Annotated in this window: 109 protein-coding genes and 1 pseudogene (1 of these 110 only partly in view); 48 read left to right on the top strand and 62 right to left on the bottom strand. The window is 59.5% G+C overall.

Annotated elements, in window-relative coordinates:
- From PH547_RS26290 to PH547_RS26250, 9 genes are all read left to right on the top strand, one after another.
- Positions 1-517 carry the 3' portion of an ABC transporter substrate-binding protein gene (locus tag PH547_RS26290; RefSeq protein WP_260304276.1) on the top strand. Its footprint begins 428 nt before the window's first position, so only the last 517 of its 945 coding nucleotides appear in the window; its start codon lies off the left edge, out of view; it ends in the stop codon at positions 515-517.
- Between the two features lie 79 nt (positions 518-596).
- The gene (locus tag PH547_RS26285; RefSeq protein ID WP_260304275.1) at positions 597-1,538 is read left to right on the top strand and encodes an ABC transporter substrate-binding protein; all 942 of its coding nucleotides are present in this window, start codon (positions 597-599) and stop codon (positions 1,536-1,538) included.
- 29 nt (positions 1,539-1,567) lie between these two features.
- The gene (locus PH547_RS26280) at positions 1,568-2,623 is read left to right on the top strand and encodes an LLM class flavin-dependent oxidoreductase (RefSeq protein ID WP_285169830.1); all 1,056 of its coding nucleotides are present in this window, start codon (positions 1,568-1,570) and stop codon (positions 2,621-2,623) included.
- Between the two features lie 313 nt (positions 2,624-2,936).
- Positions 2,937-3,677, top strand: coding sequence for a FadR/GntR family transcriptional regulator (locus tag PH547_RS26275; RefSeq protein ID WP_104827312.1), 741 nt, complete (start codon positions 2,937-2,939; stop codon positions 3,675-3,677).
- 71 nt (positions 3,678-3,748) lie between these two features.
- Positions 3,749-4,654: a 5-dehydro-4-deoxyglucarate dehydratase gene (gene kdgD, locus PH547_RS26270; RefSeq protein WP_285169829.1), complete on the top strand. Its 906-nt coding sequence runs from the start codon at positions 3,749-3,751 to the stop codon at positions 4,652-4,654.
- 110 nt (positions 4,655-4,764) lie between these two features.
- Positions 4,765-5,646, top strand: coding sequence for an amidohydrolase family protein (locus PH547_RS26265; RefSeq protein WP_260304271.1), 882 nt, complete (start codon positions 4,765-4,767; stop codon positions 5,644-5,646).
- A 225-nt stretch (positions 5,647-5,871) separates the two neighbouring features.
- A complete protein-coding gene (locus PH547_RS26260; protein WP_260304270.1) occupies positions 5,872-6,849 on the top strand; it encodes a TRAP transporter substrate-binding protein in 978 nt (325 codons plus the stop codon).
- 123 nt (positions 6,850-6,972) lie between these two features.
- The gene (locus tag PH547_RS26255) at positions 6,973-7,551 is read left to right on the top strand and encodes a TRAP transporter small permease (protein WP_260304269.1); all 579 of its coding nucleotides are present in this window, start codon (positions 6,973-6,975) and stop codon (positions 7,549-7,551) included.
- Positions 7,542-8,822, top strand: a complete 1,281-nt coding sequence (locus PH547_RS26250; RefSeq protein ID WP_260304268.1) for a TRAP transporter large permease — start codon at positions 7,542-7,544, stop codon at positions 8,820-8,822. The genes PH547_RS26255 and PH547_RS26250 overlap by 10 nt, the downstream gene beginning before the upstream one ends.
- A gap of 83 nt (positions 8,823-8,905) precedes the next feature.
- On the opposite strand, the gene PH547_RS26245 is transcribed toward PH547_RS26250, so the two are convergent.
- Entirely contained in the window at positions 8,906-11,650 is a 2,745-nt protein-coding gene (locus PH547_RS26245; RefSeq protein WP_285169828.1) for a glycosyltransferase family 39 protein, read from the bottom strand.
- A gap of 463 nt (positions 11,651-12,113) precedes the next feature.
- On the opposite strand from PH547_RS26245, the gene PH547_RS26240 reads away from it, so the two are divergent.
- The 4 genes from PH547_RS26240 (at position 12,114) to PH547_RS26225 (ending at position 15,876) form a co-directional block, all read left to right on the top strand.
- On the top strand, positions 12,114-13,178 hold the full coding sequence (locus PH547_RS26240; RefSeq protein ID WP_285169827.1) for a glycosyltransferase family 2 protein: 1,065 nt from the start codon (positions 12,114-12,116) through the stop codon (positions 13,176-13,178).
- A 72-nt stretch (positions 13,179-13,250) separates the two neighbouring features.
- Entirely contained in the window at positions 13,251-14,534 is a 1,284-nt protein-coding gene (locus PH547_RS26235; protein WP_285169826.1) for a DUF763 domain-containing protein, read from the top strand.
- Positions 14,535-14,613: 79 nt separating this feature from the next.
- The gene (locus tag PH547_RS26230) at positions 14,614-14,826 is read left to right on the top strand and encodes a hypothetical protein (RefSeq protein WP_260304264.1); all 213 of its coding nucleotides are present in this window, start codon (positions 14,614-14,616) and stop codon (positions 14,824-14,826) included.
- A gap of 111 nt (positions 14,827-14,937) precedes the next feature.
- The gene (locus PH547_RS26225) at positions 14,938-15,876 is read left to right on the top strand and encodes an NADP-dependent oxidoreductase (protein ID WP_285169825.1); all 939 of its coding nucleotides are present in this window, start codon (positions 14,938-14,940) and stop codon (positions 15,874-15,876) included.
- Positions 15,877-15,974: 98 nt separating this feature from the next.
- Here PH547_RS26225 and PH547_RS26220 read toward each other — a convergent pair whose 3' ends face one another.
- Positions 15,975-16,367 (bottom strand): GFA family protein, encoded by a 393-nt coding sequence (locus PH547_RS26220; protein ID WP_285169824.1) that lies wholly within the window; start codon positions 16,365-16,367, stop codon positions 15,975-15,977.
- A 251-nt stretch (positions 16,368-16,618) separates the two neighbouring features.
- Between PH547_RS26220 and PH547_RS26215 the strand changes: the two genes are divergently transcribed.
- The gene (locus tag PH547_RS26215; RefSeq protein ID WP_245464099.1) at positions 16,619-16,810 is read left to right on the top strand and encodes a hypothetical protein; all 192 of its coding nucleotides are present in this window, start codon (positions 16,619-16,621) and stop codon (positions 16,808-16,810) included.
- Between the two features lie 96 nt (positions 16,811-16,906).
- On the opposite strand, the gene PH547_RS26210 is transcribed toward PH547_RS26215, so the two are convergent.
- Positions 16,907-17,635 (bottom strand): esterase family protein, encoded by a 729-nt coding sequence (locus PH547_RS26210; protein ID WP_285169822.1) that lies wholly within the window; start codon positions 17,633-17,635, stop codon positions 16,907-16,909.
- Entirely contained in the window at positions 17,632-18,591 is a 960-nt protein-coding gene (locus PH547_RS26205; RefSeq protein ID WP_285169821.1) for an acetylxylan esterase, read from the bottom strand. The genes PH547_RS26210 and PH547_RS26205 overlap by 4 nt, the downstream gene beginning before the upstream one ends.
- Before the next feature lie 247 nt (positions 18,592-18,838).
- Between PH547_RS26205 and groES the strand changes: the two genes are divergently transcribed.
- Both groES and groL read left to right on the top strand, forming a co-directional pair.
- Positions 18,839-19,153 carry a co-chaperone GroES gene (groES, locus tag PH547_RS26200; protein WP_104827297.1) on the top strand — a complete coding sequence of 105 codons (315 nt, stop codon included), beginning with the start codon at positions 18,839-18,841 and terminating at the stop codon, positions 19,151-19,153.
- A gap of 55 nt (positions 19,154-19,208) precedes the next feature.
- Positions 19,209-20,837, top strand: coding sequence for a chaperonin GroEL (groL, locus tag PH547_RS26195; protein WP_285169820.1), 1,629 nt, complete (start codon positions 19,209-19,211; stop codon positions 20,835-20,837).
- A 157-nt stretch (positions 20,838-20,994) separates the two neighbouring features.
- Here the strand turns inward: groL and PH547_RS26190 are convergent, their stop codons facing one another.
- The 9 genes from PH547_RS26190 to PH547_RS26150 all read right to left on the bottom strand — a co-directional run bounded on the left by PH547_RS26190 (position 20,995) and on the right by PH547_RS26150 (position 27,812).
- Positions 20,995-21,168 carry a hypothetical protein gene (locus PH547_RS26190; RefSeq protein ID WP_181316012.1) on the bottom strand — a complete coding sequence of 58 codons (174 nt, stop codon included), beginning with the start codon at positions 21,166-21,168 and terminating at the stop codon, positions 20,995-20,997.
- 170 nt (positions 21,169-21,338) lie between these two features.
- Positions 21,339-21,671, bottom strand: a complete 333-nt coding sequence (locus tag PH547_RS26185; protein WP_104827295.1) for a cytochrome C oxidase subunit IV family protein — start codon at positions 21,669-21,671, stop codon at positions 21,339-21,341.
- A 10-nt stretch (positions 21,672-21,681) separates the two neighbouring features.
- Complete coding sequence (locus PH547_RS26180; protein WP_260304258.1) at positions 21,682-22,404, bottom strand: heme-copper oxidase subunit III family protein; 723 nt, start codon at positions 22,402-22,404, stop codon at positions 21,682-21,684.
- A gap of 12 nt (positions 22,405-22,416) precedes the next feature.
- Positions 22,417-23,124 (bottom strand): cytochrome c oxidase subunit 3, encoded by a 708-nt coding sequence (locus PH547_RS26175; RefSeq protein ID WP_285169819.1) that lies wholly within the window; start codon positions 23,122-23,124, stop codon positions 22,417-22,419.
- Positions 23,121-24,899, bottom strand: a complete 1,779-nt coding sequence (locus tag PH547_RS26170; protein WP_260304256.1) for a cytochrome c oxidase subunit I — start codon at positions 24,897-24,899, stop codon at positions 23,121-23,123. Before PH547_RS26170 ends, PH547_RS26175 begins: the two co-directional genes overlap by 4 nt.
- Positions 24,900-24,954: 55 nt before the next feature.
- Entirely contained in the window at positions 24,955-25,770 is an 816-nt protein-coding gene (locus tag PH547_RS26165; protein WP_260304255.1) for a cytochrome c oxidase subunit II, read from the bottom strand.
- Positions 25,771-26,002: 232 nt separating this feature from the next.
- On the bottom strand, positions 26,003-26,389 hold the full coding sequence (locus PH547_RS26160) for a c-type cytochrome (RefSeq protein ID WP_260304254.1): 387 nt from the start codon (positions 26,387-26,389) through the stop codon (positions 26,003-26,005).
- A 103-nt stretch (positions 26,390-26,492) separates the two neighbouring features.
- The gene (locus PH547_RS26155) at positions 26,493-27,308 is read right to left on the bottom strand and encodes a DUF2189 domain-containing protein (RefSeq protein ID WP_283051840.1); all 816 of its coding nucleotides are present in this window, start codon (positions 27,306-27,308) and stop codon (positions 26,493-26,495) included.
- A gap of 195 nt (positions 27,309-27,503) precedes the next feature.
- A complete protein-coding gene (locus PH547_RS26150) occupies positions 27,504-27,812 on the bottom strand; it encodes a hypothetical protein (RefSeq protein ID WP_104827288.1) in 309 nt (102 codons plus the stop codon).
- A gap of 254 nt (positions 27,813-28,066) precedes the next feature.
- Between PH547_RS26150 and PH547_RS26145 the strand changes: the two genes are divergently transcribed.
- The 5 genes from PH547_RS26145 to PH547_RS26125 all read left to right on the top strand — a co-directional run bounded on the left by PH547_RS26145 (position 28,067) and on the right by PH547_RS26125 (position 31,895).
- Entirely contained in the window at positions 28,067-28,516 is a 450-nt protein-coding gene (locus tag PH547_RS26145) for an ester cyclase (protein ID WP_285169818.1), read from the top strand.
- A 132-nt stretch (positions 28,517-28,648) separates the two neighbouring features.
- Positions 28,649-29,740: a bifunctional DNA-binding transcriptional regulator/O6-methylguanine-DNA methyltransferase Ada gene (gene ada / locus PH547_RS26140; protein WP_285169817.1), complete on the top strand. Its 1,092-nt coding sequence runs from the start codon at positions 28,649-28,651 to the stop codon at positions 29,738-29,740.
- Between the two features lie 84 nt (positions 29,741-29,824).
- Positions 29,825-30,475 (top strand): hypothetical protein, encoded by a 651-nt coding sequence (locus tag PH547_RS26135; protein WP_285169816.1) that lies wholly within the window; start codon positions 29,825-29,827, stop codon positions 30,473-30,475.
- 107 nt (positions 30,476-30,582) lie between these two features.
- Complete coding sequence (locus PH547_RS26130; RefSeq protein WP_285169815.1) at positions 30,583-31,149, top strand: methylated-DNA--[protein]-cysteine S-methyltransferase; 567 nt, start codon at positions 30,583-30,585, stop codon at positions 31,147-31,149.
- Positions 31,146-31,895 carry a 2OG-Fe(II) oxygenase gene (locus PH547_RS26125; protein WP_285169814.1) on the top strand — a complete coding sequence of 250 codons (750 nt, stop codon included), beginning with the start codon at positions 31,146-31,148 and terminating at the stop codon, positions 31,893-31,895. Before PH547_RS26130 ends, PH547_RS26125 begins: the two co-directional genes overlap by 4 nt.
- Positions 31,896-31,909: 14 nt before the next feature.
- Here the strand turns inward: PH547_RS26125 and PH547_RS26120 are convergent, their stop codons facing one another.
- The 6 genes from PH547_RS26120 to PH547_RS26095 all read right to left on the bottom strand — a co-directional run bounded on the left by PH547_RS26120 (position 31,910) and on the right by PH547_RS26095 (position 37,972).
- Positions 31,910-32,983, bottom strand: a complete 1,074-nt coding sequence (locus tag PH547_RS26120) for an ABC transporter ATP-binding protein (protein WP_285169813.1) — start codon at positions 32,981-32,983, stop codon at positions 31,910-31,912.
- Positions 32,980-33,909, bottom strand: coding sequence for a PfkB family carbohydrate kinase (locus PH547_RS26115; RefSeq protein WP_285169812.1), 930 nt, complete (start codon positions 33,907-33,909; stop codon positions 32,980-32,982). The genes PH547_RS26120 and PH547_RS26115 overlap by 4 nt, the downstream gene beginning before the upstream one ends.
- Positions 33,910-34,932, bottom strand: a complete 1,023-nt coding sequence (locus tag PH547_RS26110; RefSeq protein ID WP_285169811.1) for an SIS domain-containing protein — start codon at positions 34,930-34,932, stop codon at positions 33,910-33,912.
- On the bottom strand, positions 34,929-35,774 hold the full coding sequence (locus PH547_RS26105; protein WP_285169810.1) for a carbohydrate ABC transporter permease: 846 nt from the start codon (positions 35,772-35,774) through the stop codon (positions 34,929-34,931). The genes PH547_RS26110 and PH547_RS26105 overlap by 4 nt, the downstream gene beginning before the upstream one ends.
- Positions 35,774-36,658 carry a carbohydrate ABC transporter permease gene (locus PH547_RS26100; RefSeq protein WP_260304243.1) on the bottom strand — a complete coding sequence of 295 codons (885 nt, stop codon included), beginning with the start codon at positions 36,656-36,658 and terminating at the stop codon, positions 35,774-35,776. The genes PH547_RS26105 and PH547_RS26100 overlap by 1 nt, the downstream gene beginning before the upstream one ends.
- Before the next feature lie 75 nt (positions 36,659-36,733).
- Positions 36,734-37,972: an extracellular solute-binding protein gene (locus PH547_RS26095; protein WP_285169809.1), complete on the bottom strand. Its 1,239-nt coding sequence runs from the start codon at positions 37,970-37,972 to the stop codon at positions 36,734-36,736.
- A gap of 221 nt (positions 37,973-38,193) precedes the next feature.
- On the opposite strand from PH547_RS26095, the gene PH547_RS26090 reads away from it, so the two are divergent.
- Complete coding sequence (locus PH547_RS26090; protein WP_285169808.1) at positions 38,194-39,393, top strand: ROK family transcriptional regulator; 1,200 nt, start codon at positions 38,194-38,196, stop codon at positions 39,391-39,393.
- Between the two features lie 116 nt (positions 39,394-39,509).
- Complete coding sequence (locus PH547_RS26085) at positions 39,510-39,677, top strand: hypothetical protein (RefSeq protein WP_260304240.1); 168 nt, start codon at positions 39,510-39,512, stop codon at positions 39,675-39,677.
- Positions 39,678-39,784: 107 nt separating this feature from the next.
- Here PH547_RS26085 and PH547_RS26080 read toward each other — a convergent pair whose 3' ends face one another.
- Positions 39,785-40,696 carry a hypothetical protein gene (locus tag PH547_RS26080; RefSeq protein WP_260305252.1) on the bottom strand — a complete coding sequence of 304 codons (912 nt, stop codon included), beginning with the start codon at positions 40,694-40,696 and terminating at the stop codon, positions 39,785-39,787.
- Positions 40,697-41,012: 316 nt separating this feature from the next.
- Between PH547_RS26080 and queC the strand changes: the two genes are divergently transcribed.
- From queC to PH547_RS26060, 4 genes are all read left to right on the top strand, one after another.
- The gene (queC, locus tag PH547_RS26075) at positions 41,013-41,723 is read left to right on the top strand and encodes a 7-cyano-7-deazaguanine synthase QueC (RefSeq protein WP_285169807.1); all 711 of its coding nucleotides are present in this window, start codon (positions 41,013-41,015) and stop codon (positions 41,721-41,723) included.
- On the top strand, positions 41,723-42,079 hold the full coding sequence (gene queD / locus PH547_RS26070; RefSeq protein WP_260304238.1) for a 6-carboxytetrahydropterin synthase QueD: 357 nt from the start codon (positions 41,723-41,725) through the stop codon (positions 42,077-42,079). The genes queC and queD overlap by 1 nt, the downstream gene beginning before the upstream one ends.
- Positions 42,076-42,813, top strand: a complete 738-nt coding sequence (queE, locus tag PH547_RS26065) for a 7-carboxy-7-deazaguanine synthase QueE (RefSeq protein ID WP_285169806.1) — start codon at positions 42,076-42,078, stop codon at positions 42,811-42,813. Before queD ends, queE begins: the two co-directional genes overlap by 4 nt.
- A 302-nt stretch (positions 42,814-43,115) precedes the next feature.
- Positions 43,116-44,156 (top strand): FecR family protein, encoded by a 1,041-nt coding sequence (locus tag PH547_RS26060; RefSeq protein ID WP_285169805.1) that lies wholly within the window; start codon positions 43,116-43,118, stop codon positions 44,154-44,156.
- A gap of 30 nt (positions 44,157-44,186) precedes the next feature.
- Here the strand turns inward: PH547_RS26060 and PH547_RS26055 are convergent, their stop codons facing one another.
- The 6 genes from PH547_RS26055 to PH547_RS26030 form a co-directional block, all read right to left on the bottom strand.
- Complete coding sequence (locus tag PH547_RS26055) at positions 44,187-46,358, bottom strand: CHASE2 domain-containing protein (RefSeq protein ID WP_285169804.1); 2,172 nt, start codon at positions 46,356-46,358, stop codon at positions 44,187-44,189.
- 207 nt (positions 46,359-46,565) lie between these two features.
- Positions 46,566-48,773 (bottom strand): 1,4-alpha-glucan branching protein GlgB, encoded by a 2,208-nt coding sequence (glgB, locus tag PH547_RS26050; RefSeq protein ID WP_285169803.1) that lies wholly within the window; start codon positions 48,771-48,773, stop codon positions 46,566-46,568.
- Positions 48,773-52,051, bottom strand: a complete 3,279-nt coding sequence (treS, locus tag PH547_RS26045; RefSeq protein WP_285169802.1) for a maltose alpha-D-glucosyltransferase — start codon at positions 52,049-52,051, stop codon at positions 48,773-48,775. The genes glgB and treS overlap by 1 nt, the downstream gene beginning before the upstream one ends.
- A complete protein-coding gene (locus PH547_RS26040) occupies positions 52,052-55,282 on the bottom strand; it encodes a maltotransferase domain-containing protein (RefSeq protein ID WP_285169801.1) in 3,231 nt (1,076 codons plus the stop codon).
- Positions 55,283-55,542: 260 nt separating this feature from the next.
- Positions 55,543-56,370 carry a nickel-binding protein gene (locus PH547_RS26035; protein WP_104827262.1) on the bottom strand — a complete coding sequence of 276 codons (828 nt, stop codon included), beginning with the start codon at positions 56,368-56,370 and terminating at the stop codon, positions 55,543-55,545.
- 70 nt (positions 56,371-56,440) lie between these two features.
- The gene (locus PH547_RS26030; RefSeq protein WP_285169800.1) at positions 56,441-57,376 is read right to left on the bottom strand and encodes an NAD(P)-dependent alcohol dehydrogenase; all 936 of its coding nucleotides are present in this window, start codon (positions 57,374-57,376) and stop codon (positions 56,441-56,443) included.
- A gap of 87 nt (positions 57,377-57,463) precedes the next feature.
- Here PH547_RS26030 and PH547_RS26025 point away from each other — a divergent pair, with 87 nt between their 5' ends.
- Complete coding sequence (locus tag PH547_RS26025) at positions 57,464-58,066, top strand: TetR/AcrR family transcriptional regulator (protein WP_285169799.1); 603 nt, start codon at positions 57,464-57,466, stop codon at positions 58,064-58,066.
- Positions 58,067-58,141: 75 nt separating this feature from the next.
- Here the strand turns inward: PH547_RS26025 and PH547_RS26020 are convergent, their stop codons facing one another.
- Positions 58,142-58,963 (bottom strand): SDR family oxidoreductase, encoded by an 822-nt coding sequence (locus PH547_RS26020; protein WP_285169798.1) that lies wholly within the window; start codon positions 58,961-58,963, stop codon positions 58,142-58,144.
- A 92-nt stretch (positions 58,964-59,055) separates the two neighbouring features.
- A complete protein-coding gene (locus tag PH547_RS26015; protein WP_285169797.1) occupies positions 59,056-60,249 on the bottom strand; it encodes a phytanoyl-CoA dioxygenase family protein in 1,194 nt (397 codons plus the stop codon).
- A 94-nt stretch (positions 60,250-60,343) separates the two neighbouring features.
- Here PH547_RS26015 and PH547_RS26010 point away from each other — a divergent pair, with 94 nt between their 5' ends.
- Entirely contained in the window at positions 60,344-61,366 is a 1,023-nt protein-coding gene (locus PH547_RS26010; protein WP_285169796.1) for a LacI family DNA-binding transcriptional regulator, read from the top strand.
- Positions 61,367-61,385: 19 nt separating this feature from the next.
- Here PH547_RS26010 and PH547_RS26005 read toward each other — a convergent pair whose 3' ends face one another.
- From PH547_RS26005 to PH547_RS25995, 3 genes are all read right to left on the bottom strand, one after another.
- The gene (locus PH547_RS26005; protein WP_285169795.1) at positions 61,386-62,060 is read right to left on the bottom strand and encodes an HAD family hydrolase; all 675 of its coding nucleotides are present in this window, start codon (positions 62,058-62,060) and stop codon (positions 61,386-61,388) included.
- An 83-nt stretch (positions 62,061-62,143) separates the two neighbouring features.
- Complete coding sequence (locus tag PH547_RS26000; RefSeq protein ID WP_285169794.1) at positions 62,144-63,124, bottom strand: mannonate dehydratase; 981 nt, start codon at positions 63,122-63,124, stop codon at positions 62,144-62,146.
- Between the two features lie 138 nt (positions 63,125-63,262).
- On the bottom strand, positions 63,263-63,655 hold the full coding sequence (locus tag PH547_RS25995) for a hypothetical protein (protein ID WP_285169793.1): 393 nt from the start codon (positions 63,653-63,655) through the stop codon (positions 63,263-63,265).
- A gap of 225 nt (positions 63,656-63,880) precedes the next feature.
- On the opposite strand from PH547_RS25995, the gene PH547_RS25990 reads away from it, so the two are divergent.
- Positions 63,881-64,243, top strand: a complete 363-nt coding sequence (locus tag PH547_RS25990; protein WP_285169792.1) for a hypothetical protein — start codon at positions 63,881-63,883, stop codon at positions 64,241-64,243.
- Positions 64,244-64,267: 24 nt separating this feature from the next.
- On the opposite strand, the gene PH547_RS25985 is transcribed toward PH547_RS25990, so the two are convergent.
- From PH547_RS25985 to oiaX, 16 genes are all read right to left on the bottom strand, one after another.
- Positions 64,268-65,332, bottom strand: coding sequence for an ABC transporter ATP-binding protein (locus PH547_RS25985; protein WP_285169791.1), 1,065 nt, complete (start codon positions 65,330-65,332; stop codon positions 64,268-64,270).
- Between the two features lie 22 nt (positions 65,333-65,354).
- The gene (locus tag PH547_RS25980) at positions 65,355-66,869 is read right to left on the bottom strand and encodes a DUF5060 domain-containing protein (RefSeq protein ID WP_285169790.1); all 1,515 of its coding nucleotides are present in this window, start codon (positions 66,867-66,869) and stop codon (positions 65,355-65,357) included.
- A 38-nt stretch (positions 66,870-66,907) separates the two neighbouring features.
- Positions 66,908-67,795, bottom strand: coding sequence for a carbohydrate ABC transporter permease (locus tag PH547_RS25975; RefSeq protein ID WP_260304222.1), 888 nt, complete (start codon positions 67,793-67,795; stop codon positions 66,908-66,910).
- A complete protein-coding gene (locus PH547_RS25970; protein ID WP_120708270.1) occupies positions 67,792-68,691 on the bottom strand; it encodes a carbohydrate ABC transporter permease in 900 nt (299 codons plus the stop codon). The genes PH547_RS25975 and PH547_RS25970 overlap by 4 nt, the downstream gene beginning before the upstream one ends.
- A gap of 95 nt (positions 68,692-68,786) precedes the next feature.
- On the bottom strand, positions 68,787-70,040 hold the full coding sequence (locus PH547_RS25965; RefSeq protein WP_285169789.1) for an ABC transporter substrate-binding protein: 1,254 nt from the start codon (positions 70,038-70,040) through the stop codon (positions 68,787-68,789).
- Between the two features lie 84 nt (positions 70,041-70,124).
- Positions 70,125-70,769, bottom strand: coding sequence for a dihydroxyacetone kinase subunit DhaL (dhaL, locus tag PH547_RS25960; protein ID WP_285169788.1), 645 nt, complete (start codon positions 70,767-70,769; stop codon positions 70,125-70,127).
- Entirely contained in the window at positions 70,766-71,785 is a 1,020-nt protein-coding gene (locus PH547_RS25955) for a dihydroxyacetone kinase subunit DhaK (protein WP_285169787.1), read from the bottom strand. Before PH547_RS25955 ends, dhaL begins: the two co-directional genes overlap by 4 nt.
- 58 nt (positions 71,786-71,843) lie before the next feature.
- A complete protein-coding gene (gene apnL, locus PH547_RS25950) occupies positions 71,844-73,727 on the bottom strand; it encodes a D-apionate lactonase (RefSeq protein WP_285169786.1) in 1,884 nt (627 codons plus the stop codon).
- Positions 73,724-74,758 (bottom strand): Gfo/Idh/MocA family protein, encoded by a 1,035-nt coding sequence (locus tag PH547_RS25945; RefSeq protein WP_283051778.1) that lies wholly within the window; start codon positions 74,756-74,758, stop codon positions 73,724-73,726. The genes apnL and PH547_RS25945 overlap by 4 nt, the downstream gene beginning before the upstream one ends.
- Positions 74,759-74,760: 2 nt before the next feature.
- Entirely contained in the window at positions 74,761-75,825 is a 1,065-nt protein-coding gene (locus tag PH547_RS25940) for an ABC transporter permease (protein ID WP_285169785.1), read from the bottom strand.
- Complete coding sequence (locus PH547_RS25935; RefSeq protein ID WP_260304214.1) at positions 75,822-77,372, bottom strand: sugar ABC transporter ATP-binding protein; 1,551 nt, start codon at positions 77,370-77,372, stop codon at positions 75,822-75,824. The genes PH547_RS25940 and PH547_RS25935 overlap by 4 nt, the downstream gene beginning before the upstream one ends.
- The gene (locus PH547_RS25930; protein ID WP_285169780.1) at positions 77,369-78,013 is read right to left on the bottom strand and encodes a DUF2291 family protein; all 645 of its coding nucleotides are present in this window, start codon (positions 78,011-78,013) and stop codon (positions 77,369-77,371) included. The genes PH547_RS25935 and PH547_RS25930 overlap by 4 nt, the downstream gene beginning before the upstream one ends.
- A 77-nt stretch (positions 78,014-78,090) precedes the next feature.
- Entirely contained in the window at positions 78,091-79,032 is a 942-nt protein-coding gene (locus tag PH547_RS25925; protein ID WP_283051774.1) for a D-ribose ABC transporter substrate-binding protein, read from the bottom strand.
- A 78-nt stretch (positions 79,033-79,110) separates the two neighbouring features.
- Positions 79,111-79,938: a phosphogluconate dehydrogenase C-terminal domain-containing protein gene (locus PH547_RS25920; RefSeq protein WP_104827938.1), complete on the bottom strand. Its 828-nt coding sequence runs from the start codon at positions 79,936-79,938 to the stop codon at positions 79,111-79,113.
- A gap of 94 nt (positions 79,939-80,032) precedes the next feature.
- Positions 80,033-81,367: a four-carbon acid sugar kinase family protein gene (locus tag PH547_RS25915; RefSeq protein ID WP_285169777.1), complete on the bottom strand. Its 1,335-nt coding sequence runs from the start codon at positions 81,365-81,367 to the stop codon at positions 80,033-80,035.
- 5 nt (positions 81,368-81,372) lie between these two features.
- Complete coding sequence (gene oiaX / locus PH547_RS25910; RefSeq protein WP_285169776.1) at positions 81,373-82,632, bottom strand: 3-oxo-isoapionate-4-phosphate decarboxylase OiaX; 1,260 nt, start codon at positions 82,630-82,632, stop codon at positions 81,373-81,375.
- A 183-nt stretch (positions 82,633-82,815) separates the two neighbouring features.
- Here oiaX and PH547_RS25905 point away from each other — a divergent pair, with 183 nt between their 5' ends.
- Positions 82,816-83,520: a transcriptional regulator NanR gene (locus tag PH547_RS25905; RefSeq protein ID WP_260304208.1), complete on the top strand. Its 705-nt coding sequence runs from the start codon at positions 82,816-82,818 to the stop codon at positions 83,518-83,520.
- Here the strand turns inward: PH547_RS25905 and PH547_RS25900 are convergent.
- On the bottom strand, positions 83,508-83,909 hold the full coding sequence (locus PH547_RS25900) for a response regulator (RefSeq protein WP_260304207.1): 402 nt from the start codon (positions 83,907-83,909) through the stop codon (positions 83,508-83,510). The two genes, PH547_RS25905 and PH547_RS25900, sit on opposite strands and share 13 nt — an antisense overlap.
- Positions 83,910-84,140: 231 nt before the next feature.
- Here PH547_RS25900 and PH547_RS25895 point away from each other — a divergent pair, with 231 nt between their 5' ends.
- A complete protein-coding gene (locus PH547_RS25895; protein WP_311319446.1) occupies positions 84,141-84,419 on the top strand; it encodes a DUF982 domain-containing protein in 279 nt (92 codons plus the stop codon).
- 112 nt (positions 84,420-84,531) lie between these two features.
- A complete protein-coding gene (locus PH547_RS25890) occupies positions 84,532-85,182 on the top strand; it encodes a UdgX family uracil-DNA binding protein (protein ID WP_285169775.1) in 651 nt (216 codons plus the stop codon).
- Between the two features lie 22 nt (positions 85,183-85,204).
- Here PH547_RS25890 and PH547_RS25885 read toward each other — a convergent pair whose 3' ends face one another.
- On the bottom strand, positions 85,205-85,699 hold the full coding sequence (locus tag PH547_RS25885) for a BON domain-containing protein (RefSeq protein ID WP_260304205.1): 495 nt from the start codon (positions 85,697-85,699) through the stop codon (positions 85,205-85,207).
- Positions 85,700-85,937: 238 nt separating this feature from the next.
- On the opposite strand from PH547_RS25885, the gene PH547_RS25880 reads away from it, so the two are divergent.
- A complete protein-coding gene (locus PH547_RS25880) occupies positions 85,938-86,162 on the top strand; it encodes a DUF982 domain-containing protein (RefSeq protein ID WP_158704596.1) in 225 nt (74 codons plus the stop codon).
- 446 nt (positions 86,163-86,608) lie between these two features.
- Here the strand turns inward: PH547_RS25880 and PH547_RS25875 are convergent, their stop codons facing one another.
- Both PH547_RS25875 and PH547_RS25870 read right to left on the bottom strand, forming a co-directional pair.
- Positions 86,609-87,046 carry a hypothetical protein gene (locus PH547_RS25875; protein WP_104827235.1) on the bottom strand — a complete coding sequence of 146 codons (438 nt, stop codon included), beginning with the start codon at positions 87,044-87,046 and terminating at the stop codon, positions 86,609-86,611.
- A gap of 260 nt (positions 87,047-87,306) precedes the next feature.
- Positions 87,307-88,257 (bottom strand): GlxA family transcriptional regulator, encoded by a 951-nt coding sequence (locus PH547_RS25870; RefSeq protein ID WP_285169774.1) that lies wholly within the window; start codon positions 88,255-88,257, stop codon positions 87,307-87,309.
- Between the two features lie 86 nt (positions 88,258-88,343).
- Between PH547_RS25870 and PH547_RS25865 the strand changes: the two genes are divergently transcribed.
- Complete coding sequence (locus PH547_RS25865; protein ID WP_285169773.1) at positions 88,344-89,033, top strand: DJ-1/PfpI family protein; 690 nt, start codon at positions 88,344-88,346, stop codon at positions 89,031-89,033.
- A 198-nt stretch (positions 89,034-89,231) separates the two neighbouring features.
- On the opposite strand, the gene PH547_RS25860 is transcribed toward PH547_RS25865, so the two are convergent.
- Entirely contained in the window at positions 89,232-89,438 is a 207-nt protein-coding gene (locus tag PH547_RS25860; RefSeq protein WP_285169772.1) for a hypothetical protein, read from the bottom strand.
- A gap of 371 nt (positions 89,439-89,809) precedes the next feature.
- Between PH547_RS25860 and PH547_RS25855 the strand changes: the two genes are divergently transcribed.
- Positions 89,810-90,784, top strand: a complete 975-nt coding sequence (locus PH547_RS25855) for an alpha/beta hydrolase (RefSeq protein ID WP_285169845.1) — start codon at positions 89,810-89,812, stop codon at positions 90,782-90,784.
- Between the two features lie 169 nt (positions 90,785-90,953).
- Here PH547_RS25855 and PH547_RS25850 read toward each other — a convergent pair whose 3' ends face one another.
- The gene (locus tag PH547_RS25850) at positions 90,954-91,238 is read right to left on the bottom strand and encodes an Sf3a2-prov protein (RefSeq protein WP_260304200.1); all 285 of its coding nucleotides are present in this window, start codon (positions 91,236-91,238) and stop codon (positions 90,954-90,956) included.
- A gap of 153 nt (positions 91,239-91,391) precedes the next feature.
- Positions 91,392-91,565 (bottom strand): hypothetical protein, encoded by a 174-nt coding sequence (locus PH547_RS25845; protein ID WP_199773627.1) that lies wholly within the window; start codon positions 91,563-91,565, stop codon positions 91,392-91,394.
- A 203-nt stretch (positions 91,566-91,768) separates the two neighbouring features.
- On the opposite strand from PH547_RS25845, the gene ku (PH547_RS25840) reads away from it, so the two are divergent.
- Both ku (PH547_RS25840) and ligD read left to right on the top strand, forming a co-directional pair.
- Entirely contained in the window at positions 91,769-92,608 is an 840-nt protein-coding gene (gene ku, locus PH547_RS25840; protein ID WP_283051754.1) for a non-homologous end joining protein Ku, read from the top strand.
- Between the two features lie 3 nt (positions 92,609-92,611).
- Positions 92,612-95,152: a DNA ligase D gene (gene ligD / locus PH547_RS25835; protein ID WP_285169770.1), complete on the top strand. Its 2,541-nt coding sequence runs from the start codon at positions 92,612-92,614 to the stop codon at positions 95,150-95,152.
- On the opposite strand, the gene PH547_RS25830 is transcribed toward ligD, so the two are convergent.
- Positions 95,149-96,195 (bottom strand): LysR family transcriptional regulator, encoded by a 1,047-nt coding sequence (locus PH547_RS25830; protein ID WP_285169769.1) that lies wholly within the window; start codon positions 96,193-96,195, stop codon positions 95,149-95,151. The genes ligD and PH547_RS25830 overlap by 4 nt on opposite strands.
- Here PH547_RS25830 and PH547_RS25825 point away from each other — a divergent pair.
- The 3 genes from PH547_RS25825 to PH547_RS25815 are packed head-to-tail and all read left to right on the top strand — an operon-like array spanning position 96,194 to position 97,640.
- Positions 96,194-96,520, top strand: coding sequence for a DoxX family protein (locus PH547_RS25825; protein ID WP_285169844.1), 327 nt, complete (start codon positions 96,194-96,196; stop codon positions 96,518-96,520). The two genes, PH547_RS25830 and PH547_RS25825, sit on opposite strands and share 2 nt — an antisense overlap.
- 21 nt (positions 96,521-96,541) lie before the next feature.
- Positions 96,542-97,039: a DsrE family protein gene (locus PH547_RS25820; RefSeq protein ID WP_285169768.1), complete on the top strand. Its 498-nt coding sequence runs from the start codon at positions 96,542-96,544 to the stop codon at positions 97,037-97,039.
- A gap of 46 nt (positions 97,040-97,085) precedes the next feature.
- Positions 97,086-97,640, top strand: coding sequence for a TlpA disulfide reductase family protein (locus PH547_RS25815; RefSeq protein ID WP_285169767.1), 555 nt, complete (start codon positions 97,086-97,088; stop codon positions 97,638-97,640).
- A gap of 106 nt (positions 97,641-97,746) precedes the next feature.
- On the opposite strand, the gene ku (PH547_RS25810) is transcribed toward PH547_RS25815, so the two are convergent.
- The 6 genes from ku (PH547_RS25810) to PH547_RS25785 form a co-directional block, all read right to left on the bottom strand.
- Positions 97,747-98,550 carry a non-homologous end joining protein Ku gene (gene ku / locus PH547_RS25810; protein WP_260304192.1) on the bottom strand — a complete coding sequence of 268 codons (804 nt, stop codon included), beginning with the start codon at positions 98,548-98,550 and terminating at the stop codon, positions 97,747-97,749.
- A gap of 70 nt (positions 98,551-98,620) precedes the next feature.
- Positions 98,621-101,278, bottom strand: a complete 2,658-nt coding sequence (locus PH547_RS25805; RefSeq protein ID WP_285169766.1) for a nitrate reductase — start codon at positions 101,276-101,278, stop codon at positions 98,621-98,623.
- A gap of 46 nt (positions 101,279-101,324) precedes the next feature.
- Positions 101,325-101,660: a nitrite reductase small subunit NirD gene (nirD, locus tag PH547_RS25800; protein ID WP_260304190.1), complete on the bottom strand. Its 336-nt coding sequence runs from the start codon at positions 101,658-101,660 to the stop codon at positions 101,325-101,327.
- 4 nt (positions 101,661-101,664) lie between these two features.
- Positions 101,665-104,115 (bottom strand): nitrite reductase large subunit NirB, encoded by a 2,451-nt coding sequence (nirB, locus tag PH547_RS25795; protein ID WP_283051741.1) that lies wholly within the window; start codon positions 104,113-104,115, stop codon positions 101,665-101,667.
- Between the two features lie 19 nt (positions 104,116-104,134).
- Positions 104,135-105,406 (bottom strand): MFS transporter, encoded by a 1,272-nt coding sequence (locus tag PH547_RS25790; RefSeq protein ID WP_285169765.1) that lies wholly within the window; start codon positions 105,404-105,406, stop codon positions 104,135-104,137.
- Between the two features lie 430 nt (positions 105,407-105,836).
- Entirely contained in the window at positions 105,837-106,628 is a 792-nt protein-coding gene (locus PH547_RS25785; RefSeq protein WP_260304188.1) for a phenylalanine 4-monooxygenase, read from the bottom strand.
- Between the two features lie 121 nt (positions 106,629-106,749).
- Here PH547_RS25785 and PH547_RS25780 point away from each other — a divergent pair, with 121 nt between their 5' ends.
- Positions 106,750-107,211, top strand: coding sequence for an Lrp/AsnC family transcriptional regulator (locus PH547_RS25780; protein WP_260305249.1), 462 nt, complete (start codon positions 106,750-106,752; stop codon positions 107,209-107,211).
- A 34-nt stretch (positions 107,212-107,245) separates the two neighbouring features.
- Here the strand turns inward: PH547_RS25780 and PH547_RS25775 are convergent, their stop codons facing one another.
- The gene (locus PH547_RS25775) at positions 107,246-107,746 is read right to left on the bottom strand and encodes an Lrp/AsnC family transcriptional regulator (RefSeq protein WP_260304187.1); all 501 of its coding nucleotides are present in this window, start codon (positions 107,744-107,746) and stop codon (positions 107,246-107,248) included.
- A gap of 131 nt (positions 107,747-107,877) precedes the next feature.
- Between PH547_RS25775 and hppD the strand changes: the two genes are divergently transcribed.
- The 6 genes and pseudogenes from hppD to PH547_RS25745 form a co-directional block, all read left to right on the top strand.
- On the top strand, positions 107,878-108,987 hold the full coding sequence (hppD, locus tag PH547_RS25770; protein WP_260304186.1) for a 4-hydroxyphenylpyruvate dioxygenase: 1,110 nt from the start codon (positions 107,878-107,880) through the stop codon (positions 108,985-108,987).
- Between the two features lie 57 nt (positions 108,988-109,044).
- Positions 109,045-110,406 (top strand): homogentisate 1,2-dioxygenase, encoded by a 1,362-nt coding sequence (hmgA, locus tag PH547_RS25765; protein WP_260304185.1) that lies wholly within the window; start codon positions 109,045-109,047, stop codon positions 110,404-110,406.
- Positions 110,407-110,443: 37 nt separating this feature from the next.
- Positions 110,444-111,469, top strand: coding sequence for a fumarylacetoacetate hydrolase family protein (locus PH547_RS25760; protein ID WP_285169764.1), 1,026 nt, complete (start codon positions 110,444-110,446; stop codon positions 111,467-111,469).
- Entirely contained in the window at positions 111,466-112,098 is a 633-nt protein-coding gene (gene maiA, locus PH547_RS25755) for a maleylacetoacetate isomerase (protein ID WP_285169763.1), read from the top strand. Before PH547_RS25760 ends, maiA begins: the two co-directional genes overlap by 4 nt.
- A gap of 314 nt (positions 112,099-112,412) precedes the next feature.
- Positions 112,413-113,660 (top strand): annotated as a pseudogene (locus tag PH547_RS25750) (hypothetical protein); the annotation flags it as partial.
- A 201-nt stretch (positions 113,661-113,861) separates the two neighbouring features.
- A partial coding sequence (locus tag PH547_RS25745) for a helix-turn-helix domain-containing protein (RefSeq protein ID WP_285169843.1) occupies positions 113,862-113,991 on the top strand: 130 nt, incomplete at its 3' end.

Here is a 113,991-nt window from a genome sequence, read left to right as displayed (position 1 = left end):
CTCCACCTATCGCAGAGATGTGCTCGGCTTCTACGTCAAATCCGATAGCAAGATCACCGCGATCAAGGACCCGAAGGACGTTGCCGGCCTCAAGGTCATCACCGGCGCCGGCACCAACCAGGAAAAGATCATCCTGGAATGGGATCGGGAGAACGTCGCCGCCGGGCTGAAGCCGATCGAGGTGCAATACTACGATGACCGTGCCGCAGCCGATCTGGCGATCCAGTCTGGCCGCGCCGATGTCGAGTTCAACCCGAACGCCACGCTCGCCTATAGCGCATCCATCAAGGGCGCGACCAAACTGGTCGGGACCGTTAGTGGGGGCTGGCCGGTGTCGGCGGAGATCGCGGTGACGACGCGTAAGGGTGCCGGTCTTGCGGACGCGGTCACCATCGCGCTCAACGACCTGATCAAGGACGGCAAATATGGCGAGGTGCTGAAGCGCTGGAGCCTTAGCTCCGAGGCGGTCGAGAAGTCGCAGACCAATCCGCCCGGCCTGCCGAAAAGCGGCTCGTAATCGTCTCTCGAACGCAAGACGGCCGGCTCGCTCGCGCGAAGCCGGCCATTCATGAAGATAGGATATGGAGAAGGCTCCCATGACAGGTATACCGGCCATCCGGGCATGTTCATTCGCTTTGATGATGACGGCGCTGGCGTCCTTCGGCGCGGCCCGTGCCAATGATCTAACCTTCGACTTGAGCCCCGGGCAGCCGGGCCGCATTCACGTCGGACGGGACGAGACCGCGATCGCCGCTATCCCTAAGGATTTCAAGTTCGTCACGCCGGGCACGTTCACGGTTGCCGTCGCACCCGGCGGGCCGCCGCTTGCCACCTATGCGACGGATGCCAAGACCGTGGTCGGCGCCGATCCGGATATCGCCTATGCTATTGCCGATAGCCTCGGACTGAAGCTGGAACTGGTGCCGGTCGCATGGATCGATTGGCCGCTGGGTCTTACCTCGGGCAAATACGATGCCGTCATCTCCAATGTCGGCGTTACCGAGCAGCGCAAGGAGAAGTTCGATTTCTCCACCTATCGCCAGGGCCTGCACGGCATCTATGTCAAGTCGGACAGCAAGATCGGCTCGATCAAGGAGCCGAAGGATGCGGCCGGGCTCAGGTTCATCGTAGGCGCCGGCACCAATCAGGAGCGCATCCTGCTCGAATGGAGCAAGGAGAACGTGGCGGCCGGGCTGAAGCCGCTGGAGCTGCAATATTACGACGACGATGCCGCAAGCCTGCTGGCCCTGGCGTCTGGCCGCGCCGATGTGATCGTGCAACCGCATGCGCAGCTCGTCTACATCGCCGCCCGCGACAAGAACATCAAAAGCGTCGGTACGCTGAGCGCCGGCTGGCCGGATCGCTCGGACGTGGCGGTGACGACGCGCAAGGGCAGCGGCTTGGCCAATGCACTGACCGTTGCCGCCAACGACCTGATCGCTAGTGGCACCTACGGAAAGATTCTCGATCATTGGCATCTGGCGGAAGAAGCCCTGCCGAAGTCGGAAACCAATCCGCCCGGCCTGCCGAAATATTGATCGCCCGACGGCATCGACAGGAGCAAAACATGAGCGGCCGCAAGGTATCCATCAGCCATATCGGTTTCCTCACCCCCGGCAACTATCCGGACGAGGATCCACTGTCGGGGTTGGAGCAGACCCTCCAGCAACTGCGATATGGGGAAGAGCTGGGCTTCGACAGCGCCTGGGTCCGCCAGCGACATCTGGAGCCCGGTATTTCGTCGGGCACCGCCTTCCTGGCGGCGGCAACCCAGCGCACCAGCCGGATTCAATTGGGAACGGCGGTCATTCCGATCGGCTATGAAAGTCCCTATCGGTTGGCGGAGGATCTTGCCACCGTCGATGTCCTGTCGCGCGGGCGGCTGAATATCGGCGTCAGCGCCGGACGTCCACTGCATGCCGATCTGATCGCGCCGCTGGTCTTCGACGGCGACTGGACGAACAACGATTTTTCCCACGATCGCGTTCTGCGCTTTGCCGACAATCTGCGCGGTACCCATCTCGGCGATGAGCAGACCTTCATCAAGACGCCTTTCGGGCCGATCCGGCCGCGTCTACAGCCTTATGCCGAGGGGCTGATCGACCGGATCTGGTATGGCGGCGGATCTCAGCGCTCGGCCGAATGGGCCGGCCGCAACGGCTTCAACCTTTTGACCGGCAATGTGATTACGGGCGAGGGAACCGATGATTTCTTCGTCGCCCAATCGCGCTTGATCGAAACCTATCGTGCCGCTGCCGGGCCAAAGCGCCGTGTCGCGCTTGGGCGCGTCATCGTACCCTTCGACAACGCCGATGCCGCCACGCGCCGCCGGTATAAGGACTATGCCGCCGGCCGCGACGGGCGGACGCTATCACCGCAAGGCGAGAAGCGCACCTTGTTTGCCGGCGATATCGTCGGCACTTCGGACGAAATATTGGAACGGCTCTTTGCCGATCCGCTGCTGCCTGAGGTCAGCGAGTTGCGGCTGGAACTGCCTTACGAATTCGAGCACGAACAGTACCGCCAGATCCTCCACGATTTCGTTACCCGGATCGCGCCGGAACTTGGCTGGCCGGGTGCACCCTCGACCGCGCACGGCGGAGAGGAAAGACGCTCCGCCTAACTTGCAGGCAGGTAATTCGGCGCTTGCATTGGTGCGGAGGTCCGCGCTGACGGCAGCGCTGCGCGCCCAATCAGACACCGATTTCCCCCAACCAGCGCTTGAAGTGCTTGGAACTTGTCGATGTCCCGTCCCGTGTCCTCCAAGGCACGGTCCAGGGATAGCCGACGCGCGCGCCTTGCCAAATCAAACTCATCATACATGTTGGCAATATCCGTTTACAAGTTTGGCAGGTTGCAAGTATGGGCACCAACTTGACATACGACTTCGCGCAGTGCTTTTCTCACCGCCTACGCCCAGCAAGAGAGGTATCGACGTGGCCGTTCAGCCAAAGTCCCAGACTGAAGCCAGGTCGCAGACGCTGGTTACGCGTCTCAGCAATACGCTGCGTCGGGCCATCGCCAGCGGGCAGTTTCCGCCCGGAAGCAAGCTGCCGAGCGAATCACAGCTCACGGAGACCCACGGCGTCAGCCGTACGGTCGTGCGTGAGGCGATCGCGGCGCTGAGGGCAGACCGTTTGGTCGAGGCGCAGCAGGGGGCGGGGGTCTTTGTGCTCGAATCGCCGGCGTTGCCGGTTCTCTCCTTCGGAAATCTCGATCAGGCCCGGGTTTCGTCCGTCATCGAGCTTTTGGAGCTCAGAACCGCCGTGGAAGTCGAAGCCGCCGGGCTTGCCGCATTGCGGCGGTCACCGGCGCAGGAAGAGACGATCTTCGAGCGGCATCAAGCGCTGCGCGACTGTCTCAATGCAGGCGTTCCGACGAGCGAAGCCGATTTCGCTCTCCATCTCGCCATCGCCGAGGCGACGAACAATTCGCGTTTCCGGGAATTTCTTTCGATGATCGGGCCGCGGATCATTCCGCGCGCGGCCATGCGCGAAGGGGAGCTCGAATCCGATCAGGACGCCTACATCCTGTTGATTGACGAGGAGCATCGTCAGATCGTCGTAGCGATATCGAACGGGGACGAAGAGGGCGCCCGCGAGGCGATGCGCAGGCATCTGCGGGGCAGCCAGGAGCGCTATCGTGCGCTTCTGCGCGAGCAGCGCAAACCTGTATGATGAGTTGTTGACAGGAAAACGTCATAGATATATGACAACTCCTGCCTGAGGAGGCAGAAGAGGAATTCCTGATGACGCCGCAAGAAATCAAGGCCGCGCTGGGCGCAGGCCTGTTGTCCTTTCCTATTACGCATTTTGATGCTGAGGAGAAATTCCGCTCCGACAGCTATCAGCGTCATATTGAGTGGTTGTCGGGCTATGATGCGCCGGTATTGTTTGCAGCCGGGGGCACGGGCGAGTTCTTCTCACTGTCGCCGAACGAGATCCCGACCATTGTCAGGGCAGCCAAGGAGGCGGCCGGCAGGACGGCGATCGTGTCCGGCTGCGGCTTCGGCGCACATGTCGGTGTCGAGCTGGCGCAGGCGGTCGAGAAGGCCGGCGCCGACGGCATCCTGCTTTTGCCGCATTATCTGATCGATGCGCCGCAGGAAGGGCTTTACGCCCACGTCAAGCGCATCTGCCAATCGGTCGATATCGGCGTCATGGTCTATAACCGCGACAACTCGGTGCTTTCGGTCGATACGCTGAAGCGCCTGTGCGACGAATGCCCGAACCTGGTGGGTTTCAAGGACGGCACCGGCGACATTGGCGGAGTACGTCAGATCACCGCGACTATGGGCGACCGGCTGACCTATCTTGGTGGCATGCCGACAGCCGAACTTTTCGCCGAGGCCTATCTCGGGGCTGGCTTCACCACCTATTCCTCCGCAGTCTTCAATTTCGTGCCAGCACTTGCCGTCGAGTTCTATAAGGCGCTTCGCGCCGGCGAACGTGCGCGCTGCGAGATGATCCTGAAGGACTTCTTCTACCCGTTCATGGCCATCCGCAACCGCCGCAAGGGCTATGCTGTCGCTGCCATCAAGGCCGGCGTCAGGCTTCAGGGTTTCGAAGCCGGCAGGGTACGGCCGCCTCTCGATGATTTGACCGCCGAGGAAGAGGCCATGCTCGACAAGCTCATCGCGCCCTGGAGGCGGTGAGATGATGACCGTCGCCCGTTCTTATCGCCTCGAACATCGCTGGCCTCTGTACTCGGCAGAGATTGCCTTCGATGCGGCGGCGGTTGAATTTCGTACGGAGGACAAGTGACATGCTGGTGCGCACGCTCTCAAGCACTCCGCCTCACATCACCCTTCCCAAGGGAACGGTAGACACGCAGATGCACATGTATCTGCCCGGTTTCCCGGCGCAGCCCGGCGGCCCCGATCTGCCGGCGGGCAGTCTGCCGACATCAGACCAATATCGCCAGGTGATGGGCTGGCTCGGCATAGACCGCGTGGTCATCACGCAGGGCAATGCCCATCAGCGCGACAATGGCAATCTTTTGGCCTGCCTTGCCGAAATGGGCGATATCGCCCGCGGCGTTGCCGTCATCGACGCTGAAACACCGGAGGCCGAACTCGACAGGCTCGCTGAGGCCCGTGTCGTCGGCGCGCGCATCATGGATCTGCCGGGCGGCGCGATCGGCCTTGATGCGCTCGAAACCATCGATGACAGGGCGAGCGCGCGTGGCTGGATGCTGGCCGTGCAATTCGACGGCAGCCATATTCTCGAACACGAGCCCCGGCTGGCGCGGCTGAAATCCCGTTGGGTGCTCGATCATCACGGCAAGTTCTTTTGCGGGGTGACGCCGGAGAGCCCGCAGGTCAGGGCTGTGCAGCGGCTGATCGACAAGGGCAATTGCTGGTTTAAATTCGCTGGCTGCTACGAATCCGCGAAGAGTGGCGGCCCCGCTTATGAAGATATTGCCGCTGTCGCGCGCGATGTGGCCGCCCACGCGCCGGAGCGGATCGTCTGGGGCACGAACTGGCCTCACAATCTGGCGCGGCAAAACGCTGACTATCCTGACGACGCAATGCTCACGGACACCGTGCTCGGCTGGCTGCCGAATGTGGACGCCCTCAGGCTTGCCCTTGTCGACAATCCCGAGGCGCTTTTTGGCTTCGCGCCCTTCCGGGGCGCAATGCAGTGAGATTTCGGCCGGGACGAGGAGGTTCCGGTCTCGTTGAGGAGGGGGAGATGATGAATATTGCCCGTATCTTTGAAGTCCGAGGCGGCTGCGCCGTTGTTGGACCGGCCGCTGGATCGAACTCGGCATTCCAAAAATAACAACCGTTTTCAGCCCGCCGGTGACTTGAATTTCCAGGCACGAAAGCGGGCGGCCATTCTTGTTTAGTGATTAGGAGAGAGGGAAACAATGAAGCGCAGCACCAGAATCATCACGACAGCATTTGCCGGCCTCCTCGCGCTCGGCACGTTCACGACGGGGCAAGCCCGTCAGTTCCGCTCGGCCGATGTGCAGCCGCCGGATTACCCGACCGTCAAGGCCGTGCAGTACATGAGCGATGAACTCAGCAAGGCAACCGATGGGAAATATACGATCAAGGTCTTCCCGAACTCGCAGCTCGGCAGCGAGAAGGACACCATCGAGCAGGTCAAGCTCGGGGCACTCGACTTCATCCGCGTCAACTCCGGAACGCTGAACACCATCTGCCCGGCCATGATGGTGCCGGTCCTGCCGTTCCTCTTCCACGACAAGGCCCAGATGCGCACGGTTCTCGACGGGCCGATCGGCGATCAGATCCTGGCGGACTGCGACGCCCATGGCCTCGTCGGCCTCGCCTTCTACGATTCAGGCTCGCGGTCCTTCTACACCACCAAGCCGGTGCGGAAGATGGAGGATCTCAAGGGTCTGAAAATCCGCGTACAGCAGTCCGATATTTGGGTGGCGATGATGAAGGCGCTCGGCGCCAACGCCACGCCGATGCCGACGGGCGAAGTCTTCACCGGCCTCAAGACCGGGCTGATCGACGGTGCGGAGAATAATTGGCCGAGCTATTATAATTTCCATCACTACGAGCTCGCCAAATACTATTCGCTGAGCGAACACTCGATGGCTCCTGATGTCCTGCTGATGTCGAAGCGCGTCTATGACAGCTTCACTCCGGAAGAGCAGGTGCTGGTGCGCAAGCTCGCCAAGCAGTCGGTCGTCTATATGCGTCAGCTCTGGGACGCGATGGAAACGACGTCTGAGGAGAAGGTGAAGCAGGCAGGCGTCGAGGTGATCCCGCTGGACAAGGCGCCGTTCGAAGCCGCCATGCAGCCGATCTATGACCAGTTTGTCACCGATCCGGCGCTCAAGGACATGATCACCCGCATCAAGGCAACGAAGTAGCGAGGTCTGCCGGGGGCGCCGGTTGCGCCCCGCATCGCCTGCGATCACCTTCCCCGACGTCCAGAGGATGGCGAAGCGGAGGGGATCGATCAGCATCACATTGTCAATCCGAGGAGACACGCAATGGGCGCGCATATGCATGCATTGCCGGCAGATCCCGCCGTGCGTTCGCAAATGGTCCGCACCACCACCAATACCACAGGCTTGCTCGGCGCCTATTTCGCCTTCCACGCGTGGCTCTCGCGCATCTGCCTGATGATTGCAGTCATCGGGACAATTCTCATCGTTGCAGCCGTCCTCTATCAGATATTCGGGCGCTACGTGCTCAACGACTCCCCGGCCTGGACCGAGATATTCGCGCTTGTGGTCATCCTTTACGTCACCTGCCTGGCGGCAGCGGTCGGTGTCCGCGACGGACGCCATATCGGCATGGACTCGCTCCTGAATTTCGCGCCCGAAGGGGTTCGTCTGGGGGCCGAGGTTATCGTCTATCTCGGCATGGTCGTCTTCGGCCTGTCGATGGCCTGGAGCGGTGGCGAACTCAGCATCGAGATGGCGCCTTACATCAATCCCGGCCTGCCGATTTCACAGGCCTGGAGCTATGTGCCGCTCGCGGCCGGCGGCGTGCTCATCGCCCTGTTTGCCGTCGAGCGCATCGTCGCCGCCGTCCTGAAAATCAAGGTTATACCCTCATGGCATTGATCATTCTCTGCGCAACCTTCGTGGGCGGGCTGGTGCTCGGCATGCCGGTCATCTTCGCCATCGGCCTGTCGTCGATCGCCACGGTGCTCTATGAAGGGCTGCCGCTGGCCGTCGTCTTCCAGCGCATGGCGTCGGGCATGGGCACGTTCTCCTTCCTCACCATTCCGTTCTTCATCTTCACCGGCGAGCTGATGATGTACGGCGGCATTGCCGACCGGATCATCCGCAGCTCCAAGGCGATGGTCGGCCATGTGCGCGGCGGGCTCGGTATGACCAACGTCGTCGCCTGCACCATGTTCGGCGGTGTCTCCGGTTCGCCGGTCGCAGACGTTTCGGCCATGGGCTCGGCGCTGATCCCCCTGATGAAAAAGGAAGGGATCGATGCGGATTACGCGGTCAACGTCACCACCTATTCCTCGCTCGTCGGCGCGCTGATGCCGACCAGCCACAATATGATCATCTATTCGCTCGCCGCCGGCGGTCTCGTGTCGATGAACGCCTTGATCATGGCAGGCGCTATTCCCGCGCTGATCCTGACGGTTGCCAATGTGTTGACCGCCTATTTCGTCGCGCGATCGCGCGGCTATAGCCGCGGCGAGTTTCCGGGCTGGGCGGAAGTCTGGCGCAGTCTCGCAGCCGCAGTTCCCGGCCTTTTCATCATAGTCATCATCGTCGGCGGCATCCTGTCCGGCGTCTTTACCGCGGCGGAGGCCGGTGCAGTCGCTGTCCTCTACGCGCTGCTTCTGACGATTTTCGTCTATCGCAGCCTATCCTTCGAAAACTTTCTGAAGGCGGTGGCGAAGGCGACCAAGACGACGGGCGTCGTGCTGCTTTTGATCGGCATCTCGACGATGTTCGGTTATCTGATGAGCATCTACGGCGTTGCCGACATGGTCGGTGAGGCGCTCAGCCATGTCAGCACGCAGCCATGGGTGATTTTCATCCTGGTCAACATAGCGCTGTTCATCTTCGGCATATTCCTCGACATGGCCGCGCATATTCTGGTGTGCACGCCGATCTTCCTGCCGATCGTCACGCAATACGGCATGGATCCGGTGCAGTTCGGTATCATCGTGTTGTTGAATTCGACCATCGGGCTCAACACCCCGCCGGTCGGTGCTGCCTTCTATCTCGGCTGTGCCATCGGCGAGGTGCCCGTCAGCAAGGTGATCCGCTCGATCTGGCCGTTCATGGTCGCGCTCTGGACCACGCTCATGATCGTCACCCTCATCCCGGAAACCTCCATGTTCATCCAGGATCTCTTCCGGTAGGCTAATCGGCTGCTGTCAGGCTGCGCTTATCAGGCCAGGGTTAGCCGCCCTGGCCTGCACCTTTTGCGTAGCTTCCCGCCGGCTCACGACCCATGGCACGCTATCCCCGAGGTTTGGGCGACAAGCGGAAGACAACTGCGAAGATCATATCCGACCCTGTAGAAGAAGCTGCCCACAGGTTCGCCATGCTTCGTAACCTGCTGTTCTTTGATGTCGCTTATCCGGGAAAACAGCGGATCAAGAGAAGCCCGCTCCAGGTCGCCCCTTTTCAGTCCGAAAAGAATGACGGTGCGGCCCTGCAGGTCGGCGGGTTTGAACCAGTAGCTATACATCAAGCTATCCTGGCCGAGTGCGCCCCGCCCCACGGAGGTCTGAACGGTATCGTCGTCGGTGCGATTGTAGAAAGCGATCTCGCTTGCCACGAAATACTTGTCCATTCCGGCGAGCAGGACCTGCTTACCCGTTTCCTGCTCCACGCTATGCTCGATCAATCCTGTTTCACGACCGAATTCCTGCCATGCGACAGGTAGCGTCCGGATATTGCCGAAGTGACCGACCATCGGAAATCCGAGGACGAGATAATGCAAACCAAGCCCGTAGAGCACGAGCATGGTCATCACTGTCGGAACCCATAGCCGCCGCAGTAGACCGTCGAATTTCGATACGCTGCTACCGGCCGCGACGATGGTCGCCGAGATTGCCGGCAAAAGGGCAAGCCAGAGTGGCCCCGTCCAATTCAGCTTGACCTCGTGAAACAGGCTGAATGCGACAAAGACCAGCAGCGGAACGATCGTATAGATCTTGATGAAGAGAGATCGGCGGGCAGCTTCCGCGTCCGTCTTCATTGCAAATGTCACGCTGTTTCTTGTCACCAGCGCGGCCAGCGCTGCTACCAATCCTATTGGCGTCAGCAGGATCGCGACACTGCTGACCAGCGAGGGAAGCGAGAAGGTCTTTGTGCTTTGCAGACGGTCCGCACTCTGGAAAGCGAACGAAGCCCAGCCATGCGTCGCATTCCAGTAGATCACCGGTGAGAAAAGCACCGCAGCGAGCACGACGGCAAGGTAGGGTTCCGGCCGCAGCAGCCAACGTCGCGCTCTTGTATCGAGAAGGAGGAAGATCAGCGTCGCGGGGCCGAGGAGCGCGATCGTATATTTGGAGAGCATTCCGAGGCCGACACACAGGCCGACTCCCCACCAGGCCCGGCGCTTTCCTGCTATCAGCGCACGCTCCAGAAAATAAAGCGTTCCGGCCCATGCGGCCGTCAGAGGCACGTCCGGCATCATCATGAAGCCCGTGGAAAAGAAAAACGGCAAGATGGCGATAAGCAGCACGCTGACGAAGGCTGCCGACTTGCTGAACAGATTGCGCGAGAAGCCGAAAGCGAAGAAGCCGGCCACGATCCAGGCGAGATAGGCGCCGATGCGGACGCCAAATCCCGTGTTGCCAAACAGGCTTGTTCCGGCCCATATCAGCCATGCAACCATCGGTGGATGGTCGAGATACCCGATGTCAAGATGCTGCGCGTAATTCCAGTAATAAGTTTCCTCCGGCACGAGATCGACGAGCCCGAGATAAACCAGTCGCAAAGCGAGGACATAACCCAGCACGCCGATTGCGGCCACACGCCACCGGACGTCGGATGGCATGCGCGGGTTCTCAGACGGGAACACGAAGAAGGCATTGCCGAGATAATTGACGACAGCGGCGGCCCCGACGCCGAGAATAATGGCGGCCTGAGCGGGCCATCCGAGAAGGTCGACGGCGCCGGCAAGCACACCGCCCCGCAAGGCAAAAGCAAGCAGGCAGATGGTCATGAAGCGGATGTAACGTCGCCAATCCCGCTCATGAAGCCGTGGTCCATCGCTTGCAAATGCCCATCTGGAGTTCAGAATGTAGTTGGAGATCGTGGCGACGGCAAAGCTGACGAGATGGGCCGTCACCAGACCGAATCCCGCCCCGAAGAGAATCTGGAAGATCAGCAGGTCGAGAGCCAGGCCGATGAGGCCGACGCCCGCAAAACGGGTCGCGTTCCCAAAGGAAACCGCGCCTCCTGCAAGGACCAGCAGACGGCGGGCATAGTCTATCATGTGCCCCCATCCGATTTTCGTTTGCCCGTGCACTCGATCGCGAAAGACGATCGGGATCTCGGTCAGCCGAAGTGCGTCACCACCTTCCGCGATGATCTCCAGGCCGATCTTGAAGCCGATTGCCTTTGGATCGATTGCCAACAGCCGCTCCTTGCGCACGGCGAAGAAGCCGGACATCGGATCCCGCATATCGGTCAATGGCCATGCCAAGGCGCCGCCGAGGCGGGAGAGGAGCCGGCGGGAGCGCGGCCAATCCGGCGTGGCGCCGCCTGGCACATAGCGGCTTCCAACCACCATGTCGCTGGTCCCGTCGATAATGGGACGAACGAGGTTGCCGATCTCCTCCGGCGGATGGCTGAGATCGGCATCCATGACCACGACGATGTCGCTACGAGCATATTTCGCAGCCCAGAGCACGTCTCCTGCCAGACCGCCCTTTCCGCCTGAGGAAATGAGCCTGACGGGCGCCTTGCCCTCCCATGCCCGGACGCGGTCGATCGTGCCATCGGTCGATCCGCCATCGGCGATCAGGACCTCCAGCGCGATATCGCCACCGGACTGCGACAACAGGGAGGACAGGAGAAGATCGATATTGTCGGTCTCATTGAGGGTCGGAACGATAACCGAGACGGATTGCGAATATTTTATCGCCTTGTCAGGAGAGCCGTCGGGCTCGGAAACAAGAGCTTTGCCGGTCGCCGTCAGTGACCGATCCGAAATATTGCGGGAATAGTTCACAGGCTTACAGACGATGACAAAGCGCTGGAGCGAGGAGACGTCAGTACAGCCCTAAACCAATACGGTGGGATCTGAACGCGCGAATAATAACTTGGGGTCTGCACTTGCTTCATGGGAGATGGCTTTCTGTTCCGATGCGGCGCGACTATCGGCAATGACGCTGACAGCCACCTGAAGACCGTTTTTAAGTCTTTGCTGAAGCGGTAGGACCCAAACCGCGCCGAGCCGCCGGCCGGCGTCGAGCCAGGATTCCGTAACGTGATGGTCATTCAAAAGCCATAAAGCTGGGGAGGCTCGGGGCGGTATAGACAGATCAAACGTCTCTTCGCCACCCATCGGCAGCATGTCTGTGACAGCAGCTTTTCAGCTTTGGAGAGTTGCGCTCGCCGGACCGGGTTTCAATCCACAGGACCTGAATGAGTAGGTTCGCCGCGACCAAAGCAGATTTGCGAGGTTCAATGCGATGCACCCCATCACAGACCGTGTTCCAGTTTCCATTATCATTTCGAACTACAATTACGCGCGCTTCCTGCCGCGCTGCATCGACAGCGCGCTGGAGCAGAGTTACGACAATACGGAAGTCATCGTCGTCGACGATGCCTCGACCGACGATACGGTCGGTGTCCTAGCTTCCTACGGGTCCCGAATCAGGACCTGCTTGAAAAAGACGAACGGCGGGCATGGAGCGGCGTTCAACACCGGTTTTGCAGCGAGCCGGGGTGAGGTCGTCCTCTTTCTCGACGCCGATGATTATCTCTACCCGAACGCCATATCGGAGATCATAGACGCCTGGGAAGACGATGCCGTCCAGGTGCAGTTCAGATTGCACATGGTCGATGAGGACATGCAGGTAAAGGACGTATTCCCACCTCCGGAGCTCCCGTTCGACTCCGGCGACGTCACCCCAAAGCTGCTGCAGAGGGGACGGTATCAGACGACCGTTACCAGCGGCTTGGCCTTCAAGCGCTCGGCTCTGGAGGTGGTCATGCCAGTTCCGGAGACGGATTTCCGCCAGGGCGCCGATGGCTATCTCGTCACCGTAACGCCTCTTCATGGAAAGGTGACGTCGATTGAAAACTGCCTTGGAGCTTATCGCATCCACGGTGCCAATCACTCCGTCTTTGCGGAGAAACTCGGCCAGCGCGCACGCTGGCGAATGGAGCATGACTTCCATCGGCTTGATGCCTTGTCGGATCAGGCGGCCGAGATCGGCCTGACGGTGCCGGAGGACGTCAATCTCCACGACCCCGTTCATTTGGAAGAGCGGCTGGCGTCGCTTTGCATGGACAAATCCAAGCATCCCATGGTCAGCGATTCCAGATTTGCGCTCGGTACCGCCGGTGCCGTCGCCAGCCTGGAAATGAATGCCTCACTCCGGCGGCGCGCGATGCTGGCGGCGTGGTTTCTTTCGGTCGGCGTTCTTCCCGGCCGCATGGCGAAGGCGATCTTGTCGTGGAAGCTGGTCGCCTCATCGAGACCCGCCTTCCTGTCGCGCCTTTCGAAAACCATCCGCCACGCCATCGGGTAGGTTTTTGCAGAGCATGGCGCAATCCGGTCGTCGGTATTACATTGCGTCGATCTGAGACGGAGTGCGATGAACTTGGCGCAAAGAGCTGGCAACGCTGATCTTCCCCTGCATGGTGGGCGGGTACCAAAATGGCTCGGCGACCGGATGACGCGCTTGGGCGCCGTGATTACCGAGGCGGTGGTCCAACATTATGGGCGCGACGAACTGCTGCGGCGGCTCGCCAGCCCTTTCTGGTTCCAGTCCTTCGGCGCCGTCATGGGCATGGACTGGCATTCCTCCGGCATTACCACCAGCGTTCTCGGCGCGCTGAAACGCGGTCTGACACCGCTCTCCGGCGAACTTGGAATTCACGTCTGCGGCGGCCGCGGCGCTCAGTCGCGCAAGACGCCGGACGAACTTACGGCCATCGGCAATCGTGTCGGCATCGACGGTGCAGCACTCGCGTCGACAAGCCGACTTATCGCCAAGGTGGATAGCGCTGCACTTCAGGATGGGTTCGATCTCTATCTGCACGGTTTCATCGTGACGGACGACGGCAAATGGGTCGTCGTCCAGCAGGGCATGAACGGCGATCGACGGCAGGCGCGGCGGTATCATTGGCTGTCCGAAGGGCTGACGAGCTTTCTCGATTCCCCGCATGCGGCCATCGAGGGTAGAGATCAGGGGCGGATCGTCAATCTTGCCGATCGGCGCGCCGATCGGTCGCGAGCAGGTCAGCTCGATCTGCTGTCATCGTTAGGCCCGGACAGGATCGTGCGCGAAGTCGCCGCGCTGGAAGGGGAGCCGAAGGCAGTTGCCAAAAATCCCACGCAACCCATGTTGCCACATCTGATTATGCCGGCCCATCACGATGTTCGCGAAACCGATGTGAACATGCGGCGACTGCACGGGAACCTGGCGGCGGCCGCCGACCGCGGGCCGGTGGATTTCGAGAGCTTGCTGCTGACGCCCGGCGTTGGCGCCAGAACGGTCAAGGCATTGGCAATGGTCGCCGAGGTCGTGCATGGCGCTCCCTATCGTTTCTCCGATCCCGCCCGCTTTTCGCTGGCGCATGGCGGCAAGGATCGCCACCCGTTCCCAGTTCCGTTGAAAGTCTACGACGAGACCATCAAGGTGATGAAATCGGCGGTGCGGAAAGGGCGGCTCGGCCGTGACGAGGAGCTACAGGCGCTGAAGCGCCTGGACGATCAGTCCCGCATGCTGGAGCGATATGTCACTGGCCCCGACCTCAAGGAGATCGTTGCCGGCGAATTCGACAGGTCCGCTTTTTACGGCGGACGCAGCGTCTTCGGCTGGGAGCCTCCCGCCCATCCCGAAGACGAGACGGAAAGGCGCCGGCAGCCTTCAAAAGGCTGACAAGGGGCTTCCGCGCCAAAGGGAACATAATCCCTGCTCGATTGTTGACGTTCATATGATCGGCGCAAGGAGCAGGACGATGATGACGAATGCTGCAAAAGAACTGGCGACGGAATATTTGCGGTTGGGCGGCCATCGTTTGCTGGTGATGGACGACAACATCCTATCGACGAATTGCTGGGAGCCGGACACGCCTGAGGCGGAGAGCTTCTGGAGCGAGCGTATCGAGACGCTGAGCCTCAGACGCCGCAATGAGGTGATGTCGTTCCTGCCGTCAATCAACGCCGTCTGATCCAGGCCGGCCATCGCAATCTCTGAAACGCGCAGTGTCCGCACAGCGCCAGCGAAAGACGATTGCGACCGACCGGCGGGATCTCATTCTCAAACCGTGAGGAGAGAAACGATGAGCGTCATGAAAGCTGTGCGCATCCACGCATTCGGCGGTCCGGAAGTCCTTCGCCTCGAGGAAATCGAACGTCCTGAGCCTAAGATCGACGAAATCCTGATCCGGGTCGAAGCTGCCAGCGTCAATCCCGTCGACTGGAAGATGCGCGAAGGAAACTATCCGGCTGTCCAGGAAGAGGATTTGCCCTACGTGCTCGGCCGAGACGTCTGCGGAACGGTCGAGAAGATGGGGGACGGGGTCGCTGCATTTCGGCCAGGCGACGCGGTCTACGCCTTTCTCAATCCGAGGCACGGCGGCTATGAACAATTCGTCATCGCCAGGCCGGAAGAAATAGCGCCGAAACCGCGATTGATGAACCCGGTGCAGGCTGCCGCAATTCCGCTGGCGGGCATCACTGCATGGCAGGGCCTGTTCGATCATGGCGAGCTCCAGGCCGGCCAGCGTGTCCTCATCCATGGCGGTGCGGGCGGCGTCGGCCATTTGGCGATTCAATTTGCAAAGGCAAAAGGCGCCTGGGTCGCGACGACGGTTTCCAGCGCCAACATGGATTTCGCGCGCTCCCTCGGGGCCGATCAGGTCATCGATTATAAGAGCGAGCGGTTCGAGGACGCGATAGAGCCCGTGGACATGGTGTTTGATCTGATCGCTGGCGAAACCCAGGATCGGTCGTTCGGTGTGGTAAAGCCGGGTGGAATCCTCGTTTCGACGCTGACCCAGCCCGACAAGAACCGTGCCAGCGAGCTCGGGATACGCGCCGTTCGCTATACGGCGCAGCCGAACGGCGCGCAGCTTGCCGAAATCAGCCGCCTGATCGAAGAGGGAAAGGTGCGCGTGGAGGTTCGCCGCGTCTATGCGCTCGAACAGGCCCGCGCGGCGCAAGAGGCAATTCAAAACGAACATAATCGCGGCAAAATCGTCTTGCGGGTCGAGCATTGAGGCACGTCACATCGGTGAGACGCGCCTAACCCGCGTGTTTACCCAATGCCCCAATTTTATGGAGATCCGCGCATTTTCGATATGCGCGGCAGTTCGTCTTAAAGTCTGGTCTGATCGGCTAGCCGGTCTTGGTCATATTGCTCCGCCCCCGGCAGAGGCTTCAGCCAGCTTTCGCGCCGCTTTACCCAAAGTTCGTAGGTCGGAACCATGTCGGTCGGCGCGATATCGAGGCTTCCGAGCTTGATCTCGGCTTCGACGTCGTCAATCGCAAAAACATGCGATCCACATTGAGGGCAGAACCTCCGCCCTTCGTAGACGGCTGTCTCGCCCGTCGTCGAGAAAGCTTCAGCCTTCCATATTCCGAAAAACGTAAAGGCCGAGCCGCTTTCCTGTCGGCAGTCGGTGCAATGGCAGATGCCGACGCGGTTCGGCTCGCCGCTGACGGAATAGCGCACCCTTCCGCAGCGGCATGCTCCATGTCGCAAAGTCATTTCAAAAGCCTCCGTTCCTTTTTTTGCCAGGGCAACATGAGCGCAACCTGACGTCTCATGTGAACGGGAAACACGCGACATTGGCGAAATGTTCCCGGTATCGACAACCGACGCCGACGACGTAGCCCCACGGCAAAAATTGACCGATCACCTAAATTGATTAACGAACGTAGTTAATTTTTTAATAATTTTGTGTTTACTCATGGAACTAAGCGCGGGGCTAGCCGTTTCCGCGCCGCACCGGAGGAAACATGATGAATTTCAAAATCGTCACCGCTCAGTCCGAAGTGGAAACCGAAGACACCGGAACCTATCCGGATGGCATGATGGAACACGATCGTATCGACTTTTCCTCAAGTCGCGAGAAGCGTAACCGCAGATCTCACGAGCGCGATTACGGTGCCAGCAAAAAGCTTGCGCCTATTCCGGTCGGCTTGGTGTAAGCCGGCCGTTCGGTGATACCTGGATCGCTTCGGGACCACATCTCGCGGCGATAAAGCCTCCGCGGGTCTAGCTTCGGCCGCTGCTCTGGCCGGTCGTCAAATGTACAGCGCCGCCATTTTACGCCAGGCACCGGCCCGATGGGCACGCCCGCCCCAGACATACAGTTGATGTCCGACCTGTTTGTCGACGAGAAGCCGGCTCAGGTGGCGGTTGTTGTCGAGGAAGGGATCGGCGTCCCCGATGGTGAGGACGATGTCGATCTGGCGCAGCCTTTCAAGCTGCCACTCGCAGGCAAGCCCTGGAAGGAAGTGCATCGGCGTGTGAAAATAGATATCGTCGTCGTAGTAACCCTCGAAGAGATCGCCAAAGGATTCGACCTTCATCGTCAGATCGTAACGGCCTGAAAAGGCAACCAGCTTGCGAAAGAGGTGAGGGTGGCGAAAGACGAGGCTGGCGGCCTGGAAAGCGCCGAGGCTGCAGCCGTGTACGATGGTGCAGTCATGAGGGTTTTTCTGCGCCATCAGCGGCAGAACTTCGTTCAGAATATATTCCTCGAACGCGGCATGCCGGCGAATGCGCTCGGCCGGATGGTGCCGGGATCCGTAAAAGGTCTCAGTGGCCAGACCCTCTATACAGTAGAGCTGCAGATAACCGGCCTGTAATTTGTCGGCAAGGCTGGCAACGACGCCAAGCTGCTCATACTCCCAGAAACGCCCGTCCCTCGTCGGAAACATCAATACCTTGGCGCCGGCGTGGCCGAACACCAATAGCTCCATCTCTCGATGCAGGCGCTGGCTGTACCAGCGCAGGTATTCCCGATTCATGGCACCTTGAAAAATCGTCGGACTTTTTCATGAAGGAGCGCATTCTGCTCGCTGCTGCCAACATAATCGAAATGGCCAGCGTCGAGGATGAAGATTTCGTTAAATTTTGCCAACGAATTCGCGACAGCGAATTGGCAAGGCGGTGCCACCGCCGGATCGAAGAGTGCCGGAGCGACGAGCATCGGAACCTTGATGCGGGCAGCCGCGCTCGCCGCATCGAACAGGCGCAAGGTCTCAAGCACGCTTCCGTGCTTCTTCTGGTACGCCTGGACGGATTGCGCGCTGCCGATTGTCGGTAAGGTCATCCACAGCGATCGGTGCCCGAAGGTCGGCACCACGAGATGCCCGCGATCGATCCGGGTATCGAAAGGGATCGCCAGCGCCCCGATACCGCCGCCGAAGCTGATGCCGCTATAGCCGATATGCCCGGCAAGCCAGGGATAAAGGGCAACAAGCGTCGAGACGGCAAGCCACAGATCGTCGACGCAGCCGCCGATAATGTAGGAATCCGGCTTTTCGATACCGTAGAGAACATGCCCGCCAGGATCGTTCGGAATCGGCGGATGAGCGCTGAGGGACAGCCCGCGAAAGCAAGGGAATAATACGGCCGTATCTTTCACCGGCAAATCGAAGTCAGGCAGATCTCGCCCGCCATAGCCGTGCCCGACGACGAGGCCGCGCCGCACCGGCCCATCACGGGGAAGAAGCAGCCAGCCGCCGATCTGAAACGCGCCGGTCGATGTGTAGGTCATGTCGAGAACATGCCAGTCGGGATGTTCGATTTTGCTGCGAAGGAGTTTCGGCTGAGGATCGACCGCAGTCGCGCGCCGATACCGCTCGGTCCAAAAATCGTCGAAACCCGGCGCCGCCTCCGGCGGTTCGATCGCGAGGAGCTGTTTAAGCTTCATGCCATAGGTTGGATCGAAGGCGAAAGGATGTGTCGTTGGAACGCTCATGTGATGCTTGTCCCGTGAAAGAATGGGCGAAGCAAGGCCGGAACGTTCGTAATACTGACAAAACCTCTTTCGATCGCATTAGCAGTCGAAGATATAGAGTGCTAAAATCTTGCTCGTCTCCTTGAAAACGCGGTTTCCGGAGCCAGATCAAATTTCACCGGAAGCTGGAGGGCTTCAGCACCTATCCGGACGGTTGTCCGGCCCGGTCAAGGGGCATTGATCATCATCGTTTGCCATGGAGGAGAACATGACGTTCCGACCGCTTCACGATCGCATCCTCGTTCGCCGTGTCGAGTCTGAAGAAAAGACCAAGGGCGGCATCATCATCCCCGACACCGCCAAGGAGAAGCCGCAGGAAGGCGAAGTCATTGCCGTCGGTCCCGGGGCTCGCAATGAGGCCGGTCAGATCCAGCCGCTCGATGTCAAGGCGGGAGACCGCATCCTGTTCGGAAAATGGTCCGGCACCGAGATCAAGATCGACAATGAAGACCTGCTGATCATGAAGGAAAGCGACGTTTTAGGTATCATCGACGTCCAAGCGGCAGACCAGAGGGCCGCCTGAGCCGTTTTCTTTCAAGCATTAGTCAAAACTGTGCCGCCTATGGAGGAGTAAAAAAATGGCTGCCAAAGAAGTCAAATTTCACACCGATGCTCGTGAACGCATGATGAAGGGGGTGGATATTCTCGCCAATGCGGTCAAGGTGACGCTCGGTCCGAAGGGTCGTAACGTCGTCATCGACAAGTCCTTCGGCGCCCCGCGCATCACCAAGGATGGTGTCACCGTCGCCAAGGAAGTCGAACTGGAAGACAAGTTCGAAAACATGGGCGCCCAGATGCTGCGAGAAGTCGCCTCCAGAACAAGCGATATCGCCGGTGATGGCACGACGACCGCAACCGTTCTCGCCCAGGCCATCGTTCGCGAAGGCGCCAAGGCGGTCGCCTCTGGCATGAACCCGATGGACCTGAAGCGCGGTATCGACCTTGCCGTCGACGCCGTCGTCAGGGAACTGAAGACCAATGCCCGCAAGATATCCAACAATTCCGAGATCGTTCAGGTCGGCACCATCTCCGCCAATGGCGACCCGGAAATCGGACGCTATCTCGCCCAAGCGATGGAAAAGGTCGGTAATGAAGGTGTCATTACTGTTGAAGAAGCCAAGACTGCGGAAACCGAACTCGAGGTCGTTGAAGGCATGCAGTTCGACCGCGGCTACCTCAGCCCCTACTTCGTGACCAACCCGGAAAAGATGCGGGTGGAGTTGGAAGATCCTTATATCCTGATCCACGAGAAGAAGCTCTCCAATCTTCAAGCCATGCTGCCGATCCTGGAGGCTGTGGTGCAATCCAGCAACCCGCTTCTGATCATTGCCGAGGATGTCGAAGGCGAAGCGCTTGCGACGCTCGTCGTCAACAAGCTGCGCGGCGGCCTGAAGATCGCCGCCGTCAAGGCTCCTGGCTTCGGCGATCGCCGCAAGGCCATGCTGGAAGACATTGCCATCCTGACGGGCGGCACCGTCATTTCCGAAGACCTCGGCATCAAGCTGGAAAGCGTCACGCTGAATATGCTCGGCCGTTCCAAGAAGGTGATGATCGAAAAGGAGAACACCACCATCATCGATGGAGCCGGAGCGAAGAGCGAGATCGATGGGCGTGTCACGCAGATCCGTGCCCAGATCGAAGAAACTACCTCCGACTACGACCGCGAAAAGCTGCAGGAACGCCTTGCCAAGCTCGCCGGCGGCGTCGCCGTCATCCGCGTTGGCGGCTCGACCGAAATCGAGGTGAGGGAAAAGAAGGATCGCGTCGACGACGCTTTGCATGCGACACGCGCCGCCGTTGAGGAAGGTATCCTGCCAGGTGGTGGCGTGGCGCTGCTGCGCGCCGTCAAATCGCTCGACGGGCTGAAGGCAGAAAATGACGACCAGCGCGTCGGTGTCGAGATCGTCCGCCGCGCAATCGAAGCGCCTGTCCGCCAGATTGCCGAGAACTCGGGCGCCGAGGGCTCAATCATCGTCGGCAAGCTGCGCGAAAATGCCGATTTCTCGTTCGGCTGGAACGCTCAAACCAACGAATATGGCGATCTCTACGCCATGGGCGTGATCGACCCAGCCAAGGTGGTGCGCACGGCGCTGCAGGATGCAGCCTCCATTGCGGGGCTATTGGTGACGACAGAAGCGATGATCGCAGAGAAGCCGAAGAAGGACTCCGCACCGGCCTTGCCCCCCGGCGCCGGAATGGACTTCTGAGAATTCCGAGGGTGGCTCGCCCGCTCGGGCGGGCCATCGTCGCGGAGATTGACGAAGACGCTCGGACAAACGTTTGGCTCTGTCCGGGACTTTGTATGCCTATGCTCTTGGCGCCTCGGGGAGGTTGGGCGCTATGCTGGTCTGACTTATAATGGAACTAGTTGCTTCCATCGTTCTTGCGCGCTTTGGCGCTGTCATTGCTGGATGACGAGATTGTCTTGCCGTCAGGCTGCTGACCAAAATAGGTTCCGCCTAGATGGCCACCGGCGCTGGTGTTTTTTACTTGTCGTTCGGCTCGCTTCTGGAGCTTGTGAACGTCGCTTTTGCTCATTTTTTGTCTCCATTGTTCAAGTCGTACGTTGGAACAACTGAGACAGGCGGGATGGGTTCCCCAGATTTTCGAGATCGAAATCTTCAAAAGGTTGTGCGAGGAAGGGCGAGAACCGGCAAGTCCGCTCCTCGCTACCGGCTCCACTATCGGCAATATGGCCGCTTCATCCCCTATTGGCCGGCGCCGAAAAAGGCGAGCCGGTTAAGCGCCGTATAGTGCGATTCCGATACCATCAGAGCGACGAAGACAAGCACCAGGACCGGCGGAACCAGGATGGCGTAGATCAACGCCAGCCGTTCCCAGGCCATGTGCATGAAGACGGCGACGATCAGCCCCGCCTTCAGGATCATGAACAGCAGGATCAGAAACCATCGGAAATAGCCCTGAATGCCGAGATAGTCGACGAGATAGGAGAAGGTGCTGAGGACGAAAAGCAGCCCCCAGACCACCATGTAAAGCCGTATCGGATGCTGCTGCCCGGAATGTGCCTGCGTCTGTGCCATGATGCCATCCTCACCACAGATAGAAGAATGCAAAAATGAAGACCCAGACCAGATCGACGAAGTGCCAATAAAGCCCCATGATCTCGACGATTTCATAATGACCCTTGCGGCTGGTGAAAAACCCGCGTCTTCCTTGATCGAAATCTCCCCGCCATACCTTGCGAGCCATGATCAGGAGAAAAAGGACGCCGATCGAGACGTGGGTGCCGTGAAAGCCGGTGATCATGAAAAAGGACGAACCGAACTGCGCCGCACCCCATGGGTTTCCCCATGGGCGGACGCCCTCCGTAATCAGTTTGGTCCATTCGAATGCCTGCATTCCGACGAATGTCGCGCCAAGGGCTGCCGTCACCAGCATCAGCACAGCCGTCTTGCGGCGATCATGGCGGTATCCGAAGTTGACGGCCATGGCCATCGTGCCGCTGCTGCTGATGAGGACGAAGGTCATGATGGCGATCAGGATCAGCGGGATTTCCTGGCCGCCGATCTTGAGCGCGAAAACCTCGCTGGGATTGGGCCAGGGGACGTTGGTCGACATGCGCGCCGTCATGTAGGCCAGCAAAAAACACCCAAAAATGAAGGTGTCGCTCAGGAGGAAGATCCACATCATCGCCTTGCCCCAGGAGACGTTCTTGAACGCCCGCTGGTCCGATGACAGATCGGCCGCGACGCCGCGCAATCCCGCTGGCCGCAGAAGTGGATCGTGTACCGGTCTTTCTATGGATTCGGTCATCGTCGAAGCTCCTCAGGTGACCAATTGACGGCAGAGATCGGCGAAACTGTTTGCCCAGCCGGCGAAGAGCGCAAAAAGAACCAGCCAGACAACGAGCATGAAATGCCAGTAGATGGCGCAGAGATCCACGCTCAGGCGGATTCTCGCCGGCGCGCGGTTGGCGGCTTGGGCGCGGATTGTCGTCCGTCCGAGCACGAAAAGGCCGCCTAGAATGTGCAGGCCGTGCAGCCCGGTGATCATGTAGAAGAAACTGTTCGATGGGTTGTCCGCAAGGAAGTAGCCGGCCGCAACCAATTGCCGCCATGCCAGAAGCTGCCCGGCAAGGAAGAGCACAGCCAGCACGAACGCCACGGCTAGCGCCGTGTTCAGCATCTCGCTGCGCCCAAGACGGGCTTCGGTTTTTGCCCATTGCAGTGCGACGCTGCTGGCGGCAAGCGCGGCGGTATTCACCCAAAGCAGCCGAGGGATCGGGATGCTCCACCAATCGGAGCCGCTGAGGCGTGTAAGATAGGCACTGATGAGGAGCGTGAACAAGGCGCCGACGACGGCGAGAAAGATGCCGAGGCCGACTTTCGCCGCTGTCGCCGGCGATCCCCGCATCTCCGGCGCATCGCCTGCCAAACCCGTCTCCAGCCAGGGCTTCGAGGTCAGCCGCTGCCGCGCCATCCACCACGCGATGATGCCGAAAAGCCCAGCCATGAAGATGAGAATGGCGCTCATGACGGCGCCCTTTCGGGCAATCTGCTCGGCGCCGGCTGGTTCTGCGGCAGGAAGTCCTGATCCGCGCCGGGGACGCTGTAGTCATACGGCCAGCGGTAGACGATCGGCAGCTCCTTGCCCCAATTTCCGTGCGCAGGCGGCGTCTGCGGCGTCTGCCATTCCAATGTCGTTGCCCGCCACGGATTGCCGCCCGCCTGCCGACCCCAGCGAAGGCTCCAGGCGAGATTGAATAGGAACAGAAGCTGAGCAGCGCCGACGATCAGTGCGGCGACGGTGATGAACATGTTCAGCGTATGCGCCGACGGTGGAATGAAGGCCGTTTCGCCCAGTTCGTAATAGCGGCGCGGCACGCCCATCAGGCCGAGATAGTGCATCGGGAAGAAGATCGCATAGGCGCCGAGGAAGGTGATCCAGAAGTGGATATGGCCCATCGTTACGTTCAGCATGCGCCCGGTGATTTTCGGATACCAATGATGGATTGCGCCGAAGATCACCAGGATCGGCGCGACCCCCATCACCATATGGAAATGGGCAACGACGAACATTGTGTCGGACAGCGGCACGTCGACGACGACATTGCCGAGAAAGAGGCCGGTCAGCCCGCCATTGATGAATGTGACGATAAAGGCCAGGGCAAACAGCATCGGCAATGTCAGATGGATATCGCCGCGCCAGAGCGTCAGCACCCAGTTATAGACCTTGATCGCCGTCGGAATGGCGATGATCAAGGTGGTCGTTGCGAAAAAGAACCCGAAGTTCGGATTCATGCCGCTGACATACATATGATGCGCCCATACGATGAAGCTCAGCGCGGCAATGATGACGATCGCCCAGACCATCATCCTGTAGCCGAAGATGTTCTTGCGGGCATGGGTGCTGATCAGATCCGAGACGATGCCGAAGGCGGGAAGCGCGACGATATAGACCTCCGGATGACCGAAGAACCAAAAGAGATGCTGGAACAGGATGGGGCTGCCGCCCGCTTGCTGCAACTGCTGGCCCATCTCGACGATGGCGGGCATGAAGAAGCTCGTACCGAGCAAGCGGTCGAACAGCATCATGACGGCGGCGACGAAAAGTGCCGGGAAGGCGAGAAGCGCCATCACGGTTGCGGTGAATATGCCCCATACCGTCAGGGGCATCCGCATCAGTGTCATGCCGCGGGTGCGTCCCTGCAGCACGGTGACGACATAGTTCAGCCCGCCCATGGTAAAGCCGATAATGAAGAGGATCAGCGACGAGAGCATCAGGACGATGCCCCAGTCACGCCCTCCAGGCGTACCCGATAGAAGAGCCTGTGGCGGATACAACGTCCAGCCGGCGCCGGTCGGCCCGCCGGGCGCGAAGAAACCGACGACCAGCACGATGACCGCAAGCAGATAGAGCCAGTAGCTCAGCATGTTCGCGTAAGGAAACACCATATCGCGGGCGCCGAGCATCAATGGGATCAGATAGTTGCCGAATCCGCCGAGGAACAGCGCCGTCAGCAGGTAGATCACCATGATCATGCCGTGCATGGTGATGAACTGATAATAATGCTCCGCGTCGATGAAGGAGAAATAGCCGGGAAAGCCGAGCTGCAGGCGCATCAGCCAGGACAGCACCAGCGCCACCATGCCGATCGAAATGGCGGTCAGGGAATACTGAATGGCGATGATCTTGGCATCCTGACTGAAGACATATCTCGTCCACCAGCTTTTCGGATGATAAAGCTCCACATCCTCGACTTCAGCGGGCTGGATGACCTGCTCGGTGCCGGACCCAATATCGACCATATTCCATCCTCCCTATTCCTCCGACGCGGCCTTCCTCCTCAAGTGCCGATGGCACTTACTTGGCCGTCGACTTTTCCACGGACGCCAGCGATTTCGCGAAAGTCGGCTGCTGCTGCAGCCAGGCTTGATAGGCGGTATCGGTATCGACGACGACCGTGCCGCGCATCTGCGGATGACCGACGCCGCATAATTCCGCGCAAAGAACTTCGAAGGTTCCCGTCCGTGTTGGTGTGAACCAGTAATAGGTCACCGTACCGGGAATCATGTCCATCTTGGCCCGGAATTCCGGTACGTAGAAATCGTGCAGAACGTCGATCGAACGCAGAAGCATCTTGACCGGCTTGCCGGCGGGGATGTGCAGCTCGCCACCTTCGACGATGACGTCGTCCAGTCCCGCGGGATCGCTCTTGTTCAAGCCGAGCGGGTTGTCCGGGGTCACATCGCGCGTGTTCGCCCGCCCGAGCTTTCCGTCCGCGCCCGGCAGCCGGAAGCTCCATTGCCATTGCTGACTGACGACTTCGACCTCGCTGGCATCGGGCGGCACCGTGACGAACTGTTTCCACACGAACAAGCCCGGCGCGAGCATTGCTGCCACGCCGATTGCCGTTCCGGCGGCGAGCCACCATTCCAACCGCTTGTTTTCGGGCTGGTATGCCGCCCGGTTTCCGGCGCGGTGCCTGAAGCGGAGCACGCAATAGGCGATGAACAACACGACGACCGTGAAAACCACACCGGTGATCCAGAACGTGATGACGATCGTGTTGTCGATATAGCTCCAATTGGACGCGATCGGCGTCCACCACCAAGGGCTCAGCAGATGGAACCCGATCGATCCCACCACCAGCAGAACGAGAATCAATACGACAGCCATCGTCTCCTCCCTGACCCGGCCGCGAACGTTTCCACAATCTCATCGCGAAACGTTTTAGTATTATCTCATGAACAAATCACCCGGGCAATTGCGGCAAAGGTAGTGGTGATCCAGCCGAACCGCACGCAGCATACCCACGCCGCGGACCGGAAGGGGACATGCCGTATTGAACCGAACTCCCGCCGATCCGACCGGCGACGCAGAAAACAGCTCGTCCATATCAGGCATCTCGCTATTTGGAGTATTGCTTCAGATAGGCGATCAGATTGGTAATCTCGGTATCGTCCTTCAGGCCGACGAAGGTCATTTTCGTGCCCTTCACCTTCGCCTGGGGGGCGTGCAAATAGTCGCGGAGCGTCGTCTCGCTCCACACCAGGCCGCCCTTGCCCGCCTCTTGCATGGCCGGCGAATAGGCGAAATTCGGGTGTGTTCCGGCCGTCCTGCCGAACAGGCCGTTCAGCGACGGGCCGACCTTGTTCTGGTCCGTTTCGGCTACATGGCAGATGGCGCATTTCTTGAAGACGGTGGCGCCTGCCGTGGCATCACCCTCCTGCGCGAGGGCATCAAATGAAAAAGGAATGGCGAAAAGCAGACAGATCGGAAGAAAGCGGTAAGACATGGCAATCCTCATTCTCTTCATCGCTATCCCAACCAAGGCGACTGTCATCTGGCAAGTCGCAACGGCTTGGAGGATGATGCCGGAGTAAATTTCCTTTGCGAATTCAAGGCGTGCGGTTCGGGTAGGCGGGGGCAATCAATTTTCGATACAGGTGCCAGGTCGAATGCCCGAGGATAGGCATGACGACTGCAAGGCCGGCAAAGATCGGGATGGTGCCGACGACGAGCAATGCCGCGACGATCAATCCCCAAAGGGCGACCGGTCCTGGATTGGCAAGGGTTGCGCGTATGCTTGCGTCGATGGCTGCAACAGCGCCGATATCCCGGTCCAGCAGCAACGGGAAGGTCACCACCGTCGTCGCCAAAACAATGATTGCGAAGATAAAACCGGCTAGGTTTCCCCACAGCATCAGCGAGAAACCGCGCGGGGTCGTCAGCACGTCCGATAAAAAAGTGGAGATCGAGGTCAGACCGGCCTCATCGAAGGTCATGGCGTAGATGAGCTGTGCGACGATCAGCCAGGCGACGAAAAGCACGAGCAACATGAGGCCGACCGCAATGATCGACGGCAGCGCCGGCGAGTGGCGAACCTCCAAGGCATGATGCCAGGAACTATCCAGTCCCTGCTCACGGCGTCGACTGATCTCATAGAGACCGATGGCCGCGATCGGACCAATTAGAGCAAAGCCCGACATCAAGGGATAAAGCAGCGGCAGCAGGTCGGCACCGGAGCTCCACATGACCAGAAAGATGCCTGCTATCGGGTACATAAGACAGAGAAAAACATAATGGGATGGTTTCTCTCTGAAGTCATCAAGTCCCGACCTCAGTGCGTCCATAAGGTCCGCGATACCAATCTTGCGGACCTCGGGGCGCGTAAATTCGCCCTTCGCACCGGCCATGACATGGAACGCCGCCATAGCACTCTCCTCCTCCACCACGATCCGGTTGGCGGTGCGAAGGCGCCCGGCAAATTTTTACCGACACGTCAAACCGCAACCGGTAGTCTAGTTTTATCAAATCTAAATGCCTTTGTCGCCTATTCCTTAAATTAGATGTTCGTCATTTCTTGCAGCACTGGCGCGGCGACGATGCGTGCCGCTGCATGCGCCTAGTCACGGGCGCAGATCGGTGCTGGAGCGGCAAACCCAAATGGCGCAATTCCGCTGGTCCCTCGATGGCACAGAACTTCGTTCGCCGAAGCCGTTGCCAAGGCAAACATCGGAATTGGCAACGGCGCGATCATAAAGCAGGGCACCGGAACCCCGCGCCGACGGATATTGCAGGATGACCGAGCGGTTTGCCTGAACGAAGGATTGAATTTCGGAACACGACCTTGAGGCCGTTTGCAGCCGCTGGATAGCGGATGCCGGAGAGGCTGCGAAGATCGCGAATGCGACAAGCGTGGTGATTTGAGCTTTCATCTGCGTTCTCCCTCTGTAACAGGCGAACTTTCCCACCGATCCGGTCGGCCGGCACCCCGTTCCTTGCTTTCAAACTCAAGCATCTCTCTTTACGTGTCGTCTGTCATCATGCGCGGCCGTAAAGCACGCGTTGGACGGATTCGATTGCGGAGCAAGAACCGGAGTTTTGACGCTGGCGGATCGGCCTATCCCTTTGCTCAGGTCGTCGATCGAGATCGATGATCCCCAATGGATACATCAAAAAGGAACTTCACATGAGCAAAGAAGAGGACAACAAGGCCATCGTCGTGCGCTGGTTCACTGAATTCTGGGGTGAGACCTGCAACCTGTCCGTCGTCGCCGACCTCGCCGCACCGGACATGCTGTTGAAATATTCGCTGCATGAGCCGCGTCGCGGTCATGACGACATCAGGGACTTCATGATCGGTTTCCGCGCGGCATTCCCGGATCTCAATTTCTGGGGCACCGCCGACCTCATTGCCGAAGGCGACTATGTCGTCGGCCAGTGGGAAGGTGGCGGCACGCATACCGGTCCGGCGTTTTCCGACTTTCTGGTCGGATCGCTGCCGACTGCGACCGGACGCAAGATGCACTTCACCGGCACCACGATCCTGCGCATCGAGAATGGCAAGATCGCCGAGGAAATCGGCCTCGACGACGGTGTGACCGCGCTCACGCAGCTCGGCCTCATCAAGGTCGCCTGATGGCAGGTCGCCGCCCATTTTTCGGGCGGCGACCTTCGGATAATCTCCGCTCACGCAGGAATCGGGTGGCTGCGCGGTTCTTCCGCTGCCAAGAATGATGTTCTGACTCTGGATCGCACAGGGACGAACGACATGACCGTGATGCCCATAAACCGGACAGCTTTTACACAAACGGCAGTGGCCGATGATCCGCGCTGGGCACGTATCGTCGCCCGCGACCGAACCGCCGATGGCCATCTCTGGTATTCGGTGGCAACGACCGGTGTCTATTGCCGGCCCTCCTGTCCATCGCGAACCGCAAACCCCAAGAACGTGCAACTGCATGATTCACTCCAGGCCGCCAAAGCGACTGGCTTTCGCCCCTGCAAGCGATGCAAGCCGGATGGTCTTTCCTCAGACGGTGAGAATACCGCCATCATTGCGCGCGTTTGCCGATTGATCGAAGAGAGTGAGGAAGAACCGTCCTTGCACCAGCTCGCAGAGGCGGCCGGACGTAGTGCCAGTCATTTCCATCGGCTGTTCAAATCGGCGACCGGCTTGACGCCCAAGGATTACGCCTCGGCGCACCGCGCGGCGAAAGTCCGTGAAGGCCTTGCGAACGGCAACAGCGTGACCGAGGCGATCTACGATGCCGGGTTCAATTCGAGCGGCCGCTTTTACGAGAAATCCACCGATATGCTCGGAATGACGCCGACCCAGTATCGATCGGGAGGTACCAACGAAGATATCCGTTTCGCCGTCGGTCAGTCGTCGCTGGGCGCGATCCTGGTTGCGTCGAGCCGGAAAGGCGTGGCGTCCATTCTCCTCGGCAGCGACCCGGACGCGCTGGTGCGCGATCTTCAGGATCGTTTCCCCAACGCCAACCTGATTGGCGCCGACGGTGACTACGAAGCCCTTGTGGCGCGTGTCGTCGGCCTCGTGGAGGCGCCACGTCTTGGGATCGACTTGCCGCTCGACGTTCGCGGTACGGCATTTCAACAGCGGGTTTGGCAGGCGCTTCGGGAAATCCCGGTTGGCCGAACCGTCTCCTACATGGAAATCGCCCGCCGGATCGGTTTGCCCAAGGCGGTGCGCGCCGTCGCCGGAGCGTGCGCGGCCAACAAACTGGCAGTCGCAATCCCATGCCATAGGGTGGTGCGGAACGATGGTTCGCTTTCCGGCTATGCCTGGGGAGTCGAGCGAAAACGCGTTCTGCTTGACCGTGAAGCGACTGAAGGCCGTTGAGAACCCGATGAGCATTTTTCCGCATCGCGGTGTCATACGGCGATATCTCTGGCGCACGCCACGCGAGCGAGGCACTATTCCGACATGAGTGCTCCCCTTCAGAATCGCGTCACCCCCTTCGGCGATATCGTGGCGATTTCGCAACGGGGACTGTTCACCGGAAACCGCGGCATCATCCACGATCCGGCGACCAAAACGCTGCTGAACAAACGCTGGTCGAGCAAGGCATGGCTGGTTTGCACTTGCGAATACAAAGACCGCCGCCGCGATGTCATGGCCAACAGGAGCTGGACCGAACTGTTCTTTCTGGACGAAGCGGTGGCGCTGGCCGCCGGTCATCGCCCGTGTTTCTTCTGCCGGCGTGATGCGGCCAAGGCATTTCGCGCGGCATGGGCCGGCGCGAGAGGGCAGGCTGAACCCTCGGTTGCCGTTATGGACGCTGTCCTGCACGGCGAACGCATGGACCGCAGGCGAAAACGGATCCATCCGCTTCCGGAGTCACTCCCCGACCTGCCGGACGGTACGGTTGTCGTCGCATCCGGTTCGGCCTGCATGATCGCCGGTGGCCACGCTTATCGCTGGACCGAGCATGGCTATGAGCCGCCGCAGGCGCTCAGGCACGCCGAAGGCATGTTGACGCCGCCCTCCACCTTCATGGCCCTGCAGGCCGGCTATCGGCCGATCCTTCATCCGATGATCGGGACATTGCGATCGGATCGGCACCACCGAAAATGAATTGTTTTTCCCACGGCCGAGAAACTTGCTGATTTGAAAGCAAGGACCGGAGTGAGGAGGAATGGCCGCGGCTCTATGGTCATCAGAAAGATCATGGAGTTAAGCCAATGAACGTCATCAACATGGAAACCGCCTCGCGGCCCAAGCTCTCGACGAAGAGCGTAGAAGCTTCAAACGATATCGCCTATTCGATCGGCGATAGTGAATTGGGCAAAATTCTCGTTGCTCGCAGCGCCCTCGGCGTCTGTGCTATCCTGATCGCGTCGGATGGTGAGGAACTGACCGAGGATCTCGCCGCCTGCTTTCCGACGAGCAAACTGATCTCAAACGAAGCGCGCCTCCGCGACGATATCGACAAGGTTGTTCGGTTTATCGAGAGACCGGATGCCGGGCTTGATCTGCCGCTCGACATGCGGCGCGGCACACCGTTCCAACGCCGGGTGTGGGATGCCCTTCGGGCAATCCCCTGCGGGGCCATGGTCACCTACGCTGCGCTTGCCCGACGCATCGGTAAGCCGGAGGCCGTTCGCGCCGTCGCCAGTGCTTGCGCGGCAAACGCGGTCGCCTTGGGCATACCTTGCCATCGGGTCGTTCGCAGCAATGGTACGTTGTCCGGCTATCGCTGGGGCATCGAACGAAAGCGCGCTCTCATCGAGAAGGAAGCCAAGTCGTGAACGCTCATTCGAAGCTCAATCCATCGGCCTCCGCGGCACGTTCCGCAGAGGCGCGTGTCGCCGCGTATAACTGGCAGAAGCTATCAGAGGAGCTGAGCGGGTTTGGCTGCGCTATCATGGAAAAGCTTTTGTCGCCCGAGGAGTGCCGGGAGATTGCCGGCCTTTATCCGCAGGAAGAGCGTTTTCGCAGCCATATTCACATGGCGCGGCATGGCTTCGGCAAAGGAGAATACCGCTATTTCAAATATCCGCTGCCCAATCTGCTTGGCGATTTGCGCACCGCGCTTTATCCGCGGCTGGCCGAGGTTGCCAACGACTGGAACGGCCGCATGGACATCGATCAGCGTTACCCCGCAGATCATGCGGACTTCCTCAAGCAATGTCATGATGCGGGCCAGACGCGGCCGACGCCGCTGCTGCTGCAATATGTCCCAGGCGATTTCAATTGCCTGCATCAGGATCTCTACGGCGACCTCGCATTCCCGCTACAGGTGGCGATCCTGCTTTCCGAACCGGGGAGGGATTTCACAGGCGGCGAGTTCGTTCTGACGGAACAGCGTCCGCGGATGCAAAGTCGCGCCGAGGTGGTGCCGCTGCGCCAGGGTGATGCGGTGGCCTTCGCGGTCCACAATCGTCCGGTCCAGGGCTCCAAGGGGAATTACCGCGTCAACCTCCGGCATGGCGTCAGCCGTCTTCGTTCAGGCATGCGCCATACCGTCGGCATCATTTTTCACGACGCAAAATAGCGGGTCCATCTGGCCTATCGAAGGCAGCTAAGCCCGGTTTCCGCGTCGAAAAGATGTATCGCTTCATCGCCGAAGAATAGCGTGAGCTTGCCATTGTGGTCGATTGGCGTGCGGGGAGGGAGGCAAGCCGTCAGTCGCTGATCTCCGGCGATGGCGGTGACGACGAGTTCGGGCCCGGTCAGCTCCGCAATTTCAGGCATGGCTTCGATCCATAAAGCGGCTTGTTCCAGGCGCAATGCCTCCGGCCGTATGCCGAGAACAAGTTGTTGGCCTTCTTTGACTTTGCCTTTGAAGCGTTCGGGGAGCGGCAGGCAAGTGCCTGCGCCTTGCAACTGCAATCCTTCGGGGCGAACCGTGGTCTTCAAGAGGTTCATCGGCGGCACGCCGACGAAGGTCGCCACATAGAGCGTTGCGGGACTGTTGTAGATTTCCTCCGGCGTACCCAATTGTTCGATCCGTCCGTCCCGCATGACGGCGATCCGGGTGGCGAGCGTCATCGCCTCGATCTGATCGTGGGTGACGTAGACCACCGTGGTCTTCAGCATCTGATGAAGACGCTTGAGTTCCGTGCGCATTTCCATGCGCAGCTTGGCGTCAAGGTTCGAAAGCGGCTCATCGAAAAGGAAGACTTCCGGCTTGCGCACGAGCGCGCGGCCGATCGCAACACGCTGCCGCTGGCCGCCGGAAAGCTGGCTTGGCTTTCGCTCCAGCAGATTTTCGATCTGAAGCAGTTTGGCGGCCTCGCGCACCGCCTTGTCGCGCTCTGCCGCCGGCACTTTGCGCATCTCAAGACCGAAGCCGATGTTGCGGTGGACCGTCAAGTTTGGATAGAGCGCATAGGATTGGAACACCATGGCGATATCGCGGTCCTTGGGATGCACGCCAAGTACCGAGCGCGTGCCAATCCGCACATCGCCGCTGGTCGCCTCGGCAAGACCGGCGATGATGTTCAGCAGCGTGGACTTGCCGCAGCCGGAAGAGCCGAGCAGCACCAGGAATTCGCCGCTTTCCAGCGCGATATCAATGCCCTTCAGCGTTTCGACCTGGCCGTATGTCTTGCGGATATTCTGGATCTCGAGCGCGCTCATCGTGCGGCCTCCTTGGTAGCCTTGAGCTCGCCATAGCTGCGGGGAAGGGTGGAAATGGCGCGCGATGCGACCTCCGTTCCCGCAGCCAAACAGGTGGAAAGCGCTTCGCCGCGGGCAAGCGCGGCTAGAAATGCAGCATTGAAGACGTCGCCGGCGCCGATCGTATCCACGACTTTCACCTGAGGTGCAGGGACCACAACGAGTGCGCCGTCTCTGCCGATGGCAATCGCGCCATCGGGGCCGCGTTTGACGACGACGATCGCTCCGTCCGGCATATGCGAGCGAAGATGGCGCGCGGCGTCTGCAGGGTCGTCCAGACCCGCGAGCGTGGTCGATTCCACCTCATTCAACAGGGCAATACCGCAGCGCGACAGCCAGCCGCGCGTGGCGGCGCAATTTTCATCCGTCCAGCCATCGAGCGGCCATCCGGTGTCGAGTGCGACCGTGATCCGGTGCTTGTCGGCCCAGGCGAACAATGCATCGTAATCCCCCGTCAGGTCGTCGGTCAGGAAGGGGCCGCAGAGAAGGACGTAACCGCCGGAAAGCGTTGATCCGTCAAGAACGGCAAAGACATCAGCAAGACTGAGACGTGGCAGGTGGCCGCGCGTCGTGAAGAACGTCCGCTCGCCGTCCGGATGGGTGATCCCAACCGAAAGCGTCGTGCCCTCTGGTCGCACCGGCCATTTCGCAGCCCGTTCGCCGAAGGCTTCGCTCAGCCAGCGGCCGAACTGATCATTGCCGACATTGGCCGCGATCTCGAAGTTGACGCCCATTCCTTCCCAGGCAAGCGCGCTATTCCCCGCCGCGCCGCCGACACGAAGCTCGTCATGGTCGACAATGATCTCTGTGCCCGCCTTCGGCCAAGGTGCGGCCGGCCCAAGGATCAAGTCGACATTGACATTGCCGATGACTGCAAGCGGCTTCATTCATTCACTCCGCGTAATTTTCGTCGAGCGGACGGGCGTTCCGGCATTGTCGACGCGGGCTTCGGCAAAGGCGATCATCAGCCGTTGCGCGACGGGCAGCATCGCGAAGATTGCTGCAAGGCCGGTCGCCGGCTCGAAGCGAAGCGTCACTGCTCCCGCCACCGGCTCCTCGCCGGATGCATCAAAGACGACGGTCGACGCACCGGTTTCGACAGCGGAAACGATCATCGCGGTGACGAGGCCTGCCGTATTGTCGCGCCCGCGGAACAGAACGACGCCAATGTTTGGCCCGAGCATTTCCATCGGTCCGTGCCGAAGCTGTCCGCCTTCGAGCGAAAAGCACGGGCGACGGGATAGCTCAGTCAAACCGAGCGCAAGCGCTTCGGCGACGCCCTGCAATCTGCGACCGGACGTCACGATCGTTTCGACATTCGCGAGTGCGGCGAGTGCGGCCGCGATATTGACGTCCTGAGGCGCTTTCAGCACGGCAAGTGCGGCCGCCGGGTCTTCGCCAAGCGCGGCAAGGACGGCGAGATGCAGGGCGAAGGTGACGGTCAGGCTGCGGGTGGCGGCAAAGGCCAGTTCCGTGCCGCCCGCGCCGACCAAGGACGGCGCAGCCTTTGCCAGGAAAGAGTTGCCTTCGAGCGTTAGCCCGAATGTCTCGTCCGAGCCGCCGGTCTCGTTGAACCAACGAACCACTTCGGCGCTTTCGCCGGATTGCGAGGTTACGAAGATCGTCCGCCCCTCCAACGACAAGGGCTGGCCGAGTTGTTCGGAGAGCGGCGCTGCGATCGCATCGATGCCCAAAGCGCGATAAAGCGGTTCCACCGCGCGGTTCACCGCATGCGATCCTCCCATGCCGAGAAGCATGAGCTTACCCGTTTTCTTCAGCGAGGCGGACGCTTTGGCGGCCATTTCGCTACCGCCTTCGTAGGACGCGATGGCGTCTGCATGCTGGCGTGCCATTTCGCGATCGATCGCAACAAGCCCTGTCGGTCGTGTCTTTTGTCCGGTCATGGTCATCCCTTGACGCCGCCGCTTGTCAGCCCCGAGATCAGGGCACGTTGCATGACGAGACCGACCAGCACCGGCGGCAGGGCGGCAAGCACACCGGCGGTCGCAATCAGTCCGTAATCGGATACACGTCCGCCCGCCAAATCGGCGATGGCGACGGTCAGAGTCTTCGCACGCTGATCCGAAGTGAAAAGCAGCGCATAGAAGAATTCATCCCAGGCCAGCAGGAACGCGAAGAGCGCCGATGTCGCGATGACCGGCATGGCAAGCGGCAGCGTGATGATCTTCAGCGTCTGGAAGAGGCCGGCACCGTCGATCATGGCGGCGGATTCGATTTCTTTCGGAATGGAGTCGAAACCGGATTTCATGAGCCAGGTCGTGAACGGAGCGAGGATCGTGAGATAGATGAGCGCAAGCCCGAAGACATTGTTGAGCATGCCGAGATAGGCAAGGCCCATATAGAGCGGCACGGCGAGCGCGACCGGCGGGAGCATGTAGGTGGCGATCACCAGGGAGAGCGACCAGCCGACGGACGGAGTGCGCGATACCGCCCAGCCCGCCGGAATGGCAAGCGCGATAGCCGCGATCGTTGCCATGGCGGCGATTTCGATGCTGTTGCGCAGCGAGGAGGTGAAGGCGGCGCCGGTGCTATTCTCGATCGTCGAGAACAGCAACCGGTAGCGGGAAAAATCGGCCGTCTGCGGCCACCAGCGCAGCGGTTTCGCTGCGAGATCAGCGGCCGGCGAGATGCTCATGACGAACAGCCAGAGGATCGGGGCGAGGATGACAGCGGCCAGCAGCACGGCCGCGACGTAGATGAAGATGGTGAAGATCGGGTTCCTGCGCTCCATCAGGCAGCACTCCCCACTGTCTTGCGCACCAATGCGGCATAGCCGGCGGCGAGCACGGTCACCAGCAGCGTTACCATCAGCGCCAGCGACGCGCCGGACCCGGCCCGCTGAAAGGAGAAAGCCTCCTGATAGACCAGGATCGACAATGTGCGCGTGCTATTTGCCGGACCGCCGCGCGTCATGACCCAGATGATATCGAAGACCTTGAAGGCTTCGATGGTTCGCAGCACCAGCGCCACCATCAGCGGTCCCGCGAGATAGGGCAGGATCACAAAGCGAAAGCGGGCGATCGGTCCGGCGCCGTCGACCAGCGAGGCGGCGGTGATATCGCGCGGAACCGCCTGCAGCGCCGCCAGTGCAATCAGCGCGACGAGAGGAAAGTTCTTCCAGCAATCTGCGACGATCAATGCCGAAAGTGCGGTGCCGGGTTCTCCCAGCCAGGAGCGATAGGCGTCGATCAGGCCGAGCTGCGTCAGCGCCGCGTTCAAGGCGCCATATTCCGGATTGTAGATCAGCCGCCAGAGTGTCGCGTTCACGACGGTCGGCAGAGCCCAAGGCAGGATCATCAATGCGCGAAGCGCAGTGCGGCCGCGGAATTCCTGATTGAGCAGCAATGCGGCTAGCACGCCGATCACCATCTCGGCGGCAACGGAAATGATCGCAAACAAGGCGGTCGTGACGAGGGTCCGCTGGAAATTCGAACCGGAGATCATCTTCGTGTAGTTCTCGATCCCGACGAAACTGCCTTCGGTGCCGACGAGCTTGGCATCGGTGAAGGAGAGACGGACGGTATCCACCAGGGGCCATCCGATGACGGCGATCATCACCACGAGGAGCGGCAGCATCAAAAGCCACGCGCGGGTTGTCATCCAGGTGCCGGACATTTTTAGGCCACCCTTTTTATTTGTCGGACCGGATTGGAAACGGGCGGCGCTTTGCGTCGCCCGTTGGCGGCGATCTTAGAGACCGCTGTTGTCGGCAGCCGACTTCAACGCATCTTCCGGCGAGGACTGGCCGAGCAGCGATTCCTGGATCGCCTGCTGAAGTGCTGTCGAAAGCTCCTGATATTTCGGCGTCGTCGGGCGCGGGTACATGGCTGCAAGGCCGACCTTTGCTGCCGCGATCAGTTCTTCCTGTCCCTTGGTGACAGCCGGATCCACATAGGAGGATGCCCAGATCGGCAGGCTGAGCTTGGCGTACTGGTTCTGTGTCGCCTGCGAGGTCATGAAGCTGATGTATTTCCAGGCTTCGTCCGGATGCTTGCTCGCGGAGGTGATGCCGAGGCCCATCGAACCGTTCACGGCAGAGGCATCGCTCTTACCTGCAACGCCCGGCGCCGGCACGACACCGACCTTGCCGGCCACTTTGCTGTCCTTCGGATCGTTCGCCATGTTGTACATGTAGGTCCAGTTCAGCGCGAAAGCGGCATCGCCGTTTTCAAAGACCTTGCGGACATCTTCCTCCAGGAATTCCTTGGAGTTCGGATTGGTAAGGCCGGACTTGTAGCTCGAAACCATGTATTTCAGGGCGTCAAGGCCTCCACCGGTCTGGAAGGCTGGCTTGCCGTCCTTCAGGAAATCACCCTTGTACGCGCTGACGAGTGTCGTGTAGTCGCAGATCGCGGCTTCGGCCTGCGACCAGCTCCAGGCGATCGGCGTTGCGAGCAGGCCCTTGTCCTTGATGGCCTTTGCCTGTTCGGTCAGCTCGTCCCAGGTCTTCGGCGGGGTCTTGATGCCGGCCTTTTCCAGGATCTCCTTGTTGTAGAACAGATATTTCGTATCGAGAATCCACGGCATGCCGAAATATTTGCCGTCGTACTGAACGGTGGTCCAGGCGCCGGGCAGCACGCCCTTCTTCATGTCGTCGGTGATGCGAGAGGACACGTCGACGAGCACTTTGTTCGTGGCATATTCGGCGGGCCAGATCACGTCGAAGAGGACGACGTCATAACCGCCGCCGGAGCCCTGTGCCAGCACGGTCTTGTCGTGCAGGCCCTCATAGGGAACGAATTCGAGATTGACCTTGATATCGGGATTAGCCTTGGTGAAGGCATCGGTCATGGCGCGCACGTCGGCTTCGCTATAGGCGGCCTGGGCCATGAAAAGTGCGTTGATCGTCGTTTCGGCAAATGCATGCGATGCGAAGGATGCGCCGATCAGCGCGGCTCCGAACAACGTCTTGCTTATGGATTTCAACATTCCACCCTCCAGTTTTTGACTGTCACGTCGTTTCCGATGGCGGCTTGCGTCGCGATCGGTTGTTGAGAAGGCAGCCGGTGTCGGATGCCTGATCTCTTCGGATCATCGTCGGGCCTTTGTCGGCCCTTTGTTCCCACGAAACTCTCCGGTTTCTTATTAAGTCAATTGTCTTGACTTAATTACTTCTTCAATATTCTACTGGTGTCAAGAGGGAATTGCACATGAACGATACGCGCCCGATCCGCGCTAAGAGCGGCACCAATCATGAAGGCACCAGCGCCCATAACCGGCGAGTTATGATCGATGCATTGCGCATCAATGGAGCGCTTTCACGGGCGGATCTGGCGCGCGCGACGCGGCTAACGAAGCAGACGGTTTCCAACATCATCGACGAACTGGAACGCGACGGCCTAGTGACATCGCAGCAGACGGTCCGCAGGGGGCGTGGGCAGCCTTCGACGCCCTATGTTCTGGTCCCGGAAGGTGCATTTGCGATCGGCCTGCAAATCGACCGGCACATGACGAGAGCAATTGCCGTCGATCTCATTGGAAATGTGCTGATCCGGCTGGAGGCGAAGCTTCCCTCGGGTGGACCGGCGACGGGCGCAAAGGTCGTACTCGATCTTGTTGCTGATGTCCGGCAGCGATTGGCGGAGGTCGCGACGCAATCCGAGCAGCGGCTAGTCGGCCTCGGTGCGGCGATGCCAGGCCCCTTCGGCCTAGCCGGCAACGGCGACGATCCCTGGATGATGGAGGCATGGCAGAAGTTTCCGTTGCTTGAAACCCTCGCCGTCGGCACCGGCCTCGACGTCAGTATCCAAAACGACGCCGCCGCGGCGACGATTGCCGAACGAATGGTCGGCGCGGCGCACGGGCTGGATCACGCGGTTTGCCTCTATGTCGGCTACGGCATCGGTGCCGGCCTCATTCTTGGCGGCGAGCTCTATACCGGCGCGAACGGCAATGCCGGCGAAATCGGGATGGCCTTGCTTACGGTCGGAGGCAAGTCGACCCCGCTCGAGCATCGCGCGTCGCTCGCTTCACTCTATCAATATCTGTCTCTCGATCCGGCCGATCCGGAGCTTTATGCCAAGATCCATGATCTGGTATCGGCCGATGATCGCAGGATCGTTGAATGGATCGAAGCAGCCGCCTACGACCTCAGATGGAGCGTGCATTTGATCGAAACCATCTTCGATCCGCAGACCGTCATCTTATGCGGCAGCGCACCGCGCATTTTGGTGGACCGGCTCATTGCGGCCATGGGGCCGTTGCTGCCATCGATCGCCGAGCGTCGGGATCGTACGGTTGCGCGCCTGCAGATCGGGATGGCCGACCCTTGGTCCGTCGCACTCGGAGCAGCCGCCGGACCGATCAGCCGGGAATTCGATCCCCGCTATGCTGCAATTTTGAAAGACTAAGCATCCACAGCTTTAATCGATTAAAATAAATTCAATCGTTTAAACTTTTTAATGCTGTGATTTACAAAGCATTTCTCCCGTGGCATTCAAAGATCATCAACGTCAGGGAGAACTCGATGCAAGAGCGTGAAACGGTGCGGAAGGAAATACCCGTGCATGTGGTCGATCGTCTGGAAAACGAGTGGCGGGTGATGCAGGCCGAGCGCTCGCCGAAGCTCGAGCCGGAGATTGAGGGAGCCGATAAGATCGCCTCCGCACCGGCCAACGGCCTCAGCACACGCTAAGCACCACCGCGCATAGCTGCGTCGATCCTCAGGGTGGGCAGACTCCATCTTAAATGCTTTGCGCTTGGGATCCGAACCGGTCGGGTCCCGTTTGGCCTCCCATTCCTTTATGCGGACTTTGCGAGCGCATAAGAAAGAGGCTCTTCGTCAGACAGAGCTGAATGATCCGGCTGGTCGAGGACCGCTTGGCTGACGGTGTCGACGATCGCGTATTTCTCCGCCTGATAGTTCCAGTATTCCGAGACGAAGTTTCGGGAGAGCCAGAAGCTGCTTTTGCCCGGAGCGCCGGCCCAGCCGACGCTTCCGAGTTCTGTCGCCTGCTTCAAGAGCCGCTTCAGGTGAGTACTCGAAATCATGAACTGGCTCTGGATGACCTTCGGCGAGATGGGGTCGATCAGGACCCTGTCTGAGCCTGGATCAATCTTGCTGATTCGGGAGATGAGATAGTCCATCACGACGCCGCCGGAGGTCGCCCAGTTGAACAGAGCGAAAGTTACTCCGGGATTCTGCAGGCTTTCGCTATCCAGGATCATCTTGGCGATCTTCGGCTGCATTCGCAGCACCGAAGCGGGATCGGCGGTCGTCCTCGCCATCCTGTCGCCGCCGTCCAGGGCATCCAGAACCAGCAGATGCGTGTAGATCCAGCGGGCCATATATTCGCGGGTCGTTTCGGTGGGCTCAAGCAAGATGATGCGGCGGTCGGAACCGCCGGCGATCGGCCGAACGAAGCGGTAAGCAATCATTTCCTTCAGGAATGCCGCCGCCGTATTGCGGCTTGCAATCTTATGCTTGACCGCGAAATCGACAAACCTGCCGGTGTAGAGCGCCGGGGTGGGATCATCCGGATAGCCGAGAAAGAGAGCATAGCCAGCATGCGCCAGAAGCCATCTTTGCTGCGCGGCAAAGATCGAGGCTATGCGCGGATTCTCGTCGTAGATCGCCATCAGTTCATGCGCGCTATGCAATATAGCGGACAGAAAATGTTCATTTTGACTGAGTTCTTTTGCCGTGAAGGCCATAAGTGCCAACATTCTTTCAATAATTCAGGATCGGCCGGATCATCGGCTCGATATTTAATTAATGGTATTCTTTAAATACCAAAGTTTTGTTTGGCTTGTCGACCGCGAAGCAGGCGTCGAAAACCAGGGGGCGGTCAACTCTGCGCGAGCATTATGTCGGCATCCGCCAATGCAAGGGCCGTCATATTGCGATCTTATCGGAATGATCGAGCTGCCTTGCTTCTTGCGGGATGTGCTGCTAGTGACCCCCGCATAGCTTTGAAAGGCTCAGATATCCGGTCGCAGCCCACCCGGTCAAAACAAGGGACCTCAAATTATGAAGACTATCGTCATCTGCTCCGGCGGATTGGACTCCGTTTCGCTCGCTCACAAGATCGCAGCGGAACATCAACTCATCGGCCTCGTCTCGTTCGACTATGGCCAGCGGCATCGTAAGGAGCTGGATTTCGCTGCCGCCTGTGCCCAGCGGCTTGGCGTACCGCATCACATCATCGATATCACCGCCATCGGCAGGCACCTGACCGGATCGGCCCTGACGGATAACGTCGAGGTGCCGGACGGACACTATGCCGAGGAAACGATGAAGGCGACGGTGGTTCCGAACCGCAACGCCATTATGCTCGCCATCGCCTGCGGCCTTGCCGCCGCGCAGAAAGCGGATGCCGTCGCCGTTGCCGTTCATGGCGGCGATCATTTCATCTATCCGGATTGCCGGCCGGGCTTCATCGACGCGTTTCAGCAGATGCAAAACCATGCCTTGGATGGCTACGCCAGCGTTTCGCTCTATGCGCCCTATGTCACCGTCTCCAAGGCCGACATCGTGACTGACGGCGCGAAGAACGGCACGCCGTTTGCCGAGACTTGGTCTTGCTACAAGGGCGGCATTCGTCACTGCGGCCGCTGCGGCACCTGCGTCGAACGGCGCGAAGCCTTCCATCTCGCCGGTGTCGAAGATCCGACAGAATATGACGATCCAGACTTCTGGGTGGCGGCGACGGCAGGCTACTCGGCCGAGGAGGTGAAGTAATGTTCCGCATCACCAAGCAATTTCACTTCTCCGCCTCGCACCAGCTCGCCCACCTTCCCGCCGATCATCAATGTGCCCGGCTACATGGGCACAATTATATCGTCGAGGTGGAGCTTTCTGCCGCCGAACTCGATTCTGACGGGTTCGTCCGCGACTATCATGAGCTTGCGCCACTGAAGCGCTACATCGACGAGCATTTCGACCATCGCCATCTGAACGAGGTTCTCGGCCATGACCGCGTGACGTCGGAATATCTGGCCAAGCATTTCTACGACTGGTGCAAGCAGCGCCTGCCCGAAATTTCGGCGGTGCGCATCAGCGAGACGCCGAAGACCTGGGCGGAATACCGGCCATGAGCGAGGCGCGCGAAACCACGATCCGCGTCAGCGAGATATTCGGGCCTACAATCCAGGGCGAGGGGATATTGATCGGGCTTCCGACTGTGTTCGTCCGGACCGGGGGGTGCGATTACCGCTGTTCGTGGTGTGATACGCTGCATGCGGTAGACAGCGAATATCGCGATCAATGGCAGCCGATGTCGGTTGACGAGATCTGGCAGGAGGTGACCCGGCTTTCCGGAGGCAAGCCGCTAACGGTTTCGCTTTCGGGCGGCAATCCCGCGATTCAGCCTCTCGGGCCGCTGATCGCTCGCGGCCATGCTCAAGGCTACAGGTTTGCGCTGGAAACGCAGGCGAGCATCGCGAAGGACTGGTTCGCCGATCTCGACGTGCTGGTGCTAAGCCCCAAGCCGCCTTCGAGCGGCATGGTGACGGATTGGGACGCACTTGCCGACTGTCTCCGTCACGCGGGGGCGAGGCCGCAGATTGCCTTGAAAATCGTCGTTTTCGATGACCGCGATTATGCTTATGCGCGCGATGCTGCCGCCCGTTTTCCGCACCTGCCGGTCTATCTGCAGCCCGGCAACCATACGCCGCCTCCGCCTGAAGCAGACGACGCATCGATCGATATCGACGGCATCATGGATCGAATGCGCTGGCTGGTGGACAAGGTGACATCAGACAGATGGTTCGAAGCTCGGGTTCTGCCGCAGTTGCATGTCCTGCTTTGGGGGAACAAGCGCGGCGTTTAGTGCCGGCTCTGTTGGGCGCGCAGAGGCGGTATTGCCTAGAATCGGTCGAGCCCGGCAATCGGGGTACAGTACCGGTCTCCCCAGGTGAGCGCTGCTGAAGAATTCGGCTAGCCGCATCATCGGATAGGTTGTGTATAATCTTTTCCACGAAGATTAGGCGAGAATATCAGCGGTAGATTTCGCCCGATTTTTGGCCAAAAATAACCCGTCAATAATTCAGGCTATGCCGATTATACTCAGAAAGGATGATGGGACGTTCGAGATTATCCTATGGTAAAACATGGATAATCTTGGAGGGTCGGATGTTGTATCCGCGTGACACCGTGATCGCTGTACTGGGCGTCATGCTGCTCGCGCCCTTGCCTTTGACAGCCGCCGAGAAGGTCGGCCAGGCGGTGCTGATCAAAACCGAGGTCACGGGCCAAGGCGGCCCGATGGAGGTCGATGATCCCGTCCACCGGGACGAGCAAATTCGCACCTCCCTTTCCGGCCTTGGACAGTTCACATTTCGGGATGGCACGAAACTGGCTGTCGGAGCCGGCTCCTCTGTCGTCATCGACAAATTCGTCTTCGATGACTCGGGCTCTGTCAAAAAGCTGACCGTAAATGCGGCGAAGGGTACTTTTCGCTGGATGAGCGGAAATTCGAACCACTCGGCCTATCAGATCGTGACTCCCGCCGGTACGATCGGTGTGCGCGGGACGGTATTTGATTTCTATGTCGGTTCCAACGGCACGACGGCGGTCGTTCTGTTGAGTGGCGCGGCGCAGTTCTGCGGTGCGGGCGGCTGCAAGCAGTTGAAGCAGCAATGCGACTGCGTCGTTGCCAAACGCAACGGTGAGATCAGCGATCCGCGCCGGGTCAACCGCGACGTTCTCAAGACGCTAGGCAATCAGCGAGCCTTGCCGTTCCTCTCCGGCGATCAACAGCTTTCAGGACGAATGGGCTTTGTCGGCGGCGGCGGATGCGGCCTGTCGACGGCGATGAAAGATCGGCCCAACGGCATATCGCCGCGCAGCGTTCCCGCGAATAATCCCGCTCCGGCACAGCCCAATACGCCCAGCGCACCGAGCCCGCGGGCCGAGGCGCCGGCTGCGCCAAGTACGCCCGAAACACCCAGCACGCCGAACACTCCAGACCCGCCAAGCACACCTGACAAGCCAGGTAAACCTCACGAGCATGACAGGGACGACGGCAAGCATCACGGTCACCACGATCATCACGGCAAAGGCGACCACGGATGGGGTGATCACAGCCGAGGCGACCAGGACGACGATGGCGATGATGATGGCGGCGACCACGGCGATCATGGCGATCACGGCGGCGGGCATCACCATCGGTAGCGCTGTTGCGGGCGATGGCCGCATATTCGGCTAGAGGTCGGCCGCCTTGTCTGCAGATTCGTCGATGAAATGTCCGGCTCGCCGCGAAATCTGGCTGTAAAATTCCTGCAATAGCCCTGTCGCCACGACCTGCGCCTTGAGCTTTGTGGCGCTGACGAGTTTGCGGCTGCTTGTCGAGCGTGTCCGCAGGGCAGCGACAAGCCGCCTGTGCATGGCCCAAAGTTCCACAAAATCGGCCGATCTTGCCAGGCGCGCATCGCCGACCACTGCAAAGAGTTTGGTCCGCATGCTCTTACCCTTCAGGGTCAGCGCTCCCGCCTCGAGCAGAGCGCAATCGGACAGCAAGCTTGCTGTCGGCTCGGATACCAGAATGTCGAAATTGATGTCCTTGCAGGCGGATTCAATGCGCGCGGCAATGTTCACGGCATCGCCGACTGCAGAGTAATTGAAGCGCGTCTCGGCACCCATGTTGCCGACGCAGGCAAGCCCGGTATGGATGCCGATCCCTATCCTGACCCGCCGCTCGTCCCCGAAACCGAATGCGTCGCTGTTATTGAGGCGAGCGAGTGTTTCCCGCATGCCCAGCGCTGCCTGCACGGCCTTGCCGGCATGGTCGGAGACATCGACGGGAGCGTTCCAGAAAGCCATGATCGAATCCCCGATGAACTTGTCGAGCGTGCCGTCATTGGCGATGACATGGTGGCTCAGCGCATCGAGCAGCGTGTTCAGGAATGCGACGAGGGCGGTCGGGGTCATCTCCTCGCTGATCTGGGTGAAGTTTCGCACGTCAACGAACATGACGGTCAGCTCGCGCTCATCTCCTCCAAGGCGCAGGGCATTGCGTGTATGTTCGATGCGATAGAGCAGCGACGGCGAGAGATAGTGGCCGAAAGCCCGCCGCACGTCACGTCGTTCCCGGTCGGTCACGAGAAAGCGAAATGCCGTCGCGGCGAAATGCGTGATCGATCCGGCGACGATCGGTGCCAGCGGGTCGAAGAGAAGTCCGCCGTAGAGGAAGGCAAGCCAGGAGGCGACAAGGGCAAAAAAGGTAATCAGCAGGCCGCAGCCAAGTGCGACCGCCGGATTGACGAAGGTGGTGAGGATCACCAGAAGGCTGCCCAAGACGGCAATCGACAGGATTTCCATCCCATCCGCCCAATCCGGCCGGGAAAGGAAGCGACCTGAAAGGATCTGCTCGACGATTTGCGCATGAATGGAGACACCCGGCACGTTTTCACCAAGGGCCGTCGTGCGGACATCCTGGAGGCCGGAAGCGGAGGTTCCGATGAAAACGATACTGCCTTCTACCGTGCTTCTGATATCGGGGGAGGGGTCTCCGGGCGCGAGTACCTTAGCTGCCGAAATATATCGTTCCGCGGTATCGGGGCTGACATAGAGCCAAAGTTCTCCCGCCGCCGTGACCGGCACCACGAAATTGCCGATCTTGACCCGAGTCAGGGTATTCGGCGTGTTCGGCGCTGCGTCGAGGACGTAGGTGGAGGCTCCCTGTGCGACACGGAGCGCTTCAAGCGCAAGATTGGGATAAAGCTGTTTGCCGTCGCTGAGGAAAAGCGGAACTGCTCGCACCACCGCCGATGATGCGCCGGGATTGAGGCTAATATGACCGAGGCCCGCGGCATTGGCTTCCAATTGCGGCTGCAGTGGCGTCGCCGCCTTGATTGCTGGCGGCGCACCGAAGGGGCTTTCGCCGGTATAGGCAAAGCCTGCCTTGACGGGCGGCAGATAGTTCCCCTCGTTGGAGAGACCAAAGCCCAGCACCACGGGCTTTCCGGATAGCGATTGGGAAAAAATCTCATCATTATCCGGCAGTTTGCCCAGCAGCGAGGGGTCGATACCGGAGACGTCGCGAACGACATTGCGAGGAGACAGGCGGTCGGGCTCGGCGAAAAGGACATCGAAAGCGATGGCGGACGCGCCCATATCGGAAAGCTTGTCCACAAGGGTGGCAATCCGGTTTCTCGGCCAAGGCCATTGACCGAATTCGCGTAGGGACGCTTCGTCTATGTCGATGACCCGGACAGGCTGGTTCTCGAAGGTCCGGGGCACCAGGCGCTGATACTGGTCGAATGTCAAATCGCGGGCGAGCCGTAGCAATTGAGGATCGCTTGCCCGCAGGATCGTCAGCGCTGTGACGATCGCCAGGCCGATAACGACGCCGATTTGCTGCGCGCGCGTCACCATTACGGTGTCAGTCCCTTTGCCCCCGCTTCCCGGCAATAAGTAGCAATTCGGAGAGATACAAAAATCTATTGATCTGCTGCTGCGCCGAGGAAGAATATGCTGCCTTGTTCCTGGGAGCGATGCAATGATCAAAGTATCTGAGGAATACCGAACAGGATTTTTGCGCAGTCAGCTAGCATGAGGCTGGCTCGGTGGCCGCTCTCGCAATCATCTAGGGCTTTTAATGAAGATGGTCGAGAGTGGCGGCAGCCGAAGGGATAGCGAGGCGGGGCGCCCGTTCAGCGAAGACAAGGCCGCCGGCAGCGCCCCGTTCACCAAGCCGGTGCCACCATATTCATGTGCATCGCTATTGAACTCCTCGATCCATATCCCTTCGGTCGGAACGCCGATGCGATAGTTGTCGCGCGGAACGGGCGTAAAATTCGACACGACAAGGATCGAATAGGAGCGGTCTTTCGGAAACCGTAGCATCGCGAAAACGGAATTGGCCGCGTCGTCGACCACCGCCCATTCGAATCCTTGTGGATCAAGATCGCCGAATTGCAGGGCTTCCTCCCTGCCATAAAGGCCATTCAGATCTCTTACCAGACGCTGCAAGCAGGCGTGTCGCGGCTGGTCGAGGACATCCCAGGTCACGGATTGATCGTGTTGCCACTCGCGCGGCTGGGCGATTTCCCCGCCCATGAAAAGAAGCTTCTTGCCCGGATAGCCCCACATGAAAGCGAGATAGGCCCGAAGATTGGCGAATTTCTGCCAGGTATCGCCCGGCATTTTCGTCAGAAGCGAGCCCTTTCCGTGGACCACTTCATCGTGGGAGAGCGGCAGCATGAAGCGTTCGGAATAGGCATAGATCATGCCGAAGGTCATCATGTCATGATGATGGCGGCGGTAAACGGGATCCTTGGACATGTAGGTGAGGCTGTCATGCATCCAGCCCATGTTCCATTTGATGTCAAAGCCCAGGCCGCCTTGCTCCGGTGGTTTCGTCACACCCGGCCATGCGGTGGATTCCTCGGCGATCGTGAGTGCGTGCGGGCATCGTTGATGAATGATGCTGTTGAGGTGTTTGAGGAATTCGACCGCTTCCAGGTTCTCCCGTCCGCCATATTGATTGGGTATCCATTCGCCTTCATTGCGGCTGTAGTCGCGGTAGAGCATCGAAGCCACCGCATCCACCCTCAGGCCATCGACGTGATAGCGCTCCAACCACTCCAAGGCGCTGGCGATCAGGAAGCCTTTCACCTCGTTGCGGCCGAGATTGTAAATCAACGTGTTCCAATCCCCGTGGAAACCCTCCCGGGGATCCTCGTGTTCGTATAGGGCGCTGCCGTCGAAGCGGGCGAGGCCCCAGACATCGGTCGGAAAGTGCGCGGGCACCCAATCCAGGATCACACCCAGGCCTGCTCCATGGCACCGATCGACAAAATAAGCGAAGTCTTCCGGTGTGCCGTAGCGTCCTGTCGGGGCGAAAAGGCCCAGAGGCTGGTAGCCCCAGGAGCCGCCGAACGGATACTCCATGATGGGAAGCAACTCTATGTGGGTAAACCCCATGTCATGCGCATAGGGGACGAGCCGCTGGCTGAGTTCGATCCAATCGAAAGACCTGTTGCCGTCCTGAAGATTTCGAAGCCAGGAACCCACATGCACTTCGTAGACCGAGACGGCCCCTTCCAGGCCATTTCTCGATTGTCGGGAATGGATCCATTTGTCATCGCTCCAGCGGAACGGCCTTGAGGAGGCGACGATGGAGGCGGTGGAAGGAGCAGCTTCGCTCGCCCGCGCCACCGGATCGGCTTTTTGTGGAAGGCGGGTGCCGCTTGCATCGATAATCTCGAACTTATAGCGCTCGCCGGGCGTCAGCCGGGGAATGAAGATTTCCCAAACGCCCGCAGGCGCCCGCAGGCGCATGGGGTTGCGTCGGCCGTCCCAGGAATTGAAATCTCCAACCACCGAAACCCGTCGCGCGTTCGGCGCCCATACCGCAAAGCGAACGCCGGCAATGCCGTCGATCTCCATTGCGATGGCGCCGAGAGTCCGGCTCAGATTGTAATGGGTTCCCTCGGAAATCAGATGGAGATCGAGTTCGCCGAGCAGAGGCCCGAAGCTGTAGGGATCCTCAGTCGTTTGAACCGCGTCCGGCCACTTGATCCGAAGGCAATAGTCCATTTTTGAAGCAATGGCGGCGGCAAACAGTCCAGCGGGGTGAACAAGCTGGCAGGCCGTCAGGACATGGCCGCTCGCCGTGTCGATGATATCAACCGCATCGGCGCCGGGCATGAAGACACGCACGATCGTGAATATGCCGTGCTTATGGATCCCAAGGATGGCAAACGGATCGCCATCGCGTCCTTGCATCAGTGCCGCAATCGCGTCGTGTCCGATGTCGGCGAGAAGATCGGAGCGTTCGATATCCACTAGCGAGCCTCCATAAGATTGGACAGGATGCCCGAAAGCCCTGCCAATGGAATGGGCAGCCATTTTGGCCGGTTCCGCGCCTCGTAGGCGACTTCATAAGCAGCCTTTTCCAGAAGAAAGGCGTCGAGAATCCTGCGCCGCTGTTGGGGCGGCATGGACAGTGCAGCCGACGCAGAAATTGCCTCGAAATAGGCGGTTAAAAAAGCCCGTTCGGCATTCCCGGCGAAACGCGCGATGGCCTTCCGCCGACGCTCGTTCTCGTGCTCGATGACCGCATCATTGTCGAGGTCGGCGGTCGCGGCGAGATAACTCAGCGACCGCAACAGTCCGGCCACATCCCGCAAGGGACTTGTCTTGGCCCGGCGCTCGGCAAGGTTCCTCGCGGGCTCGCCTTCGAAATCAATGATCACCGCATCGCCTTCGCTGACGAGGATCTGGCCGAGATGAAAGTCGCCATGCACGCGTGTCATGAGCGTGCCGCGGACGCTTTCGGCCAGCATATCGGCGAGGTCGATAATCGATGCCTGGCGCTTCAGAAGCGGCCTCGCCAGCGCATCGATATCCGGATCGGCGGTCTCATCCAGTTCCGCAAGCTTCGATAGGGCATAGGAGACTTCGCCGGTGATTGCTTTCTTCAGCAATGCGACCTCGGCATCGGCCGCAGTGACCGGTTTGAAAGCCTCCTCCTCGGTACTTTGGGCGAGAACCACATGCAACTCGCCGAGCCGCTGACCGACCATGCCGACGAAGTTCGTCAGCGACTGGAAAAAATCGTCGCGCGGCTGAGCGGCCGGATCGCTCAAGGCGAATTCGTCGGCGGCGCGACGAAGATTGCTCAGCATCCAGTTCCAGGCGTCGCCCTGGTTTCGGATCGCGCCCTGGACGATGAGGAGAGTGGATCGGCGTCCGCCGGAATCCGTATGCGCAACCTCGCCCAGGAAGGGGGCAGTGTGGTCATAGCCGGCCCGGGTCAGAAAGCGCGTCATCTCGACTTCCGGATGCATGCCGGGAAAGATATGCCGGATCAGTTTGATGATGACCAGGTCGCCGATGATCAGCGAACTATTCGACTGCTCTGCCGAGAGCCAATGGATCGGCATGTCAGCGGTCATTTCAAGATGATCGAGCTGATCGGTACCGATGAACTCTATGGTTCCCGTGCGGCCGGTGGTGTGGGACCGTTCGCAAAGGCCGCGCACGATCCCGCGCGCCATCGCATCCACGGCAAACCCGTCCGTCAGGAAGCCGACGCGCCGGCCCTGGCGGAGCCTGCCTAGCGCGAGCTGCTGGGCGAGTATGGGGGGCTGTGTGTCATCCCACGCCACGGCGAGCGGAAGCTGGTACGATTCCATGTGATCCGGAAGCGTCGCCTCCAATTCACCGAGCACGACGCCTTCGGCAAACGGGATAGGTGTCGCAGAAATCAGCCGGGCCGCCTGCAGCGTCTGGTCTTTCGCGCCAAACCAGCGGCGCTTGGCAAGATAGGCCGGCAGGATCTCGGAATTCAGGATGTTCGCATGCCTGGGCTCATCCACCAATTCCAGCAGGTTCCGGCGGATGACCATCGTCAACAGGTCGGGGAGCTGCTCGGGAGGGGCTGTCCGCCAGGCGGGCCCATCCGCATCGGCGACCAACTGGAACCAGAAGAAGCCGTAGGGCGGTAGCGTCAACAGGTAGGTCAATTGGCCAATGGGCGGAAATGGCGACATGCCCGTCAATTCTATCGGCACGCGCGCCTCGAACTGTGACAGGTCGAGTTCCACGGCCTGCGGCAGCCGGGAAAGATTGGCAACGCAGAGAATGGTTTCGTCTTCGAATTCGCGAAGATAGGCAAGAATCTTACGGTTGTCCGGCGAGAGGAAACGCAGCGAGCCGCGTCCGAATGCCGGATGTTTGCCACGCAGCGCCAGCATCCTGCGCATCCAGTTGAGAAGCGAATGGGCATCCGTGCTTTGCGCCTCGACATTGACGGCTTCAAATCCATAGAGCGGATCGGCAATCGGCGGCAAAACGAGGCGCGCGGGGTCCGCGCGCGAGAAGCCGGCGTTGCGGTCGAAAGACCACTGCATCGGGGTCCTGACACCGTCCCTGTCGCCCAAATAGATATTGTCGCCCATGCCGATTTCGTCGCCATAATAAATCACCGGCGTTCCCGGCATGGATAGGAGAAGCGCGTTCATGAGTTCGATGCGGCGGCGGTCGCGCTCCATCAGCGGCGCAAGGCGCCGGCGGATGCCGAGATTGATGCGCGCGCGCTTATCGGAGGCATAAGTTTCCCAGAGATAATCGCGCTCGGCGTCGGTGACCATTTCGAGCGTCAGCTCATCGTGATTGCGCAGGAATATCGCCCATTGGCAGATGTCCGGAATTTCTGGCGTCTGGCGCAGGATATCGGTGATCGGAAAACGGTCTTCTTTGGCGATCGCCATGTACATGCGCGGCATCAGCGGGAAGTGAAACGCCATATGGCATTCGTCGCCGTCGCCGAAATATTCGCGCGTATCTTCCGGCCATTGGTTCGCCTCAGCCAGCAGCATCACGCCGGGATGGGTCGAATCCAACGCCGCGCGTATCCGCTTCAGGATCGCGTGGGTTTCGGGCAGGTTCTCGTTGATCGTGCCTTCCCGCTCGACGAGGTAGGGGATCGCATCCAGGCGAAAACCGTCGATGCCCGTTTCCAGCCAAAAGCGCATCACTTTCAGCAATTCTTCCATCACCAGGGGATTGTCGAAGTTCAGATCCGGCTGGTGCGAGTAGAACCGATGCCAATAATAGGCGCCGGCGACCGGATCCCAGGTCCAGTTGGATTTTTCGGTATCGACGAAAATGATGCGGGTTTCTGAAAACCTCTGATCGGTATCCGACCAGAGGTAAAAATCCCGTTCGGGCGACCCTGCCGGCGCTTGGCGGGCACGCTGGAACCAGGGGTGCTGATCCGAGGTGTGATTGATCACGAGTTCGATGATGACGTGGATATTGCGCTGATGGGCGGCGTCCACGAAGGCGCGAAAGTCCTCCATCGTCCCGTAATCCGGACTGACGTTGCCGTAATCGGCAATGTCATAACCGTCGTCGCGGCGCGGCGAGGGGAAGAAGGGCAGCAGCCAAATGGCGTTGATTCCAAGCGCCGCGATATGGTCGAGCTTTTGATGCAGCCCCGCAAAATCGCCGACGCCATCATTATTGCCATCGTAGAACGATTTGATATGGAGCTGATAGATCATCGCATCCTTGTACCAGAGCGGATCGCGTTCCCTGTCGCGCTGCATCGTATCCATTCATGCCTCCCTTGACCGGACGCGCCAGATCGCGAAGGGCAGGCTTTGTGGATCAAGCCTGATCCTCTGCCGTTTGCCGGTCCAACTGAAGCGACCGCCGCCGATGAGATCCTCGGCGTCCAACGTGCCGCCATCCCCGAGTGACCAGTGCCAGAGCGGTATCTCAATCTCGCTCTCCTGCGGATGATCGGGATCAAGGCTGATGGCGACGAGCAGGACGTTGTCGCGGGCAGGGTTCGCTTTTTCGAAAAAGAGAATATTTTCGTTGGGTGCGTTGAGAAGCGTTAGCCCCAGATGCGAATGCAATGCGCTGTTTTCGCTTCTGATCCGGTTGAGCATCCGGATTTCGGCGATGATGTTTCCGGGCCGATCATGATCCCAGGCGCGGATCTCATATTTTTCGCTGTCGGCATATTCTTTCCGCTTGGCGTCGGGACGTCCCTCGCAAAGTTCGAAGCCGTTATAGACACCCCAAAGACCTGAAAGAGTTGCCGCGAGCGCGGCGCGGATCAGGAAGGCCGGGCGAGGGGCATCCTGCAGAAAATCCGGATTGATATCATGCGTGTTGACGAAGAAATGCGGGCGGAAAAAATCCTTCGCGGCTGTCTGGGTGAGCTCCCGCATATATTGCTCGAGTTCCCACTTGGAATTGCGCCAGGTGAAGTATGTGTAGGATTGGGAAAAGCCGAGCTTTGCAAGCCGGTACATGACTTTCGGCTTGGTGAACGCTTCCGACAGGAAAACCACATCCGGATGACGCGCCCTGATATCGTCGATCAGCCATTCCCAGAAAGGAAACGGTTTGGTGTGGGGATTGTCGACTCGAAACAATTTTACGCCCTGATCCACCCATAACTGGACGACCCGCAGCAGCTCGAGCCATAGCCCGGGCACCGAATCCTTCGTGTAAAAATCGACGTTGACGATGTCCTCGTATTTTTTCGGCGGGTTCTCGGCGTAACGGATCGTCCCATCCGGCCGCCAGTCAAACCAGCCCGGATGCTGCTTCAGCCACGGGTGATCAGGCGATGTCTGGATGGCGAGATCGAGTGCAATCTCGAGGCCATGATGCTCGGCCGCTTTGATCAGGCGGCGAAAATCCTCAAAAGTGCCGAGTTCCGGATGGATGGAATCGTGGCCGCCATCGGCGGAGCCGATGGCATAGGGGCTGCCAGGATCGTCGGGGGCCGCCTGCAGGCTGTTGTTGCGGCCTTTCCGGTTGGTCGAACCGATCGGATGGATCGGCGGGAAATAGAGCACATCAAAGCCCATGTCGCGAATGGCGGGCAGTCTGGCGATAACGTCATCGAAGGTGCCATGCCTGTCTGGATCGCCGCTCTGCGACCGCGGGAAGATTTGGTACCAGCTTGCATATGCCGCGCACTTCCGCTCGGCCTCGACTGCGCTAGCCTCCGAGCGAACCCGGAATGGCCGCTTGTCGGCTCGCGCCATCAGATCGGACGTATGCGCATTGAGCAAAATTGAGGTCCGCTCCGCCTGGGAGGAGAATTCCAGTTTCTGAAACAGGGCCTGCAGCTCGGCTCGAAGGGTGCCTTGCGCCTCTGCAAGCGCTGCACGAATGAGGTTCATTCCTTCCTGAATCTCGAGCTTGAGATCGAGCCGTGCCTCGTTCTTCTTCGCCAGCTCATAGCGAAAGATCGCAAACAGGCTCCTCCAGGCTTCGACTGCGAATTCATAGCGACCGACCCGCTCCAGCGGGAATTCGGCGCGCCAGCGATCGTTCTCGACCAGCCGCATTTCCGCCTCGCTCCATGCGCTCGCATCCATGGAGCGCCACATCAGAGCCGCGGCGATCGGATCATGTCCGTCGGCGAAGATGTCAGCCTCGACGGAAACGATGTCACCGACAACCCGCTTGACTGGAAATCGTCCATCATCGACCCGCGGCATGATGTTTTCGATTGCCAGGCGCGGCGAAGCGGTTGCCCGTGCAATGTCGAGTGTTGGGGCGATCGTGATCGGCGTCGACGCCGTCGCCTCGAACGCGATGATTTCTCCCGCGCGCAGGCGAAGGGTCGCATCAATCCCATTCGAGAAGGGGAGAAAGCCAGACGCTGCTTCGCGTAGCGCCATCAAAGGCGCAGGCGCACTTTGCCGAAGGTCTCGGTTGAGGAGGATGATCTGTATACGGTCGGCGTTCCGCAGATCCTCTTCGTTTGAATGAATGAGAGCCGATACCGGGCTTTTTGCGCTGCGGATGAGAGAAAGCGACGAATGAAATCTCGCGCCGTTCGTGCCGATTTGCGTGTTGGCGGCGCGAATCTCGGAGGAGATATCGAAGGTCAGGTCATGGCGAAGACCTCGCAATCCCGATCCGTCTCCATGGGTGGGATCGAGCGGCAGCGCGGCGCCATATTCGAATCCCATTGGGACCATGAGCCCGCCGCTCAACGACGTGGCAAGCCGCAACGCCCTTATGGACCGGCGCTCGCGTATTTCCCGGCTTTCCGTGCCGTGGGCCATACGTTTGGCAAAGGGCGGCTCTGGAAAAGCGATTTGCCAGCCAAGCGGCTGCTGGACGCGATGTTCCTCGATGAACCACCTTTCGTCGAAGTCCCACCAGGCCATCGATGAAAAGCAGCCATTGAAGCCTGCACCGTCCAATCCAGCTCGCGCCTCGAAGGCGGTACCGGGCGTCCAGGCAAAGAATTGCACATTCGGCGCCTTCTCCCGGACCGCTGCGATCAAGGATCGCCATAGCTCCGGGGGCACCCGATCGGTGCCAAGGCAGCGATAACCCGATATTCCAAGCTGCGTCAGTGCCTGCAGCCGTTTTGTCCACTCTGCCAATAGCTGCGATTGCTGATCTTCCGCGGCGAGGGTGACAAGCGAGCTGCGCGCGTCCAATGGCGAGAGCCTCGGATCGAGCGGGCGCGTATCCTCGGATGCGTCGCGCGCCTTCCTGTCGAGCACGAGGTCCATCATGAGCGCCATGCCGCGCTCTCTGGCCGCCAGCGTCAAAGCTCTCAAACCATCGACGAGAGATGTTCCAAGCGAGAATTCAGGGTCGAGATTTTCGAAATTCCGTGCTGCGAACACGCTGTCGCCGCCCCGCTCGAAAAGAGGTGCGGTCAGAACTGTATCGAAGCCGATGTTCTTTGCGTGGTTGAAGACTTCGCGCCAGGCATCGATCCCTCTGAGAAGCAGGGGATTGACGTAGTAAATCTGGGGTGGAGTGCTCGGCAACCCCTCGTTCGCAGTTGATGTCATCGCCGCTGCTCACGTTGGTTCGACATGAGAGTTCGACATGACAACTTTCGCCGCCGCCGCTTTGTTCCCTTTTTTATGCCGCCAGATTGGCTCGCCGACATGTTCTCCCTTGAAGCAGCATGATGCCTCTTCAGATCGTCGTGCCAGATTTTCCCGCGTCTATAAGCAGTTACCGAATTCCTTGCTGCGGTAAGGAAAGCGCCACTCAAAGGCGAAAAAATGCTCGATACCGAGGGTCCCGCACGGTCACGAGAATTCGTTCATTGGAGGGCGGCTTTGCACCAGTCACATTGGAAGACCAAGACAGGCTTTAAAAAACCCTTCAGCCGCCGGTGGGCCGCATGTGCGAAGAAATCGGCGGTGCCGTACTCCCGAAAAATGCTTTCCGACACGAGGATCTGGTCTGCAGAGGCCGAGGCGCACAATCGCGCAGCAAGTTGAACGGTCGAACCGAACAAGTCATTGCTGTCCTCGACGGGCTCGCCGCAATCCAATCCGATGCGTATATGAAGCGGCTCAAGGTTGCCCTGATTGTAAAGCTCGAATTCCTGCTGGATCGCTATTGCGCAATCGACGGCTGCGGTCGTTGAGACGAACGTCGCCATGATGCCATCGCCGGTATGTTTCACCTCGCGGCCTGAAGAACGGGCAAGGCATCTGCGAACAATGGCGTCATGAGCCCTCACCAACTCGGTCGCCATGCGGTCGCCGAGACGTGATGTCATTTCGGTCGAGCCGACGATATCGGTGAAGAGAATTGCCCGGTGGGCAGCATCCATTGCGACTGAGGACTGTCCTGACGCCGGCTCGGGATCGTGAATTCGGCCGAGAAATGCCTCGACCGCCGACAGCGCGACTTCGACAACTTCAGCGGCGATAAAGCCATGCGCCTCGCGGTGCACGCATTGAGCCGTTTCCATATCGGGCGCGTCCATCAGGCAAAATGCAGTTCCGCGCCGCTCGTCGAACCAGTAGGTGAGGAACTTGACCCCATACTGATCTTGAATGTCGAGGTCCTTACGATGTGCTTCGGCGATATCGGCCGCTGTGACCCCCGCAAGATCATGCCGGTCCATGAAGATAGCCATTCTGTGCCCCGCTGGAATCTCCTCATGTATATTAGTTTACCCTAAAGCCATGTCGTGGCCCATATCATCCTTACAGGTGACGGAGGAGCACGATCTTTCCTGAAGAAAGCCGCCCGTTTTCTGCATCCGCGATGACCGACAGCGCATCGCTGAACGGCGCTTCCAGACCGATCGACGGCCGCAGCGTGCCGTTGCCGGCAAGCTCGGCAATCGCTGGGAGATGCCGGATTCCCTGGGTGGCGAAGGCCAGCTTGTAGCGCCGCGATAGCATCCCACGCAGCATTCTTCCCGGTGTGGGATTGATGTCGACGAACACGCCCTTCGGCCTGAGCATCGAAAGACCGCCGCTTACGCCGAGCGTTCCGAGCGTATCGAATATGGCGTCGAACCTTCCATTCAGCGCATAGGCTTGCTGGTCGGAGTAGCCGAATATCGGATCGACACCGGCAGCTCTAGCGCTGTCCATCGATGCCGGTCCGCACGTGCCGGACACATGTGCTTCCTTGGCGATGGCCAACTGGACTGCGAAGGCACCCACGGCGCCGCTGCACCCGTTGATGAAGATGCGCGATCCGGCGCGGGCCTGCGCCCTGTCGTTGATCGCCACCCACGCCGTCATTGCCGCGATGGGCAGTGCGGCTGCCTCACTGAACGAAAGCGGCGGCGGTTTTTTTGCAAGGTAATGGGCATCCACGTTTATTGCTTCGCCGAATGCGCCAGACTTCTTGAAATCTACCGTGCCGAAGACTTCGTCGCCAACCCGGACGTTCGTCACCTTACTGCCGACCGCCTCGGCGATCCCGGCGAAATCGGTGCCCATCCCTTTCGGGAAACGTCTGCCGGTCATTAACTTCATTGCTCCTCGGCGGAGCTTCCAGTCGAAGGGATTGATCGCCGCGGCCTTGATCGACACGCGCACCTCGTTATCCGCGAGCTCGGGCAGGTCATATTCGCCGAAATACATTTTTTCCGACCCGCCGTAGCGGTCATATTGCACCCGTTTCATATCGGTCCTCAAATTTGCCTCATGCGGTACAAATATTACACTTAGTGCGATTTTACAAGATGTGCGATTTCTGTTATCGCTTCGGGGATGGAGCAGGATCGATCAAAACAGGAAGGCTGGCGCGAGAAGAAGCGACGCGAGACGCTTCAGCGCATTACCGAGTCGGCGCTCGGGCTGTTTGCTGCCAACGGATACGAGGCGACGACGCTGGATGCGATCGCTGAGGCGGCCGGCATCTCGCGACGAACTTTTTTTTATTACTTCACGTCGAAAGAGGAGATTCTGGCCGCTTGGCAAAAAGGCCTGCCGGAAGCCCTTCGCGCCGCCGTTCTGGCGCAATCGACGGACCAGTCGCCGCTCGATGTCGTTCGCAGTGCCCATCTGCGACTGGTGGAGAACTACGACGCCGATCAGGCCGTCGTCATCGATCGCATCCTCCGCTCGAGCGAACAGCTACGTGCGAGCAACCAGACCAAATACCTGCAAATGGAGCAGGCCGTGTTCGAGGCGCTGTGCGAACTCTGGCCGCAAACCACGCGGCGCAAGGCGCTGCGCATGGTGGCGATGGTCTCCGTCGGCGCCCTGCGCCTCGCCATCGATAGCTGGGCGGAAGAGCAAGGGCGCAAGCCGCTTGCACAATATGTGAAGGAAGCGTTTGTCAGTTTGAAAGCTGAGCTGTCAGACGCGTAAGTATCTGCCAGTCGATGTCGAGGGAAATGACCCCGATCGGCGCGCATTCCTTCGCGCCGATCGTTTGAGCCCTTTTCAGAGGGCCGCTACCGGATGCGGCGATCCGTCGTAAGCGCCCCAGACCGATTGATCGAAACAAATGACCGAGCCGGTCATAAGGCCGGATTCGGCCGACGACAGATAGGCGCAGGCGCGGGCCACCTCTTGCGGGTCGACCAGACGGCCGAAGGGCTGGCTCGCCGCTGCCTTTTCCAGCCAGTCGGCGGGCGCATCGTGATATTCCTTCTGGATCCGGTCTTCGCCTTCAGAGGCCATCCAGCCGATGTTGAGGCCGTTGACGCGGATACGGTTGCGCAGCAGCGCGTAAGCGGTGTTTTTCGTCAGGGTTTCCAGCGCGCCCTTGGAGGCGCAATAGGCGACGATGAAAGGCTGGCCGGCCTTGGCGGACATCGAGCCGATATTGACGATCGTGCCTTCGATCTTCTCGCGCCGCATAACCTTGACGGCTTCCTGCATCAGGAAGAATGGCGCCCGGACATTGACGGCGAACATGGCATCGAAAAGCTCAAGACTGGTGTCCAGAATGGTGCCGCGATCGGTGATGGCGGCGGCGTTGACCAGCGCGTCGACGCGACCGAAGGTCTGGTCGCAGACATGCACGACGTTACGTGCCTCTTCGACATTGCCAAGATCGGCTTTGACATAGACGACCTTTGCGCCTGTTGCAGCCGAGATCTCCTCGGCCTTGGCCTTGCCTTTCACCTCGTTGCGGCCGCAGATGACGATGCCCTTGGCGCCGCGATCGGCAAAGAGACGGGCGATGGTGGCGCCGAGCCCCTGTGTGCCGCCGGTGACGATAGCGATCTTGCCGTCGAGACGGCTGTGGTCTGTGCTCATGTGGTTCCTCCCGGAAATGGTCTATTACGATATGCGGAAAGCCCCTCGCGGATGCGAGAGGCCTCATCTTGTTGGACGCGTCTTCGGTCCTGTCAGGTCAGCTTCTTGTCCGCCTGTTCGGCAAGCGCCTTGCTGAAAGCCTCGTCACTCCAGTTTTCCTCCAGCGCCTCATGCATCAGTTGCGCCTGCGTCTTTGGCGCGAGGCCGCCGATGGGCGGGTCGCGGTCGAGATTGGTTGGGAAGGAATAGCCTTCGGCACAGGCGGCAATGGCGTTCGACACTTCCGCCGCGGAGAGCTTGCCTGCTGATTTCAGTTCCTTCAGCGCCGGAAACAGGCGTGCGCTCATGCGTTCGCGATTGACCGTTTCCATGGCGCGGCCGAAGGCAGAGGAAACCTGCAAAAGGTTAGCCACGCGCTTGATATCGGCCGAGCGGTTGTTGCCGGCCGCGTGGAAGAGGGCAGGGTTGAAGAAGACGACATCGCCTTTTTCGAGCGGAAGCTGAACATGGTTGCGATCGAAATAGTCACGGAACTCCTGGCGCTTCAGCGCGAGATAGCCGGGCACATAGGTCTGGCTGTGCGGCAGGAAAAGCGTCGGTCCGCTTTCGAGCGGCATATCGCAATGGGCAACCGCGCCCTGCAAGGTCAGAACAGGTGAGAGCCTGTGCACATGGGCCGGAAACTGCTCGATCACCTTCGATGTCTGGAAACCGAGGTGGTAATCGCGGTGAGCGGACTGCGCCGCGCCGCCGGGATTGACGCGATTGACCTGCGCCGTCATCTGGTAGTTTGGTCCGAGCCAAGCTTCGCTGGCGATGGCGACAATGGCATTGCCGTAATATTCCGCGAAGTTGGCGGGATCGGCGAGGCAATGTTTTTCCAGCGAATTCCAGATGCGGTCATTGGCGCCGGGCTTGGCGAAGTGGTCTCCGCCGCCGGTGGCCGTGCGATGCTGTTCCTTGATGATGTCGTCGAAAATCGTGCTGGCGCGATCGATGACGGAGAGATCCTCATAAGCGCGCTTGAAGACGACAACGCCTGGACCTTCGCCGAAGGCCTCGCAGATTTCAGCGAGCACGGCGCGACGGCCTTGAGGATCGGCAATATCAGCCAGAACCTTGCGGCTATCGTAGATTAGGACGTTTTTCTCGACGTGATCGGCGCTTGGATAGTCTGAAAGCGCGGTGGTCTTCTCGGCCAGTGCCCGGAAATCGTCGAGATCGCAGGCGTCCTCGGTCAGCCAGACGCGGTCGGCGCGTTGTTTCTGAGGATTGTCGGTTTTCATCAGATGCTCCTCCATCCCTGATGAAGGCACTATACGGCAGAGGCCGATGTGTTATAGATCACAAATCCATCAAAAAACCATCAGAATGAAACGCGTGTCACATCCATTTCTCGTCAAGGACATCGCTTTTCAAGCCGGACTCAGCACCGCCACCGTCGACCGGGTGCTGAACGGACGGGCAGGCGTGCGCCGGCAGACAGAGATGCGGGTGAAGGCGGCGATCGCCGAGCTGGAAAAGCAGCAGGCGGGGGTTGCGGTGAGCGGGCGGACGCTTGCGATCGATATCGTCATGGAGACGCCGGCGCGTTTTTCCGATGCCGTGCGCGCTGCCTTCGAAGCCGAGGTGGCGACCTTTTTGCCGACGGTCTTCCGCTGCCGTTTTCATTTTGCGGAAGTCATGAAGCCGCTTGAAATGGTGCACCTGCTCGATCGCATCCGGCTCAGAGGTACCCATGGGATCGTGCTGAAAGCTCCCGATATTCCCGAGATTACGGCTGCGGTCGAGCGTGCGGCCAAAGCCGGCATCACCGTCGTTACCCTGGTGACGGACCTGCCAAATTCTTCGCGCGCGGTTTACGCAGGCGCCGACAATCGTGCCGCCGGCGAGACGGCGGCCTATCTTGTCGGGAATTACTTCGCTGGGGCCGCCGCCCGGGTGCTTGTAACGTTGTCGAGCGGTCGCTTTCGCGGCGAGGAGGAGCGGGAAATCGGCTTTCGCCGCGTCCTTCGCGAGCGTTATCCGCAGATCGGCGTTGCCGAAATCAGCGAAGGCCACGGCGCCGACGCTGCCACGGGAATCCTCGCCGCCCGCGCCATCGCGGCGGATGCGACGATCAATGCGGTCTATTCCATTGGCGGCGGAAACAGGGCGGTGCTTGCCGCCTTCGAGGAGGCCGGGAGGGACATCCGCATTTTTGTCGCGCATGATCTCGATGCCGACAATCGCGCACTCCTTGCCGCAGGCAAGATTGGTTTTGTGTTGCATCACGACCTGCGAACAGATGCACGTTCGGCATTTCGAGCAATCATGAGCGGTGTGGTGAAAGAGCGCGTGGCGCCGGCTGTGCTGTCTGCGGTGGAAATTATCACGCCCTACAATATGCCTGCGGGCAACTGACGCGTCGGCGTTTTCCCGCTCAGCGCCGCCCTCCCACTTCATCGATGTGATAGAGAAGGTCGGCCGGATCTTCATAGACGCGGATCGCCCCGGCATCCTTGAGTTCTTCGCGGCCATAGCCGCCGCTCAGCAGCCCGACCCCGAGCGCCTTGCAACGCGTCGCCGCAAGCATGTCCCAGATGGCGTCTCCTACGACAATAGAATTTTCTATCGCAACCCCGAGGGCTTCTGCTGCGGCAATAAACAGGTCCGGGTCGGGCTTGGCGTATTTGACCTTGTCCCGGGTGATGATCGGGAATGCCGTCGGGTCGATCCCCAATGCGGCAATATTGACCGCTGCCGTCTCCATGCGGCCGCTTGTGGCGATCGCGAACGGAATTCCGGCGTCCGAAAGCCAGCGGAGAAGCTCGCTTGCGCCAGGAAGAGGGCGTATCTGGGCGCCGAGGCGGCGATAGGCTTCGGCATGAAGTTGCCGCAACCGCTCATTTTTCTCGTCGGTTATCTCGATGCCGGTTTCACGGAGCAATTGGTTGGTGAACAATCCGCCGCTCATTCCGATTTTTCGATGGATGCGCCATATCGAGAGCTCGATACCTTCGGCATCCAAGGCTTCTTTCCACGCCAGCACGTGCTGATAGACGCTGTCCACCAACGTGCCGTCAAGATCGAATAGAAAGGCATGTTCAATGCGCATGGAACTCTCCTGCCCCAGATCTAGGGGAGGAGCGAAAGGCATCAATGGGAACTGGCGGAAAAGCCTTCCGCGGCTATGGGCAACTACCGCTTATCGCTCTCCAGCACCTGCAGCATGGCGGCAATGTAGCCATAGGTGAAAGCAAAGGCGGTATTTTCCGGGTCGCGCCCGGAGAGGCGCGGCACATGATCCGGCATGATCATATATTGGTAGCCGACCTCGGCGTAGGTTTTGAGCGATCGCCACATATCCATGTCGCCTTCCTCCGGAAAGGTCTCCATGAAGGAGAGTTTGCAGCCGCGAATGTTGCGAAAGTGGACGTTGAAGAGCTTGCTCCGCTCTCCGAACCAGCGGATGACGTCGAAGATTTCCTCGGCCGGATTGTCGAGCATTTCGCCGACCGTGCCTTGGCAGAAATTCAGCCCATGGTAGGGGCTCTCATGCATCTGAACGAACTTCTTCAGGCCTTCGACGCTGCCGAGAACGCGCGTGACCCCGCGATAGCCCGGCGGCGTATAGGGGTCGTGCGGATGGCAGGCAAGACGCACTTGGCAGGCTTCGGCGACCGGAACGACGCGTGACAGGAAATAATCGATGCGCTCCCAATTCTCCTCCTCGCCGAGGATGCCGGCGATCGAAGGCGGCGCATCGTGATCGGCCTTTTCCCAGCGAAAGGCCTCGTTTCTCGATCCGCCGCGCCCGGTTTCCATCTCCGTACGAGGGATCCCGATGATATTGAGATTATATTTGACCGAGGGAATGCCGACTGCGGCGGCATTCTCGATCAGGCGGCAGATGGAATCGATTTGGCGGTCGCGGTTCGGTCCGGCCGTCAAAATGTCCGGGCTGTATTGCCGTTCGATCACGTTCGAGCTCATCGGGAGCTGGATCATATCGAGAATGAGGCCGAAGCTCTCGATATGGTCACGATGGGCGTTGAGAATATCAAGCGTCCAGTCGTGCGGATTGCCATCGGGATCGGCATTGACGTGCCTGACGCCCAACTGGGCCATGACCCGGTAGTCATCATCGTCCCGAGCCTGAAACTGCGTACCGACATACATGTGAAATCCTCTCCCCGAATCTCGCCAATGCTAAGCAGCGGGAAGGCGAATTCCTCCCATCAAATCGCGTTCGCGGCAATCCGCCGCGGCTGGAGCAGGCAAAGACTTCAAGCGGCATTGGGAGACGATTCAGCTTCCTTAGTGGATCGTACTGAGCACTGTCGGGCTTGCGGCAAGATTGTCGACGAGCACCGTTGCCGCATAGCAGGCGACGATTAGTTGAGCTGAAAAGCTCAATACAGGTCTCCAGTCGCGGGCAGGCCGAGATCGATTGTCGGTTGCGATGGAGCAGGTCTCGGCCGCAAGTGGCGCAGCCTCCAGGGTTTTGGCGCCGGAAGCCAGAAGCACGAGAATGTTGAATATGATGAACTGGCGCGGGCTCGCCCCGATAATACAGAACATGAGATTGCAGAACAGACAGGCGGCGCAAAGGTAGACACGTTGCTGCTTGCCGAGAAAGCATTTTAAGGCGCTCAATCCATTCAGAATTCGTCCCGGATTGCTCCATCTGGCATTGCGGATTGGTTTCACATCCTGCCTCCCTGCTCGAATCAGGCAGGCCAAGGAAACCAGCTTTCGCCGGCCGCATGTGTTGCATTGTATTACGGCAAATTCTTTTAGTTTGCGGCGGTCAAGCCCATTGGGCGCGGGCTCAAAGGACGCGCCACGCCGCTGCAACAAAATGAAACAAGATACAACACTGCTTTACATCGAAAAGCTCTATGTTTGACCCGCATTCGAATGAGAGGTCACGAGATGCTTTTGGATTCTCCTTCACAGCATGGTCGGGCGGATGTGCTGATCTGCCTCGACAATCAGCAGGTCGCCACGCGCATCGGCTCGGTCCTGTCCGCGCGCGGGCTGACGGTTGCCGCCGTTCCGGCGTCCGGCATGGATACGGAATTCGAAACGAAGGGCTGCCAGGTTGTCGTGACGCATACAGCTATGATCGGACGGGTGCGCAACCGCCTGCGCCTGCCGGTGGTCAATGTCGAGGCGTTCATATTCGAGCGGCCGGATCATTCCACTGAAGGCGCCCCGAAGCAGTTCGACGGCGCCGCCTTCGTAAAACGTGTCCTGACGGTCATGAGCGACGCCGAACGGCGATCGGCGCGATGACGGGCACGATGACAGCGCAAGTTTCTACAGGCGCTGTTGGGTCTGCTTGTCGAAGAAGTGGATGCTCGGCGATTTGAGGGAGAGTTTCACCGTCTGGTCCGGCACCAATTCGGCGCGCTCGCGCATGACCCATGTCAGTTCGCGCCCTTCCAGATCGAGGGTGACATGGGTTTCCGAGCCGGTCGGCTCGACGACGGTGACCTTGGCCGGCACTCCGCCATCCGTCGCAAAGGATATGTCTTCGGGGCGAATGCCGACGATGACATCCCGGTCGCCCGCCTGGACCGGAGCCGCCAGGAGCTCGATTGCGGCGCCGCTCGGGAGCGTAAGCCTCGGATTCGAGCCGGCCGTCAGCCTGCCTTCCAGGAAATTCATTGCTGGCGATCCAAGGAAGCCCGCGACGAAGACATTCCTTGGCCGGTCGTAAAGCTCGAGCGGCGTTCCGATCTGCTCGACTTTCCCGCCCTGCAGCACGACGATCTTATCCGCCATCGTCATCGCTTCGATCTGGTCGTGCGTGACATAGACGATCGTCGTCTTCAGCCGCTGGTGCAACGCCTTGATTTCGGCCCGCATCTTGACGCGCAATTTGGCATCGAGGTTGGACAGCGGCTCGTCGAAGAGGAACACTTTCGGATCGCGCACGATGGCGCGCCCCATGGCGACGCGCTGGCGCTGGCCGCCGGAAAGTTGCGCAGGCTTGCGGCCGAGCAGCGGCTGAAGCCCGAGGATCTGCGCCGCCTCGCCGACTTTTCGGTCGATCTCCGTCCGCTTAGCGCCGGCCAGTTCCAGCGCAAAGCCCATGTTCTGGGCGACCGTCATCTGCGGATAAAGCGCATAGTTCTGGAAGACCATAGCGATGTCGCGGTCCTTGGGCGGCAGGTTGTTGACCACGCGGCCGCCGATCGAGATTTCGCCGCCGGTGATTTCCTCCAGCCCGGCAATCATCCGGAGAAGGGTCGACTTGCCGCAGCCCGATGGCCCGACGAGAATGACGAATTCGCCGTCCGATATATCGACATCGACGCCATGGATGATATCCACCGCTCCGTAGGATTTCCTGACGCTTTTGATGCTCAATCCGGACATGAAATTCCTCCTGTAGACCCGATCAGTTTTTCTTGCGGATGCGAAGGGCCTGGTATGGCTTACCCGGCAGTTCGACGCCAAAGGCCGCATCCGCCTTGCCGCCGCGCACGATTGCGCCGTGCCGGGTGGGGTGCGGGATCGGGGCTTCCACTTTCTTTGCGGGGGTGATCGTCATCTCCCAGGTGTCGATGATGTCGACATAGTAGTCAGTGCCGTCCTTGGGCAGGCCGGTGGACCAGACGACGGGCTGGTGCTCGCCAAGATAGATATAACGGAGATCGCCATCCTCGGCGCCTGAGACGCGCGTCCAGGGCCATTCACCACTGGCGCCGAGCGGCTCAAGCCCGTTGACGACATCCTGCTCCAGCAGGTCGCGCAGGAAGCCGATGCGCTTCCATGCCTCGCCGCGCAGTTCCCCGCCTTTCGCCCACCAGATGAGGTCTTGCGGATGCGAATAGGTTTCGCCGTGACCGGCATAACCGCCGCGAGTCATCGTGATCCAGAAGCGATGCACGAGTTCCTGCGGCGTCAGATTGCCCCAGGATTGGATGATATTGCCTTCATATTCCGGCTCGTCGTTGACGACCGGCTTGCCGTAGGCGTCGCGCCATTCCTGCGTGCGCTTCACATCCCAGTTCTGGATGCAGGTGTGGGTCACCCAGGGCTTGCGATGATCGAAGTTCATCGTCGGTTCGCCATTATGGATGGACTTCAGATGGCCGTAGGGGTCGTTCTCTTCGAGGATGTGGAAATAGCGGTCCCACTGCGCCATCGGCTTGGTGTCGAGAAGGAAGTCATATTCGTTGGCGAGCGCCCACCAGACGTTCCGATAGGCGGCAAGCCGCGCCGCGAGATAGGCGACATAGCGGAAATCCTGTTCGGCCGACATGTCGGCATAACCCCAGCGGTCGTAGGGGTGAAACATGATAATGTCGGCCTCGATGCCGAGTTCGCATAGTGCGGCTACCTGCCTTTCGAAATGCCGGAACAGGACGGGGTTCGGCCGATCGAAGTCTTCCTTGCCGTCGGCGCCCTTTTCGAAGCAGGGATGGAGAGGTTCGTTGACGTTATAGGGATAGTCCTTCGGAAACACGCCCATGCGGATCTTGTTGAAGCGTGCTTTCTTCAGCGTATCGAGTGTCTGGGCCTGCATCTCCAGCGGCTGATGTGTCCAGGCATAGCAGGTCGTCCCGAACGAAAGGAACGGCTTGCCGTCGGCATAGGCGAAATGAAATTTGTTACGCACGCGCACTGGGCCGTGATTGCCCTGCGAGGGTTTGGTGGCGGTCAGCGAGCCGGTCTTGCCGTCGAGTTCCGGGGTCTTCGAACGCGTCCTGAAGGACCATTCACCTTCGTTGTCGGGCATGAAGCGGACGCGATAGACGCCGTCGCCGTCATAGAAACCGGGCACGCGGATTTCGCGGCTGTTCTGGCTGAACACGGCATCGAATGCTGCGTCGAGATAGGGATTGCCGCCCGAAGGACCGTTGAAAGCGGCCTCGAAGACGCCCCATTTTTCGACGGTTGCACTGGACATGATATTCTCCTCGAAAGACTTGCCGATTAGGTGATTGATCAGCCCTTGACGGCGCCGGAGGTGAGGCCGGAGACGAAATATCGCTGAAAGATGAGGTAGACGAGCGTTGCCGGCAGCACGGTCATGACGATCGCGGCATTGAGCTGGCCGTAGTCGTTTGAAAACTGCCCCTGGAAGGACATGAGCCCGAGCGGCAGCGTCCACATGTGCTGATCCTGCAAGAGCACGAGCGCCATGGCGAACTCGTTCCAGGTCGAAACGAAATCAAGGATGAGCAACGCGGCGAGTACCGGCAGGCAAACCGGCAGGAATATCCGGCGGAAGATGGTGAAATGGCTTGCACCATCGATCAGAGCGGCTTCGGACAGCTCCTTTGGAATGCCTTTGAAGAAGCCGTGCAAGATGAAGACCTGATAGGGAACGCCGAAGGCGATGTAGGGCAGGATCACGCCGGGATAAGTGTCGATCAGGCCAAGAGAGTTGACCAGCGTGAAAAGCGGCGCCAGCATGACCTGGAAGGGGATCATCGTGCCGAAGACGACGAGAAGCAGCAGTATCTTGCTGAACCTCAGCCGGATCTTGGCGAGTGCATAGGCCGCCATCGCTGAAAGGATGAGCCCGAGCGGCACCTTGATGACGGTAATGATAGTGCTGTTCAGGAAGGCGTTGGCAAAATTGCCGCGACCCCAGGCGCTCGAATAATTCTCGAAAGCCGGATTGAGGGGTGGCACGAAGGCGCCCGTCGTCGTCACATCAGCCTGCGTTTTGAGCGACGTGAAGACAATGAAGACGAAAGGCGCAAGCCAGATCGCGGCGACGAGGAGAAGCGCGATCCACAAGCCGATCAGGACGGGATCCCGCTTGCGCTTTGCCGGAATGATGGTCTCGAAGCCATCCGACATGGATGATGCCGATGCTACCGTCATTGTTCGGCCTCCTCATGCTTCTGCGTCCATCGCAGGTAGGGAATGACGATGGCGATGGTGATGAGCAGCAGGACAACGGAGATCGCAGCGCCGCGGCCGAAATCGAAGATCTGCATGGCTTGCGTGAAGGCCCAGAGCGCCAGCATCTGGGTTGATTGCGCCGGCCCGCCGCCTGTCAGGCCGTAGACGATGTCAAAGGCCTTCAGAGACGAGATGACCGATAGCACCAGAACGATTGTCAGCGTGGTGCGTAGCGCGGGCAGGGTGACGTATCGGAAGATGTTCCAGCGCCCGGCGCCATCAATGCGTGCGGCTTCGACCAGCGTCTGCGAAACATTCTGCAGACCCGCGAGAAACAGAACCATGGAGAAGCCGACGGATTGCCAGAGATAGGCCACGAAGACCGAATAGAGGGCGATGTCCTTATTGCCGAGCCAGTCCTGAATCCAGTCCTGTAGCCCCATAGACGTCAGGATCTCGGTGAAAAGGCCGAAGAAGGGATCATACATCCACTTCCACATGGTCGCGACCGCGATCGGGGCGATAATGACCGGCAGATAGAAGATGGCGCGGAAGGTATTGCGGGCGAAAAGCTTCTGATTGAGGCTCAGTGCCAGTAGCAGGCCGATCATGGGCGGGAAAATCACGCACATAATCGTCCAGATCACCGTGTTGCGGAAGGCGACCCAGAAAACGGGATCCTGCGTGAAGATATATTGATAATTCGCCAGGCCGACGAATGGGCGTTGGGGATCGAGGCCATTCCATTTCTGAAAGCTCAACACCACCACGTTCAGCATCGGATAAAGCGCGAAAATCGCGTAGATCAGCATGGCCGGGGCGAGCAGGATCGCTGCCTGAACGCGAGGGTCATGTGTTCGATTGCGGAATGACATTCTGATTGCTCCCGGCGGCAACTGACGCGTGGGCATAAAGTGAGGGAAGCCGTCCGCAGCGATTGGCGATCGGAGTGGCGGCCTCCCTCGAGGGATCACGTGCGACCCGCGATGAAGGTCTGCAACTGCTTGGCAGCATCGGCCGGCTGGATATTGCCGGCAGCGACGTCGTTGATCACCCGGAAGTATTCGGTGGTGACATCAAGCGGGAATGCCTGGTCGCCATTCATGTAGACCTTGCTGTAGGTCTTGAAGATATCCAGCCATTTCGCCTCGAGCGGCTTCTGGTTGGTGTACTGGACATTCTTGTTGACCGAGATCGAGCTGATCTGCCCGACGAGATCCTGCTGCACCTTGGTCGACAGGAAGTAGTCGAGGAACTTGGCGGCGAGATCCGGATCCTTGCTCTTGGTGCTGATGTAATTGTATTCGGCAAAGCCATAGAGTCGGTTGGTGTTCGTCGGGAACGGCACGACGCCGTAATCATCGAGGTTGACCTTGCTGCCGCTCAACTGGCTGACCAGCCAGTCGCCTTCGAGCATCATCGCGGCACGGCCGGCGACGAACAGTGTGTAGGACTGCTGGTTGCTGATGCCCATGAAGGGTTTCAGCGTGTAGTCCTTGGTCCACTTGGCAAATTCGGTGAAGGCATCGGTGGCGCAGGGTTCTTTGGTCCAGTCGGCCTTCATGGCCATCAGCGCGTCGTGTTTGTCGGCGCCGCATTTGGTTTCGAGCAGCACGTCCATCAGACGCATGACGTGCCAGTTGACCGAGCCGCCGAAGGTGAAGGCCGGAATTCCAGCCGCCTTGAGCTTGTCGGCCGCCGCCAGCAGTTCCTCATAGGTCTTCGGCTCCTCGGTGATGCCGGCCTTCTGGAAGAGCTTCTTGTTGTAATAGATCGCTTCGCCCTTGAAGGTGAAGGGCACGCCATGCTTGCCACCCGGATAAAGATCGGCAAAGGCGGCGGCGGACGGAAGCAGCTCGTCGTTCCACTTGTACTGGGTATAGTACTTGTCGAGCGGCAGCGAGAGGCCGGCCTTCACATATTCGCCGCCGAGACCAAGCCCGGCCCAGCTGAAATAGATATCGGGTCCCTTGCTGGAGCCTGCTGCCACGCGAAGCGCTGTCTTGTGTTCGTCGACGCCGCGCTGGACGATTTCGATATGGGTGCCTGCATTGGCGGCCTCGAAATCCGCCGCCACCTTCTTGAGGGCACCGTTTGCTGCGCCGTTGTCGAAATTGAGCGTCCACAGTGTCAGGTCCTGCGCCTGGACACTCGTCGCCGCAAAGGCCGCTGCAGCAATCGCCATCGCGCCAAATCGTTTTGCATATTTGGAGTTGATGCGCATTTCCCGTCCTCCTCTGAACAATGCTGAGGGCGGTTTTGGCAAATCAACAGGCACATGTCAACTGGTATGATGAGGTCATCATCATTAAGGTGAGAAGAGCCCTTTGAAGCAAGAGATGACGACCGTTGCCGAGGCTGCTCCCGGATCGATGTGACCCAAGGCGCGCTCGCCAAGCCTGGAAGAACGCCCCTTTGTGGCCACCATATGCTTCGTCGCTTCCGTCCCGGCCTCAGCGGCAATCAGAGCTTCCGAAAGACACTCCGCCAGCGACAGTCCCCCGTCGCGCGCCGCCCGGCAGGCGATGGCGGCGGGTGCCCAGGCGTCGACCATGGTCTTCTCCCCGACATCAGCCTTGCCGCGGTCCTGGATCCCTTTGGCAAGCGCAACGAAGGCGTCCACCATGTCGTCATCCGTCAGCGACGGCTTGCCCTTTACCGCGGCACCCGCACGCATCAAGGCGGTGGCATAGAGCGGACCGGACGAAGCGCCGACGGCATTCAGGAAAGCCTTTGCCGCCGTGTTGAAGACGAGTGTCGGATCGGCCGTTGCCGAATCCAATGGCACAACCGCCTTCGCGGCCCCCGAAAAACCGAGCTCCATGGCGATACCGTGATCGGCATCGCCGATGACGCCATCAAGCTCGCATAGACGGTCTTTTTCGCGGGTCATCGCCTCCGCTATGATGTTCAGAAGGGACTTCAGATCGTCAACGGTGATTGTCTTTGTCATCGGAGCACTTCACCAGAACGGAACATCGCGCAATCGCAGGGATGATCGATCAGTCGTTGCAGTTCGTCGTCCAAATGCATCAACGTGATCGAGGCACCGGCCATCTCCAGCGACGTGCAGTAGTTCCCAACCAGCGACAAGTGGATCTCTATGCCCGCAGCGTCGAGCGTCATCTTCACCTTCCGCATCATGATGTAGAGTTCCATCAGCGGCGTCGAGCCGAGCGAGTTGACAAGCACGGCCACCCGGTCGCCCCGTACGGGCTTCATCTCACCGAGGATTTTATCGAGCAGTTCGGCGGTCACCTGATCGGCCGGCTTGAGCGGACCGCGGGCAACGCCCGGCTCGCCATGAATGCCCATGCCGATTTCCATCTCATCCTCGCCAAGCTGAAAATTCGGCTTGAGCGTCTGAGGCAGCGAGCAGGGCGATAGCGCAACGCCGATCGTGAAGGTGCGGTCATTTGCCAAGCGCGCGATCCGCTCCACTTCGTCCAGGCTGTACATCAGATCGCAGGCGGCACCGGCCGCCTTGAAGACAAAAACATTGCCGGCGACGCCGCGCCGGCGGTCCCGTTGGTCGATGGGAGCGGAGGCGACGTCGTCCGTCGTCAGTACGGTGCGGACCTCGATGTCATCCATGGCGAGCATTTCGGCCGCCATATCGAAATTCATGACATCGCCGGCATAATTGCCATACAGGAACAGGACGCCGGCGCCGCCATTGACCGCCTTGGCGCATTCGATGATCGGATCCGGTGGCGGAGAGGCAAAGACATTTCCGATTGCCGCCGCATCGGCAAGCCCTTTGCCGACGTAACCCAGGAAGGTCGGCTCGTGCCCCGAGCCGCCGCCGACGACCATGCCGACCTTGCCGGGTCGCGGCCCCTCGATTGCGACGAGCGATCGCGGCGATCCTTCGAGGGCGCGCACGTGGCGGGGATGAGCCGCCAGAATGCCTGCCAGCATCTCGTCCACGGCGGCTGCGCCGTCATTGATAAGCTTCTTTGTCTTCACGTCAGTCCTCCCGGTCATCTCGCTTCGGAAGACTAAGTTGCGCTTCTCGGGTGTCAGGTCAATCCATCAGCGTGATCGAACCAACGGCAAAAGGCGCGAGCGTGAGGCTTCCGCTTTTTAGTTTCTCGGCCGAGCGCAGACATCCAAGTTCCACCTGCCGGGCCGCAGCCGTAATGTTCACCAGTAGCAATTGCGGTGACTCGTTAGCCGGCGCAGCAACAAAAGAAAGGACGGCAGTCGGATCTGAGGAGACGCATTCCCGCCATTGGCTGCCGGCGAGGCGGACGAGCGTGACGATCGTATTGAAGATCGGACGCCTGGCGCCTGCCGGCGACGGCTCATCCCCGCCGGCGATCAACCCGGACGGTCCCGTCAGTGCCGAAAGTGTCAGGCATTCCAATCCGGCGTCGAGCACGGTAGCCGCATAGCCAAGCGCGAAGGCTTCGGCGAAACGGCCATTGTGCCGGGGGTCCCTGTTTGCCATCGGAATGCGGCGGCCGGCGGGATTATTCATCGTCCGGCTGCCATAGGGGTTCTGGCGCATCGGGATGGTGGAGGGGCCTATGCGATAGGGCTTGTCGCCGTATATGGCGCGGACCGAGCGCGTGATAAACGGCAGTGCTTCCAGCGTCTGCATCACACTGAGATCGTCAGCCGCATGTACGATCGGGTTGGTGCAATGGGTGATGAAGTCGAGCGATCCGGAAGGAACGCGCTTGCGGTTGAGTTCGGTGAAATAGCTGAGCATGCCGCCGCCAAGCCGCACGCCTGGAAAGGCTGCATGAGCGGCGGCATAAACCTCTTCAAGCGGCGGACACTCGGGCCATTTGCTACCCGGTGGCGTTGATTGCCGGTCGACCGAAGGCGATATGACGATTGCGTCCGGCTTGAAACCGGCATCTTGCATCCAACCAGCTATTTGTTGTGCTTCGACAAGCGGAGGCTGGCGGCACGGCAATGCGATTTCCAACGTCGATCGGCCAGCGTGAAGCGCCGCGATGGCCGCGAAGGAATTGAAGGCGTCAGCGCTGTGACCGGCGTCGGGGTCAAAGTGGAACAATAATTCCTGCGGCGCGACTTCGGCCAGCCGGTTGCGCGCCGCGAGCGTTGCCGTCGCTTCTTCCGGCATAATGATGAGCCCGATTGCCGGCATCGTGCCGGATTTCTCTCCGAGGCTCAGCGTGACCGGGGGCGGATTCGCAGCAAGCGTGGAAGACGCGGTGGGCGAACGTCGCATATCGCCTATGGTGAGAACGATCCGTTGCCGCATGGACTCACCGGGTGGGATGCGATAGGGCCAAGGCAGGGCAAGCGGGCGAACATAGGTCTTGTAGGAGGCATCGGACCAATTGCGCTGGTCCTCCATTTCGAAAGTGTCGCCTTCCATGCGGCACTCCGCCGTCACGTTTGACGTCACGCCATGCGTAATCGCCCGCATATCCTTGAAGGGCTGCCAGGGTTCGATGAGGTCGGGTAGATGCGTGTCCTCGCGGCTGCCATCGATATGCTCGACCGAAACCGGCCTGCCGGCAACGCCGACGATCGGATGCAGGATGCAGAAGCCGCAGCGGTTCGTCTCAAAACCGGTGGTCGTCAGCGCTTCCGCCTCGAAGATCAGCGCTTCACCGGCCTCGGCCGTTATGTGAACGCCGATTGCAAGCAAGCTATTCTCAGGCCCCGCACAGCGCGCGACATAGCTGATGGAAAAGCCGTCCTGATGCTGGTCGATCCGCAGATCGTCGATAGCTGGCGCATACGTGCCCCAATCGCGATCGCGAACCAGATAGGAGACGGCCCGCAAGACTTCGGCGCCGTCGTAGCGTATGGTTCGCAGATTGCCGTCCTTGAAGTCAACGGCGAGCTTGCCGGCGGTCAGCCGCACCGGCGGTGTTTCGGTCTCGTGCGTGCCGTAGAGCTGGAACGGATCGATCTCAGTCGTCATCGCAGCATCGCTCCGATATCGACCGGACGCCCGTTGGCGGCACTCTCATAGGCGGCCTCGACAAGAGCGAAGGTCTTGAGATTGTCCGCACCGGACGTGGAGGTCTCGCCGCCATCGGCAAGGCGGTCGGTCCAGTGCTGCTGGATGGCGAGGACACTCTCCTGAATATTATGCCATGGGCGGGAAGCCCAGGAGAGAAGCCTGGGCGAAGCATCCGACACTGTCGCGCCTTCGGGGCTATTGATCTCAAGACGATAGCCTTGCGAGAGCCGGATCGTTCCCTGCGTTCCGTCGACCTCGATCAGCGTCTCGGGAAAGGGCTCTGTTGCAAGCTTGGTCGCATAGCTCACATCGACGATCGAGGTCGCGCCATTCTGATGGTCGAGCATGATGGTTGCGACGTCCTCGCCCTTGATTTTCGGATTGACCCGTTTGGTGCGCGCGGTGAGCGTCGCGACATCGCCGAGGATGAAGCGCGCGATATCGAGCGTGTGGATGCCGAGATCCTCGATGATGAAACGCTCGCCTTCGGCAAGATAGGGTTGGCCGGAAAAGACATCGTAGCCGGAGCGGAAGGAAAAACGGCCCCAGAACGGTTCGCCGATCACGCCTGATTGAAGGACGGCGTGCACCGCCTGTATCGGTGTCTGCCAACGGAAATTCTCGTGAATCATCAGGGGGATGGCGGCGTCCGCGCAAGCCTTGACCATGGCTTTGGCGTCGCTCAATGTCTTGGCAAACGGCTTTTGGCAGATGACGGGGACTTTATGGGCCGCTGCCATTTCCACCAGCGCGCGGTGGCTTTGCACGGTCGTCGCGATATCGACGAAATCGTAACCACCATCGGCGAAAAGAGCCGCCGCGTCACTGTAACGCCGCGCGACGCCAAACTGATCGCCGACAATTTTCAATCGCTCTGGATCGCGATCGCAGATTGCGACGATCTCCGCGCCTTTGACGTCCTTCCACGCATGCATCTGATTGACCGCGAAGAAGCCGCAGCCGATGAGCGCACCCTTGAGTTCCGTCATTCTCAACCTGCCTTTGCCATTTGCATGAGTGTCACGCGCTGCTGGAGACGGCGCTGCGCCTGATCGACAACAACGGCGATGATGATGACCAGCCCTTTGATGACCATCTGCCAGAAGGATGAAACGCCCATCATCACCAATCCGTCGGAGAGGATGCCGATGACGAAAGCGCCGATGATCGTGCCGCCGATCGTGCCACGTCCGCCGGACATGGAGGTGCCGCCAAGGACGGCCGCGGCGATGGCGTTGAGTTCGAAGCTTTCGCCGGTCGCCGGATGCGCGGCCATCAGTTCCGACGAAATGACGATGCCGACGATGGCAGCGCACAGTCCGGAAAACATGTAGACAAAGATCTTCACCAGATCGACGCGAATGCCCGACATGCGCGCCGCGCGCTCGTTGCCGCCGACCGCGAAGATATGCCGGCCGATGGGCGTCGAGCGGGCGACGTAGGCAGCAAGCAGCGCAAGAATGACGAGGATCCAGATGGAAACGGGGAGGCCAAGCAGCCGACCAGCGCCGAAGATGTCGAAGCCGGTCGTGTCGAATTCCGGCCTGCCGACCAGGTTCGGAAAGGTCTGGCCATCCGAAGACAGCAATGCCATGCCGCGCGCGATATAGAGCGTGCCCAACGTCGCGATGAAGGGCGCGACGTTGAGCTTGGTGATGAGCAATCCGTTGATCAGCCCGATCACGATACCGACGGCAAGGGTGATCAGCACGATCTCATAAAGATTGAAGTAAACCGTATATCCGATCGGTAATTCGACGCCGTTGAGGATAAGCGCGCCGGTGACCATTCCGCACAGGCCGACGATCGAGCCGACCGAGAGGTCGATGCCGCCGGTAATGATGACGAAGGTCATGCCCATCGCCAGGAAGGCATTGAGCGCAACGTGCTTCGACATCAGGATCATGTTGGCCGTCGAAGTGAAGTTCGGCGCGAAGACGGCGAAGAAGATGATCACGGCAAAGAGCGCGATGAAGGTCCTGAGTTTCATCAGCGTCAGGAGTACAGAACCGTTCGACCGCTTGGCCGCAAAAGAAGAAGATATGTCCGCGGTCATGACGCGAGTTTCCTTGTATGTCCGTGTCCCTTGGCCGATGCTGCGACGATCGCCTCTTCCGTCGCCTCGCTTCTGTCGAAGACGGCAACCAACTGGCCGTTGCTCAAGACAGCGATGCGGTCGGAAAGCGCCATGACCTCTTCAAGGTCGGAGGTTGAAAACAGGATTGCGAGACCCTTGCCGGCGAGCTTGCGCATGGTGCGGAAGACGTCTGCCTTGGCGCCGACATCGATGCCGCGGCTCGGCTCGTCCATCAGAAGGACCTTGGGATCGGTCATCAGTGCCTTGCCGATGACGACCTTCTGCTGATTGCCGCCGGACATCGACGTCACCTCGAAATCGGGGTTGGGTGCCTTGATCGAGAGATCGCGGATCATGTCGCGAATAGCCCTCTTCTCGGCATTGGCATTGATATGGAAGAGGCGAGCGAAGCGGCCAAGACTCGCAAGCGTCAGGTTGCTGGCGATCGAGAGCACCTGCACCAGCCCCTCGCGCTGCCGATCCTCCGGGATCAGCGCCAAGCCTTTCCGGATCCGCCGGGTGGTATCGCGTTCTCGGACCTCGACGCCGTTGATGAAAATCCTGCCGGTCGAATGCATGTGCCGGCCCATGACGCATTCGAAAAACTCGCTGCGGCCGGCGCCCATCAAGCCATAGATGCCGAGAATCTCGCCGGCGCGAACGGAGAGCGAGACGTGATCTACGGCAAGGCCCCCGGTCGGTCGCGGCAGGCTGATGTCCTCGGCGCGGAAGGCTTCCTTGCCGATCGCATGGCCGCTGTCCTTGGCGAAGTCCTTGGCATCCGATCCGATCATCGATCGGACGATCCATTTCGTGTCGATATCGCGGACCATCGCCTGGCCGGTGATCTGCCCGTCGCGCAGCACGGTGATGTAATCGCCGATCCGCATCAGCTCTTCCAGCCGGTGGGAGATATAGACGATTGCTACGCCCTGCGCCTTCAGTTCGGCGATCACCTTGAAAAGGATGTCGACTTCCGCCGCCGAAAGCGCCGAGGTCGGCTCGTCCATGATCAGAATGCGGGCATTCAGCGAAATGGCCTTGGCGATTTCGACAAGCTGTTGCTGCCCGATCGGCAGATCCTCGACCATAGTCTCGGCATTGATGCCCGCATCCAGCTTCGTCAGAAATTCATTGGCCTTTGCGACCTGCGCCTTGTGATCGATGCCGAAAAGGCCGCGCGTGATTTCGCGTGTCGCAAAAATATTTTCGGCGACAGTCATGTTGGCGAAGAGATTAAGCTCTTGGAAAATCATGCCGATGCCGCGTGCCTGCGCGTCGGCTGGACTGTCGAAATGAACGGCTTCGCCCTCCAGGAGAATGCGGCCGGCGGTTGGACGTTCGACGCCAGCGATGATCTTCATCAGCGTCGATTTGCCGGCCCCATTTTCTCCCACCAGCACATTGACCGCGCCGCGCCGCAGTTCGAGGTTAGCGCGCTTGACCGCGACGATACCGGAATAAACCTTGGACACGTCCTCGAGACGAAGGATGATGTCTTCCTCTGTCGTATCGCTCATGGTCATTGTTCCAACGTCAGCGCCGAAGGGGTAATCAGCGGCAATTGGCCGGATGCGGGCAGCGGAAAGGCGCCAGTCACATTGACCGTCTTGCCGGTCAGGCCATCTCGGGGCAAAGCAGCGAGAAAGGACGTGTTCACCTTCTCATTGAACGCTTTGCCGAATTGCGCCCATTCGATCTGGTTCTTGAATTCGTTGAAGTCTACGAAATCCAACGCGTCGCGCAGCGCCGTGCCGCGGATTGCAGGGCCGATCTGAACCTTCGCATCCGCCTTGCCGTCGCCATCGACATCGACGTCGAGCGTTGCGGCACGGGACGCCGTATCGGCGGCGACGATCTTGCCCTTGAGCTTTACGGCATAGGTCCAGGGCGACGTGCTCTGCTTGCGTGGATTGCCGTATTTTGCGCCGGCTTCATCCGGGTTCGATGCCGCGGCCTGCATCACGGTTTTGAGATCGCCGGAACGCTTTTCAAGGTCGGGTACCGCCTGCGATTGCCAGATCGCGTCGACCTTGGCCGTAGGATCGAAGGCGCTCTTTGCCGCGTTCGCCGCCTTCTCTTCGGCGGTCGGCGTCTTGATGATCTTACAGCCGGGCAGTGCTGCGGCCAGTATGATGACCACAACAGCGCCTCTGATCCTCAGCATGCAATGCACCTCAATCTCAAAGAAAAAAGCCTGGAGAGCGCGGCTCTGCCACGCCCTCCGCAATGCTCGGTCCGCCATCAATTCTTCAGCGCGAAGGTCTCAAGCTTGTCGGCATTCCCGCCATTGATGAGAACGCAATCCATGAGCTGCTTTTCTTCCTTCGGGGTCGTCTTGTTCTTGATGTACGCATCGGCCTGCTCAACCGCCATCTGGGCCTGTGCGTAGGCGGGCTGCAGTACGGTCGCCTTGATGCCGCCGGCCTTGATCGAGTCGCGCACATCGTTGGAGCCGTCGAAGCCGACGACGATCACATCCTTGCGGCCAGCGGCCTGAAGCGCTGCGATCGCGCCCATCGCCATGGTGTCGTTGCCCGAGATCACGCCCTTGATGTCCGGGTTCGCCTGCAGGATGGTTTCCATCTTCGCATAGGCTTCGGTCTGGCTCCAGTTCGCCGATTGCTTGGCGACCAGTTTCAAATCCGGATAGTCGTCGATGACGTCATGATAGCCCTGCGAGCGGATGCCGGCATTGGTGTCGGATTCCTTGCCGACGAGCTCGACATAATTGCCCTTCTCGCCCATGAGCTTGACGAATTCCTGCGCGCCGAGCTGGGCACCCTGATAGTTGTTGGAAACGATCTGGGCGAGGGCAACGCCGGTCGCATTGATTTCGCGGTCGATGAGGAAGGAGGGGATCCCGGCATCCTTGGCCTTCTTGACGGCCGCAACCGTCGCATCGGCGCCGGCATTGTCGAGAATGATGGCCTTGGCGCCGCGGCCGATCGCCGTATCGATGACTTCCGACTGCTTGTTGGCATCGTCGTCGTGCGTCATGACGAGCGTCTCATAGCCCAAATCCTTCGCCTTGGCTTGGGCGCCCACGGCTTCGGCCTTGAAGAACGGATTGTCATGCGCGGGCGTGATGATGGCGATCAGATCTGCCGAAAAGGCAGGCATTGCGGTGCCAAGCGCAAGAGCGCCGGCAAAGGCGGCAGCAGTGAGTTTGCGTGTCAGTTTCATGGTGTCCTCCCGATTATGAAACAGCCCTGTTCCCAGCAGGGCGAAAGAAGGGAGGGCCAAACCCTCCCGGGATTTCGGTCAGGTAATGCGGCGGATGCTTTCTGCGATTTCCTGGGGCTCGAAGACATTCTTCCAGTCGTCGCGCATCAGCGCAGGGATGCCGAATTCGATCGCCTTGTTGCAGGCATCCGAAAACACACCCTCGACCTGGTTGAAGATCACGGCGCCGAGGACGTTCATGTGGCCGAGCAGGAAATCGCGAGCGGCCTGTTCCGGCACGCCGCGCGCGACGCACTCGTCCATGGCTTGCCGCATCACAACGAGCAGCGATGCGCAGACTGTTTCCGAAAGCCCAGGCTCAAGCATCGCCATCTGCTCGACGGTGACTCGGTGCGAGCGCATGACCGGCGCCCAGATGATCTTGGCGATCTCCTCCCCGAGTGCGTAGGCAGCTTCCGGCCCCTGCATCAGCGCGGAAACGATATGCTGCTTGGCGAAGAGGCCGCCGAAGTGGTCGTTCTTCGCTTGCATATCGGTTTCGTCGTTGAAGATCGGCGGATGGCAGGGATGGGTGACGAAATAGGTGAGGTCATCGCGCTTCGGCAGGTGGCCCGCAAAAGGTGCCGCGGCGTCTAGGGCGACCACTATCGTTCCCGGCTTCAGCTTGTCGACGATCCCTGCGGCAACCTTGCCGATGGCGGTGTCCGGAACGGCCAGAATGACGACTTCGGCGCCATCAAGGGCCTCGTCCACGGGCACGCACGACAGATCGAGATCGTTCTTCAGGCGGGCCTTGCCGACATCGCTCACCTCGACATGGCGGACATCGAAGCGCGAGCCTTTGAGATTTTTGGCGAGCCGGTACCCCATTTTCCCGCCGGCGCCGAAAAGAGCAATTGCAGTCATGTTTTCTACCTCGTCCATTTCAAATTGTGGTATCGCAAGTGGTATAATGAGTCAATGATCACGCCATTATCCGAAGTGCGTAAGAGTCGTTTTTCTAAGCGCGCCTTCCGTCGCGGATCTGTGAGAAATATCCGTCGGTTCCGACTTGTCCGCCTTTCAGCGCGATCTGCAGTCCATTGGTTGGTGCGTAGCTGCCGTGAGCCACGCAGAGCGGCGATCCCGGCGTCTGGGGCAAGGGGAGCAGCGTTGTCAGCGCTTCCACGCGCAATTCCCTGAGCGCATGACTCGACGTGTCGCCGCCGGCGATGACCACACGGCCGAGCTTTTCACTTTCGACGATACGGCGCAGGATGGTGCCAAGGCCCTGTCCGAGCCGGTGCCGGGCACCCGGAAAACGGTCGATCGCGCTGCCGCGATCGACCGAGGGGCCAAGCGCCGTGTGCAGGATGACGCTGCGGCCCGTCTGCAGGCTGGTAATGCCGGCATTGACGGCATCTTCGATCGCCCGGTCAGCACTTTCGCCGATGAGTGCCAGGGGATCGACGTCGATGCCGTCGAAACCATCCGTCATCGCCGTGCGTATCTGCCGTTCTGTCGTTGGCGAGACACTGCCGGAAACCACTGCGAGGCGTTCGACCTTTCCCGGCGGGGCGAAAGCGGGGCGTTCGCCAATCAGACCTTCGTGGCGCCAAGCATTGAGAAGTGCGTATTCGACACCGGAGGACCCGGCGACGAAAGGCCCGTCCTTTGCCGCGCGCCGCCAAAGCTGCGTTCCCGTAGCCGCCTGCGTTTCGGCGCTGTCGACGTCGATCAGCATGATTCCTGCCGTCTGGCCCGCGCGTTCGTCGACTTGTTGGTTCGCATCCGGAGCCGCCAGGGTCACGAGATCAACGAGGCTGACGGGAAGCGAGGTCTGCTTGCCGAGATGCAGCGTCAGATCGGCTTCGTCCATCGGCGTGACCGGATGCCGGCTCATCACCGGATGACGATCGATGCGGTAGACCTTGCCCTGATAGGCCGCGAAAAGGTGGCCGAAGGCCGTGTAGCGCTTGAGCTGCGGCGCACCCACAACGACCGGCACCGAGGATTGCGCAAAAACCTCCCTGCCGATCTCGATCGCCTTGCCGATATTGCCGATGCGCGGACTGGAATCGAAAGTGGAGCAGACCTTGTAATGGCATATCGCCGCGCCGCGCCCTTTCAGCCACTCGAATGTCGGAACAAGGTGCTCTTCCATCCATTCCGGCGTTTCGCTGCGGCTTGTGCCGGCAATGCCGATGGCACGGCATTGCTTAAAACGCTCAAGCAGTGCCGCATCGGGGATGCCGAGAAAAAGCACGGTCGGAACGCCGTTCGAGGCCAGGGCTTCCATCACATCGGTGGAGCCGGTGAAGTCGTCGCCGTAGTAGCTGATGAGAAGATTGCCCATCGTCGTCACGCGCCCTTGCCGTCGCTGAATTTCGCGATCGAGGCGGCGAGTTCGGGATGATCCTTGGCATAGTCTTCGAGCGGGATGTCGGTGACCGCGGCCTGCCACGCCTGTTGGATCGCTCGGACGCCGGCGGCCGGTCCGAAGGGGTGGCTGACGATGCCGCCGCCGCAGAGATAGAGCAAATCCGTAGTCCGGCCGGTCCGCTGGTAGGTTTCCGGCGCTTGACCACCCCATTGACCCGAACCGGCAACGGGCAGCGGACAATCGGACGGATCGAATAGCGGCGTGCTGATGGCCTTGAAGGACTCGACGAAGCTTTCGTCCGGTTCCCAATATTTGACGCGGATACCGTTGATCTGGAATTGATCGACGCCGAGCAAGCGCCAGAACTGTTGATAGACCTTGAAATCCATGCCGGCGCCGGGATGGCGGGTCAGCACATCCCAGCCGTTGCGGTGGGCGTGCAGCACCAGTCCCGAGCGCTTGCGAACGAAGCTCATGCCGCCAAAACCGATGGAATTGATGTTGACGACGGCACAATTGCCGCCGGCTTTCAAAACGAGGTCGTGGTTGCGCATCATCTCGTCGGGATCGGCGTGGGAAATGCCGAAGGCATACATCACCTTCTTCCCGGTCTTCTGTTCGTGATCCAGAATCAGCGGCATGATCGCCTCGACACGCTCCTTGAGAGGCGAGTAGGCGGGGCTCATCAGCTTTTCGTCGTCCTTGATGAAATCGACACCGGAGCTGATGAGGTCGCCGACCAATTCCGCGGTCTCAGTGGGGCGAAGGCCGAGCGCCGGCTTGACGATCGTGCCGACGATGGGACGTCCCTCGACCCCCGTCAGGCGCTTGCTGCCGGCAACACCGAATTGCGGACCGGGATGCGCGCCGCGAAAGGCCTCCGGCAGCTTCATGTCGACGATGCGAATGCCCGTCATCCCTTTGATCGAATAGACGCCGCCAATAGCAATCGTCATCAGGGCTGAAAGATCGGTGCCGACGGCATCAAGCGGAAAGGCGATATCGACATCGGCGCGATGAAGGGGACCATGGCCGGCCGCAACTTCGGGCCATGTCGGCCGATCCGCATCTTCGAGCCGCCGGATGCTGAGGACCCGTGCCGCCACCCGCGATTTCAGCTCTTCCGTTTCGCCGGGAACCGGCACGAACGTACCCGTCGACTGATCGCTGGCGATCTTGTCGGCCATCGCTTCGATGTGGCCGGGCGTCTCGATGCGATAGGTGATGGTAATGCTCATCAGCAGCCGTTGCTCCTCTCGCCGACGATTTTGTCGTGGCGTCAACTCGTGATCTGGTATAATGAGTATTCCAATTTGTGCAACGAATTTTTTTGTTCAGGAGGCCCTAAGTCGCGCCGAAGGGCTTTCTCGGCGCTATTTGACATTGCATAAGGGAGAAAAGCCTTGAGCCAGCGAGATGCCATGAGCCAGCCAATCGAACAGATTGTACGTCGGAAGCTCTCTGACGAAGTCTTCGACCGATTAGAGCGGTTGATCACGTCGGGAGAACTCAAACCCGGCGATGAGATGCCGTCAGAGCGTGTTCTCATGGAGCGCTTCGGCGTCGGGCGCCCGGCGATCCGCGAGGCGATGCAATCGCTCGCCAATATGGGATTGGTCAGCATCTCGCATGGCGAGCGGGCGAAGGTGCTTCAACTGACCGCGAAATCGATTTTCCGGCAGGTTGATCTAACGGCGAAGATCATGTTGTCCCAATCTTCGGACTCTCTCGAGCATCTGAAGAGCGCGCGCATATTCTTCGAGCGCGGCATGGCCCGGGAGGCCGCGCCGCGGGCAACGGAAAAAGATATTGCCGATCTCAGAGATATTATCGAGCGTCAGCGGGCATCTCTGGGGCATGCCGAAGAATTCATCTCGGCCGACATGCAGTTTCATACCCGGATTGCCCAGATTTCCGGAAACCCGATCTTTGTCGCCGTCAGCGAGGCGATGCTGGCATGGCTGAAAACCTACCATACCGAGATGCTCATCTGGACCGGCAAGGAAAAATTCACGCTTGTCGAACATGAAGAGATATTGGAGCGGCTTGCCGTCCATGATGCCGACGGTACGGAAGCTGCGGTCCTGAAGCATTTGGAGAGGTCGAGGGCCCTCTATACCAAATAGAGTTTGCGTTTCTGCCTGCCGAACAGCGCCTTGGCGATGTGTTCGATCTCAACGGCTTTTTCACAGAGGATGAAGCCCGTAAATCGGGTGCGAACGATGGGCGGGTGATGGCCTATCGCAAATATATAGGGAAGCTTCAGCCTCTGAAGCGTTTCCACGATCGGAAATACAAATCCGGCGTCAAGATGAAGATCAAGGATCACTGCATCCGCCTTCTTGCCTTCGATCAGTTCGAGAGCGTCCTCCGCCTTGCCGACGGGACCGATTAGGAAAATGCCAAGTTCGCGCAATTTCCCGCGCGCCTTTTCCGAGAGGAAATATTCGTCCTCGACGATCAAGAGCCGCTTGCCCGAAAACATCTGGCTATATGTCACCGCCGAGTCGCTCATCTTTCGATCCAGAAACTGTCCCGCAGACCCACGAACATTCAAAGGCAACGGTTGTTCCCGAGCCGGCAAGAGGATGTCAATGATGCTGAGGAACGCAATCCTGCTGCTTGCGAGCATTCAGGGATATTCCAACCCTACGCATGCAATGTCATATCTCTTCAAATAGCGCTCCATCCTGCGGGAACAATCATCTTGACGCCTTGTTTGGTGGGAAAATGACAGGGGGAGCAGATGAACGAGATCATCGACGTCAAATTCAAAATGCTCTGGAACGCACCGGTTTGCGTCGCAGTAGGTGGCCGCTTCGCCTCGTGCGTGAACGGACCGGAAGACGCAATCCATTTCCTTTCCGTCAGATGGCCGTCCGAAAGAGGCTCATATTATGTGAAGGCAAAGGAAAAGTGCCTCGCGGCCATTTCACATCGCGCCACCTTGGAGGCTGCGCGCGAAGCTTTTGTCATGGCCTGTCTCGAAGCACGTCTGATACGGGACGAGCGATCGGCATCGTGAAAACTACCGTTTGCATCCGATCGGCGATTCCCCGTTCGCCGAAACAACAGGGAACAAAGAGAGCGACGATCGGTTGACGAGGGTGTGACTTTCAAATTGCAGCGCGCCTCCCATGCTCGAAAAACACTCCTTGCCCGATAGCGGCCCTTCTCTCCAGCGCGATCATGCTGATGCGGCAACGCTCGGCGAACTCCTGCACGACGCCGAATCCTGCACGCGTTGCGACCTCTATCGCAATGCCACGCATCTCGTCTTCGGAGAAGGCCCCGAAACCGCCGAGGTTGTGCTGGTCGGCGAACAACCCGGCGACAAGGAAGATCTGGCGGGCAGGCCGTTTGTCGGGCCGGCGGGCCGCTTGCTGGATCTATGTCTTGAAGAGGCGGGGGTCGACCGCGACCGCTGTTACGTCACCAATGCGGTCAAGCATTTCAAGTATCAAATGCGCGGCAAGAAGCGGCTGCATTCCAGGCCCAATGCCGGCGAGGTGCAGCGCTGCGCCTGGTGGCTCGGCGCCGAACTTGAACTATTGAAACCGAAACTCGTCGTGGCGCTCGGTGCCACGGCCGTATCTTCGCTGCTCGGATCGAAGGTGCGGGTGATGCGCGACCGCGGCAGCATCCTCCGCCCGCCCGGGCAGCTCGATATTCTCGTCACCATTCACCCATCGGCTCTTTTGAGGATCGGGGAGGCGGACGAAAAGGAGCGAAGCCGGTTGGCCTTCATCCAGGATCTGAAGAAGATCCGAAGCTTCCTGCGGCATTGACCGACATCCATCGCCAAATTCGCTATTCGTCGTTCGGAATATGCGCATCGACGCCGATCGTCCGAAGGTTATTTCGAACTTCCGCGACGCCGGGAATAGATAGAACGATCGCTGTGAGATGACGAGCCAGCGGAATCGTCTCGACGTTACCCTCCAGTGTCACAATGCCGTCGGTGGCGTGCACGTCGATGCTGTTGACGTCGACACCCCTCTGTTCGAGCTGTTCGGTTATGACCGCTTCAAGTTCGTCGCTGTCGATACGATCGCTCGGAAGAGGTCCGACGGTTTGATCCTCGCCTCGTTCGAGGCCGGTCGAATCGGCTGAATCTATGATGAAATCGCCATCCCGTTCCTCGTCGAAATTGGCCGAGGTATCGCCATATCCCCGGTTCTCGGGACTTTCAGAGGCACTTCCACCCCCGTCCGAGTACGGCCAGCCGTCACGAAGATTGCGATCTTCATAATCGCGATAGTCTTCCTCGCGCGAGAGCGTTTTTGGCTTTCGAGGCTCAGTCATGTCGACCTCCTTTCCTATGAAAGGACAAACAAGACAGAGCTGATTTTGTTTCATTGATCCCCCTGCTTAACCCGAACGTTCGCGACGAGAGGACGGCGTTCAGCTTTTGGACCGCGTTTTGGGCATGCAGGCATGACTATTTTTTTATTGTTTCGCTCCGTCTGGAACCAAGGTGGAGAGTGTCCGTTTCACGGGCGGAGGAAGCAGCTAAATGTCCAAATATTTGTGGAATCGTTCGGTGACGGTCGTCACCCAGGAGAGCGGCCACTACCTGACGATCAACAACACCGAACAGGCCCTTAAATTTCTTCTTCGCGAATGGCCGCCGGGCAAATCCGATCGCATTCATGCCACGGCCAAGAAAACCTTGATCAGCACCTATCACAGTCAAGGGTCGGTAGATGAAGCGCGCGATGCCTTTTTGGCGGCCGCCGTTTCGGCGGGCATAGCGATAAAGGATTGATGCGAAAGCAGATACAAGAATCGGAACCGGATGTTCCGGGCAACTTTCATGCAAAGCCACTTGAAATCGGAAACGTCCAACCGTATTTAGGCTTCACTTCCCGTGTTGATGGTCTGCTGCTCGACGTTTGTCGTCGCTGTGTTCCAGGCTGTCCGGGTTGGAAAGGGCGCTCCCCGAAAGGGTTGAGCGCCCTTTCTCGTTATGCTTGGATTCGGGCCGGAGGCCGGCTTCTTCGCAACAACAATGCGGGCTTCTTATTCTCTCGCAGTAGATTGCTGCCCCGATGATCGCCCGCCAAGCGTCAGGCAAGGCGATCCTTGAGGATCTGTGACCTCAGGGATTGCCAAGCCAACGCTCGACCGCCGGTGTCTTGCTTTCGCGATGCAGCCAAGTTGGACACATCGCCACGTCCGTCAGCCGGAGCCGGTATTGCCGAAAGTACTAGACTATATCGACAACGCCTTGCGCAAACGGGCAAACAGGCTCGGAGGCCTCCCGGCGAGCAACGGACGAATGGAACGTGCGACTACGGCAGAACTGACCGTCTCGCCGAAATGGCAGTAGCAGACAATTCCGTGCAGCTCATGATCCGTGAGTTCGAAGAAGCGCTTGGCTTCTCCGTAGCTGTCGTTTTCCAAACCAGCGGCGCGAAGAACCGGATCCGCAAATGCGACGGAGATTGGGGAGCTATCCGTCCGCATTGCCGCCCTGGTTTCACTAGGCTGAAATTCGGTTTCGCGCAAAGTGGAAAGAAACTGTCGGGGACTCCGCTCGAGAAGATCTATCCAACGTTCGAGCCGTTGGGTTCGCGACATCTCTCGATTAAGGAAGTCCTGATCGACTTTTGCAATTTTCTGCAAATCATCGCGTGCATGCTGCTTCATCTCGGCCTCCTATTTGGCGATAGTTGGTCCCCTACGATGTAACTCCAGCCCGGATTGATGGTGATCCCAAAGAGACGAGATGTCCAGTCAACTTGGGGTGCCGGACGATCTGCGGAACGAGAAAAATTGTCCGTCCCTCCTTCAATCGCGTGTGGGCAAGATCGAAAGTTTGCATCTCGGCGCTGATGCCTGTCTTTCCGGCAGAGGCATCCTGCCAACCGAGGAGGGCGGCAATGTTCCGATCCCTGCCGACGGCCGCTTTATCCGAAATGATCGCGAAAGGCCTGCGGCGTGGTTCCGAAGGCTCTGAGGAAGCTCCGCCGCATTGTCTCTTCCGAACCGAAACCGCAGCGTATACGCGCCTGACGAACGGACAAGCCCTGCTCCAGGAGGCGCCGCACAGCCTCAACGCGGATATCCTCGACAGCCCTGGCCGGCGTGCGCCCCGTTGCCTGGCGATAATGCCGGGAAAAGCTGCGTGCGCTCATGTTCGCTTGCTCGGCAAGCGCCGGCAACGAAAGATCGGCGCGCAAATTGTCGATGATCCATCCGTGCAGCCGGTCGAAACGATCGCCGCTCTCCTGCAGCGAGAGCATCGTGCTGAACTGTGCCTGGCCGCCCGGCCGCTTCAGGAAGACGACGAGTTCGCGCGCGACGGCGAGCGCCAATTTGCGGCCGAGATCAGCCTCGACCAGCGCAAGTGCCAGATCGATGCCAGCGGTGACCCCTGCCGACGTCCATATATTGCCGTCCTGAATAAAGATCGGGTCGGGTTCCAACCGCACATTCGGGAAGCGTTTTGAAAACTCCCTGCATCTGTTCCAATGCGTCACGGCGCGCCGCCCATCCAAAAGTCCCGCTTCGGCGAGCAGAAAGGCGCCGCTGCAGACCGAAGCGATCCGCCGCGCGCTAGCTGACCGCCGGCGGATCCAGTTGACAAGGGCCGTTTCCTCGCACGCTTTATTGACGCCGACACCACCCGCGACCATCAGGGTATCGATCGGTTCATCGTCCTGGGGCAGCAATGCCGTTGCAAGTGTCAGCCCCGAAGTCGTCCCGGTCTGCCCGTTCATGGCCACCGCGATCGCGTTATAGGGCCTCGGCTGACCGGCAGCGAGGGCCTCCTCGTTGGCGCTCGTAAACACCTGCAATGGCCCAGTCACATCGAGCAGTTGGGCATCTTCGAAAGCGAGAATTTCAATGTGGCGCATGGTTGGCTCAAAATGAGGGGAGTTTGGCAAATACGCCAGATGGTGATCGCGTAAGCTTGCCAGAGTCAACCACTGGAGATGCAAATATGACCATTCGCTTCGGACTGCTCGTTTTCCCCGGCATTCAGCAACTTGACCTGACAGGGCCCTACGAGATCTTTGCCTCGACGGAGGGCGCGGAGGTCCATCTGATCTGGAAGGACACTTCGCCGATCATCTCTGCTACGAAACTGGTGCTTCAGCCGACGACAACCTTCGATGACTGCCCTCAACTCGACGTCCTCTGCGTGCCTGGCGGTGGCGGCATCAATGCACTGCTTGAGGATGAGGCCGTGTTGTCCTTTATCCGCGCACAGGCGGAGCAGGCACGTTTCATCACCTCAGTCTGCACCGGCTCCCTGGTGCTAGGCGCCGCCGGTCTACTCAAGGGCAGGAAGGCGACGACGCACTGGAATGCCCAGGATTTTCTGGCGAACTTCGGCGCTATTCCAACCGCCGGCCGCATCGTCCGGGACGGCAATCTCATCACGGCCGGCGGCGTGACGGCCGGCATCGATTTCGGGCTGGCGGTCGTTGCGGCCCTTATTGGTCAGGAAGAAGCGGAAATGGTTCAGCTCTCGCTGGAATACGCGCCTGCCCCGCCGTTCCATTCGGGCACGCCGGAAGAGGCGACAGCCGATGTGTTCGCGAAGACGAAGCGACGCCTTGCCGGCACGCGGGCTGCACGAGAGGCGATCATCACCCGATTGATGGCGTCTCAGAGCGAACCGGTTTAGGCGGACATCGCGGAAACCAACCGAGAACATCTCGGCCTCCACGCCGGCGGTTGCTTCCTGTCGATGAGACAGTCGGAACCGCTGGCGATGTCACCGAAGTGCAATCGATTGCAGATAATGAAGTGGCGATTTACCACTGCATTTATCGAGGTTGCGATGAGTAATCGGGCAAATAAGATACTTCCCCACCATCGGTTTTCACATTCGCTTGGCGCGCCTCTGGCTCGGGTTCAGGGTGTTATAGCGCATGTGTTCGAGGCTCCAGAGAACCACCACGGCGCAAACCACCAGCATTTCACGGTGAAGATCGAAACCGTCCTGAAATTTGACGGCGGCGACGATGATATTACCGGACAGACAGTATTCGTCGCCGTGCGTTTCGGCGACAATGAAGGGCTCGATCACGAGATTCCCGACTTGAAGGCAGGGGAAAGAGCTGCAGGGCGAGTACATTTCCATTGCGTCAGCCTACCCCACCGAAGACAACAGCAATCCGGTATTGCCGGTCCTCCACTTCACGCACCATCCTGTAGGTTACGTGCTGTATGAAGGGGTCCACTATAGCTGAGCTTCGAGTTTCAGAATTCCGCCAAGCCAGGAGCGTCAGGCCGGCTCTCCTGCCGTGTGTACCACGCTTGACTCAGGCATCAATTCTGCGACCGTGGGAATATGATACTGCGTCTAGCGTTCGCGGCAGAAAGGCTAATCGTATGAACGGATTTTGGTTTTTTCGCTTCATGCGCCTTTTTGTGACGACGTCGATCGCCGCAGTCGCCATGGCCTTTTCGCCGGAGCTGCCGACGTCAACGGCTTATGCGCTTGACGCCGCTTCACAGACGAAAGCCTCGGACAATCAGATCCAGAAACTCATCGGGATCTTGGGGCAAACCTATGCCCCGCAGGACCTTCGCCAGCGGCGGGCCGCTTTCGAAAGGCTTATGGCGTCGACGCCGGATCCGACGCGCGTCCAGATCCGTCATGTCGATGCCAACGGGGTCGACGCCGATCTGATATGGCCCGCACGACTGCACCATCCAATTGGTCGGCGCGCGATTCTCTATCTCCACGGAGGAGGGTTCTACAGCGGCTCGCTCAGAACGCACCGGAATATAGCGGGCTCTCTTGCAAAGGCTGCGTCAGCCGATGTGCTCTTGGTCGATTATCGCCTGCTGCCAGAGAATAAGTACCCGGCCCAGATCGATGACACTCTGGCGGCCTATCGTTGGCTTCTTGCCTCAGGATATAAGGCCGAGAACGTGGTGATTGCCGGGGAGTCGGTGGGCGGAACACTGGCCATCGAGGCCACTCTCAACCAGCTTCGGATCAAGGCATCCTTGCCGGCGGCCGTAGTCGCGATGAGCCCGGTGACCGATTTCGCTGCAACGGGTGACTCCATGACCACAAATGCTCAGAATGATCCATTCATGGGCAAGGGCGAGCTGGAGATCATCCGCAACGCCTACATCGGCGACAAATCTCCGGTCTCTCCCGAGCGGTCCCCGCTCTATGCCGATATGACCGGCTTTCCGCCCTTACTCCTGCAGGTTGGTTCGCGCGAAACGCTGCTCGATGACACGCGCCGGCTGGAAGACAAGGCGCGCGGGGCCGGGGTCGACGTTACTACGGAGGTTTGGCCGGGCATGATCCATCAGTGGCAAATCTTCCCGTTCTGGATAGAGGATGCGCGCAAATCGAATAAAAAAGTCGCCGAGTTTGCCGTCTCTCATTTTGCCGACAGGCCTGACGAATAGGTAATCGATGGCTGAGAGGCGACGGTTCTACAGGCATTGAAAATACCGAGCACGAACTCGATCAAATCGCCCTGATATCAAGGTGTTTCCCAGCTATCATTTAGGTGCGCAGGCTCGCGACAGGCCAATGTAGTCTGCCGCGTCCGTGAAAATGGTTATAGGTGTGATTTCAATGCGGCGGCTTGTCGTCGCTCCTTATCTTCTGCCCGTCCAGATAGCCGTGCTCATATGCTTTGGCGCGACTGCTTTCCTCTGGATAGGGATTTTTCTCCGCCTCAGTCTCCCTTTTGCCGGCTTCAACGCCGCGCGCATAGGCGGCTTCATCATCGTCCTCGCCGCCAACACCATTTCCCGCACTATCTATCTTGGGCGGCTCTACCGAAGGTGGCTGGATGGGATTGGGAAGCCCCGCGTCCGGAGTTGGGACGGGTGACGTCGGATCATATTTTGCCATGGCATTGTCCTCCTGTAAGAAAACGCCATCGCCCCGCCGCGGTTCCCCGCGCGATCCCAATTCTGCTTCGTCATATCGCCGCTTGTTCGATCGAAAGACAACTTACGCCGCGGATGTTCGTCATCTGCGAAAAGCCAGGTCTCATTCGCCGCATTATCGATCCAACTTGAAGGAAAGCTGCACGCCGCGCGGCAAGGGTGGCAGCGGCCGGCTGATATCGACGCGGCGCTTCCAGGCGGCGCGCCGTTCCTGTTCACGTTCCCGCAGCGCTTTCGAGACTGCGACAAACGTCATGGCGCGTTCTATGACTTGCTCTGTTTTCGTCATGGATACCTCCATTCGTTCACTTTATGTTCTCATAATGGAGGGCAATAGTCAAGCCGACGATAAAGTCTCGCGCAAATGGAAGCCGGCTTGTTGATTGAGCTCCCATCTGAAGGAAGGAACCAGCGAACAAAACTGACTGACGTGCCGGAACAAAAACCGCGAGATATCGTTCAAGTCTATTGGTTTCACCGGAGATTTGTCGGATGTCGCCGCGTGCCCAATGGAAGGGTTATTTGCAATTCGGTTTGGTGACTTGTCCCGTGGCGCTTTATACCGCGTCATCGACATCAGAGCGGGTTTCTTTTCACACCATCAATCGTGCGACGGGCAATCGTGTCCGGCGCGAATTCGTGGACAGCAGCAGCGGGAAACCCGTGGGGCGCGAGGATCAGGTCAAAGGCTACGAAGTCGGTAAGGACGACTATGTGATCTTTGAGCCGGACGAAATCGCCGCCGTTGTCCCCGGAAGCGACAAGACCCTTCATCTCCAGGCATTTGTTGAATTCTCCGACATCGACGACGTCTATTTCGACAAGCCCTACTATCTCGCCCCGAGCGATCGCGGCAGCGAAGAAGCCTTTGCGTTGATCCGGGACGGCATGCAGAAGAAGAAGGTCGCAGCCATCGCGCGAACGGTGCTTTTCCGGCGCCTGCGGACTTTGCTGATCCGTCCCTACGACAAGGGGCTGCTCGCGACGACGCTGAACTTCGACTACGAGGTCCGCTCCGCGGACAAGGCTTTCGAGGATGTACCAGACATCAAGATCAAGGGTGAAATGCTTGATCTCGCAAAGCATATCATCACCACGAAAAGCGGCACGTTCGACGCTCAGACATTTGATGATCGCTATGAGGCGGCACTCACCGAGCTGATCAAGGCGAAGCTCGAAGGTCGCAAAATTACTGTCCGCAAAGAGCGCAAGCCGGAAAAGGTTGTCGATCTCATGGAGGCGCTTCGCCAAAGCGCCGGCTTCAAGGGCGAAAAGAAGCAAACACCGAAACGAGCCGCTTCCAATGCTTCCCGGCAGCGAAAGGCAGGTTGATCCATGGCGCTTGAGACCTATCGCGAAAAGCGGGATTTCTCGAAAACATCCGAGCCGAGGGGACGCACGCGCAAGACAGCCGCGCAGAACAGCTTCGTCATCCAGAAACATGCAGCGCGCCGGCTGCACTATGATTTTCGCCTGGAGCTTGACGGTGTTTTGAAGAGCTGGGCGGTCGCAAAGGGTCCGAGCCTGGTTCCGAGCGAAAAACGCCTGGCAGTCCAGGTAGAAGATCACCCGCTCGACTATGGTGATTTCGAGGGCACTATTCCCAAGGGCGAATATGGCGGCGGCTCGGTGATCGTCTGGGATCGCGGTACCTGGGAGCCGGACGGCGATCCGCACAAGGGCTTCAACAAGGGCCACATCGAACTCGAACTGCATGGCGAGAAGCTCCACGGGCGCTGGCATTTGGTCCGCATGGCAAGGCGCGCCCGTGAGAAGAAAGACAATTGGCTGCTCATCAAAGGCGACGATGAGGCGGCCCGCCCTGAGGGCGCGGATGACATTCTCGAAGAGCGGCCGGAATCCGTGAAGACCGGTCGACTGATCGAGGAGCTCGAAGGCGAAAAACCCGGATGGTCTTCGAAGACGGGCAGGATCGAGCAACGGTCGAGCACGGCCAAGCAACCTCAACGGGCCGCGGTGAAAACTTCGGCAGATCCTTCATCCGTGAAAAAGGCTGGGAAATCGGCTTTGCCTGATTTCGTGCCGCCGACCTTGGCGACGCTGACGAAGACGCCACCGAGCGGGAAGCAATGGCTGCACGAGATCAAGTTCGATGGCTATCGCCTGCAGGTCCGCATCGAGGACGGGCGCGTCAAGTTGCTGACGCGCAGCGGTCTCGACTGGTCGGAAAAGTTCGGGAAACCGCTTCTTACCGAACTCGCCCGTCTTCCCGTCAAGACGCTGCTTATGGATGGCGAATTGGTGGTCGAGACCGGTTCCGGCGCATCGGATTTTTCAGCCCTGCAGGCCGATCTGAGCGACGGCAGGAACGATCGTTTCGTCCTTTATGTCTTCGATCTCCTTTATCTCGACGGATATGATCTGCGCGCCGCCCCGCTGACGGAACGAAAAAAAATGCTGGAGAGGATCGTACCTTCAGGGAATGGCAAACTCCGCTTCAGCAGCGATTTCGACGCCGATGGCGACCTCATGCTGGAGCATGCCTGCCGCCTAAGCCTGGAAGGCATCGTGTCGAAGCGCGCCGATGAACCCTATCGCTCAGGCCGCGGCAAAGGTTGGCTGAAATCGAAATGTTCCTTCCGGCAGGAGTTCGTGATTGCAGGTTATGTCCCGTCATCGACGGCGCGCAAGGCGATCGGCTCCCTCGTGCTCGGCATTTTCGACAAGGGCAGGCTGCAACATGTCGGTCGCGTCGGCACGGGGTTTACCAACAAGGTTGCCGAAGATCTCTATTCTCAACTCGAAGCCATGCGGGCGGATGAAAGCCCGTTCGACAAACGCCTTAGTGCCGACGAAGCGCGCGGCGTCCGTTTCGTTCGTCCGGAACTGGTCGCTGAAATTGAATTCCGCACCTGGACAGCGGATGGCCAGCTCCGGCACGCCGCATTCCGCGGTCTGCGCGAAGACAAGCAGGCGACTGAAATTGTCCGAGAAACCTCCGCCAGTTCGGCTACGGAACCCGAGCTGCCGAAGCGGACGGTCGTTCTCACGCACCCCGATCGTATCTATTGGCCGGACGAGGGCGTTACGAAGGAAGGCCTCGCCGATTATTACACCGATGTCTGGAAATACATGGCGCCATTCGTCGTGCAGCGGCCATTGGCTTTGCTGCGTTGTCCCGATGGCATCAATGGCCAAAGCTTTTTCCAGAAGCATGCGTGGAAAGGCCTGAACAAGAACATCGTTCTTATCCATGATCCGAAGGAAAAGGATGAGGCCCCTTTGGTCAGCATCCATGATCTCGATGGCTTGCTTGGTCTCGTGCAGGCGGGATCGCTGGAACTCCACCCCTGGGGCATTACAATCGCCGATTGGGAACATCCCGACATGATCATCATGGATCTCGATCCCGGCCCCGGCGTGCCTTGGGAGAAGGTGATCGAAGCGGCGGAAGAAACGCGCAACCGCATGAAAGAGGCTGGTCTTTCCGCCTTCATCAAGACATCAGGCGGCAAGGGTCTGCATGTCGTGTCGCCATTGAAACCAACGGCGGACTGGCCGGCCGTTAAAGCCTTCACGAAATCCATTGCCGATCAGATGGCCGCCGACAGCCCCGAGCGCTACGTTTCCACCATCACCAAATCGAAGCGTCAGGGCAAAATTTTGGTCGACTATCTGCGCAATCAGCGCGGTTCGACGGCGGTGGCGCCCTATTCGACGCGAGCGCGGCCGGGTGCCGCGGTCTCGATGCCACTCGCCTGGGATGAACTCAGTCCCGCGATCGGGCCGGTCTATTTCACGGTCAATAATACGCCCAACCGGCTCGCGGCGCTTCGCTCCGACCCTTGGGAAGATTTTCGGGCAGCCGCAGCGCCTTTGGAAAAAGCAAAATCCAGAAAGAGCAGAGCGCGCTAGAGCCGGGCTTTGATGTAATCGCGAAATGCTTTTGCGCGAGCGGTCATCTGCCGTCCGGGTGCGCTGATTGCGTGGAGCGTGAGACCCGACCAACTCCAATCGGGCAGGACGCGAACGAGCCTCCCGGTCGATACCGAATTGACGACGACAATTTCGGGAAGAGGCGCGATTCCAGCCCCGGCCTCCGCGAGTTTTAATACGCAAGCGAAGTCGCTTGCTCGCACGTCGGCGCGCAGAGAGACCCTCTCTTCTCGTGCGCCGTTGGAGAGCGAGAGGTGGGTCACGCCCGGTCGCTCCCGCGGCAGAACAAGCGCATGTCGCTCGAGATCCGCAGGAACCTCGATCGGACCGCTCCCTTGCAGATAGGATGGCGCCGCGAACATGCTGACTCTCATTTCCGCGATGGGAAATGCTTGAAACTGCATATCGGGCATTTGCGCCAAGCCCACTCTGAGCGCGAGATCAATGCGATGTGCGACAGGATCCAGTGTTGCGTCCGTTGCGATAACCTCAATGGCGATCTGCGGATAATCCTGCCGAAACGACGTGATAATCTCCGGCAATACCTCGATCGCAATATCAATAGGCGCGGTTATTCGGATCGTCCCACGCGCGATCGACCGGGACCTCCGGACACTCGCTCCGGCGTCATCGAGCAGCGCCAAGGCAGGCATGGCCTTATCATAGAATTCCAGTCCTTCCGCGGTACAAGAGACGGAGCGGGGAGAGCGTGAAAGCAACCGGACGCCAACCGCCTTCTCAAGCCGCGAAATCCGTCGACTGATGCTGCCTTTGGTCTCGTTCAATTGCCGAGCCGCCGCCGATAGTGTTGCAAAGTCAACAACGGCGCAAAAGGCGCGCACGTCATCGATCGAGCCAGAGAAGGTTTCCATATCAGCAACCATGTGTTCCGAAATGCCGGTCTGACGCGAATTCGTAAACCATGATCTTTTGTTTGCAATATCTCCTTGGAAGGAATTCGTCATGTCTGAATATGCGTTGCCAAGAAAATGGTCGCCGAAGACGGCTGCCTTGATCGGCATGCGCGTCATTCTCGCGGCCCTCTTTGCTGCCGCAGCGCTCGCAAAAATCGCCGGCGTGCCTCAAATGGTTCAGGAGTTTGACACTATCGGTCTCGGCCAATGGTTTCGTTATTTCACCGCAGTTGTTGAATTGGCCGGAGCAGGCCTGACCATCTGGCCACGCCGGTCGGCCCTTGGCGCTATTCTGCTTACGGGCGTTTGCGTTGGGGCATTCTTCACGCAACTCTTGGCGCTGCACGGCGATGTCATACACACGATCATTTTGGGCGCTGTCGCAGGCGGTCTCGCTTTTATGCAGCGCAGCCAGCTCATTCAAACCCGCTGACCGTCGGGTTCGAGTGAACATATGAACAAGCGTAATCCTATCAAGTCCTCGCCATCTACATTGGCGCTGGCGCTTTTTGCTTTGGCAATCGCTGCGATGCTGGGGTGGGCTTCGACGATCGCGCCAGCCTTCGCAATGCAATCAAAGCCCCAGGAACATAAGGTCGTGTTTCAAGTGGACAGCAATGACGTCACGGCCATGAAACATGCCATCAGCGGTTCCATCAACGCAGCCCAATATTATAAATCCAAGCACGAAGGCATTTCGATCGAGATCGTTGCCAACGCTACCGGAATCGAGATGTTTCGAGACGACACGTCGCCACTGAAGGATGCCATAGCGGCCCTGCGCACGATAGTTCCAGGCATCACGCTCAGCATATGCGGTTCTTCGAAGGCGATTGCCGAGCAGAAGGAAGGCCATCCGCTGCCGCTGATCGAAGGGGTCACGGTCGTGCCCTACGGTGTCGGGCGGCTGATCGATCTTGAAGAGCATGGTTGGGCTTATATTCATGCCTAGCGGTCGATCGCGTACCATATACAGCCGGCGGACATTGCTGCACGGAATGGTCGGTGGCGCCGCGCTTTCCTTCCTGTCGCGCTCGGATCCTGCGAAGGCGACCGATGATCCTCCCGTCTTTGAAAACGTGCGGCATCAATTCACGCTGCTGGAGCCTGCAAAAAACCTGCAGCCGGCAAAACTCGCGGATCTTGGTGGAAACCAGCTCGATTTTCGACCGGAGCCGGGGCGGGTAACGCTCATTAATCTCTGGGCTACTTGGTGCGTCGCCTGCCGTACCGATCTGCCGGCACTTGACAAATTTTCACGGCAAATGGGTAGCCAAGCCACCGTCGTTGCCGTTTGCGTCGATCTCTCAGACGGTGCTCGGGTCGCTGAATTTGTTCAAGACCTGGGGATCAAGCATCTTCGTGTCCTGATAGATCCGAGCGCGTCGCTCACACAACCGCGAGCACCCGCTGAAGCGCCGCTGCCGCTATACGGCATGCCGATCACCTATCTTCTAACCCCGAAAGGCCGGATCGCGGGCTTCATTGAAGGGGCGTCCGACTGGCTTTCTCCTGAAGGTCAAGCCCTCATAAATTACTATACTTCGTTTTGAGCTACTATGCAGGGAGATTGCAGCGTTGCCGGACAAGGTGGATGCCATTGCTGGTCTACTCGAAATTCCGGACAGAAAACTGCTATGCGCTTTGCCTGGAATTGCGTTAGCGCTTGGCTTTCGAGGCAGCGGCCACGCTCTTTTTCAATGCATCCAGGATGTTGATGACGTTGCTCGGTTGCGCTTCGGCTTCCGGCTTGGTTTTGGGCGGCCGTTTGCGGCCCTTCTTTTTCGCGGCAATCAGTTCATGCAGCTTGTCCTGCACCGGGTCGCTCGCCATCGATGGCGTCCAAGGCTTCGTCTGCTCGTCGATCAATTGCAGGACAAGCGACATCAAGGACGGATCGGTCTTGTCCGCCTTGATCGTTTCGAAATAGGCGGCTTCGTCGCGAACCTCGTCGCCGTAGCGCAATGTCCATAATACGATGCCTTTGTCCCGAGGCTCGAGCATGACGGCCCGCTCGCGGCGATACATGACAAGGCGGGAAATGCCGACGGTCCCGGTCGCTGCCATGGCATCGCGGATGACACAGAAGGCTTCCTCGCCGACGGGATCGTCCGGGGTCAGATAATGCGGCTGGTCGAGCCAGATCCATTCGATGGAATCGCGCGGAGCGAAGACATCGATATCGATCGTGCGGGTGCTCTCGAGCGCGACGGAATCCAGTTCGTCGTCTTCGATCAGCACATAGTCGCCCTCGCCACGCTCATAGCCTTTGACCTCGTCATCCTCCTTCACGGGCTTGCCGGTGACGGAATCGACATATTGGCTGACGACGCGGTTCCGGGTCTCGCGATTGAGGGTGTGGAATCGGATCTTCTCATTCGCGGAGACGGCCGGCGCCATCGCGACCGGGCAGGTCACGAGCGAAAGTTTGAGATAACCTTTCCAGAACGAACGCGGCGCCATGCATCGATCTCCCGATTCCAAAACGAACGGGAAGCATGGCGCTTTGTTCCATGGCTATTCTCGGGGTCGGTTATTCGGCCGCCGTCGCAAGGCATCCATCGATGATCCCGCGGATTTCGGCTCGGCAGGAACCGCAGTTGGTTCCGGCGTTCAGCGCTTTGCCGACCGCCTCGACGCTGTGGCAGCCATTGCGAACCGCACCGACGATCTGGTTGACGCCGACGCCGAAACACGAGCAGACGGTTGCGCCGGGATCCGGGGTGTTGGCGCCCGGCCGGCCGGCGACGAGCGCAAAGCGTTTGCGCATATTGCCGTGCGATGAGGACAGTTGCGCAATCGCCCAGTTGCGGGCGACGGCCACTGGCTGGCGGGCCAGAAACAGCGCCACAATCAGCCTGTCTCCGTCGAAGAAGGCCAGACGCAGATCGCCAGGGGTTTGATCGGCATAACCGAGCGGTTCGACGTCTGCAGGAATGTCGAACGTGGCGCGGCACCAGTCCGCCCAGTCTTCCGCAGCGTCGTCGAAAGCCAGCTCCATCCGCCATCCGCCATCGGCCTTGGCGAGTGCCCAATAGGCGGCCTCCAGATGCTGCGGCTTTGCCACGGAAACGGCAAAGCCATAGCGGGATGCTTTGAACGGACGTGCCGCAACAGCGACATTTTTCGAAGCCGGCTGGCCGGAAAAGGGATCGGTGAGGGGCGCGACGACGGTATCGATACGCGCCCTTGCGGCGAAACTGTCGTTCCAATGCATCGGCACGAACAGGCTGCCGCGCGCCTGTCGTTCCGTCACCAATGCCCGGACGGTTACCTTGCCTTGTGGGCTTTCGATCTCGATAAGGCTTGCGTCGCTGACGCCGATTTCGATCGCATCGCGGGGATGGATTTCGGCAAAGGGCTCCGCAATATGCGCCGACAGCCGGGCGCTTTTGCCGGTACGGGTCATCGTATGCCATTGGTCGCGGATGCGGCCGGTATTGAGTGTGAACGGGAATTCTGCGCTCGTGCGGTCCGAAACCGGCATCTTTACGGCCACGAAACGGGCCTTGCCATCGGCATGGAAAAAACCGCCATTGGCGAAGAAGCGCGTCGTCTGCGGTGCTGACCCCGCAGGCTGCGGCCATTGGAACGGCGAGAGCGCGTCATAGTCCTCGGCCGTTATCTCCTCGCAGGCACCAATATCGAAATCCCGACTGCCGTTATTTTCAAAGCCGGAGAGGGCGGCATGTTCGGCAAAAATGCTGGCTCTCGAGGCGAAGGAGAAGGCCTCGGAAAATCCCATCCGACGACCGACTTCGGCCATCTGCCACCAGTCCGGCTTAGCCTCGCCAGGGGAGGGGAGAAAGCCGCGCTGCCGGGAAATCCGGCGTTCGGAATTGGTGACGGTGCCGTCCTTCTCGCCCCAGCCGAAGGAGGGCAGCAGCACGTCCGCATGTCGCGCCGTATCCGTCTGCCGCAAGACGTCGGAAACGACGACGAAGGGACAGGCCTTGATGGCCGCTTCCACGGCATCGGCATCCGGCATCGAAACCACCGGATTTGTCGCCATGATCCACAGGGCTTTGACACGTCCGTCGGCAACGGCGCGAAACATGTCGACGGCCTTCAGTCCCGGCCGTTCGGCGATAACGGGGGATTTCCAGAAGCGCTGCACGCGATCGCGATCGCCTGCATTTTCGATCGCCATGTGGGCGGCAAGCATATTGGCGAGCCCGCCAACTTCGCGTCCGCCCATGGCATTCGGTTGGCCGGTCAGGGAGAACGGTCCCATGCCCGGACGGCCGATGCGCCCTGTGGCGAGATGGCAGTTGATGATGGCGTTGACTTTGTCGGTGCCGGAGGACGATTGGTTGACGCCCTGGCTATAGCAGGTCACCACCTTTTCCGTCGTCTCGAACAAGCGGAAGAACTCGCGCAATTGCATCGCCGGCAGGCCGGTCTTGTCAAGCAGGTCGCCGAAGCTCAGCGCCGAGGCTTCCGCGAAAGCGTCCGAGAAGCCCTCCGTGTGGAGCGCGATGAAATTCTGGTCGATGGCGGAGCTCTGGGCGAGGCGCGCAAGCAAACCGGTGAATAGCGCCACATCGCCGTCCGGACGGATTGCCAGATGCAGGTCGGCAATATCGGAGGTCATCGTTCGGCGCGGATCGATGACGACGACCTTCATCCCCGGGCGCTCCGCCTTGGCGGCGGCAAGGCGCTGGTAGAGGACCGGATGGCACCAGGCGAGATTGGAGCCGGTCAGGATCACCAGATCGGCCAATTCGATGTCCTCAAAGGTGCCGGGCACCGTATCGGAACCGAAGGCACGGCGGTGGCCCGCGACCGAGGACGACATGCAGAGGCGCGAATTGGTATCGATGTTGGCCGAGCCGATAAAGCCCTTCATCAGCTTGTTGGCGACGTAGTAATCTTCGGTCAGAAGCTGACCGGAGACATAGAAGGCAACCGAATCCGGACCATGCGCGGCAACTGTTTCGGAAAAGCGCTTTGCCACCAGATCAAGAGCGTCGTCCCAGTCCGCGCGTTGACCGCCGACTTCCGGATAGAGAAGACGGTCGTCGAGATCGATCGTCTCCGCGAGCGCCGACCCCTTGGAACAGAGGCGCCCGTAATTGGAGGGATGATCCGGATCGCCTTTGACGGAAACCTTGCCGTCGTCGTCGATGCTCGCAATGACGCCGCAGCCGACGCCGCAATAGGGGCAGGTCGTTTTGGTCTCAGCGGGCATTGAGGCGTCCTCCAAGAGCCGAAGATATTGCCGGGCGAAGGACCATTTATTCCGCCGCCATCATGAGACTATCGAGCCTGATCGATAGCACTCCGTCCTCATTGCGCACCGGGATGGTGCGGACCGAACCTTCATCCGCCCCGAGCGCCTTGCCGGTTTCAAGCGAAATGACCCAATTGTGCAGAGGGCAGGTGACGGCTGCACCGTGCACGATCCCTTGCGAAAGCGGTCCGCCCTTGTGCGGGCAATGATCCTCGATGGCGAAGACTTCGTTTTCGGCCGTACGGAAGACTGCGATCTTGCCTTGCGGCGTCTTCACACAACGCGCGCCGCGCAGCGGGATATCCGAAATGTCGCCGATTTCAATCCAGTTCATGCTCATCTCCTTACTCGGCGGCCTGCGGGTAGCCGATCGTCGCCATCGGCTTGAACTCATGCTTGTCCTTGCCGGAGACGCGCTCCGACCAGGGGTCGACCTGAGCGAATTTCTGGCTGAAGACGAAGCGTTCGTAGTAAGCCTTGCGCTTTTCGGCATCCTCCATGATCTGGCGGCGGATTTCGTCGAGACCGATGCGCTTGGCCCATTTGTAGATGCGCTCGAGATAGCGGGCCTGTTCGCGGTACATCTGAGTCAGCGCCACGATATGCTCCAGAGCCTCATCCTCAGTCTTGACGAGGCCAAGCACTTCCGTGCCCTTGATGTCGAGACCGGCAGCGCCTGCGAAATGAATCTCGAAGCCGCTGTCGACGCAGATGACGCCGATGTCCTTGCAGGTTGCCTCGGCACAATTGCGCGGACAGCCGGAAACCGCCATTTTGAGCTTTGCCGGCGTCCACGAGCCCCACATGAATTTCTCGATGCGGATGCCCAGGCCGGTCGAATCCTGCGTGCCGAAGCGGCACCAGTCGGAGCCGACGCAGGTCTTCACCGTGCGCAGGCCCTTGGCATAGGCCTGGCCGGAAATGAAACCGGCCTTGCCGAGATCGGCCCAAACGGCGGGAAGATCCTCCTTCTGCACGCCGAGCAGGTCGATGCGCTGGCCGCCGGTCACCTTCACCATCGGAATCTCGAATTTGTCGACGACATCGGCAATAGCGCGCAGCTCGTTCGAACTGGTCACGCCGCCCCACATGCGCGGCACGACGGAGTAGGTGCCGTCCTTCTGAATATTGGCGTGAACGCGCTCATTGATGAAGCGCGACTGATAGTCGTCGGCATATTCATCCGGCCAGTCGCAGACGAGGTAGTAGTTCAACGCCGGCCGGCATTTCGCGCAGCCGCACGAGGTCTTCCACTCTAGCTCCTGCATGACGGCGGGGATACTCTTCAGCCCCTTGGCCTTGATCAGCCGGCGCACATCGTCATGGCCAAGCTCGGTGCAGGCGCACATCGGCTGCACGGCCTTCGGATTGTAGCTGTCGCCAAGCGTGATCGTCATCAGTTGTTCGACGAGCCCGGTACAGGAGCCGCACGAGGCGGACGCCTTGGTATGGGCGCGCACCTCATCCAGGGACGTCAGACCCTTGGCAGTGATCGTCGAGGTGATCTTGCCCTTACAGACGCCGTTGCAGCCGCAGATTTCCGCATCATCCGGCAAGGCTGCAACGGCCGCCATAGGGTCCAGCGGGGACCCTCCCTGGTAGGCCTGGCCGAAGATCAGCGTCTCGCGCATCTCCGAAATATCGGTCGCCTTCTTCTTCAGGTCGTTGAACCATGCGCCGTCAGCAGTCTCGCCGTATAGCACGGTGCCGATGACGCGATTGTCCTTGAGGATCACGCGCTTGTAGACGCCGGCTGCAGCGTCGCGCAGAACGATTTCCTCGCGATCGTCGCCATCTGCAAAGTCTCCGAGAGAAAAGAGATCGATGCCGGTGACCTTGAGCTTGGTCGGCGTGTCGGAATGCACGAAGGCGGCGGAGCGGTCTCCCGACAAATGCGAAGCGGCGACACGAGCCATTTCATAGAGAGGCGCCACCAAGCCGTAGACCATGCCGCCGACCTCGGCGCATTCGCCAAGCGCCATGATGTCGCCATCGGACGTGTTCATGCCATCGTCGACGACGATGCCGCGGTTGACGGCGATACCGGCGTCCTTCGCGAGCCCGACGCTTGGGCGGATGCCGACTGCCATGACGACGAGGGTCGCGGGAATGATGCGGCCGTCTTCAAGCTCGATGCCTTCGACTTTGCCGTTCCCGACAATCGCTTTGGTATTGGCCTTGGTAATGACTTTGATGCCGCGCTCTTCCACCGCCTTTTGCAGCAGATAGCCTGCAGCCGGGTCGAGTTGGCGTTCCATCAGCGTCGGCATGACATGCAGAACGGTGACATCCATCCCGCGGGAGGCAAGGCCGGCAGCAGCTTCGAGGCCAAGGAGACCGCCGCCGATGACGATTGCCTTCTCACGCGACTGGGCGGCGAGCAACATCGCCTGCACGTCGTCGAGGTCGCGATAGGTGATGACGCCGGGCAGATCCTTGCCCGGCACCGGAATGATGAAGGGCACTGAACCGGTTGCGATCACCAGCTTGTCGTAACTCTCGGTGACGCCGTGATCGGAGGTGACCGTCTTGGCCGCCCTATCGATATTGATGATCCTGTGACCCTTATAGAGGGTGATGTTGTTTTTGATGTACCAGCCATCGCCATGGATGATGATCTGCTCGTAGTCCTTTTCGCCGGAAAGAACCGGCGACAGCATGATGCGGTCGTAATTGACGCGCGGCTCGGCGTTGAAGATCGTCACTTCATACTGGCCGGGCGCCTTTTCGAGGAGGTGTTCCAGCATGCGGCCGGGCGCCATGCCGTTGCCGATGATGACAAGTTTCTGGGTCATAGGGGAAGTCCGATCCGAATTACTGGGCAAAAACGCTGGTATTTGCGGTCGCTGCGCTGTTGCGCTGCAACTGCCGGATGGAGAAGTGCATCCATACCAGCGAGATGGCGACGATCGCGAAGAGCAGCATGAAGCAGCTCGACCAGAGGCCGGTCATATCCTTGAGCAGGCCGAAGGCGATCGGCAGGATGAAGCCGCCAAGGCCGCCCATCATGCCGACGATACCGCCGACAGCGCCGACGGCGCCGGGATAATAGGCGGGGATGTGCTTATAGACGGCCGCCTTGCCGAGGCTCATGAAGAAGCCAAGGATGAAGATGACGACGATGAAGATGGCCGGCGTGATGCCGAAGGCCGGGCCTGCCGCGGTGGCGGCCGGCAGCGAAAGGATCAAGGTGGTGACTGCCGACACCGCCAGCATCGTGTACATGACGCTGCGTGCGCCCTTCTTGTCGGAAAGCATGCCGCCGAAGGCGCGGAAGATGCTGCCGGGAATGGAATAGGCTGCGGCGACCATGCCGGCAGTCTCAAGGTTGAAGCCGTAGACGCCGACCAGATAACGGGGCAGCCACAGCGACAGGGCGACGAAGCCGCCGAACGCGAAGAAGTAATAGAGCGAGAAGCGCCATACCTGCACATTCTTCAACGGCGCGAATTCCTGCAGGAGGCTCTTGGATGCGCCGCCGCCATTGCGACGGGCGCGGAAGGCCGGATCGTCCGTCGTGGTGAACCAGAAGACGATTGCCATGACTGCAAGCACCAGCGCCCAGATCTCCGCGACAGCCTGCCAGCCCCATGCAAGGAGAACGAAGGGGGCTGCGAACTTGGTCACCGCGGCACCGACATTGCCAGCGCCGAAGATGCCAAGCGCCGTTCCCTGCTTCTCCGGCGGGAAGAAGGGCGAGATATAGGCGACGCCGACCGCGAAGGAGCCGCCGGCAAGACCGACGCCGAGGCCGGCGATCAGCATCTGCGTATAGGTGTGGGCATAGGAGAGCAGGAAGGTCGCCACTGCGGCGGCCAGCATGGTGAGCGTGTAGACGAGCCGGCCGCCATAGCGCGTGGTCCAGATGCCAAGAACAATGCGGACGATCGAACCGGTGAGAACCGGAGTACCGACCAGCAGGCCGAACTCGGCCTCATTCAGGCCGAGCTCCTGTTTGATGCGAATGCCGATGATCGCGAAGATCGTCCACACGGCAAAACAGAGCGTGAATGCGAGTGTCGATATCCACAGCGCGCGTTGCGGTGCGTCAGAGGACGATGTCGGCGTTTGGTCAAAAGCAGGCATAGCTTCTCCGTGCGCGACAACGTCGCGCCTTCCTGGGTTCAAGTTGAAACAAAAAAGCTGCCGGCCAGGGTTCGCGCACGCTGGGAGCGCGTTCGTCAATCCTGATCAGCAGCTTTGCTTGGGGCGCCCCACGTTGGACGCCAATCTGTGAGCCTTATCGGCCTCAAAAATAACAAAGCAAGTTGCGTGCCAAATTCATGAAGCCAAGAAAATCTAGTATTATCAAAGGGGAAGGAAATTGTTGACCCGCTGACGGCATGGTCAAATCTTGGGCGGCCTTTGCTGCGGTGCACATTAATCGAGCAAGGCGCTCTGGCGAAAGCCGATAAAACAATGCCGCCAGGTGGCGGCATTTTGGGCGAGTTGCGCTGTGTTGCTTGGCCGCTGGGGCCTAAACGCGTTCGATCAGTCCCACGCGCCTTTCGACGGTTCACGAAGCCTTGGCTTCGAAAGTGGGCGGAAAATCACCCAGCGACTTTGCCTTGACGATCAAGCCTTCGATATCCTGCTCGACGATCGCTTCAAGGTCGGCGAAGCTGTCGATGACGTAGTAGATCGGCTGGACGATATCGATCCGATAGGGCGTCCTGAGGACCGTCAGTAGATCGAACGGCCGGAATTCGCAGGCCTTGCCCTCCATTGCCGCCTTCGCTTCACTTGGCGATGAGACGATGCCCGCGCCGAAGCAACGGCGGCCTTGCGGCGTATTGATCAGGCCGAATTCGACGGTGAACCAGAAGATGCGGAACAGATGCCACGAATAGCCTTTGCCGAGGCGCACGGCGGTTTCGCCGAAATGTCGAACGAAATTGGCATAGCTCTGGTTGGTCAGCAGCGGGCAATGGCCGAATACCTCGTGGAACAGGTCCGGCTCCTCGATATAGTCGATATGCTCGCGACGGCGCAGGAAAGTTGCGAGCGGGAATTTGCCCTGCGACAGGAGTTCATAAAAGCGCGAGGGCGGAATGAGCGCCGGCACACCTTCGACGCCGAAGCCGGTGGTCTCGTTCAGCCGTCGGTTGACATCGAGAAGCTGAGGCACCTTGCCCGACTTGAGCCCCAGGGTTTTGACGCCCTCCAGATATTCGCGGCAGGCCATATTGGCCAGCAGCTTCATCTGACGCTCATAAAGTTCGCCCCAGATCGCGTCTTCTTCGGCGGTGTAATCGTATAAACCGTCCGGGCCGGGCAGTTTGGCGGTGTAGCTGCTTTCCTTGGTCATGCTGATCCTCCCAGCCAGTGCGGCTTTCCTGCAATTGTGCTCCGAGCGGGGAGGATTTTCTTTTCTTTTATGCTGGCTATTGCCATATTGGTGGCAAATATTCTCGAATATGGCGCTGAAAATGAAAGAACCTGGGAATTTTCATCGCAAGCTTCTGCAACTCATCCAGGCCGATGGCAGCCTTTCGCTGGCAGACCTGGCGGAAAAAGCCGGGATGTCGCAGAGTTCGGCCTGGCGGAAGATCCAGGAGCTGGAAGGTGACGGCGTCATCCGTAAGCGTGTGACGCTGCTCGATCCGGGAAAACTCGATCTCAAGCTCTGCGTGATCGCGCATGTTACGCTGGAGGATCATCACGAAGAGGCGGTGGCGTCTTTTGCCTCGGTGGTGCTGGAGCGACCGGAGATCATGGAGTGCTACGCATTATCCGGCGCCTTCGACTATATGCTGAAGATCCGGGCCAAGGATGTGGAAAGTTATGAGGCTTTCATGACCCGATACCTCATGCGCAACCCGCATGTGCGCACGGTCGTATCAAGTTTTGTGCTGCGCGAGCTGAAATTCTCGACCGAACTGCCGATCTAGCGCTTGTCGCGCCGCATTCGCGCATGCTGACAACTCAGCGCGCACTATCGCCATGCCAACTGTGCGGCATGAGGACCGGAAATCCTTCAAATGTCTTCAGCGTATCGAGGACAATCGAGGTCTTCACGTGCTGCACCGACTCGTGGGGCAGCAGGACATCGTTGACGAACCTTGAAAGGTCATTGAGCCCGCGGGTCGCCACCTTCAGGTGATAATCCATTTCACCCGTCAGCGCATAGGCTTCGAGAACTTCGGGCAGTCCGTTGATCAGTTGGGAAAATCTGCGGGCATTGTCTCTGTTATGCGTTGCGAGGGTCACGGAAATGACCACCAGCATATCCAAACCCAGCTTCTGCCGGTCCAGGTTGGCCTGGTAGCTGCGGATATATCCCTCGGACTCCAATCTGGTCCGCCTTCGCGAGCATTGCGAGGGCGAAAGCGCGATCCGCTCGCCCAATTCGTTGTTCGTCAACCGACCGTCTTTCTGCAATTCCTGCAGCAGGCGCAAATCCAATTTGTCGAGCTGTTCATCCATTGCGCAAAATCTCAAAAACTCTCACGATCCGTGCATAATATCTTCCTCAGGCATGAAGAATGCAAGAACTTTGCGCGTGTTTTGGGCCACACTTTGCATATCAAATTCATCGTCTCTGAAGGAGAAAGAAAATGGGTCCTTTCCCGCACGATGCGCCGCCTTCGGAAATAACCGCCGACAATCCGGCCGGCACCGATGGCTTCGAATTCGTTGAATTCGCTCATCCCGAGCCTGAGAAGCTGCGCGAGCTCTTCACGCGCATGGGGTACGTTCCGGTCGCCAAGCACAGGACGAAAGACATCACCGTCTGGCGGCAGGGCGATATCAACTATCTCCTGAACGCCGAACCCGGCAGCCATGCCGCTCGTTTCGTTGCCGATCATGGTCCCTGCGCTCCGTCGATGGCCTGGCGCGTCGTGGACGCCAGGCATGCGTTCGAACATGCGGTGGCAAAAGGTGCCGTTCCCTATGAAGGGGATGACAAGGCGCTCGACGTCCCGGCGATTGTCGGCATTGGCGGCTCGCTGCTTTATTTCATCGAGACCTACGGTGAGAAGGGATCGGCCTACGATGCCGAATTCGACTGGTTTGGCCAGCGCGACCCGCGCCCCGAAGGGGTCGGTTTCTATTATCTCGACCACCTGACGCACAATGTCTTCCGCGGCAACATGGACAAGTGGTGGGCTTTCTATCGCGAGCTGTTCAATTTCAAGCAGATCCACTTCTTCGATATTGACGGGCGCATCACCGGTCTGGTGAGCCGGGCCATCACGTCACCCTGCGGCAAGATCCGCATTCCGCTCAATGAATCGAAGGACGATACGAGTCAGATCGAAGAGTTTCTGAAGAAGTACAAGGGCGAAGGCATCCAGCACATCGCCGTCGGAACGGAAGACATCTACGAAGGCACCGACAGGCTTGCCGCAAACGGTCTCCGCTTCATGCCGGGTCCTCCGGAGACCTATTACGACATGTCCTATGAGCGCGTGAACGGCCATGACGAACCCATCGAACGCATGAAGAAACATGGTATCCTCATCGACGGCGAAGGTGTGGTGAATGGCGGCATGACGAAAATCCTGCTCCAGATATTCTCCAAAACCGTCATTGGTCCGATCTTCTTCGAGTTCATTCAGCGCAAGGGCGATGAAGGCTTCGGAGAAGGCAACTTCCGTGCTCTTTTCGAGTCCATCGAGGCGGATCAGATCAAGCGCGGCGTCATCGGCACCGCGGCAGAGTGATCTTTCGGCGACCCTGCGCACAGGTGGGGTCGCCCCAATTTTCGGGAGGATTGAGCGATGGACCAGACGAGAACCCGGGGTTCCGATCGCCGGTCTGCGGCGGCGGAGACGCTGCAATATATGCCCGGCTTCGGCAACGACTTCGAAAGCGAGTCGCTGCCCGGCGCTTTGCCGCAAGGCCAGAACAGCCCGCAGAAATGCAATTACGGTCTCTATGCCGAACAGCTTTCGGGTTCACCGTTCACCGCTCCCCGCGGGACGAATGAAAGATCATGGCTCTATCGCATTCGCCCGAGCGTGCGTCATACCCGCCGCTTTTCGAACGCTTCCTATCCTCTCTGGAAATCCGCACCCTGCCTTGACGAACATTCGCTTCCTTTGGGGCAGCTTCGCTGGGACCCGGTGCCCGTGCCAAACGAGAGGTTGACCTTCCTGGACGGGATTCGCACGATCACGACCGCCGGCGATGTCATGACCCAGACAGGCATGGCGTCACACGCCTATGTCTTCAACGAGGACATGGTGGACGATTATTCCTTCAATGCCGATGGCGAGCTGCTGATCGTGCCCCAGGTCGGTGCCATCAGGGTGTTCACCGAAATGGGCATCATGGACATCGAGCCCCTGGAAATCTGCGTCATCCCGCGTGGCATGATGTTCAAGGTGACGCGCAAGGGCGATGAGAAAGTCTGGCGCGGATATATATGTGAGAACTACGGCGCGAAATTCACGCTGCCGGATCGGGGGCCTATAGGCGCAAACTGCCTGGCAAACCCGCGCGACTTCAAGACCCCGGTTGCCGCCTTCGAGGACAAGGAGACGCCCTGCCGCGTGCATGTCAAATGGTGTGGCAAATACTACGTCACGGAAATAGGCCACTCGCCCCTCGATGTGGTCGCCTGGCATGGCAACTATATTCCCTACAAGTATGATCTGCGGACGTTTTCCCCGGTCGGCGCGATCCTGTTCGACCATCCCGATCCGTCGATCTTCACTGTGCTGACCGCCCCAACCGAAAGTGCCGGCACGGCGAACGTCGATTTCGTGATCTTTCCGCCGCGCTGGCTGGTGGCGGAACACACCTTCCGCCCGCCCTGGTACCATCGCAACATCATGAGCGAGTTCATGGGCCTGATCCATGGCCAATATGATGCGAAGGAGCAGGGTTTCGTGCCGGGTGGCATGAGCCTGCACAATATGATGCTTCCCCACGGGCCGGACGCATCGGGCTTTGAAAAAGCATCCAATTCCGAGCTTAAACCTGTAAAGCTGGAGAACACCATGGCGTTCATGTTCGAGACGAGGTTTCCACAGCAGGTGACGAAATACGCGGCCGAGCTCGAAACGCGGCAGGACAATTACCTGGAATGCTGGGACGGCCTGGAACGCCGCTTCGACGGTACTCCCGGCATCAAGTGAAGTCCGGTCGAACATCCTCCGACATTGGGATTGGGACATGAAGCTTGCGACTTTGAAAGATTCCACAAGGGACGGTCGGCTTGTCGTCGTCTCCCGCGACCTTACGCGCTGCTCCGAGGTCGGTCACATTGCCCGAACGCTGCAGGCAGCGCTCGACGATTGGGAGCATGTGGCTCAGAGGCTTGCGCTGATTGCTGAGGGTATCGAGACGGGAGCGCAGCCGACGATCCGTTTCCACGAACATGATGCTGCGTCGCCTTTGCCGCGGGCCTATCAGTGGGCTGATGGTTCGGCCTATGTCAACCATGTCGAGCTGGTGCGCAAGGCGCGCAACGCCGTGATGCCGGACAGCTTCTGGATCGATCCGCTGATGTATCAAGGCGGCTCGGACGGTTTCCTTGGTCCACGCGACCCTATCGTGATGGCTGATGAGGCCTATGGGATCGACATGGAAGGCGAGGTTGCCGTCATCGTCGACGATGTTGCCATGGGGTCCAGTGCGGAGGCCGCCCGCAGCGCTATCCGCCTGGTCATGCTCGTCAACGATGTGTCGCTGCGCGGCCTCATACCCGAAGAACTGGCAAAGGGATTTGGTTTCTTCCAGGCCAAGTCCGCATCGGCATTTTCTCCGGTCGCGGTGACGCCGGACGAACTTGGGGAGGCGTGGGATGGCGGCAAGCTGCATCTTCCGCTGCTCGTGAGCTTGAACGGCAAGGCGTTTGGCAAGGCGAATGCTGGCATCGACATGACGTTTGATTTTGGCCAACTGATCGCCCACGCCGCCAAGACCCGCAATCTGGTGGCCGGCACGATCATCGGCTCGGGAACGGTTTCCAACAAGCTCGATGGTGGGCCGGGCAAACCGATCGACGACGGAGGAGACGGCTATTCATGCATCGCCGAGATACGGATGATCGAGACCATTGAAACCGGATCGCCGAAAACTCCATTCATGCAGTTCGGAGACCAGGTCCGCATCGAGATGAAGGATCGGACTGGGCATTCGATCTTCGGAGCGATCGAGCAGACGGTCGAAAAATATGAAGGATCGAAGGCGCCATGAATGAGGTCGTTCTCTACGACTACTGGAGATCATCGGCGAGCTACCGTGTCCGCATTGCGCTCAATATGCTCGGGATCGGCTATAAAACCGTGTCGATCAACTTGCTGGAAGGCGAGCAGCGGAGCGCGGATTATCTGGCGCTCAATCCGCAGGGGTTCGTGCCGACGCTGGTGATCGACGGGAGGACGCTGACGCAGTCGCTCGCAATCATCGAATATCTCGCCGAACTTCGGCCGGAGTGCGGATTGATGCCACAGGACATTGCGGACCGGCAGCACGTGCGGGCGCTTGCTTACGCGATCGCTATGGACATTCATCCTATCTGCAACACGCATGTCGCGGCGCATGTCATGACCATAACGGACAAGGCCGACGCCCGCGACGAGTGGATGAAGCACTTCATCACGAGCGGACTTGGCAAACTGGAAGCAATGCTGGGCGAGAGCAAGGGAGAGTTCAGCTTTGGAGATCAGCCGACGATGGCGGATCTCTGCCTTGTTCCGCAGGTCTACAACGCCCGCCGCTGGGGGGTGGACATGACCGATTTCAGGCGCATAGCCGATATCGATGGCAAGTGCGCCAAACTGCCCGCCTTTCAGGCGGCGCATCCTGACCGCGTGAGACCATAACGGCAAATCCCGACTCATGACGAAGTCTGAAGAATCACTAGACTAAAGGGCCTCTTGGCGCGCCCAGAGGGGTCAAGGCTGGGCTGGCATCGAGAAATGCCACCATCCGTTTGATTTCGCGATGAAGAATCCTCCAGAGGACGTCTGAAGGAGAGGCTGCGAAGTCAGCCAACTTCAGGTTCAGGCAAGCCCCTTTTCGTACCCAGCATTTAAAGAATGGCGGAATCGAGTGGCCGATGCTCATTCAGAGCTTGGGCAAACATGCCGCCTGTTGGTTGTTGAGACGCTGGACTTAACGTTTAGGATTTGCGGGCATGACTACGATCGCTTCTTCCCTGACTGTCAATCAAATCAGACTTCTTTCGACAGCGTCGGTCGCGGCGTGGTCCACCGAAGATGTGGCATCGCTTTCCACAGCGCAGATCCAAGCGCTTTCTTCGGCTCAGATCGCAGCTTTGGATACGGAAGATGTTGACGTCCTCGATACCGAGCAATTGAGCGCCATTTCGCAAGGCGCCATAATTGGTTTGACGCTGGATCAACTGAGCGTTCTCGATAAGGTTTCTATTGAAAGTCTGAGTTCAGGCCAGGTTTCCGCGCTCACCACCACGCAGCTTCATGCTCTGACGACAGATCAGGCTGAGGCTCTGACGACGGATCAGGTCGGCGCCCTGAAGATGGCGCAACTCGCAGCCCTGAGTGCGGACGATATAGCGACGTTCTCGACCGCCGATATCGCGGCGATTGCCAGCAAAGCCGTCTCGGGTCTGGGCACGGACGCCGTCGCGGCGCTTTCTACCGATCAGGTTGCCGCGCTGACGACAAGCCAGGTCAGCGCCCTCAAGACGACGCAACTCCAGGCCTTGGATACCGATCAGCTCGAGACCCTGTCGACCGATCAGATTGCTGCCTTGAACAGCGGCGCGATTGCAGGTCTGAGCACCGATCAGATCGCGGCCTTGAGTACCGCTCAGGTCGAGGCTCTGACGCCGGCACAGGTGAAGTCGCTGAGCTCGACGCAGCTCGCGGTCCTTGGTGCGGATGACATAGCCACATTCTCGACCGCCGATATGGCGGCGATCACGAATAAGGGCATCCTGGGCTTGGTTACCAACATTGTGGGAGGTCTGAGCACCGACCAGATCGCCGCTCTGAGCACCAGCGCGGTCGCTGGCCTGACGACCGATCAGGTCGCGGCTTTGAGTGCTGATCAGGTTGAAGCCCTGTCGTCGACGCAGATCAAGGTGTTGAGCTCGACGCAGCTTGCGGTCCTTGGCGCAGATAACATAGCGACATTCTCGACCGATGATGTCGCCGCGATCACGAACAGGGCCGTTCTCGGCTTGGATACGGATATGATCGCAGCGCTGTCGACCGATCAGATTGCCGCCTTGAACACCAATGCGGTCGCAAGTCTTACGACCGAACAGATTGCGGCCATGAGTACTGCTCAGGTCGAGGCCCTGTCATCGGCGCAGGTCAAGGTATTGAGTTCGACGCAGCTTGCGGCCTTGAGTGCGGAGGACATGGCGACCTTTTCCTCCGCCGATATCGGGGCAATCACGAACAAAGCGATCCCGGGCTTGAGCGCGGACTGTAGATTCCGATGATTTACCGGACGGCGTTCCAATCAAAAACCGGACACGATTCCGAGAATTAGCCGGACGCGATTCCGATTTGATACCGGACAGTTTTTCAACGTAAGCAGTGCCCCTGGGTCAGCAACCTTGGCATGCATTTCCTTTTGAACTTGAGGAGATGGCATGTCGAAGAGACGAAGGCTGACCATGAGACAACTACGACATTTGCTTCGACTGCGATCAGACGGCGTGAGCGTTCGCGATATTGCCGATCTGCTCGGGATTGCCCGCAGCACGGTGCAGGACGGGATCG

Origin of the sequence: Rhizobium cerradonense (genome assembly GCF_030182455.1) — a bacterium.
Lineage (GTDB): Bacteria > Pseudomonadota > Alphaproteobacteria > Rhizobiales > Rhizobiaceae > Rhizobium.
This window is presented reverse-complemented; position numbering and strand designations above follow the sequence as displayed.

What these genes read in the sequence shown, in the direction of transcription:
- PH547_RS26285 (WP_260304275.1), top strand. Translation starts at nt 597, where the DNA reads ATGACAGGTATACCGGCCATCCGGGCATGTTCATTCGCTTTGATGATG.
- PH547_RS26280 (WP_285169830.1), top strand. Translation starts at nt 1,568, where the DNA reads ATGAGCGGCCGCAAGGTATCCATCAGCCATATCGGTTTCCTCACCCCC.
- kdgD (WP_285169829.1), top strand. Translation starts at nt 3,749, where the DNA reads ATGACGCCGCAAGAAATCAAGGCCGCGCTGGGCGCAGGCCTGTTGTCC.
- PH547_RS26265 (WP_260304271.1), top strand. Translation starts at nt 4,765, where the DNA reads ATGCTGGTGCGCACGCTCTCAAGCACTCCGCCTCACATCACCCTTCCC.
- PH547_RS26260 (WP_260304270.1), top strand. Translation starts at nt 5,872, where the DNA reads ATGAAGCGCAGCACCAGAATCATCACGACAGCATTTGCCGGCCTCCTC.
- PH547_RS26255 (WP_260304269.1), top strand. Translation starts at nt 6,973, where the DNA reads ATGGGCGCGCATATGCATGCATTGCCGGCAGATCCCGCCGTGCGTTCG.
- PH547_RS26250 (WP_260304268.1), top strand. Translation starts at nt 7,542, where the DNA reads ATGGCATTGATCATTCTCTGCGCAACCTTCGTGGGCGGGCTGGTGCTC.
- PH547_RS26240 (WP_285169827.1), top strand. Translation starts at nt 12,114, where the DNA reads ATGCACCCCATCACAGACCGTGTTCCAGTTTCCATTATCATTTCGAAC.
- PH547_RS26230 (WP_260304264.1), top strand. Translation starts at nt 14,614, where the DNA reads ATGATGACGAATGCTGCAAAAGAACTGGCGACGGAATATTTGCGGTTG.
- PH547_RS26225 (WP_285169825.1), top strand. Translation starts at nt 14,938, where the DNA reads ATGAGCGTCATGAAAGCTGTGCGCATCCACGCATTCGGCGGTCCGGAA.
- PH547_RS26220 (WP_285169824.1), bottom strand. Translation starts at nt 16,367, where the DNA reads ATGACTTTGCGACATGGAGCATGCCGCTGCGGAAGGGTGCGCTATTCC.
- PH547_RS26215 (WP_245464099.1), top strand. Translation starts at nt 16,619, where the DNA reads ATGATGAATTTCAAAATCGTCACCGCTCAGTCCGAAGTGGAAACCGAA.
- PH547_RS26210 (WP_285169822.1), bottom strand. Translation starts at nt 17,635, where the DNA reads ATGAATCGGGAATACCTGCGCTGGTACAGCCAGCGCCTGCATCGAGAG.
- PH547_RS26205 (WP_285169821.1), bottom strand. Translation starts at nt 18,591, where the DNA reads ATGAGCGTTCCAACGACACATCCTTTCGCCTTCGATCCAACCTATGGC.
- groES (WP_104827297.1), top strand. Translation starts at nt 18,839, where the DNA reads ATGACGTTCCGACCGCTTCACGATCGCATCCTCGTTCGCCGTGTCGAG.
- groL (WP_285169820.1), top strand. Translation starts at nt 19,209, where the DNA reads ATGGCTGCCAAAGAAGTCAAATTTCACACCGATGCTCGTGAACGCATG.
- PH547_RS26190 (WP_181316012.1), bottom strand. Translation starts at nt 21,168, where the DNA reads ATGAGCAAAAGCGACGTTCACAAGCTCCAGAAGCGAGCCGAACGACAA.
- PH547_RS26185 (WP_104827295.1), bottom strand. Translation starts at nt 21,671, where the DNA reads ATGGCACAGACGCAGGCACATTCCGGGCAGCAGCATCCGATACGGCTT.
- PH547_RS26180 (WP_260304258.1), bottom strand. Translation starts at nt 22,404, where the DNA reads ATGACCGAATCCATAGAAAGACCGGTACACGATCCACTTCTGCGGCCA.
- PH547_RS26175 (WP_285169819.1), bottom strand. Translation starts at nt 23,124, where the DNA reads ATGAGCGCCATTCTCATCTTCATGGCTGGGCTTTTCGGCATCATCGCG.
- PH547_RS26170 (WP_260304256.1), bottom strand. Translation starts at nt 24,899, where the DNA reads ATGGTCGATATTGGGTCCGGCACCGAGCAGGTCATCCAGCCCGCTGAA.
- PH547_RS26165 (WP_260304255.1), bottom strand. Translation starts at nt 25,770, where the DNA reads ATGGCTGTCGTATTGATTCTCGTTCTGCTGGTGGTGGGATCGATCGGG.
- PH547_RS26160 (WP_260304254.1), bottom strand. Translation starts at nt 26,389, where the DNA reads ATGTCTTACCGCTTTCTTCCGATCTGTCTGCTTTTCGCCATTCCTTTT.
- PH547_RS26155 (WP_283051840.1), bottom strand. Translation starts at nt 27,308, where the DNA reads ATGGCGGCGTTCCATGTCATGGCCGGTGCGAAGGGCGAATTTACGCGC.
- PH547_RS26150 (WP_104827288.1), bottom strand. Translation starts at nt 27,812, where the DNA reads ATGAAAGCTCAAATCACCACGCTTGTCGCATTCGCGATCTTCGCAGCC.
- PH547_RS26145 (WP_285169818.1), top strand. Translation starts at nt 28,067, where the DNA reads ATGAGCAAAGAAGAGGACAACAAGGCCATCGTCGTGCGCTGGTTCACT.
- ada (WP_285169817.1), top strand. Translation starts at nt 28,649, where the DNA reads ATGACCGTGATGCCCATAAACCGGACAGCTTTTACACAAACGGCAGTG.
- PH547_RS26135 (WP_285169816.1), top strand. Translation starts at nt 29,825, where the DNA reads ATGAGTGCTCCCCTTCAGAATCGCGTCACCCCCTTCGGCGATATCGTG.
- PH547_RS26130 (WP_285169815.1), top strand. Translation starts at nt 30,583, where the DNA reads ATGAACGTCATCAACATGGAAACCGCCTCGCGGCCCAAGCTCTCGACG.
- PH547_RS26120 (WP_285169813.1), bottom strand. Translation starts at nt 32,983, where the DNA reads ATGAGCGCGCTCGAGATCCAGAATATCCGCAAGACATACGGCCAGGTC.
- PH547_RS26115 (WP_285169812.1), bottom strand. Translation starts at nt 33,909, where the DNA reads ATGAAGCCGCTTGCAGTCATCGGCAATGTCAATGTCGACTTGATCCTT.
- PH547_RS26110 (WP_285169811.1), bottom strand. Translation starts at nt 34,932, where the DNA reads ATGACCATGACCGGACAAAAGACACGACCGACAGGGCTTGTTGCGATC.
- PH547_RS26105 (WP_285169810.1), bottom strand. Translation starts at nt 35,774, where the DNA reads ATGGAGCGCAGGAACCCGATCTTCACCATCTTCATCTACGTCGCGGCC.
- PH547_RS26100 (WP_260304243.1), bottom strand. Translation starts at nt 36,658, where the DNA reads ATGTCCGGCACCTGGATGACAACCCGCGCGTGGCTTTTGATGCTGCCG.
- PH547_RS26095 (WP_285169809.1), bottom strand. Translation starts at nt 37,972, where the DNA reads ATGTTGAAATCCATAAGCAAGACGTTGTTCGGAGCCGCGCTGATCGGC.
- PH547_RS26090 (WP_285169808.1), top strand. Translation starts at nt 38,194, where the DNA reads ATGAACGATACGCGCCCGATCCGCGCTAAGAGCGGCACCAATCATGAA.
- PH547_RS26085 (WP_260304240.1), top strand. Translation starts at nt 39,510, where the DNA reads ATGCAAGAGCGTGAAACGGTGCGGAAGGAAATACCCGTGCATGTGGTC.
- PH547_RS26080 (WP_260305252.1), bottom strand. Translation starts at nt 40,696, where the DNA reads ATGGCCTTCACGGCAAAAGAACTCAGTCAAAATGAACATTTTCTGTCC.
- queC (WP_285169807.1), top strand. Translation starts at nt 41,013, where the DNA reads ATGAAGACTATCGTCATCTGCTCCGGCGGATTGGACTCCGTTTCGCTC.
- queD (WP_260304238.1), top strand. Translation starts at nt 41,723, where the DNA reads ATGTTCCGCATCACCAAGCAATTTCACTTCTCCGCCTCGCACCAGCTC.
- queE (WP_285169806.1), top strand. Translation starts at nt 42,076, where the DNA reads ATGAGCGAGGCGCGCGAAACCACGATCCGCGTCAGCGAGATATTCGGG.
- PH547_RS26060 (WP_285169805.1), top strand. Translation starts at nt 43,116, where the DNA reads ATGTTGTATCCGCGTGACACCGTGATCGCTGTACTGGGCGTCATGCTG.
- PH547_RS26055 (WP_285169804.1), bottom strand. Translation starts at nt 46,358, where the DNA reads ATGGTGACGCGCGCGCAGCAAATCGGCGTCGTTATCGGCCTGGCGATC.
- treS (WP_285169802.1), bottom strand. Translation starts at nt 52,051, where the DNA reads ATGGATACGATGCAGCGCGACAGGGAACGCGATCCGCTCTGGTACAAG.
- PH547_RS26040 (WP_285169801.1), bottom strand. Translation starts at nt 55,282, where the DNA reads ATGACATCAACTGCGAACGAGGGGTTGCCGAGCACTCCACCCCAGATT.
- PH547_RS26035 (WP_104827262.1), bottom strand. Translation starts at nt 56,370, where the DNA reads ATGGCTATCTTCATGGACCGGCATGATCTTGCGGGGGTCACAGCGGCC.
- PH547_RS26030 (WP_285169800.1), bottom strand. Translation starts at nt 57,376, where the DNA reads ATGAAACGGGTGCAATATGACCGCTACGGCGGGTCGGAAAAAATGTAT.
- PH547_RS26025 (WP_285169799.1), top strand. Translation starts at nt 57,464, where the DNA reads ATGGAGCAGGATCGATCAAAACAGGAAGGCTGGCGCGAGAAGAAGCGA.
- PH547_RS26020 (WP_285169798.1), bottom strand. Translation starts at nt 58,963, where the DNA reads ATGAGCACAGACCACAGCCGTCTCGACGGCAAGATCGCTATCGTCACC.
- PH547_RS26015 (WP_285169797.1), bottom strand. Translation starts at nt 60,249, where the DNA reads ATGAAAACCGACAATCCTCAGAAACAACGCGCCGACCGCGTCTGGCTG.
- PH547_RS26005 (WP_285169795.1), bottom strand. Translation starts at nt 62,060, where the DNA reads ATGCGCATTGAACATGCCTTTCTATTCGATCTTGACGGCACGTTGGTG.
- PH547_RS26000 (WP_285169794.1), bottom strand. Translation starts at nt 63,124, where the DNA reads ATGTATGTCGGTACGCAGTTTCAGGCTCGGGACGATGATGACTACCGG.
- PH547_RS25990 (WP_285169792.1), top strand. Translation starts at nt 63,881, where the DNA reads ATGCTTTTGGATTCTCCTTCACAGCATGGTCGGGCGGATGTGCTGATC.
- PH547_RS25985 (WP_285169791.1), bottom strand. Translation starts at nt 65,332, where the DNA reads ATGTCCGGATTGAGCATCAAAAGCGTCAGGAAATCCTACGGAGCGGTG.
- PH547_RS25980 (WP_285169790.1), bottom strand. Translation starts at nt 66,869, where the DNA reads ATGTCCAGTGCAACCGTCGAAAAATGGGGCGTCTTCGAGGCCGCTTTC.
- PH547_RS25975 (WP_260304222.1), bottom strand. Translation starts at nt 67,795, where the DNA reads ATGACGGTAGCATCGGCATCATCCATGTCGGATGGCTTCGAGACCATC.
- PH547_RS25970 (WP_120708270.1), bottom strand. Translation starts at nt 68,691, where the DNA reads ATGTCATTCCGCAATCGAACACATGACCCTCGCGTTCAGGCAGCGATC.
- PH547_RS25965 (WP_285169789.1), bottom strand. Translation starts at nt 70,040, where the DNA reads ATGCGCATCAACTCCAAATATGCAAAACGATTTGGCGCGATGGCGATT.
- dhaL (WP_285169788.1), bottom strand. Translation starts at nt 70,769, where the DNA reads ATGACAAAGACAATCACCGTTGACGATCTGAAGTCCCTTCTGAACATC.
- apnL (WP_285169786.1), bottom strand. Translation starts at nt 73,727, where the DNA reads ATGACGACTGAGATCGATCCGTTCCAGCTCTACGGCACGCACGAGACC.
- PH547_RS25945 (WP_283051778.1), bottom strand. Translation starts at nt 74,758, where the DNA reads ATGACGGAACTCAAGGGTGCGCTCATCGGCTGCGGCTTCTTCGCGGTC.
- PH547_RS25940 (WP_285169785.1), bottom strand. Translation starts at nt 75,825, where the DNA reads ATGACCGCGGACATATCTTCTTCTTTTGCGGCCAAGCGGTCGAACGGT.
- PH547_RS25935 (WP_260304214.1), bottom strand. Translation starts at nt 77,372, where the DNA reads ATGACCATGAGCGATACGACAGAGGAAGACATCATCCTTCGTCTCGAG.
- PH547_RS25930 (WP_285169780.1), bottom strand. Translation starts at nt 78,013, where the DNA reads ATGCTGAGGATCAGAGGCGCTGTTGTGGTCATCATACTGGCCGCAGCA.
- PH547_RS25925 (WP_283051774.1), bottom strand. Translation starts at nt 79,032, where the DNA reads ATGAAACTGACACGCAAACTCACTGCTGCCGCCTTTGCCGGCGCTCTT.
- PH547_RS25920 (WP_104827938.1), bottom strand. Translation starts at nt 79,938, where the DNA reads ATGACTGCAATTGCTCTTTTCGGCGCCGGCGGGAAAATGGGGTACCGG.
- PH547_RS25915 (WP_285169777.1), bottom strand. Translation starts at nt 81,367, where the DNA reads ATGGGCAATCTTCTCATCAGCTACTACGGCGACGACTTCACCGGCTCC.
- oiaX (WP_285169776.1), bottom strand. Translation starts at nt 82,632, where the DNA reads ATGAGCATTACCATCACCTATCGCATCGAGACGCCCGGCCACATCGAA.
- PH547_RS25905 (WP_260304208.1), top strand. Translation starts at nt 82,816, where the DNA reads ATGAGCCAGCCAATCGAACAGATTGTACGTCGGAAGCTCTCTGACGAA.
- PH547_RS25900 (WP_260304207.1), bottom strand. Translation starts at nt 83,909, where the DNA reads ATGAGCGACTCGGCGGTGACATATAGCCAGATGTTTTCGGGCAAGCGG.
- PH547_RS25895 (WP_311319446.1), top strand. Translation starts at nt 84,141, where the DNA reads ATGAACGAGATCATCGACGTCAAATTCAAAATGCTCTGGAACGCACCG.
- PH547_RS25890 (WP_285169775.1), top strand. Translation starts at nt 84,532, where the DNA reads ATGCTCGAAAAACACTCCTTGCCCGATAGCGGCCCTTCTCTCCAGCGC.
- PH547_RS25885 (WP_260304205.1), bottom strand. Translation starts at nt 85,699, where the DNA reads ATGACTGAGCCTCGAAAGCCAAAAACGCTCTCGCGCGAGGAAGACTAT.
- PH547_RS25875 (WP_104827235.1), bottom strand. Translation starts at nt 87,046, where the DNA reads ATGAAGCAGCATGCACGCGATGATTTGCAGAAAATTGCAAAAGTCGAT.
- PH547_RS25870 (WP_285169774.1), bottom strand. Translation starts at nt 88,257, where the DNA reads ATGCGCCACATTGAAATTCTCGCTTTCGAAGATGCCCAACTGCTCGAT.
- PH547_RS25865 (WP_285169773.1), top strand. Translation starts at nt 88,344, where the DNA reads ATGACCATTCGCTTCGGACTGCTCGTTTTCCCCGGCATTCAGCAACTT.
- PH547_RS25855 (WP_285169845.1), top strand. Translation starts at nt 89,810, where the DNA reads ATGGCCTTTTCGCCGGAGCTGCCGACGTCAACGGCTTATGCGCTTGAC.
- PH547_RS25850 (WP_260304200.1), bottom strand. Translation starts at nt 91,238, where the DNA reads ATGGCAAAATATGATCCGACGTCACCCGTCCCAACTCCGGACGCGGGG.
- PH547_RS25845 (WP_199773627.1), bottom strand. Translation starts at nt 91,565, where the DNA reads ATGACGAAAACAGAGCAAGTCATAGAACGCGCCATGACGTTTGTCGCA.
- ku (WP_283051754.1), top strand. Translation starts at nt 91,769, where the DNA reads ATGTCGCCGCGTGCCCAATGGAAGGGTTATTTGCAATTCGGTTTGGTG.
- ligD (WP_285169770.1), top strand. Translation starts at nt 92,612, where the DNA reads ATGGCGCTTGAGACCTATCGCGAAAAGCGGGATTTCTCGAAAACATCC.
- PH547_RS25825 (WP_285169844.1), top strand. Translation starts at nt 96,194, where the DNA reads ATGCGCGTCATTCTCGCGGCCCTCTTTGCTGCCGCAGCGCTCGCAAAA.
- PH547_RS25830 (WP_285169769.1), bottom strand. Translation starts at nt 96,195, where the DNA reads ATGCCGATCAAGGCAGCCGTCTTCGGCGACCATTTTCTTGGCAACGCA.
- PH547_RS25820 (WP_285169768.1), top strand. Translation starts at nt 96,542, where the DNA reads ATGAACAAGCGTAATCCTATCAAGTCCTCGCCATCTACATTGGCGCTG.
- PH547_RS25815 (WP_285169767.1), top strand. Translation starts at nt 97,086, where the DNA reads ATGGTCGGTGGCGCCGCGCTTTCCTTCCTGTCGCGCTCGGATCCTGCG.
- ku (WP_260304192.1), bottom strand. Translation starts at nt 98,550, where the DNA reads ATGGCGCCGCGTTCGTTCTGGAAAGGTTATCTCAAACTTTCGCTCGTG.
- PH547_RS25805 (WP_285169766.1), bottom strand. Translation starts at nt 101,278, where the DNA reads ATGCCCGCTGAGACCAAAACGACCTGCCCCTATTGCGGCGTCGGCTGC.
- nirD (WP_260304190.1), bottom strand. Translation starts at nt 101,660, where the DNA reads ATGAGCATGAACTGGATTGAAATCGGCGACATTTCGGATATCCCGCTG.
- nirB (WP_283051741.1), bottom strand. Translation starts at nt 104,115, where the DNA reads ATGACCCAGAAACTTGTCATCATCGGCAACGGCATGGCGCCCGGCCGC.
- PH547_RS25790 (WP_285169765.1), bottom strand. Translation starts at nt 105,406, where the DNA reads ATGCCTGCTTTTGACCAAACGCCGACATCGTCCTCTGACGCACCGCAA.
- PH547_RS25785 (WP_260304188.1), bottom strand. Translation starts at nt 106,628, where the DNA reads ATGACCAAGGAAAGCAGCTACACCGCCAAACTGCCCGGCCCGGACGGT.
- PH547_RS25780 (WP_260305249.1), top strand. Translation starts at nt 106,750, where the DNA reads ATGAAAGAACCTGGGAATTTTCATCGCAAGCTTCTGCAACTCATCCAG.
- PH547_RS25775 (WP_260304187.1), bottom strand. Translation starts at nt 107,746, where the DNA reads ATGGATGAACAGCTCGACAAATTGGATTTGCGCCTGCTGCAGGAATTG.
- hppD (WP_260304186.1), top strand. Translation starts at nt 107,878, where the DNA reads ATGGGTCCTTTCCCGCACGATGCGCCGCCTTCGGAAATAACCGCCGAC.
- hmgA (WP_260304185.1), top strand. Translation starts at nt 109,045, where the DNA reads ATGGACCAGACGAGAACCCGGGGTTCCGATCGCCGGTCTGCGGCGGCG.
- PH547_RS25760 (WP_285169764.1), top strand. Translation starts at nt 110,444, where the DNA reads ATGAAGCTTGCGACTTTGAAAGATTCCACAAGGGACGGTCGGCTTGTC.
- maiA (WP_285169763.1), top strand. Translation starts at nt 111,466, where the DNA reads ATGAATGAGGTCGTTCTCTACGACTACTGGAGATCATCGGCGAGCTAC.